The following is a 115,343-nucleotide window of genomic DNA, read 5'->3' as shown; positions in this document are numbered from 1 at the left end:
CGCACAGGCGTGCCGCATCGAAGGTTTTCTGACTGCCAATATTGAAGTTAAAGACCACGTCCATCAGCGACGGAGCCTGGTAACGCGCCAGGATCTCCCTCTCCTCGCTACCAATTTCGCCAATCAGGAAAACATCACGTTGCTGCCTGGCATGCTGGCACAGGCGTTGCAGCGTGCCGATAAGTCCCGGCTGATTCACGTCATGTTCATGCTGTTGCACGCCAGCTTTCGCCGGGTTATCAGGCCCGATGCCGCGAGTGCTGAGGAAGTTAATCACGTCGAAGCGGAAGCCATCGACGCCCAGCCCCTGCCAGAAATCAATCACCTGAAACATTTCCTGCTCTACCGCGGGGTTCGCCCAGTTTAGATCCACCTGCTCTGGCGCGAATTTATGGTAGTAGAACATGCCGGTGTCCGGCTCCTGGCTCCAGGCGCTGCCGGAAAAAAAGGACTCCCAGTTGTTAGGGTGGGCGCTGAAGATGAAATAGTCCCGATAGCGGCTTGCGGGATTATTCCAGGCATCCTGAAACCACGGATGCTGCGAAGAGACATGATTAAGCACCAGGTCGATAATGACGCGGATCCCCTTTTCATGGCAGCGATGAACGACATCGCGAAAATCGTCCAGCGTGCCGAACCGTGGATCGACGGCGCAGTAATCGCTGATGTCATACCCGTTATCCACCAGAGGAGAGGGATAAAACGGGGTGATCCAGATGGCACCGATCCCTAACGCGCCCAGGTAATCCACTTTTGAGAGCAGGCCGGGGAAATCACCCAGCCCGTCGCCATTGCCATCGCAAAACGAGGGCAGATAAATTTGGTAGCAGGTGCAGGCCTGCCACCAGGGTTGCTTCTTCACCGTACGTTCCTTATTTCAGTGATAACGACATGCCCTGAAGGAAATATTTCCGGAACAGGATAAACAACAGGATGACCGGTAGCATTTGCACCACGGCCCCCGCCATCACAGGCCCCAGATAAACGCCGTAGGATTTGCTGAAGGTAGCCAGCAGTACCGAAAACGGCATTTTGTCGGCATCGCGCATGACAATCAGCGGCCAGAGGAAGTTGTCCCACGAGCTTGAGAAGGTAAATAACGCCACGATCGCCAGAATGGACTTGTTCAGCGGCATCATGACGTGGCGCAGAATGGCCCACAGGCTGGCATGATCCAGACGCGCGGCGTACAGGTAATCGTTGGGCGTGCCCTTAAAGCTCTGGGATACCATAAAGATCCCCCAGGCGCTCATCGCATAAGGCAGGATCATGGCACTGTAGCGGTTGATCAGCCCTAGCTCACGCATCAGCACAAACTGCGGAATGATGAACATAAACACCGGGAAAACCATCTGCACAATCAACAGATTACGGAAAGCGTTTTTGCCTCTGAATTCCGTTTTTGCCAGCGCATAGCCCACCAGCATGGAGGTGACAGTCACGCTCGCGGTCACGGTGGCGGAGACGAAAAGCGAGTTAAACAGCGTGCGCAGAAAGGGTTTATCTGCACGGTTGCTGTTATCGAAAAGGAAGGTGTAATTTTCGAGCGTCAGCGTGCCCGAAAAGAGATCCGTGGTGTAAATCTGCGCCGTGGGCTTCAGGGATGACACCACCATCCAGACGAACGGATAGAGCCAGCTTAACGCCAGAATAAACATCAGCGCATGAATTAGCAGGCTCAGGGGCGTGAGTTTTTTCATTCATACAATCTCAATGTGCTTTTCGAATAACCGACGAAATAGCCAAATCATCAGAAAACTACAGGCAGCGACAATAATCGACATGGCAGCCGCCCAGGTGGGTTTCATATTTTGAAACGCGGCTTCGTACATCACCACCATGGGGCTGGTGGTACTGTTCAGTGGCCCGCCGCCGGTAATTAAATACGGCTCTGTAAAAATACTGAACGCCACCGTAATAGCCAGCACCATAACCATCACAATTTGCGGATTCATCATCGGCAGCGTTATTGCCCACCCTTTCTGAAAACGTCCGGTTTTATCGAGAATGGCCGCACTGTAAATATCTGCCGGGATAGCCTGCATACCGGAATAGAGAATTAACCCGTAATAGCCGACAAATTTCCAGGTCACAATAAGCGCAATAGAGAGCATCGCGCAGTCAGGGTTGGTAAACCACGGCACGGAAATCCCAAACCATGCAGACAATAAGCGGTTGATCGGGCCATACTCATTAAACAGGCGCGAAAAGACAATCGAGTACGCCACCCCAGACGAGATATTGGCCAGCAAAAAACTTAAGGCGATAAACCCTCTGCCAAAGTTAATTCTGCGTAACCCGGCGGCAAAAAGCAGGGCGGTAATAAATACGATCGGGATATACCACATTAAAAAGCGGCAGATGTTCCACATGGATGTCCAGAATAGCGCATCGTGCAGTACGCCAATAATATTCTGCAACCCTGTAAATTGCGGCATGCCAATAAACTGCCAGCGGGTCACGCTCAGTACCACCAGCCAGGCAAGCGGGTAAAACCAGAACAGCAGCGAATAGCCAATCCAGGTGGAGGCCAGAAGGCCTCCGGTTCGGGATTCATATCCAGCCATTATGCCCCCTACTGGCCCGCGAGCGCGTTGATTTCCTGCTGAGATTGTTTCAGCGCATCGGCAGGTGTACTGGTTTTGAATATCACGCGCTCAAGCATCTGCGTCATGCTGCGCTGGACTTCTGTCGTCTGGTTTGTTGCCGCAGGCGGAAGGGCGACGTCCACCCAGGAGGCAATCTGTTTCTCAAGCGGATTTTGTTTGAAGTAACTGACAAAGATCGGATTACTCATGAGATCCGCGCGCGCGGGCGGCATCCCCGTCAACTCAAGCCACAGACGGTCATGCTCCGGGTTGCTAAAGACCCACTTCATAAATTGCCAGGCCTGCGCCTTCCGCTTGCTGGAACTGAAGATCACCAGACCTTTACTGTCGCCGAACGTATACGGGTGTTCAATGCCCTTCTCGGTCAGCATCGGGCCGATCTGAATCGTTTTTAAAATATCCGGATACTGCTTGCGATAGCGGGCTAAATCCCACGGCCCGCGCGCAGAGGCGATAACCTGCCCCGTGGCGAGCGGATCCTCGGCGGAGGTGAAGTCGTAGCTGCTCCACTTATTGTTAAACACGTTAGCCATGAAGGTCAGTACAGCCTCGCCAGCAGGCGTAGTCAGCGCAGGTTTTTTGTCGATAAGATACGGCTTGCCCTGGCTCTGGGCGTAAAACAGCGGAATGAAGTCGAACCAGCGCTCCCACCAGTTTTTACCGGCCGTAAGCTGTATCACGTAGCCGTGATTATCTGCCGCACGACGCTTCGCCAGCGCATAAAGCTCATCGTAGCGAACCGGTACCCGATCAAAGCCGTAACGCTTCAATAAATCACCGCGCCACCACCAGACAATCGGGTTGATATATACCGGCAGTACCGTTTGTTTACCGTTTAATTCCCATGCGGGCAGCAGAGAAGTCATTTGCCGTTTCTGAATCGTTTCCTGAAAACCCGGCATTTTGGATAAATCTTCTATCTGCCCAACATCCACCAGCTGGCTGGCAAAGCCAATAAATATATTGGTAGAAATATCCGGCTCAGTACCTGACGCCAGCGCGTTCATTATTGCTTCTTCTGAACTGTTTGCGGCAGGAATAGCGGTAAATTCGACGGGCATATGGGCGGGATCTTTATTCCATTCGGCAACAATTTTACTCCAGAATGCTTCTTCGTTGACGGTGGGCGTAACCCACATTTTGATTGTTTCGCGCGCCCCGGATTGCGCCTCTTTTTTATCATCAGGCCCGCAGCCGGTAAGAAAAAAGAGGAGTATTACCGATGCTATTAATTTCGCTGCTTCTGCAACTCTCACGTTATATCTCCCTGATGTCGATAAGTGTTAATCGCTAACTGCTGCCCTCTGTGAATGGTGCGTAAGCTAACACCCCTTTTTTATGTTTAACGTTAAACAAATCACAAAACTATTTATATTTAACGATAAACTCAGCCGCTATTATTTCTTTAATTACATCCCATAAATAAGTTGCGTGAATATTAAATGCCCAAATCATTTAGCAAAATAAAGAATAAAAAGGTGACGATTAAATCGCTGGCAGCGGAGATGGGTATTTCACATACCACGGTGTCAAACGCGTGGAATAATCCCGAAAAGCTCTCTGTCGAATTACGTGAAAGGATACTCGGGCACGCCCGTCGGGTGGGATTTCAGGGGCCGGATAAACTCGCCCGGGCATTACGCACCGGAAAATCCGGTGCGATCGGCGTTATCTTTAACGATGCCATGAGTTATGTCTTTATCGATCCGCATGACGTCAGCCTGATGCGCGGCGTCGCGACCCGCTGCGAAGATCGTAATATTAATCTGGTTCTCATCCCGCTTCAAAAGGGGCCGTCATCGCTCACCACCCTGGTGGACGGGTATATTCTCAACGCCACGCATAACAGCGCCGCCATTATTCAGCAGACATTGGCCCGCAATCTGCCGGTAGTGACGCTCGATTTTCAGCTTCCGCAGTTCAGCAGCGTGTCGGTGGATAACATGCGCGCCATGCATGATATCGCCACCCTCCTGATCCAAAAAGGTCATCGCCATTTCGGCATTATTGCCTTCCCTTCTCACCCGAACGCGCGCGCGATACGCCCACTGACGCACCCCATAACGGGCGATAACCACCTCATGCTGACCCGCGTGAATGCCTGCCGCGATGCGTTTCAACAGCACGGTATCGCGCTCAGCAACTGCTGGCTGTGCGAAACCCATCACGATGAGCCACACGGTGAACAGGCAGCAGAAGCATTGCTGACGGCACACCCGGACATCACGGCGCTGATCTGCTTATCCGATCGTTTTGCCATCGGTGCGGTGAATTATTGCCAGCGGCAGCGTCTTGCTATACCTGGCCGGGTCGCCATTACCGGGTTCGACAATACCGCCCGGCAGCTCAACGGGCCGGGGCTTACCACCGTGGCGCAGAACGCCGAACGTAAAGGTGAAATTGCGGTTGATCTGCTTCTGAACAATGGCCCTGTCACCCACGTTGTGCTGGAACACCAGCTTATCGAGCGTGATACGGCATGAGATAACCCTGCTTAAGATAAGAGTGAACTATGGATGAACTAACGTGTTTTAAGACTTATGACATTCGTGGCGACGTTGGCGTCAATCTCACGCCCGACATTGCGCGTCGCATCGGGCGGGCGTATGCCGTCTGGCTGCATCCCCGGCGCGTGGTGGTAGGGGCTGATGTTCGTCTCAGTTCGGAGGCGCTAAAAATGGCCCTGATCGACGGGCTTACCGCAGGCGGCGTTGATGTCATCGACCTGGGCATGACCGGTACGGAAGAGGTCTATTTCGCCACCCGGGAATTGAGGGCAGACGGAGGGATCCAGGTGACGGCCAGCCACAATCCCGCGCATTACAACGGCTTTAAGCTGGTCGGTCTGGAGGCGCGCCCAATCAGTAATGACAACGGTCTGCTGGAGATCAAAGCACTGGCGGAGCAAAACCGCTTTCCGCCATGCGTGCGCCGTGGGGGGATTTTTCCCTATGACAATCGCCCGGCCTGGGTGAACTGTCTGCTGCGATTTCTCACTACGCCCCCGAAACGCACGTTACGCCTGGTGGTCAACGCCGGGCACGGCACCGCTGGTCCGGCGCTGGATGCCCTTGATGAGGGCCTGAAGCGTGCGGGCGTGCCGGTCGAGTTTATCCGTATACATCACCAGCCAGATGGCCGCTTTCCCGCTGGCGTACCTAACCCCATGCTGCCGGAAAACCGACAAAGTACCCGGCTGGCCGTCATCGAACATCACGCGGATGCTGGCATCGCCTGGGACGGTGATTTCGATCGCTGCTTTTTCTTCGACGAGCGCGGAAATTACGTTGAGAACTATTACCTGGTGGGGCTGTTTGCTGAACATTTTCTGCGGCGCTATCCCGGCAGTCGCGTCATTCTGGACCCCCGCTTAATCTGGAACACGCTCGACGTGGTCGCACACTGCGGCGGTACCGCAATCGTCAGTAAAACCGGACATGCCTTCATCAAAGCCCGGATGCGCAAGGAAGACGCCATTTACGGTGGCGAGATGAGTGGCCATCACTATTTTCGCGATTTTAACTACTGCGATAGCGGCATGATCCCGCTGATCCTGATGCTCCAGATCCTGGGCGCGGCCGCGCAGCCGCTCTCTCATTGGGTGCGCCACGCGCAGGCCCGCTACCCGGTGTCTGGCGAGATCAACCTGACGGTCAGCGACCCGGCTGCCCTCCTCCATGACGTCGCCGCGCACTATGCCCCCGCCGCAGCCGGACGCGACGACTGTGACGGCCTGAGCCTGGCCTTCGCAGACTGGCGTTTTAACCTGCGCGCCTCCAATACCGAGCCGCTGGTTCGCCTGAATGTTGAAACGCGGGGAGATGCCGCCCTGCTTGTCCATAAAACCCATGAAGTTTTGATGCTGATTTCTGCCCTGCAAGCGGCTAAGGAGACGTTATGACCTCTCTGTCATTACGGCATATTCATAAAAAGTACGATAAAAACGTCATCGTGGCGGATCTGTCACTGGAGATAGCCTCGGGAGAATTTATCGTTCTCGTTGGCCCCTCCGGGTGTGGGAAATCGACGCTGCTGCGCATGATTGCGGGTTTAGAGACGCCCGACAGCGGCATGCTGATGATGGGCGATGAGGATGTCACCCATCTGGCGGCGGGCAAGCGAAGCCTGTCGATGGTTTTCCAGTCCTACGCCCTCTATCCGCATATGACCGTGCGGGAAAACCTCGCTTTTGGCTTGCGTAATATCCGTACCCCGGAGGCCTGCATTGCGCAGCGCATCTCTCATGCCGCCGCCATGCTTAGGCTGGACGAACTGCTCGACCGGCTTCCGCAACAGCTATCCGGCGGCCAGCGCCAGCGCGTGGCGATAGGTCGTTCTATCGTCCAGCAGCCCGCGCTATTCCTCTTTGACGAACCGCTTTCCAATCTGGACGCCGCTCTGCGGGTTGAAATGCGCCAGGAGATCCAGCAGCTCCACAATACCCTGAAAAACACCATGATTTACGTCACGCACGATCAGGTCGAAGCGATGACGCTGGCCGACCGTATCGTGGTGATGTGTAAAGGCAATATTGAGCAGACGGGTACGCCGCTTGAGTTGTACAACGCCCCGGCGAACCGCTTTGTGGCTGAATTTATCGGGACGCCAAAAATCAATATGTTACCCGCCGTCTGGCAGCAGGGCGCATTGCATATCGACTCTGATACCGTTTTTCCGCTTTCGCGGCAGCCCGCAGGCATTCAGGAGGGGGCGCCGGTGTTTGTCGCGATCCGCCCTGAACACCTGCGTTATCAGCAGCCGGGGGATTTTAGCCTGACCGGAAAAACGCGGTTATGCGAACTGCAAGGGGATTCCACACTGGTGTGGCTGGACGTAGCAGGGCACGCCGTGTGTCTGAAATCCTTCCAGCAGTTGAGTCTGCCCCCGCAACAGCGCATTACGCTGACCGTGCAGGAGGCTCATCTGCATCTCTTTGACGCGGCAGGTCAGCGGATTGCATTGTCCGAAAATGCCGCCTGAGCGCGATGTCAGGCGGCAAGGAACGCGCAAACTTACGCCTGACGCAAGTTCTGCGCCGCCTGCACCATATTCGCCAGCGCCGCACGCGTCTCCGGCCAGCCGCGGGTTTTGAGTCCGCAGTCCGGGTTCACCCACAGGCGTTCCGCCGGAATGCGCTGGGCGGCTTTTTTCAGCAGCGCTTCAATCCATTCCACGCTCGGCACGTTCGGGGAGTGAATGTCGTATACGCCCGGCCCGATTTCGTTCGGGTAGTCGAACTCTTCGAACGACTCCAGTAGCTCCATGTCTGAACGCGAGGTCTCGATGGTGATCACATCGGCGTCCAGCGCGGCAATGGAATCCATGATGTCGTTAAATTCGCAGTAACACATGTGGGTGTGGATCTGGGTGTCGTCCTTCGCCACGGCCGCGTTGAGGCGGAACGCCTCCACGCCCCACTGTAAATACGCATCCCAGTCGCTACGACGCAGCGGCAAGCCTTCACGCAGCGCCGGTTCGTCGATCTGAATAATGCCAATCCCTGCCGCTTCCAGATCCGCCACTTCATCACGCAGCGCCAGCGCAATCTGTCTGGCGATGGTTTCGCGGGATACGTCTTCACGCGGGAACGACCAGCAGAGAATGGTCACCGGACCCGTCAGCATGCCTTTTACCGGCTTGTCGGTCAGAGACTGGGCATACTTCGCCCACTCCACCGTAATCGGTTCCGGGCGGCAGACGTCGCCGATCACTACCGGCGGCTTCACGCAGCGGGAGCCGTAGCTTTGCACCCAGCCGTTCTGGGTAAAGACGAAGCCGTCCAGGTGTTCACCGAAATATTCCACCATGTCGTTACGCTCGGCCTCACCGTGCACCAGCACGTCCAGACCCAGACGTTCCTGCTCGACGATCGCCTGCCTGATATGTTCCGCAATGCCGGTGCGGTAGTGATTCGCATCCAGGTTGCCCTTTTTGAAGTCCAGCCGCAGGCCGCGGATCTCGGTCGTCTGCGGGAAGGAGCCGATGGTTGTGGTGGGCCATGCGGGCAGGTTGAAACGGGCGCGCTGCGCTTCGGCGCGCACCTCATACGGGCTGTGGCGCTGGCTGTCCCGGGCGGTGATGGCCGCCAGACGTTTTTCTACTGCCGGGTTATGTACGCGCGTTGAGTGACGACGTGCCTGGATCGGGGCGCTCCAGTCGCTAATCGCTGCCGTGTCGCCGCTGTTCAGCGCGTCGCGCAGCAGGGCCAGCTCCTCACACTTTTGCAGGGCGAAGGCAAACCAGCTTTTCACCTCAGGGTCGAGGCGGGTTTCCACGCTCAGATCGATCGGACTGTGCAGCAGCGAGCAGGATGATGCCACCCACAATTCACGTTTGCCGACAATGTCCTTAATTTGTGCGTATTTCTCGGTCAGATCGGCACGCCAGACGTTACGACCGTTCACCAGACCGGCAGAAAGCAGCCACTCCGCAGGCAGCCGCTTATGCAGTTCTGTCACGTCGTCTTTGCCGTGAACGAGATCAACGTGCAGGCCCTGAACCGGCAGCGCGGTAATAGTGTCGAGGTTCGGCGTTACGCCCTCGAAATAGGTGGTCAGCAGCAGCTTCACCTGGCCCGTGAGCGCGTCATACGCCGGTTTAAAGGCATTCAGCCACGCCTGCGGCAGCTCCAGCACCAGCGCCGGTTCATCGATTTGCACCCACTGAATGCCACGCTTGCCCAGCTCAATCAGCACCTGTCTGTAGACCGGAAGAATATCGTTCAGCAGGCTGAGGCGGTCAAACTGTTCGCCCTTCACTTTACCCAGCCACAGGTAGGTGACCGGCCCCAGCAAAACGGGCTTCACCTGGTGGCCCAGCGCCAGCGCTTCGTCTACTTCGTCCAGAAGCTGGGTCCAGGTCAGCTTAAACTGCTGACCCTTAACGAACTCCGGCACCATATAGTGATAGTTGGTGTTAAACCACTTGGTCATTTCCGCCGCTGCCGCTGGCTCACCCGTTGGCGCGCGGCCACGGCCAATGCGGAACAGGGTATCGATATCCACCGATCCATCGCTGTTCTGATGACGAGCCGGCACGTTGCCCAGCAGCAGGCTGGTGGTCAGAACATGGTCGTACCAGGCGAAATCGCCCACCGGCAGCAGGTCTACGCCCGCCTGTTTTTGCTGATCCCAGTGGCGGGCGCGCAGCTCGCGCCCTACCGCCAGCAGTTCTTCGCGGGTAGCGTTGCCCGCCCAATAGCTTTCTTGCGCTTTTTTCAGCTCACGACGCAGACCAACGCGAGGGAAACCGAGAGTGTGAGTGCGGATTGTCATTTTTTCTTCCTCTAATGTGTTGTAAATCCTTTGGATTTTGAATTTAGGGAAGGCGGCAAGTTTGCTCATCCCCGGGAGCTTACATGAGTAAGTGACCGGGGTGAGTAAACGCAGCCAACGCACCATAAATTTAAAAGACGAAGGATTTTAGCCGTCCAGATGTTTACACTTCTATAATTGGCGGGTACTGTATATTCCTCAAGCGCAAAATGTTCATGGCGGAGTGAAGGACTTTCATGATCGAGATAAAACACCTGAAAACGCTACAAGCGTTGCGGAACTGCGGTTCTCTTGCGGCGGCGGCGGCCACGCTGCACCAGACCCAGTCTGCCCTTTCTCACCAGTTCAGCGATCTGGAACAACGCCTCGGCTTTCGTCTGTTTGTGCGTAAGAGCCAGCCTTTACGCTTTACGCCGCAGGGCGAAATTTTGCTTCAGCTGGCGAATCAGGTGCTGCCGCAGATTGCCAGCGCGTTGCAGTCCTGCAACGAGCCGCAGCAGACCACCCTGCGCATCGCCATTGAGTGTCACAGCTGTATTCAGTGGCTGACCCCCGCGCTTGAGAACTTCCGCCAGAAGTGGCCGCAGGTGGAGATGGACTTCAAATCCGGCGTCACGTTTGATCCGCAGCCGTCGCTTCAGCAGGGTGAACTGGATCTGGTGATGACCTCAGATATTCTGCCGCGCAGCGGTCTGCACTATTCGCCGATGTTTGATTTTGAGGTGCGTCTGGTGCTGGCCCCGGATCATCCGCTGGCTACCAAAACGCGCATCACGCCGGAAGATCTGGCAACGGAGACGCTGCTGATTTACCCGGTGCAGCGCAGTCGTCTGGATATCTGGCGTCACTTTCTGCAACCCGCGGGCATCAGCCCACAGCTGAAAAGCGTGGATAACACGCTGCTGTTAATTCAGATGGTGGCGGCCAGAATGGGGATCGCGGCGCTGCCGCACTGGGTGGTCGAGACGGTTGAACGCCAGGGTCTGGTGGTCACCAAAACCCTGGGTGAAGGACTGTGGAGCCGTCTGTACGCCGCCGTGCGCGACGGCGAGCAGCGTCAGCCGATTACGGAAGCGTTTATTCGCTCAGCGCGGAACCACGCGTGCGACCATCTTCCGTTTGTGCGGAGCGCGGAGCGACCCAGCGGCGATGTACCCACAGTGAAGCCAGGATCACCGATCCCCCAATAAGGAAACTCGGCCAGTGCGGCTGCTCCTGCCAGATGGCGAGGTTTACCAGTAGCCCCGCTGGCACATGGACGTTGTTCATGATCCCCAGCGTCCCGGCGTCTACCTGCGTAGCGCCGTAGTTCCACATAAAGTAACCCAGCCCCGACGCCACAACGCCCAGCCAGACCAGAACGCTCCATTGCACGGTAGTGGTCGGCAGCTTTTGCGGATTGCCGAGCATAAACCACGCCGCTACCGCGACAATCGCCGCGCCCATATAGAACCACGCAAACGCGTTATGCTGCGGCATCGGGCGGGTCTCCATCAGGCGTTTGTAGCCCACCATCCCGATGGCGAAGCTGATATTGGCGAGCTGGACGAACATCAGCCCGGTCCAGAAGTGATCGCTGACTTTGTCATAGCGAATAATCGCCGCGCCAATCACCGCCAGCGCGGCGCTCAGCAGGTATCCCCAGCGCAGACGGCGCTTGCTGAGCAGGTCGTAAATCAGCGTGATGTAGAGCGGCGTCAGCACGGTAAAGAGCAGGAATTCGGAGACGGACAGATAGACGTAGGCCCGGAAGCTGAACAGATACATGATGCCGAGCTGCATCGCGCCCACCAGCATATAGAGCAGGATCGTTTTCAGCGATTGTCCCCGCGTGCGCAGAAACGGCAGGAACACCAGCGCCGCCAGCCCTACGCGCATCAGCACGGAAAAGTAGCTGTCGACCGATCCGGCAAGGTATTCGCCAATCAGACTAAAGGAGAAGGCCCACAGGATAGTGGTGATAATGAGTAGCGCCACAATGCTTGTCTCTGAGAAAGAAGGAGAGGCATTGTAGCGAACTCTTTAGTTGACATCTGAACAATAAACAACCGAATGAAGATTATTCAAGGAACAGTTTGCGCAGATACTTAGGCACGGCGTTATCGCCGTTGGTGCCGATCACTTCCAGCTCCGGGTGCAGATCTTTCAGACGCTGGTGTGCGTTCTGCATGATGCAGCCTTTACCCGCCATCGAGAGCATCTCGGCGTCGTTCATGCCGTCACCAAAGGCGATGCAGTCTTTCAGATCAAAGCCCAGCCGTTTTGCTACCGCTTCCAGCGCATGGCCCTTGGAGACGCCGCCCGCCATCACTTCCAGACAGGTCAGGGTGGAGAAGCTTACGTTCACGCGATCGCCCCAGCGGGCGTTGATCGCCTGCTCCAGCGGCAGCAGCGCTTCATGGCTTTCACAGGTAAAGAACACCTTGCTGATCCCTTCAGGATCCAGCAAACCCGGCTCGTACAGTGAGTACTGGAATACGGCTTCCTTGAAGAAACGCATTTCATCCGGGCGATGACGGTTCATAAACCACTCGTCGTCGCGGTAAACGTTAGTGACGATATCCGGGTTGTTATGCACAATGCCGAACAAATCGGTGGCGATGTCGCGATCGAGATTGTGGGTAAAGATCAGGTTGCCATCCGTGTCATGTACGCGCGCGCCGTTGGAGGTGATCATGTACGACTTGATCTCCAGATTATCGCGGATCTGCCCCACGTCCACGTGGTGGCGGCCGGTAGCGAAGACAAAGTTCACGCCACGGGCAGTCAGGAGTTTTAAGGTCTCTTTCGCGTAAGGCGACAGGGTGTGGTCGGGGGAAAGCAGCGTGCCATCTAAATCAGATGCAACAACCTGGTACATAGGGATTTCAACCTCTGGTGGAAAACAATAATCAGTTATGCCTGTTGAAAAATTCAACAATGGCGTTGAGCGCGACTGAGCGCATAGCGTCCTTTTCAAAAAGGATCTCATGGTACGCGCCGTTGATGACCAGCGGTTTACCCCCTTCACAGGGATGGCCCGCCGCGGCGCGAAGTTCACAATAGCGGTCATGCATGCGGTTATCCACCACACGCTCTTCTTCCGCCTGAATCAGAAGCGTCGGCGTGTCATCACCGCCTACGCCCGCCAGCACCTGCTCACCGGCATGAATACCTTCCCGCACCCAGTGCCAGGTGGGGCCGCCAACGCGCAGACGCGGTTCATCGGCATAAAAGCGCAGGTTGCGGCGATAACGCTGCCGACTGTGGGTTAACACGTTGATGGCAAACGGCAACGCCCGCCAGCGTCCTGTGCCGATGGCATAGCCTTCACGAATGCGCTGATGGCCCTCAGCCCAGTCGAGAAGATGGCGCACCATCCAGTCAGGAAAACGTATCACAATGCCGTACATCGGCGCGGTCAGCGCAATGGCATCGCACTGGTGCTGATGGCGCTGCAAAAACAGCGTCGAAATGGCGCCACCCATGGAGTGGGCAAGAATATAACGCTTGCGCCACGGGCCGGGCTGCACTTCCTGCTGCCAGAACGCGGCCAGATCGTCGACGTAATCGCTGAAGTTATCCACGTGACCGCGATGGGTATCCGGCAACATCCGGCCGGAAAGCCCCTGCCCGCGATGGTCGATAATTAACACATCAAAGCCCAGATGGAACAGGTCATACGCCAGTTCAGCATATTTGATGTAGCTTTCGATACGCCCGGGGCAGACTACAATCACCCGGTCATTTTTTTCATCACGGAAACGAACGAAGCGCACCGGGATATCCCCGACGCCCATAAACTCATCTTCCTCACGCTGGCGCCAGAAGTCGGTCAGCGGCCCCATGGAGAAAGCAGCAAATGCGTTTTCTCGTGTTTCCCAGTCCTTTTTCTGCTGAAACATTGGGTTTCCACCCCCGTAATTCAGGGAATATCGTTTTTTTCGTCACCGGTCACAAAATGACTCAACAATAGCGTATTGTGGCATAAAAACAGACGATCCGGGAGTTTCAAATGACCTTCGAGTGGTGGTTCGCTTATCTGCTGACATCCATTATCCTCAGCCTTTCGCCTGGCTCGGGTGCCATTAACACCATGACCACCTCCATCAACCACGGCTATCGCGGTGCGGCGGCGTCGATTGCCGGATTGCAGACCGGGCTTGGCATTCACATTGTGCTGGTGGGGATTGGTCTGGGGACATTGTTCTCCCGTTCGGTGCTGGCCTTTGAGGTGCTGAAATGGGCCGGTGCGGCGTATCTCATTTGGCTGGGTATTCAGCAGTGGCGCGCGGCAGGCTCGATTGACCTGAATACGCTCTCCCGGACGCAAACGCGTGGCCACCTGTTTAAGCGCGCGGTGTTCGTGAATCTGACCAACCCGAAAAGCATTGTGTTCCTCGCCGCCCTGTTCCCGCAGTTTATCGTGCCGCATCAGCCACAGGTGATGCAGTACGTGGTGCTCGGCGCGACCACCATTATTGTCGATATCATTGTGATGATTGGTTACGCGACGCTGGCGCAGCGAATTGCGGCGTGGATCAAAGGGCCTAAGCAGATGAAGGCCCTGAATAAAGTCTTTGGTTCGCTGTTTATGCTGGTTGGCGCGCTGCTTGCGTCAGCGCGTCATGCTTAGCGAGAGATGATGAGATGAATGCCGAAGCCGGCGAACAGCGCGCCGGCAAAGCCGTCGATCCACTTCGCGATGCGCTGATAGCCGCGACGCATCGCCGGTAAGGCAAACAGGCTTGCCACAACGGTAAACCAGGCGAACGTCTCAACGACGATCAGAAGGAAGATCCCCCAGCGCGCGCCTGCGCCGACATTATCACCCACAAACAGCGAGAACACGGAGCCGAAGTAGATAATCGCTTTCGGGTTCGCCAGGTTGGTCAGCAGCCCTTTCACAAAGCTGCGACCGCCCGTTGCCAGTTCAACCTTTGGCTCTTCCGGCTTTTTCTCTTCTTTCTTCAGCGCCCCGCGCAGCATCTGGTAGCCCATCCAGCACAGGTACAGCCCGCCACCGACCATAATGATGTTATGCAGCCACGCCATTTTCGCCAGGATCAGGTTCAGACCGAGCAGCGCGACCGCCGCCCAGATCATGACGCCCATGGTAATACCGAGCACGCCCATCATTGCCTCTTTGCGGGAGCGGCTGACGGCCGTTTGCGACACGAAGAAAAAGTCAGGGCCAGGGCTCATCAGCGCAACGATGTGCACTAATGCCACGGTGAGAAATAGCATTAACATAATTAGCTCGCGGGGAAATAATGTAGTGAGTCATCATCCTGGCACTTTTTTGCCCGGCTGACTACTCCTCGTCATCACCATCGGCGTGGGCGCGGATGAGCGCCATAAACTCTTTACCAAAGCGCTCCAGCTTACGCGTGCCGACGCCGTTGACGCTGAGCATCTCGCTGGCGCTGAGCGGCATCTGTTCGGCCATCTCAATCAGCGTCGCGTCGTTGAATACCACGTACGGCGGGATGTTTTCTTCGTCCGCAATCGCTTTACGCAGCTTGCGCAGTTTGGCGAACAGCTTGCGATCGTAGTTGCCGCCGTAGGATTTTTGCATCACGCGCGGCTTGAGGGCGATGACGCGCGGCACGGCGAGCTTGAGTTCAACGTCACCGCGCAGGACCGGACGCGCGGCCTCCGTAAGCTGAAGTGCCGAGTGTTGGGCAATATTTTGCGTGGCAAAGCCGAGGTGGATCAGCTGACGGATGATACTCACCCAGTGCTCGTGGCTTTGGTCTTTCCCGATGCCGTAAACCGGCAGCTTGTCGTGACCCATATCGCGGATACGCTGGTTGTTAGCCCCGCGCAGCACTTCGACGACATAGCCCATCCCAAAGCGCTGATTGACGCGATAGATTGTCGAGAGCGCTTTACGCGCGTCCATCAGGCCGTCGTACTGCTTCGGCGGGTCAAGGCAGATATCGCAGTTGCCGCACGGCGCCTGACGCCCTTCACCAAAGTAGTTGAGCAGCACCAGACGGCGGCAGGTTTGCGCTTCAGCGAAGGCGCCCATCGCGTTGAGCTTATGGCGTTCGATATCCTGCAACTGCCCCTGCGGTTTCTCTTCCAGGCAGCGGCGCAGCCACGCCATATCCGCCGGATCGTAAAACAGCATCGCTTCCGCAGGCAGGCCGTCACGCCCGGCGCGGCCGGTTTCCTGATAGTAGGATTCGATATTGCGCGGAATGTCGAAATGCACCACAAAGCGCACGTTGGGCTTGTTGATCCCCATCCCGAACGCCACCGTTGCGACGACGATTTGCAGGTCGTCGCGCTGGAATTTCTCCTGCACGTCGGCGCGGATGTGGTTCTCCAGCCCGGCATGATAAGCCGCGGCGCTAAAGCCACGGTTTTGCAGACGCGCGGCGGTGTCTTCCACCTTCGCGCGGCTGTTGCAGTAGATGATGCCGGACTTGCCGCGCTGCTCCTGCACGTAGCGTAAGAGCTGATCCAGCGGCTTGAACTTTTCCATCAGCATATAGCGGATGTTCGGGCGGTCGAAGCTGCTGACCTGAATATACGGGTCGTTCAGCCCCAGCAGGCGAACGATGTCCAGACGCGTGGTGTCGTCCGCCGTGGCGGTAAGCGCCATAAACGGCAGTTCGGGGAAGCGCTGACGAAGCTGGCCAAGAGCGGCATATTCCGGGCGGAAATCGTGCCCCCACTGGGAGATACAGTGCGCTTCATCCACCGCCAGCAGTACCGGGTTCCAGTGCGCCAGGTGATCGAGGAAGTTATCCAGCATCAGGCGTTCTGGCGCGATATACAGCAGGCGGATTTGTCCGGTGCGGCACCCGGCCATCACCTCCTGCTGCTGCTCGCGAGTTTGCGTCGAGTTCAGGCACGCCGCCGCCACGCCGTTGGCGAGCAGTTGGTCAACCTGGTCTTTCATCAGGGAAATAAGGGGCGATACCACGACCGTCAGGCCGTTAAGCACCAGCGCGGGAACCTGATAACAGAGGGATTTACCGCCGCCGGTCGGCATGACCACCAGGCAATCGCGGCCTTCCAGCACGGTTTCAATGATGGTTTCCTGGCCGGGGCGGAACTGCTGGTAGCCAAAGGTTTCATGCAAAACCTGTTTAGCCAGCGACTCCTGATTCAATACTTCCGCCTGCGCCACATTAACCCCATATGCCAGAAATGAAACAGGCGCTATTTTCAGCGCCTGAGAGAGAAACTTCAACGTTTAACGCAAAAACATTCGAGCAGCTTAGAAAATATCGTTCAGCATGACGCCCACACCGACGCGGGTCTGGTTGAAGTTGTAATCGATAAGCGATTCGCCATACCCGCTATACACCTGAGTATAGAGACGAACGTGTTTCGTCACCGGGTAGCTCAGGCCCAGCTCTGCGCCGCCGTAGCCGGTATTCCAGTTGTACTGGCCTTTGGCACTCAGCACCGCGTCACCCAGCTGATAGCCCACTTTAAGCTGATAGTAGCCCATGTATTTGGTGATATCCGGGTTGTCATCGGTGCTGCCCACCACGTACCACGGCTTCACTTCCACCATGAAATTGCCGTTCTGCGCCATCAGACGCGTATAGATGCGGTTCCAGCTGCGTGAGGTTGGGTCGGAACGACCATTGGAATCGTGGTTATAGCCCACCTCCACGTCTCGCAGCGTCCAGCCTGCAAACTCATAATCGGTGGCGAAACCGAGGAACAGCTGCGGTTCATAGTTGGTTTCGCGGAACGGTGAAGATTCTCCGCTGTTTGAGAGCTGCCACCATGACTTCTGCGTGTAAGACGCGCCAAGCACCGAGTTCGGCCCCAGGATACCGCGCCAGAACGGGAAGGCGAGGCTGAGCTGGAACTTCACCTCATCTTTACGCGCATTATCAGACCAGTTATAGGAGCTTATCGCCTCTTTGTTGAGATCGCTGGTCTGGGTGTAGATCACGTAGTTTGTGTCATACGGGTACAGCGTGAACGGATTGTCATGCTCCTGAAGCATATTGGCGATGATGCTGCCCTTAACGGCAGGTTTATCATGCACCTCTTTGATCGTCGCTTCCTGCGCATATGCTGTGAGGGGCAGCGCAACCGCCGCCAGTAACCAACCCAGATACGTCCGCATCGGTGGTGTTCTCCTGAAATGGTGACATTTAATGAATAGTTTTGTCCGGGCATTCTACAGACTTCTGCGATAACTTCCGCTTCCTCGTTTCTTAAAGTGGCATTCCTTTATCCTGAAGCATAAAATCAACATTTTGTTAACAACAAGGATGCCACGTCAGATGTCAGCCACACTCACCGCCGAAGAAACCTTAAAGCTCGTGGGCGAGATTTTTGTGTACCACATGCCGTTCAACCGTGCACTGGGTCTTGAGCTGGAGCGATACGAAAAAGATTTTGCTCAGTTGAGTTTCAACAATCAGCCAATGATGGTCGGTAACTGGGCGCAAAGCATTTTGCACGGCGGGGTGATTGCCTCTGCGCTGGACGTGGCGGCCGGTCTGGTGTGCGTGGGCAGCACGCTGACGCGCCATGACACCATCAACGAAGATGAGTTACGCCAGCGCCTGTCGCGCATGGGTACCATCGATTTACGCGTCGACTACCTGCGTCCGGGACGCGGAAACCGCTTTACCTGCACCAGCAGCCTGCTGCGCGCCGGGAATAAAGTTGCCGTCGCCCGCGTTGAGCTGCATAACGAGGAGCAGGTTTATATCGCCAGCGCAACCGCCACTTATATGGTGGGTTGAGGCGGCAATTTCGGGTAAAATTACTTCACTTCTTTGTAACGGATTTTCCCGATGGATGCTAAACAGACGCGGCAGGGCGTTTTACTCGCCCTTGCCGCTTATTTTATTTGGGGTATCGCGCCAGCGTACTTCAAGCTTATCGCCTATGTACCGGCGGACGAGATCCTCACTCACCGCGTTATCTGGTCGTTTTTCTTCATGATTGCGCTGATGAGCATCAGCCGTCAGTGGTCCGGCGTCAAAACGCTGCTGAAAACCCCGAAAAAGGTCTTCCTGCTCGCGCTCTCTGCGGTGCTGATTGGCGGAAACTGGCTACTGTTTATCTGGGCGGTGAATAACCATCACATGCTCGAAGCCAGCCTGGGCTACTTTATTAACCCGCTGGTGAATATTTTGCTGGGGATGATTTTCCTCGGCGAGCGCTTCCGCCGGATGCAGTGGGTGGCGGTGATTCTGGCCTTCTGCGGCGTGCTGGTACAGCTGTGGACCTTCGGCTCGCTGCCGGTTATCGCCCTCGGCCTGGCGTTCAGCTTTGCGTTTTACGGTCTGGTGCGTAAGAAAATCGCCGTGGAAGCGCAGACGGGAATGCTGTTTGAAACCCTGTGGCTGCTGCCGGTTGCCGCGATTTACCTGTTTGGCATTGCTGACAGCGCCACCAGCCACATGGGCAGTAACCCGTGGTCGCTGAACCTGATGCTGATGGCCGCAGGCGTGGTCACGACGATCCCTCTGCTGTGCTTCACCGGCGCGGCAACGCGTCTGCGCCTCTCCACGCTGGGCTTCTTCCAGTACATTGGCCCGACGCTGATGTTCCTGCTGGCGGTTGTGTTTTACGGCGAGGTGCCGGGTGCGGATAAGATGGTGACCTTCGCCTTTATCTGGGTGGCGCTGGCGATTTTCGTCGCCGATGCGATTTATACCCAGCGTAGAACCCGCAGAGGAATGTAGGTGTTTTGTAGGGCGGGTAAGCGCAGCGCCACCCGCCAGATTTTAAAGCCAGTTCTTCCGCTTAAAGTACAGATACGGCGCCAGCCCGGCGAGGATCATAAAGATAATCGCCCCCGGGTAGCCAAAGCTCCACTTCAGCTCCGGCATAAACTCAAAGTTCATCCCGTAGCTCGACGCCACCAGCGTAGGCGGCAGGAACACCACGGACACCACCGAGAAGATCTTGATGATGCGGTTCTGCTCGATGTTGATAAAGCCCATCGCCGCCTGCATCAGGAAGTTCACCTTCTGGAACAGGGATTCATTGTGCGGCAGCAGGGATTCGATATCGCGTAAGATCTCACGCGCCTGCTCCAGCTGACCGCCCGGCAGACGCGCCTTGCGCACCAGGAAGTTCAGCGCGCGCTGGGTATCCATCAGACACAAACGCACCTTCCAGCCGATATCTTCCAGCTCTGCCAGCGTGGACAATGCTTCGTCGTACTCATCGCCCTGATGGCCTTCCATGATCACGCGGCTCAGCTTTTCCAGGTCGCTGTAGATGTTTTCGATTTCATCCGCCAGCTGTTCGATTTTGGTTTCGAACAGATCCAGCAGCAGCTCATAGGCGTTGCCGTCCATCATCGCCTGGCTGCGGGCGCGCATGCGGTAGAGACGAAACGCAGGCAGTTCGCGCTCGCGCAGGGTGAAGAGGCGGCCATCGCGGATGGTGAACGCCACGGTGGAGTTCCCCGCGTGGTCTTCCGCATCTTCAAAGAAGAAGAAGGAGTGAATGTGCAGGCCGTCTTCGTCTTCAAAAAAACGGGCGGATGCTTCGATGTCTTCCAGCTCCGGGCGTGTCGCCAGGCTTTGCCCCAGTTCAGATTGTACGCGAAGGCGCTCATCGTCGTCCGGCTCGACCAGATCCACCCATACGGCATCAATGAGGGGCTGTGACTCTTCGGCTTCAAGCCGAGTCAGTCGGTTATTTTCGAGTTGAAATGCGCTCAACATGACCGGGACTCCCAATGCAAAAAATATCGGACAGTTCGGTGGGCACACAGAAACAAATTGGGTTTCAGACCATTAAACAGCCTGACTCAGCGCGACGGGAATGATGCAGTCGCTGACAACCACTAAGGCCATCAGCAAGAGGAGATAGCCTTAGGAGTTGTTCCTGGATGACAGGGAATTGAGCCAGTATCTACTGGGTGTGTCCAAGGCGAATGTCCTCTTAGCGTAATCGTGCGCGCATGTTACGCCAGCAATAACTGTGGCGTCAACACGCAACGGAACGCTGAAGGGCATTAATTGACCTTCAACGTATAAGGCTAGCAGATTATTAAAAAATAGTGATATTTTTCTGAAAGTTACACACTTTCCAGCTTAGCATAGGCTGCCACCAGCCATTTAATCCCCTGGCCCTGGAACGCCACCTGCAAACGGCTGTGCTCGCCGCTGCCTTCCAGGTTGACGATGGTGCCTTCGCCAAACTTCGAGTGGCGCACGCGCTGGCCCAGCTTGTACCCGGTGTCGGTTTCAGAGATCGGCGAGCCCATACGCTGATGGCTGACCGGACGGCTGATGCTGGCGCGCAGGCGCACCTCTTCCACGCACTCCTCCGGCAGTTCGCCGATAAAGCGCGACGGACGGTGATACACCTCTTTCCCGTACAGGCGGCGGGTTTCGGCGTAGGTCAGGGTCAGCTTCTGCATCGCACGGGTCACGCCCACGTAGGCCAGACGACGCTCCTCTTCCAGACGCCCACCTTCATCCAGCGACATCTGGCTCGGGAACATCCCCTCTTCCATCCCGACGATGAACACCTGTGGGAACTCCAGACCTTTCGCAGAGTGCAGGGTCATCAGCTGAACCGCATCCTGCCAGGTGTCCGCCTGCCCTTCACCCGCCTCAAGCGCGGCGTGAGAGAGGAATGCCTGCAACGGCATCAGGTCTTCGTCTTCTTCGTTGTAGCTGAACTGGCGCGTTGCCGTCACCAGTTCCTCTAAGTTCTCAATACGGGTCTGGCCCTTTTCACCTTTTTCCTGCTCGTACATGGTGCGCAGGCCGGAATCTTTGATCACCCGGTCGGTCTGGACGTGCAGCGGCATGTCGGCCGTTTCCTGCGCCAGCGCGTCGATTAACTCCAGGAAGCGCTGCAACGCGCTGGCGGCGCGTCCGGCGAGGGCTTTTTCCTGTAACAGCTCGCGGCAAGCCTGCCACAACGTGAGCTGACGATCGCGCGAGGCCTGACGCACCACGTCCAGCGTACGGTCACCGATGCCGCGCGTCGGCGTGTTCACCACGCGCTCAAACGCCGCGTCGTCGTTACGGTTGGCAATCAGACGCAGATACGAGAGCGCATCTTTGATCTCCTGACGCTCGAAGAAGCGCATACCGCCATAAATGCGGTACGGCATGCTCACCTGCAACAGCGCCTCTTCCAGCACACGTGACTGGGCGTTGCTGCGATAGAGAATGGCACACTGCTCCAGCGCGCCGCCGTTCTCCTGCCAGGTTTTAATGCGGTTCACCACGAAGCGCGCTTCGTCAAGCTCATTGAAGGCGCAGTAAATCGAAATCGGTTCGCCGTCGACGCCATCGGTCCACAGCTTTTTACCCAGGCGCCCGTTATTGTTCTCAATCAGGGCATTGGCCGCGCTCAGAATGTTGCTGGTTGAGCGGTAGTTCTGCTCCAGACGGATGGTTTGCGCGCCGGGGAAATCGTTGAGGAAGCGCTGGATGTTCTCTACCTGCGCGCCGCGCCAGCCGTAGATAGACTGGTCGTCATCGCCTACGATCATCACCTTGCCGGTATCCCCGGCCAGCAGGCGGATCCACGCGTACTGGATGTTGTTGGTATCCTGGAATTCGTCCACCAGGATGTTGGTGAAGCGTTCACGGTAGTGTTGCAGGATATGCGGTTTGTTGAGCCACAGCTCGTGGGCACGCAGCAGCAGCTCGGCGAAATCCACCAGACCGGCGCGATCGCACGCTTCCTGATAGGCCTTGTAGACGTTCTGCCAGGTCTGTTCGACTGGATTACCGAAGCTCTGGATATGATGTGGGCGCAGCCCTTCGTCTTTCTGACCGTTGATGTACCACATCGCCTGACGCGGCGGCCACTGCTTCTCGTCGAGGTTCATCGCCTTGATCAGGCGCTTCAGCAGGCGGAGCTGATCTTCGCTGTCGAGGATCTGGAAATCCTGCGGCAGGTTAGCGTCCATATGGTGCGCACGCAGCAGACGGTGCGCCAGGCCATGGAAGGTGCCAACCCACATGCCGCCCTGGCTGGTGCCCATTAGCTGCGCGATACGGTGGCGCATCTCTGCCGCCGCCTTGTTGGTAAACGTCACCGCCATAATCGAGTACGGCGAACAGTTCTCCACGCTCTGTAGCCAGGCGATACGGTGAACGAGCACGCGCGTCTTACCACTGCCCGCTCCAGCCAGTACCAGCAGGTTTGTACGCGAGGCGGCAACCGCGTCACGCTGTTTATCATTAAGGCTGTCGAGCAGGTAAGAAACGTCCATTGGCACCGTCACGTCATGTCGGGCAGGCAAATGTTTCCATTCGCCAAAACCCTGTTAATTTATACAGAACAATTGATGATTATATCAGCGTCGTGAGGGATGCCAACCGTGAAATTTCCACGTGCGGCAGAAGACGGCTGTCCGGGGTGATCATCAGATCGGCGTTTTCCGGCTTGATCCAGCAGGCCTGCATGCCGCAGCGGATCGCCCCGGCGACGTCCGTAGTCAGGTCGTCGCCCACGTGCAGGATCTCACCGAGCGGCAAATCGAGTTTTTCCGCCGCCAGATGATACATATCGTTGAACGGCTTCGAGCGACCGTGCGGACCCGCGCGCAATACGAACTGAAAATAGTTCCCCAGACCAAACAGTTCAGGCTGGGCGTTGCCGTTGGTGATGGCCACCAGCGGCCACTTTTCGGCGAGCTTTGCCAGCGTGTCGTGGGTCTTCTGCGGCACGTCGATCCGGCTGCGCCATTTGGCAAAGTTTTCCATAGCCGCTTCGGCTCCGGTGGCCGCATCCTGCGCGCTCAGGCCAGCATTGCGCATCGCCTGCTCAACCGCACGGCGGCGCCATTCGGTCACGTCATGATAAATGTCCGGTTCGGTTTCCCGCAGGGACTGACGCAGCTTCTGGAAGTCTTTGTTCTGCATCGTTTTCAGCGCAGGATGGTAGTTCTGCACAAACGCCAGCGACTCCTGCTCGGTACGCAGGATCACGGGACGGTTGTCGTAAAGGGTGTCATCAAGGTCAAAGGTCAGGGCTGAGATCTGACCAAGTGGGCGGTAAAAACGCATTATTTCCCCCGTTTGGCGCGTGGATGCGCCGCGTCGTACACCGAGGCAAGGTGTTGGAAGTCTAAGTGGGTATAAATTTGAGTGGTCGACAGATTGGCGTGGCCAAGCAGCTCCTGCACGCCGCGCAGGTCGCCGCTTGATTCCAGCATGTGCGTCGCAAAGGAGTGGCGCAGCTTGTGCGGGTGAACGTGGCTGTTCAGCCCCTGTTTAATGCCCCATTCGGCAAAGCGTTTCTGCACGTTACGCGCCGAGATCCGCTTGCCGAGCTTCGACAAAAACAGCGCCTCCTCGTCGGTGCCAAACAGCCCGCGCAGGTCCAGCCAGTGCTCAATCCAGGAGACCGCGTTGCGGCCAATCGGCAGGCGGCGCTCTTTGCTGCCTTTGCCCATCACCCACACTTCACCTGTTTCCAGGTCGAGATGTTTTACGTCGAGATTGACCAGCTCAGACAGACGCAGCCCGGCACCGTACATCACTTCCAGCATCGCGCGGTCGCGCACGGCCAGCGGATCGTTAAGATCGATATCCAGCAGGCGGTTTACGTCGTCGACGTCGATATTTTTCGGCAGATGGCGCGGGGCCTTTGGCGTGGCGATACCTTTTGCCGGGTTGGCTTTCAGGTTGCCCTGGCTGACCAGCCAGTCGAAGAAACTGCGCAGCGCAGAAAGCCGGAGCGCCAGGCTCGCCGGGCTGAGATTTTTTTTACGGCTACGCACAACAAACCCGCGTACCGTAGCAGCGTCACATTGTTGCCAGCTTTTCAGGCCGATTTCATCGGCAATTTGCATGATGGCATCAAGCTGACGCTGATAGTTGAGTAGCGTAATGGGGCTGAGCTGGCGCTCAACGCCCAGATAGCGCAGAAAACGGGTGACGTCAGTGGCGAGCAGTCCGTCCGTCATACGCGTTCAATCCAGCGCTCCAGCAGCTCAGGCAGCATCAGGGCGATCTCCTGCAACAGTTGCGTGCCCTGCCCCTGTTCGTAATGATGCGCGTCGCGGCTGGTAAATAACATCACGCCCAGGTCACCATCGCGCCCCATCAGCGACATTGCCACTGAGCCAATCGCTTTGGCTTCCGGCAGCACCACCAGCAGTTCTGGCCCGTTAAGCGGCCCCAGATAGTGGTGCTCATGGCCCAGACGCTGAATGCGCAGCGGCTCAAACGCCTGACGGCTCAGCGCCAGATGGGTAAAACCGGACGGCGCGCCAATGCGCCAGCGGTCAGGGAACAGACGGATCGTTGCCCCCGCCAGCCCCAGCTCGCGCGCCCAGCGGTGGAAGCGGTTGAGGAACTCGTCGAGACTGTGTGCGGAAGCCAGACGCGCCTGGAGGTGCAGAAGGCGGTAGAACAGGCTTTCGTTATTGCTGGCCTGCTCCATCAGCAGCGTCATGTTCTCTTCGAGCTGATGGATGTGGTTGCGCGAGCGCGCCATGTGCCATTCCACCAGCGACACGGTCTCGCGAACCGGATGCGGCACACGCATCCGTTCGACGACGCGTGCATTGCGGATAAAAAACTCAGGATTGTGCAGCAGGTAATCCACAACAGCGCTGTCGTCCAGCTCCGTTACGACTTCCCGCAGTTCTTCCCCTGGTTGCTTCATAGATGGATAAACCCGTCATAAACATGTGTCGCCGGGCCAGTCATATACAGTGGATGACCCGCTCCTTTCCAGGCGATATCAAGACGCCCGCCCGGTAATTCCACGCGAACCTCTTCTGCCAGTAACCCCTGCGAGATACCGACGGCCACCGCCGCACAGGCGCCGCTTCCGCAGGCCTGGGTTTCGCCCGCGCCGCGCTCGTACACCCGCAGGCGAATGTGTTCACGCTTCACCACCTGCATAAAGCCGATGTTCGCCCGCTCCGGGAATCGCTCGTGGCTTTCCAGCACCGGGCCGAGCGTTTCGACCGCCGCGGTTTGCACATCATCCACCTGAATCACACAGTGCGGATTTCCCATTGAGACGACGCCGCACAATACTGTCTGCTCGGCGGCACGCATAATATAGGTCTTTTCCGCTTTGTTTGCGCGAAACGGCACGGCAGAAGGCTCGAAGTTCGGTTCGCCCATGTTCACGCGTACCAGTTCGTCGTCAGTGACGCTGAGCACCATCCGGCCATTGGCGGTGCTGACGCGGATATCGCGCTTGTTGGTCAGCCCTTTCAGCCGAACAAAGCGGGCAAAACAGCGTGCGCCGTTGCCGCACTGGGAAACTTCGCTGCCGTCGGCGTTAAAAATGCGATAGTGAAAGTCCAGGTCAGGATCGTAAGGCGGCTCCACCACCAGCAGCTGGTCAAACCCCACGCCCACATGTCGATCCGCCAGACGACGGATCAGTTCCGGGGAGAAAAAGACATTCTGCGTTACCGCGTCGACGACCATAAAGTCGTTGCCAAGGCCATGCATTTTAGAGAACTGCATCATTTGCTCCATTGCGCGGGTACAGAACGTAATTGTCAGAGATTGACCTGAGTCGGGCCGCCGTTATTGCCGCGATCGTTGGTATCCGGCGTAGATGACTCGATACCACTTTGCACCGGTTTTGTCGGCGGTGGTGCGTTTTTATCCTCTGGCGGGAAGTAAAGTGGTCCCTTCAGTCCACAGCCGGTCAGGCTAAACAGAGTGACAAGAACGGCAAGCGTTCGAAAGACGTTTTTCATGTAGAGGTTGCCCGTAAGTTCAAATCTGTTTCTATCATCGCAGGAGAAGACACAAAAGCAAGAGTTTGCCGCTTTCCTGCAACGGGAATTATTTAGCGTTATACTGCCGCCATCACGAAAAACAGGAATAAAACCATGAACGACAGTGAATTTCATCGCCTTGCCGATACCCTGTGGATGACCATCGAAGAGCGTATCGACGACTGGGACGGCGACAGCGATATCGATTGTGAAATCAACGGCGGGATCCTGACCTTAAGCTTCGAAAACGGCAGCAAGATTATTATTAACCGTCAGGAGCCGCTTCACCAGGTGTGGCTGGCGGCGAAACGGGGCGGTTATCACTTTGATCTGAAAGGTGATGAGTGGGTCTGCGATCGCAGCGGCGAAACGTTCTGGGATCTGCTGGAGCAGGCGGCGACGGCGCAGGCGGGCGAGGCAGTGAGTTTCAGGTAGTTTCGTTGCCCGGTGGCGGCTACGCCTTACCGGGCCTACAACGGCTCTAACCGTAGGCCCGGTAAGCGTTAGCGCCACCCGGCGAAAAGCCTCAGGAGAAATACTGCTGCAACAGCGGCGCGGTATCCTGGTTAGCAGGCGCCACAGGGGTAATCGCCTGCGTACGGAACGGGATCACCTGCGCTCGCCCATCTACGTTCACAATCTGGTAGAACTGCGGCAGGTTGAAGTTGATAAAGCTTGAGCCGTAGGTAAAGCGATCGTGCGAGGACGAATAGAAGCGGCTGACGTCGCGCACCAGCTCCTCTTTGCTGCCTTCACAGTGGTGATACACTTCGGCGCGGTTAGTTTCATCCAGAATGTAGATGTTAAACCCGGCGTTATCGCCCGACTCTTCGAAGAAGAACTGAATAATCCCTTCACTCGCAAAGCCATCCACCACCTGCGGCAGTTTGACGTGGTTGGTTTCCACCTGAACGGACAGGCCATGCAGCTTGTTGTGTGAAATCGCGCCGTAGAATTCAATGGCGTTTTCCAGTTTTTGTACTGACACATTCAGGCGCTCAAAGAACAGGCCCCAGGTCTGCCCGGAGACGCGCAGCGCTTTAAAGCGCCCGGTTTCCTGACGGGTGCTGGAGAGACGCAGTTCGATGCACTCAGACACCAGCTGCTGCACGCGGGTACGAATCAGGCCGCGCAGGTGCTGGCTATAGCAGAACACCTCCACGCTGTCCGGCGGCGCGGCGTCCTGGTGCATCTTGCCGAGGATCGTTTTCAGCGCCTCGATCATCGCCTGCTCGCCGTTAAAGTGCAGGGTACGCACTTCGTTCCACGAGTTGCGGTACAGCAGATCCACGCTGCCCACCAGGCAGTTTTGCTGCTCGCCGAAGCTAAAGACGTCCAGCTTGCGGAAGTCAAAATGGACCACCTGATTGCGGAAAGCCGCCGTCGGGTCGTATTCCAGGTTGACGATGATCGCCAGATGGCGAATCTCACACGGGCTGTAGAGCGCTTTTGGCGTCGGCGCAGGCAGACGCAGCGGGAAGTGGTGCGAGACATCCGCCACCATCTCCTGCAACTTGGCTAAATCGACCACCTCGTTGCCTTTGATAAACAACCGGGTGCGTGAGGTAAGAAGGCCGTTAAACCAGGCCCAGGCCACCAGCTTGTTCAGATAGCGGTTATATTCCAGCGGCTGATGGCTGATGATCGAATCCATGCTTGGCGCACGGTTGTACAGATACCACCCGGTGCGATTTGCGCGGCCCGGCGGCACGTAGATAAAGGTCAGATTCGGTTCAGACAGGTCAGGTGAAATCTGCGGGTTCACCAGGGTCACTTTGCCCGGCAGCGCTTCAAAGGCAGCGTACAGTTTACGGGTCAGCACCCCGATATCCTGTGGGCTGGCCGAAACGCTGAGATTGTTACGACGCGCAAAGCGGATCAGGTTACGGTAGCTCTGCATCATCGCATCGAGCAGCTCGTTGTGCGCCTCACGCACCTGATCGATCTTCCAGTTGGCGCGGTTGTCGAGCATGGCGAGACGCTCTTCGTCCCATCCCCACTCTTTGACTAACTGGCTGACCACTTCACGACGCCAGCCCACGCAGGCGCGTTCGCGGCTCAGTTTTTCACAGACTTTGAGATAGAAACATCGACGCACCAGGTCAAGACGCGTGGCGTCCTCAATGGCTGTCAGGTATTCGGTAACGCGTTCCAGCATCATGCAGTAGGCATCAAGCCCGTAGGAGACGATCTCCCCGTCGTGCAGGCGCTGTTTAATATCTTTTGCCAGCAGGCGCGGCGTGGGGTATTCCCAGGAGTAGGCTTCCAGCAGCAGGGTTTTCAGCACCGCTTTGTACGGGGAATCAATGCTCTTGTACAGCTGCCAGAGGCTTGCGCCAAAGTACTCTTCGGCGGACAGGGAGCTTAAGCCGCCCAGGTCCAGCCACTCGTTTGGCGTCAGAACGCCCTGCGAGTAAAGCGACATGACGTAATCGTCATAATTCTCTTCTTCATCGCACGGCACCATATTCCACAGAATACGCTTCCCGGCCAGGCGAACGGCAGTACGGTAAAATTCATCCAGCAACAGAATGTGCTGAGTCGAGCCGCAGTCTTCACCACCCAGACTGCCGCTTTCGTTATGGCGGAAACGGTTTTCATCAATCAGGAAGAAACTCACTTCCACACCAAGCGATGCCGCCCAGCTCTCCAGCAGGCTGCATTTACGCTGCAACAGCTGGCGCTCTTCATTGTCGAGCCAGGACTGATGGCAGACCCAGATATCCAGGTCAGAAGAACAGCTCTGCCCTACCGATGAGGTGCTCCCCATCGAGTAAACCCCGGTAATCGGCAGCTCACCTTTCGGCGAGACCTGCGGCGGCATACCCCGGTAGAGTTCAAGTTCAGTCAGATAATGCTGTTGGGTTTCATCAGGCGTGAAGAGGCAAATGCCCTGGGGAACGTTACCATCGAGGTAACCCGGCATTAGCGGATGGTGATAGTGCAACAATGTCGGCAGTAGACTGTATACCTGCTGGAAAGCAGGGCCCATGGCAGCAAGCGCGCGATCGACACGCAATTGATTGATGGCATCCAGTCTCTGTTTCAGAGTCTCAATATAGAGGTACAAGACGTATCGCCTGATGTTTCCGGGTGTCGCATGCCAGTCAGAACACAAAAAGCAGCGGACCCGCAGTATTTCAAAAAGATAACCGTTACCCTTTTTCGCCTTTTGCTTTTCTGGTGGTACAGACGAAAAAATGGTCTAAAACGTGATCAATTTAACACCTTGCCGGTTGACCGTAAAGAAAGATGCGCTACATACAAGTGTAGCACCGTTCTGTACATGTAAATTCCTGAATACGGCGATGGCTGACGAGTACGCCGCCCTGTCCCTCTCACGCTTCATCAACCGTAAAACTGCCATCCGAGTGTCAACAATGTTAGGATGGTTAGCGATTGATAATGACGGTAACAAGCATGTTAGACAATGTTTTGAGAATTGCCACACGCCAAAGTCCTCTTGCGCTCTGGCAGGCACATTATGTTAAGCAGCGCCTGGAAGCCTGCCACACCGGATTACGCGTTGAGCTGGTGCCAATGGTCACGCGTGGCGATGTCATTCTTGATACGCCGCTGGCAAAAGTGGGCGGAAAGGGTCTGTTTGTCAAAGAGCTGGAACTGGCATTGCTTGAGAACCGCGCCGATATCGCCGTGCATTCGATGAAGGATGTGCCCGTTGAGTTCCCGGAAGGGCTGGGGCTGGTGACCATCTGCGAGCGCGAGGATCCGCGCGATGCGTTTGTCTCTAATCGCTATGACTCGCTCGATGCGTTGCCAGCAGGCAGCGTGGTTGGCACGTCCAGTTTACGCCGCCAGTGTCAGCTGGCTGAACGTCGCCCGGATCTGGTGATTCGTTCGCTGCGCGGGAACGTCGGTACACGCCTTGGCAAGCTGGATAACGGCGATTACGATGCCATTATTCTTGCGGTTGCGGGCCTGAAACGCCTGGGGCTGGAAGAGCGCATCCGCGTGGCGTTGCCGCCGGAGCTGTCGCTACCCGCCGTCGGTCAGGGTGCCGTTGGCATTGAGTGTCGTCTGGATGATGCGCGCACTCAGGCACTGCTCGCGCCGCTGAATCATGACGATACCGCCGTTCGCGTAAAAGCCGAGCGTGCGATGAATACTCGCCTCGAAGGAGGCTGTCAGGTGCCAATTGGCAGCTATGCTGAATTAACTGGCGATGAGCTGTGGCTGCGTGCGCTGGTTGGCGCGCCGGACGGCTCGCAGATGGTGCGCGGTGAACGTCGCGGCAAGCCGCAAGATGCCGAGGCGCTTGGCGTCTCGCTGGCGGAAGAGCTGCTGAATAACGGCGCACGTGAAATTCTGGCCGAGGTCTATAACGGAGAGCCCCCTGCATGAGCATACTTGTCACCCGCCCTTCTCCCGCAGGAGAGCAGTTAGTGAGCCGTCTGCGCGCACTGGGGCAGGTGGCCTGGAGTTTTCCACTGATTGAATTCTCCCCCGGTCGCGAGCTGCCTACGCTCGCTGACCAGATGCGTCTCTTGCAGGAAGGCGATCTGCTCTTTGCGCTGTCGCAGCATGCCGTGGAGTTTGCCCATGCGCAGCTGCAACAACACGGCGTTAGCTGGCCTCACGCCCCCCGCTATTTCGCCATCGGGCGCACCACGGCGCTGGCTTTACATACCGCGAGCGGAATCGATGTTCGTTACCCGTTAGATCGGGAAATCAGCGAAGTCTTGCTACAATTACCTGAATTACAAACCATTGCCGGAAAGCGTGCGCTCATTTTGCGCGGCAACGGTGGCCGTGAACTGCTGGGCGAAACGCTGCGGGAACGCGGCGCTGACGTGACGTTTGTGGAGTGTTATCAGCGCTGTGCGAAACACTACGATGGCGCGGAAGAGGCCATGCGCTGGCACGCGCGCGGCATTAATACGCTGGTGGTCACCAGCGGTGAAATGTTACAACAACTTTGGTCGCTGATACCGCTCTGGTATCGCGAAAACTGGTTACTCCGCTGTCGGCTTCTGGTCGTCAGCGAGCGTCTGGCGAACCACGCCCGGGAACTGGGCTGGCAGGATATTCGGATCGCTGATAACGCCGACAACGATGCGCTGCTGCGCGCATTACAATAACTCTCAAATGGGAAGCCATAATGACGGAACACGAAAAATCCTCCGCCGTGGTTGAAGAGACCAGGGAGACTGTGGACACCACGTCACAGCCAGAGACGACAGACACAACCGTTGAGAAGAAAAACGGCAGCAACAAAACCAGCCTCACGCTGAGCGTGATTGCCATCGCGATTGCGCTGGCCGCAGGCGTGGGTCTCTACGGACTGGTGAAGAAACAAGGCACCAACCAGACGGCCACCAGCGACGCGCTGGTTAACCAAATCACTGCCCTACAGAAAGCGCAGGAGACGCAAAAAGCGGAGCTGGAAGGCGTGATTAAACAGCAGGCCGCCGCCCTCACCGACGCGAACAGCAAACGTGAAGAGTTGACCAAACAGCTGAGCGAAGTGCAGGAGAAAGTCGCCACGATTTCGGGGACCGATGCCAAAACCTGGCTGCTCTCACAGGCCGATTTTCTGGTGAAACTGGCCGGGCGCAAGCTCTGGAGCGACCAGGATGTCACCACCGCCGCCGCGCTGCTGAAAAGCGCCGACGCAAGCCTGGCGGACATGAACGATCCGAGCCTGATCAATGCTCGTCGCGCTATTACGGAAGATATCGCCAGCCTGTCTGCGGTTTCTCAGGTCGATTACGACGGTATCATCCTTAAGGTGAATCAGCTCTCCAACCAGATTGATAACCTTCAGCTGGCCGATAACAACGACGATGACTCCCCGATGGATTCCGACGGCACCGAGTTGTCCAGCTCCCTGAGCGAATGGCGTATCAACCTGCAAAAGAGCTGGCAGAACTTTATGGACAGCTTTATTACCATCCGCCGCCGCGATGAAACTGCCGTGCCGCTGCTGGCGCCGAACCAGGACGTCTATCTGCGCGAAAACATTCGCTCCCGCCTGCTGGTGGCTGCCCAGGCCGTACCGCGTCACCAGGAAGAGACCTACAAACAGGCGCTGGATAACGTTTCAACCTGGGTACGTGCTTACTACGATACCAATGACGCAACCACGACCGCGTTCCTTGAAGATATCGACAAGCTGAGCCAGCAAAACATCACCATGAACGTGCCGGACAAGCTGGAAAGCCAGCCGATTCTGGAGAAAATCATGCAGACGCGCGTGCGTAACCTGCTGGCCCAGCCGGGCGTTCCGGCAGAGCGTCCGGCTGAAGCACCTGCCGCCGCGCCAGCGCCTGAAAGCGCGCCGCAAGGAGAGTAATGATGCTAAAAGTCTTCTTACTCTTCATCCTGCTGATCGCCGGGATTGTGCTGGGGCCGATGCTTGCGGGTCACCAGGGTTACGTATTGATCCAGACCGATAACTACAACATCGAAACCAGCGTGACAGGGCTGGTGATTATCCTGATCCTGGGTGTGGTCGTCCTGCTGGCCGTGGAGTGGCTCCTGCGTCGTATTTTCCGCACCGGCGTACATACGCGGGGCTGGTTCGTTGGCCGTAAGCGCCGTCGCGCCCGCAAGCAGACCGAGCAGGCGCTGCTGAAGCTGGCGGAAGGCGATTATCAGCAGGTTGAAAAGCTGATGTCGAAAAATGCCGACCATGCAGAACAGCCGGTTGTTAACTACCTGCTGGCCGCTGAGGCGGCGCAACAGCGAGGCGATGAGGCCCGCGCCAATCAGCATCTTGAACGCGCGTCTGAGCTTTCAACGAAAGATCCGATTCCGGTTGAGATCACCCGCGTTCGTCTGCAACTGGCGCGGAATGAAAACCATGCGGCACGTCACGGCGTTGACCGTCTGCTGGAAATTACCCCTCGTCATCCTGAAGTGCTGCGCCTTGCTGAACAGGCATACATCCGCACCGGAGCGTGGGGATCGCTGCTGGACATTATCCCTTCCATGGCGAAAGCCGACGTGGGCGATGATGAACACCGTGATGAACTTCAGCGTCTGGCGTGGATTGGCCTGATGGATCAGGCGCGCGCCGATCTCGGCAGCGACGGCCTGAAAACCTGGTGGAAAAACCAGAGCCGCAAAACGCGCCAGCAGGTTCCCCTTCAGGTGGCGATGGCAGAACATCTCATTGAGTGTGACGACCATGACACCGCGCAGGAGATCCTCCTCGACGGTCTCAAGCGACAGTATGATGACCGCCTGGTGATGGTCATCCCGCGTCTGAAAACCAACAATCCGGAACAAATTGAAAAAGCACTGCGCCAGCAGATCAAAACCGTGGGCGATCGTCCGCTGCTGTGGAGTACGCTGGGCCAGTCGCTGATGAAACACGGCGAGTGGCAGGAGGCGAGCCTCGCCTTCCGCGCCGCGCTGAAGCAACGCCCGGACGCATTTGATTACGCCTGGCTTGCTGATTCGCTGGACAAGCAGCACAAGCCGGAAGAGGCCGCAGCCATGCGCCGGGATGGGCTGTTATTGACGTTGCAAAATAACGGAACGCAGCAGTAATTAACAGGAGGCCAGATGGCCTCCTTTTTTACGCCCATAAAAAAACGCCTGCTATAAAAGCAGGCGTTAAAACAGGTCTGTAAGACAACATATTTGGTGCTTCACTCAACGTTGTGTCCATGGTGTCTGATGAGGCCGAAGCGACATCTGTCAGTGGACGATAAGCACCGTAAACGGCTCTGCGTCATTCCTGAGTTTATGAGGCCTAAGGCGAACATAAGAGATGGAATGAGCATCTACACGCATATTATTGCACGTAATGTGCCAGGTTTACACGCAGAACTTTTACATCGCGCAACATTTTAAGATAAAAGGAAATTATGCTGTTAAGAGCCGTCTTACGCCATACAACATCGCGCTGAAGGCGGTGATCTGTCGTCACCAGGAGACAGGTTAAGCGATAAAATAATAAATCATTTAATATTAATGACTTATATGTCGCTGAATCGCGACAAGGATGTAGAGTGTTGTCGGGGAAGGGCTACAGAATGAAAAAGCGCAGAAAACAAAAAACCCCGCCGAAGCGGGGTTCAAAATTGGTCGGCGAGAGAGGATTCGAACCTCCGACCCACTGGTCCCAAACCAGTTGCGCTACCAAGCTGCGCTACTCGCCGATGTACTGCTTTTTTGAATTTTTAGTTCAATTCATTAAAAGTCGTGGTGCGAGGGGGGGGACTTGAACCCCCACGTCCGTAAGAACACTAACACCTGAAGCTAGCGCGTCTACCAATTCCGCCACCTTCGCAATTCACAACTCTTTCAATAATGGGGTGGCTAATGGGATTCGAACCCACGACAACTGGAATCACAATCCAGGGCTCTACCAACTGAGCTATAGCCACCACTGTATTCTTTCACGCGGTTCTGACTACTTCTCAGACCACCGCAGCTCTAGCGCCGGGACTAAAATGGCGCGCCCGACAGGATTCGAACCTGAGACCTCTGCCTCCGGAGGGCAGCGCTCTATCCAGCTGAGCTACGGGCGCTTAGCGCCGTTGCGGGGCTGGATATTACGTACCTCCGCCCCCGCTGTCTAGTGCTTTTTTGAAAAAAATGCGCGTTTGGTTATGGTTTGCACATTTTGCCGCTTATTCCTCCACTTTATGGGCGGAGCCACGGCGACCCAGGCCAAAAAGTTTATAGGCAGCTGTCACGGCAGCCAGGAAGATCATCCCGACAAACAGCGACATGCGGGTATCTTCATTAAAGTACATTCCAATTAATACGCAAATCAGGAACGCCATCGTCAAATAGTTCGCATACGGGAACAGAATGGAGCGGAACGGATGGCTGGCGATCGCTTTTTTGTGCGCCTGCCGGAAACGCAGCTGGCTAATCAAAATCACAAACCACGGTACCATCCCCGGCAGCACGCTGGCGCTATAGACATAAACAAACACGCGCTGCGGATTCGGGATGATGTAGTTCAGGCAAGAGCCGATCAGCAGAATGGCAATTGACACCGCCACGCCCGCCACCGGCACACCCACGCGGGAGACTTTTCCCATCACTGCCGGTAACTGTCTGTTTTGCGCGAGCGCGTAAAGCATACGTCCGCAGCTGTACATCCCGCTGTTACAGCCGGAGAGCGCCGCCGTCAGCACCACAAAATTGATAATGGCGGCCGCCGCCGTGATGCCAATCTTCGCGAAGGTTAAGACAAACGGGCTGCCGGTGGTGCCGATCTCGTTCCATGGGAAAATGGTCACGATAACGAAGATAGCACCCACATAGAAAATCAGGATACGCCACAGCACCTTGCCTACCGCGCTACGCAGCGTGACCTGCGGGTTTTTCGCCTCACCTGCGGTAATGCCGATCAGCTCAACGCCCTGATAGGAGGCGACAACAATACAGAGCGCCGTCAGGAAGCCTTTCCAGCCGCCAGCAAAGAAGCCGCCGTGCCCGGTCAGGTTGCCAAAACCAATCGCGTGCCCGCCGTTACCGAAACCAAAGAAGATGACACCCAGACCCACAACAATCATTACGATAATGGTGGTGACTTTGATCATCGCAAACCAGAACTCGATTTCACCGTAAAGTCGAACAGCGGCAAGGTTCGCCAGCGCCACCAGCCCTACGGCGATAAGCGCGGGTATCCACTGGGCCATCTCCGGGAACCAGAACTGCACGTAGACCCCGATGGCGGTAATCTCCGAAATTCCGACGGCCATCCACATAAACCAGTACGACCAGGCCGTGAGATAGCCAAAGAACGGGCTCATATAACGGTGGGCGTAGACGGCGAAAGAGCCTGTTACCGGCTCCAGAAACAGCATTTCGCCCATGGAGCGCATGATGAAGAAGACGAACAGTCCGGCGATAATATACGCCAGCAGGACGGAAGGCCCCGCCCATTTCAGCGTGCTTGCCGAGCCCATAAACAGGCCAACGCCGATAGTCCCGCCCAGCGCGATCAATTCAATATGTCGAGCTTCCAGCCCACGCTGAAGCTCCGGTTTTTTCTCTGCCATAATTCCTCGGTTGTGTTTGCTGTTTCCCGACTTATTGCCGGGTATTATTTTTGAGGGGTACTGAAATACGGAGCGAATGGTTTCTTAAATTCTGGCAAATGGCAAACAATGCATTAAAAAAATGAATGCATTGAACATAAAGTCAGCAGTTTTGCAGGGGGCGTTGCAGCGCGAACAGCAGATCGCGCTGCGTATTGATTACAATTTCCCGGTGTAGTGCCAGGCGAGGTAGCGCAGCAGACGAATCTGTCGTTTGATTCGTGTCGGTTGAGAGAGCAGGCGGTACAGCCACTCCAGCCCCAGGTTTTGCCAGACCCTGGGCGCACGCTTAACGTGGCCGGTAAAGACGTCGTAAGTGCCGCCAACGCCCATGTAGAGCGCATCCGGGCTGACCAGGCGGCAGTCCCGCATCAGAATCTCCTGGCGCGGCGACCCCATGGCGACAGTGACAATTTTCGCGCCGCTGTCGCGTACGCGTTCATATAACCCCTGGCGATCTTCCGGCCTGAAATAGCCATCCTGACTGCCCACGATGTTAACATTCCACTGGCTACGCAGCTTTTGTTCGGTCTGCGCCAGCACCTCTGGCTTACCGCCGATCAGAAATACCGGTGTGCCTTCAGCGCCTGCGCGTTCCATAAGCCGCTCCCAAAGGTCAGCCCCCGCTACGCGAGACACATTAGCGTCAGGAAACTTTTTACGAATTGAACGCACGACGCTAATACCGTCTGCGTATTTAAACTCCGCGGCCTCAATCAGGCTTTTCACTTCCGCATTATCTTCAACCGCCAGCATCTTTTCTGCGTTGATGGCCACCAGCGTGCCCGATTTCATCTGCCCGTCCGCGAACAGGAAATCCAGCGCGTGTTGCATGTCACGCCAGCCAATAAGCTGTAGCCCACGCAGCGCATAACGCGGGGCTGAAGTTGTATCCGTCATGATAATCCCTACTCAGACTTGCGACAGCGATGTGCTGCCCTGTGGCTCACGTCTGTGCACAAGCCCTGCACTGTCAAACAACCAGTACAGCAGTTTTGCCAGCAGCAGACAGAGACCGAAAACGACCATAAAGAACACCACGCGTGAGACAAACGAATCCAGCCCCTCGCGTGCCAGAACGATCATATTGAAAATGGCACCAAAACAGAAACTGTGCAAAACAGCGGCTTTGTAGCGGTTAGTCTCTTCGTTGCCCAGCGTGTACAGCCAGTCGAACCATTTTATGATCAGCCCGACCGCGATAGCGCCAGGCAGGATAAACCACGTTCCGCCCATCACCACCAGCGAGCCAATCAGCGTTGGGGAAATCGCCAGACCCGAATGGTTGTTCAGCACTTCCCAGGTGAAGTAGTTCGCCGTGTTCAGGACGATGCCGGGACGATCAGGCCACAACCACGTCGGTATAAAGACATAGAAATCGCGAACAATCGGCGCCAGCCCCTGGAACTCGATCTTGTCGTAGTTTTGCAGCAGTAATGCCAGATTTTCCCACGGCGAGAAGGTATCGCGCGTCAGATACAGGAAGGTGTAAAACGCTTCGTCACCGGCCACGTTCAGCCCGTAGCGCTTCAGCGCCAGCCAGAACATCCCCACGATGCCAAAGACCCCTGCCGCCGCCAACATCCACAGTGAGATCCAGCCACGAATGATGCCGATAAACAGGAAAATCGCGAAGGCGATAATGATATTGGCGCGAGTCCCGCCGACGATCATGTAGGTCAGAATGCCAAATGCGACGGTGCTGACCAGGAAGAACAACCAGGCTTTGCTGTCCTGACGCAGGAAAAAGACCACCAGCATCGCCGGAATGAAGAAATAGAAGAAACGTTTGAGCGCGACGCCGGAAACTTCGGCGGAGAAAATCTGGCTATAGGACTGCAACTTAAAGAGTAAAAAGCCGTTATGCATGAAGAAAATCGCCACGCTGACGAGGGCGATGGTCATCAGCATCACCCACGTCAGATGGGTTTCTACCCGGTTCATGGTAAACAGCGGACGACGGGGTGCAGTGTCTTTCGCCGCGCGCAGGCGCGTTTTATAGGTGACGTAGTACACCGCGTAGAAGCAGGTCGCAGAGAGTATCGCCTGCAACAAGATGTCCGGCGGAGCGACGCCAACATCAAAGCGGAACACGAGGATGCTGGTCAGCGGGAAGCCAAAGAAAAAGGTCAGCAAAAACAGCAGCGAGAAGAACACGTTGAAGTTAAAACGTACGCGCCGGAACTCAAACCAGGTGAGCGTGGCGATAAACAGCGTGCTCAGCAGCCAGACCACCAGCAAGCCGCTAAATTGCAACTGGCTCATGCGTTGTCTCCTGAAGCGATACGCAGCGCGCGGTGCCACGGCGTGAGGTAGTTCGGGCTGAAAAAGTCGATGCTATTTTTATCCACCAGCGTGAGCTGACGCTGCGCTTCCCGTACCACCTCGACATTAAGCGTGTCAGAGGTAAACAGCACCGGAATATGCTGTTCGGCCATGTCCTGCCAGAACGGGTTTTCGCGGTTGAGCACGCACGGTACGCCCGCCTGGATCAGCAGACACAGCGTACCAATCCCCTGTTGACGGGCGAAGATGAAATAGCCCAAATCGCATTTTCGCAGTAGCGCGAGATAGTCATCAAATTCCAGCTTATCGCTAAGAATGTGCAGGTTTTCCGCGCTGAACAGCGCAAGCCCCTGCTGGCGAACCTCGTCGATGTAGGCGTCGTTATTGGCGGGATAGCCCATCGGCACCACCACGTTCACCGTGTCGCCAAACTGCTGATGCACCGCCCGCAGCGCCGCGACATGCTCGTTACTGCGATCGCCGGAATTTCCCACCAGGATGGTCAGTTTGCCCTCACGAACCGCGTCATTCGCCAGGGTGTTCAGCGCCGGATCCATACGGGTTGGGAAATAGAGCAGCTCTCCGCGAACCTTCGGGTGCTGTTTAGCAAAATAGTTGAGATCGCCACGGGTAGCAAAAACGCAGCCCACGCGCGCCTGCGCCAGACGACGCAGCGGATAGAAAAGGCGAAATTTCCAGCCACGGGAGACTTCATAGAGATCGGCTCCCCAGATATGCCAGCTGAACTGGGAAGGTTTTATCCCGCCGCTTAACAGCGCCAGCCACAGGCCGGTATTGAACTGTCCGTGGAAGAAGAAACGCTGGCTTCGGTCCGCTTTGGCTTTCGCGACAACGGCTTTGGTCAGGGCCGCTTTGTCTGGCCAGAAAGTGATGTGCAATGCCGGACACGCCGCGCTCAGGCCGTTATCGCGTCCAACGACCATGAACTCGCGCGCATCGGGCGTACCGGATGCCAGCTCATCGTTGAAAAACCGCAGTACGGTCTGGTTATGATGCGGGATATCCGATCCCAGTATGTGTATCAGTGCAGTCATGCGCGTTTACGCCAAAGTATAAATACGCCGCAACAGGCAGCGAAATAAACGATATAAGTTGCCATATAGGCCTGAGCCGCCCCCAGCGCACCGTGGGTGGGGATCAGCCAGTGAGAAAATGCCGTCAGCAGCGCAAACTGGCTAATCTCTGCCAGGATATACAACCGCAGCGACGCTTTCGCAATCACCAGATAGCCGAAAACGTATGCCCCCACTTTCAGCACATCGCCGACCAGTTGCCAGGCAAACAGATCGCGCATGGCGGTAAACTTCGCCGAAAACAGCAGCCAGATAGCGACATCGCGCAGTAACCAGACGGTAAAGCTGGCAACCGCAACCGCCGGTAACACAAAACGCAGGGAGCGAAAAATCTCGCGGGTAATATCCTGCCTGGAAGTCAGGCGCGATAAGGTTGGCAGCAAATAGACGCTAAAGGAAGCCGTAATAAATTGGAGGTAGGCATCTGAAATGCTGCTCACGCCCTGCCAAATCCCCACTTCATCCCAGCTGTAATGCGCTGCCAGCAGGTTTCGCATCATCACGTAAGCAACCGGAATGGTGATGGACGTAATGAGCGCCATCAGCGTAAATTTCGCGAGCTGGCCCGCCAGCATCTTGTCCCACTGCGGTTTAAGATAACTCAGCGGAACATCGCCCCTGCGGATCATCATAAACGCCGCCGGAATGACAACGAGTGCAGGTACCAGCGCCAGCCCCAGCAGCGCGCCTTCATAGCCGCCGAGACGATAGCAAACGTAATAGGCGATAACGCCGATAATGCTGCCGAGGATCAGCGCCAGCGCATTCCCCGCGGCATCACGGAAGCCTTTCATTAACGCCAGCAGCAGGTTCGCCCAGGCGATACCCATCTGAACGAGCGCCACCAGGCGCACCAGCCCCTGATAGTGCGTGTGTCCGAACAGCCCCTGGCTAACAGGTGCCGCCGCCAGCAAAAAGACGACGGCCAGCAACGTAGAGAAGCCCAGCACCATAGCAGAAGACGTACCCACCACCGTGCGGAGCTTTTCGGCATCGTCATGATGCTGCGCGACGTATTTGGTGACGCCATTGAATATCCCGGCCCCCGCCAGCACGCCAAGCACCGTGACCAGCTGGCGGAAATTCCCTGCCAGCCCAACGCCTGACGGACCAAATGAGACGGCCAGCAGCTTGACGACCAGTAACCCGGCGCCAATTTTTACAAGCGTGGACGCTGCCGTCCACACCGACGCTTTTGCCAGAGACATATCAGGCGAAATAACTCAGAAGCGAATTGATCACCGTACGCTGGTTCACCGGCGCGAGGTTGTAGAACAGGGGCAGGCGAAGCAGACGTTCGCTCTCTTTGGTGGTGTAGCGGTCTTCACCGGCAAACATCCCGAAGGCTTCGCCAGCCGGGCTGGAGTGCAGTGGAATGTAGTGGAATACCGCCATAATTTCCGCCTCTTTCAGCCAGGCAATCAGCTTGCTGCGATCGTCGTTATCGCGCAGTTTGATGTAGAACATATGGGCATTGTGGACACAATCTGCCGGAAGGGTCGGCAGTTCAATACGTCCAGCTTTTGCCAGCGGCTCCAGCGCGTCGTAGTAGGTTTGCCACAGGGAGAGGCGTTGCAGATTGATGCGCTCTGCCGCTTCCAGCTGCGCCCAGAGATACGCGGCCTGCAAATCCGCCATCAGGTAGCTTGAACCGATATCGCGCCAGGTGTACTTATCTACCTGACCGCGGAAGAACTGGCTGCGGTTGGTCCCTTTTTCACGGATCACTTCCGCACGCTCCACCAGGGCACGATCGTTAATCAGCGTCGCGCCGCCTTCGCCGCCAGCGGTGTAGTTTTTGGTTTCGTGGAAGCTAAAGCAGCCGATGTGGCCGATGGTGCCCAGCGCGCGTCCTTTGTAGGTGGACATCACGCCCTGCGCGGCGTCTTCCACCACAAACAGGTTGTGCTTTTTAGCGATGGCCATGATGGTGTCCATTTCACAGGCCACGCCCGCGTAATGCACCGGCACAATCGCCCGCGTTTTGTCGGTGATCGCCGCTTCAATCAACGTTTCGTCGATGTTCATGGTATCCGGACGGATATCCACAAACACGATTTTCGCCCCGCGCAGGACAAACGCATTCGCCGTAGAGACGAAGGTGTAGCTCGGCATGATCACTTCATCGCCGGGCTGGATATCCAGCAGCAGCGCCGCCATCTCCAGCGATGCGGTACAGGACGGCGTCAGCAGCACCTTGGCACTGTTAAAACGTTGCTCCATCCACTGCTGGCAGCGGCGGGTAAAACCACCGTCGCCACAGAGTTTGCCGCTGCCCATAGCAGACTGCATGTAATCAAGTTCGGTGCCCACGACGGGAGGCGCGTTAAATGGAATCATCTTGTCACCTGTATAACCAGTAGGCGGTGGCGTCGATGCTGGCACCACTCGCAATATAACGTTTAAGCGCAGCGGTGTTACCCATCTGGGTCGCTACCCGCAGCGTCGATACCTTTTGTTGCTCCGCCCAGTGCAGCGCCGCCTGCATGAGTTTCTCGCCCATGCCGCGCCCGGCTAATAAGCCAATGCGCGCCTCGTGCTCGTTGAGCCTGCGAAGCGAAACAAAACCCTGAATCTGTCCCCCGGCAGCACGGAACACCAGGCAGACGTGGTCAAACGTGCCTTTAACCGCATTCTCAATCCACTGAGCATAAAAACGGCCGCTGTCATCGGGTGCATACCAGGGCGTCCGGAAACGGCTCTGCGCGAAGGCCAGCGCCGCCATCTTGCGCAGCGCGGGGATATCCTGCTCTGATGCACTTTCCGCGCCCGGGGAGGCGTGCCGGGTTACGGTGATGGAAAGATCAACTTCCCCTTCAACCAGCCGGAAGCCGTGCTGTTGTAGCGCGTCCAGCAGATCCGAGCGGTCCGTCGGGATCTTAGCCTGTATGCGCGGCCAGGCGCTGAAGTCTGCTTCCTGCAACGCAGGCGCATTGTCGCGCAGACGCACTATCGCTGAGGGGCGCGCAAAGAATGCGCTTTCCCACTCAAGGGACTCCAGTACGCCGTTGAGGTTACTCAACGCCACACGCCTTTAGTATCAACAACATACTGCTGACGCACGGCATCACCGGAGACCGCTTTAAACGCATTGTGATCCACCAGCAGCACCAGCACATCCGCCGTCGCCAGCGCGTCATCCAGTGCGGTAAGGGTGCAGTGACCGGCAAGTTTTGTCGGCAACGCATGAATATTCGGCTCAACCACCAGCGTTTCACCGCTGTGCCAGGTAGCGATCATTTCGGCAATTTCCATCGCCGGGCTTTCGCGCAGATCGTCAATATTCGGTTTGAAGGCCAGACCAAAGCAGGCGATTTTCAGCTCACTGGCGCGTTTGCCGCTGGCGGCCAGGCAATCCGCAACCGTCGCTTTGACCTGATTGATAACCCAATGCGGTTTGTGGTCGTTCACTTCACGCGCGGTGCGGATCAGGCGTGCCTGTTCCGGATTTTGCGCCACGATAAACCACGGATCGACCGCGATACAGTGCCCACCCACGCCTGGCCCCGGCTGAAGGATGTTCACGCGCGGGTGACGGTTAGCAAGGCGAATCAGTTCCCAGACGTTAATCCCCTGATCGGCGCAAATCAGTGACAGTTCATTCGCAAACGCGATGTTAACGTCACGGAAGCTGTTTTCCGTCAGTTTACACATCTCGGCGGTGCGGGAGTTGGTCACCACGCATTCGCCTTCCAGGAAGATCTTATACAACTCGCTGGCGCGCGCGGAGCAGACTGGGGTCATGCCGCCAATCACGCGGTCATTTTTAATCAGTTCTACCATCACCTGGCCTGGCAGCACGCGCTCAGGGCAGTAGGCGATATTGATATCAGCCTGCTCGCCTGCCTGCTGCGGGAAGCTGAGATCGGGACGGGCCTCGGCCAGCCACTGCGCCATCTGCTCGGTTGCCCCAACAGGTGAAGTGGACTCGAGGATAACCAGCGCCCCTTTCTTCAGCACAGGCGCTATGGATTTTGCCGCCGCCTCGACGTAAACCATGTCAGGCTCATGATCGCCTTTAAAAGGCGTTGGCACCGCAATCAGGTACGCATCGGCCTCTACCGGCGTGGTGCTGGCGCGCAGGAAACCCCCGTCCACCGCCTTTTTCACCACGCGATCGAGATCGGGCTCCACGATATGAATTTCGCCACGGTTGATGGTTTCCACCGCGTGCGCGTTGATATCTACGCCAACAACCTGCTTTTGACGAGAGGCAAAGGCCGCCGCAGTAGGCAGCCCGATATAGCCAAGACCCACGACAGAGATGGTAGTAAAACTCATAGCGTTACCCGATTGTGTTTAAGTACGTGCAAAATACGACCACAAGCCTGCCCGTCACCGTACGGGTTATGGGCACGGCTCATCGCCTGATACTCTTCATCGTCATGCAGTAAGCGCGTGACCTCTTCGACAATACGACGCGGATCCGTTCCCACCAGACGTACGGTACCGGCAGTGACCGCTTCCGGACGTTCGGTGGTTTCGCGCATCACCAGTACCGGCTTACCGAGGGAAGGCGCCTCTTCCTGAATGCCGCCAGAATCGGTCAGGATCAGCCAGGCGTGGTTCATCAGCCAGACAAATGGCAGATAGTCCTGCGGCTCAATCAGGAGCACATTTTCCACGTGGCCGAGGATACGATTGACCGGTTCGCTGACGTTCGGGTTGAGGTGCACCGGATAGACAATCTGCACATCCTCGTTCTGCGCGGCAATTTCAGCCAGCGCGTGGCAGATTTGCTCGAAGCCACGGCCAAAACTTTCGCGGCGGTGGCCCGTTACCAGAATCGTTTTCTTGCCGTTGTTCAGGAACGGATAGCGCGCAGCGAGTTCTGCCTGAAGTTCGCTGTTAGCCAGCACGCGGTCACGCACCCAAATCAGCGCATCGATGACTGTATTGCCGGTGACGAAAATCTTGCTGTCGCTGATATTTTCTCGCAGCAGGTTCTGACGTGAGTTCTCGGTTGGCGCAAAATGGTACATCGCCAGGTGACCGGTGAGCGTACGGTTGGCCTCTTCCGGCCAGGGAGAATAGAGATTGCCGGTACGCAAACCCGCTTCAATATGACCAACCGGGATACGCTGATAGAACGCGGCCAGGCTGGTCGCCACTGTGGTGGTGGTGTCGCCGTGTACCAGCACCACATCCGGCTTGAACGACTCCAGAATAGGCTTTAATTCTTGCAGAATACGGCAGGTGATTTCCGTCAGTCCCTGCCCCGGTTTCATTATATTGAGATCGTAATCCGGGACGATAGAAAAGAGGGTTAAGACCTGATCGAGCATCTCGCGGTGCTGGGCAGTTACGCACACTTTCGCTTCAATATCAGGATCTCTGGCCAGCGCATGAACCAGAGGTGCCATCTTGATGGCCTCCGGCCTGGTGCCAAATACGGTTAGTACTTTCACATCGATTCTCTTCGATTAGACGATGAAGGCCGCAGCCTTCATCGTAGACGGCGTTCTTAGTTTGTGCGGCGACGCATTAAGGCCACGCCAGCGCCAGTCAGTGCGCCCACAATCCCCCACATGATCATCAGGAATGCGCGACGCGGACTATCGCGTTTTACAGGCTCTTCAGGCGTTCTTAAATAACGATAGGTCTGAAAACGCGGGTCCAGCGTTGGACCGACGTTGAGCGTGTTGAGCATGGCGCGGTTTTGGTCGTAATCGAGGTCAAAATCAGGGCCAACGGCCTGAATATTTTCAAGACGTGCCTGAAGCATCGGACGACCAAGGAGGAACATTTCTGAATCCGGGAGTTCGTCAGCCGGAACATCCGTTTCGCTACGGGAAATATTGTGCTGCTCCGCAATCTTCAGCGCCTGCTCAATATTATGCACGCGACGAGCGAAGATGGCCTTAGCGACCTCTTCCTGACGTTTGACCTGCGCTTTCATCTGGATAGTACGCGCAGCCCAGGCGCCTTTAAGCTCATCGTTCAGGTGACTGGCCGCGCGCTGGCTGGCGAACGCAACATACTGACGCAACAGGTTATTGGCGTCCGGCGCCGTTTCCGCAATCAGCTTCACGCTGTCGCTCACATTACGGAGCACATCGCCAGGCATAAACTGAATGTTATTGATTAAATCATCCAGCAGCGCGGCATCCGCTTTGCTGTTACCGACCATGCGCTGCTTGTAGTAGTCCGTCTGAGACCAGAAATCGCGGCGTGTATCCCACGACGCCAGCTGCATCACGAACTCTTTGTAGGATTCATCCATCACCGAGGCCTGATCCGGGGTCGCCAGATTGGCCTTGATATCAAGATTACGCAGGAATTGCTGCTGGGAGTAGTAGCCCCCAAGCATATTCACCGTTGGTCGGTCTGTGATCGCCGTGGCGCTCCATTCTTGTTTTGCAAAGAAGGTGTAGGCAAGCGCTAACAGCGCAAACCCAAGGGCAATCCCCACAATCCACAGTTTGCCTTGCCATAACACTCGAAACAAACCACGAATATCCAGCTCGTTCTCAGTGCCCACTGATTTCGCTCCCGCCAACGGTTGAGTCATCATAGTCCCGGTTTTACTTAGTTAATGTTGTGTTTTTGCCACTGTTCCGACGCATCCTGCGTTTTAAACGTTTAATAAAACGCGCGACTTTCCATGCACGCTTGATGCAGTAACCGTACATGAAAAATGCTAGCAAGAATAATACCAACATTACCCATTCAGGAATGAAATGTGCGTATTCTGCGGCAACGCCAATCGCAGCCAGGATAGCAGCCGCAAGCGTAATCAACACAAATGCCTGACGAGACGTGAAACCGGCGCGCATGATCAGGTGATGAATATGCTGCCGATCGGGAGAGAACGGGCTCATCCCTTTACGCAGACGGCGGTACATAATAGCAACCATGTCCATCAGCGGGATGGCGATAATCCAGAGAGCCGTTACCGGGCTAATAGGGTGAGTTTTACCCTGCGTGGTCTCCAGCAGAACCCAGATAACCGTAAAGCCAATCAGGGTACTGCCCGCATCGCCCATAAAGACTTTATAGCGACGCCCCAACACACCCAGGTTAAGGCAGATATAAGGCAGGATGGCGGCAATCATGGCAAAGCACCACATTGACAGGCTGTACTGGCCGTCAAACCATAAAATGATGCCGATTGCGCCAAACGAAACAGAGGACAGCCCACCGAGCAGACCGTCGATACCGTCAACCATGTTAAAGGCGTTGATAGCCGCCCACACGGCAAACAGCGTCAGGAAGAAGCCGAATGGCCCAAGTACCAGCTCCCAGGGACCAAACACGTAGCCCAGGCTTCTGAGATAGAGGCCGCCTACCACCATCATAATGATGCCAATGGCCGCCTGTACCGTGGCGCGGAACTTCACGCTGATATCAAAACGATCATCAAGGGCGCCGACCAGTACCAGCACACCGGCACACGCCAGATAGAGTGCGGCATGGGGGATATAGTAATCCGCGATCCCGAATGTGAAACAGATGCCTGCGTATACCGAAATGCCGCCCACCAGCGGAATAAGCCCCTGATGACGTTTACGGAAATTCGGTTTGTCCACTAACCCAATTCTTTTTGCTACCTTGCGCGCAATGAACAAAAAACAGGTTGTGAATAAAAAAATACTGATCAGCTCAGTTACTGCAGTGAGTAGATTCACAATGGATTGCTCTCAACAAATGTTAGTCCCGGAAGTATAACCATGAAGCCCCCTGCCTCAGAAGGATTAAAGACGGCCTCTCACAACTCCCTTTGTATGTTTTTCAATCAATTATTGCTTTGACTGTGCAAACCTTCTTATTGTCGCACCGACAGGTCAAAATTGGGAGTGTGTGGTAATAGCGTATAGTCCATAAATAAAAAACGCCACGTAAAAACGTGGCGTTGACTGGGATTATTTGCGTTACGAGCGTTTCATCATGTCGAAGAAATCGTCGTTCGTTTTGGTCATCGCCAGTTTGTTAATGAGGAATTCCATTGCGTCGATTTCGCCCATTGGATGGATGATTTTGCGCAGGATCCACATTTTCTGAAGCTCTTCCTGAGTGGTAAGCAGCTCTTCTTTACGGGTACCGGAACGGTTATAGTCGATCGCCGGGAAGACGCGTTTTTCTGCGATCTTACGAGAAAGGTGCAGTTCCATGTTGCCTGTCCCTTTAAACTCTTCGTAGATAACTTCGTCCATTTTGGAGCCGGTATCGATCAGCGCCGTCGCGATGATGGTCAGGCTACCGCCCTCTTCCACGTTACGCGCCGCACCGAAGAAACGCTTCGGACGATGCAGGGCGTTGGCATCCACACCACCGGTCAGTACTTTACCGGAAGCTGGCACCACGGTGTTGTAGGCACGCGCCAGACGGGTAATGGAGTCGAGCAGGATGATCACGTCTTTCTTGTGCTCAACCAGGCGTTTCGCCTTCTCGATAACCATTTCCGCAACCTGAACGTGGCGAGATGCCGGTTCGTCAAAGGTAGACGCAACCACTTCACCTTTCACCAGACGCTGCATCTCGGTCACTTCTTCCGGACGTTCGTCAATCAGCAGCACCATCAGCACACAGTCTGGATGGTTGTAAGCAATGCTCTGCGCAATGTTTTGCAGCAGCATGGTTTTACCCGCTTTTGGCGGCGCCACAATCAGACCACGCTGACCACGACCAATTGGCGATGCCAGGTCCAGCACACGAGCGGTTAAGTCTTCAGTAGACCCATTACCACGCTCCATGCGCAGGCGAGAGTTCGCGTGCAGCGGCGTTAAGTTCTCGAACAGGATCTTATTGCGGGAGTTTTCCGGTTTGTCGTAGTTAACTTCGTTAACCTTCAACAGCGCAAAGTAGCGTTCACCCTCTTTTGGAGGACGAATCTTACCTGAAATGGTGTCACCAGTGCGGAGGTTGAAACGGCGGATTTGGCTAGGGGATACGTAGATGTCGTCAGGGCCGGCGAGGTAGGAGCTGTCTGCGGAGCGGAGGAAACCAAATCCGTCTTGCAGTATCTCCAGCACACCGTCGCCAAAGATATCTTCGCCACTCTTAGCGTGCTGCTTCAGGATGGCGAAAATGATGTCCTGCTTGCGCATACGAGCCTGGTTTTCCAGTCCCATATTTTCGCCGAGAGTGATCAGCTCAGAAACCGGCGTATTCTTTAATTCGGTAAGATTCATAATGGTGTGGGTTCTTAAACTCGGGGTGATTCTCGAACTTAATGTTGTGAATGGTATGGCAGGGTCATCCATGCCTGTTTAGCGGCCATCACCTCATGTCTGTTCGCTGTCTGGTCACAGGGAAAGAACGCAGAACTGAAACGACAAGACGGATTGAGTGACAAGCCCGGAATCTAGCAACTTCACGCACTGTTTAAGTTAACAACGGGAAGTATCGGGTAAAACAAGATTCAAACAACAAGATATGTTTAAAACGTAGTCATAGCTAACTTAGCACGACTAAAGCCGGGCGTCCAGAGTTCACCATTAATTAGGCGCTCTGGACGCTCAGCTGAGAAACCTTACGCCAGGTTAGCGTCCAGGAACTCTTTCAGTTGACCTTTGGACAGTGCGCCCACTTTGGTCGCCGCCACGTCACCGTTCTTGAACAGCAACAGGGTCGGGATGCCACGGATACCGTATTTTGGCGCGGTGCCCGGGTTCTGGTCGATGTTCAGCTTGGCAACGGTCAGTTTGCCCTGATATTCGTCAGCGATTTCATCCAGAATCGGAGCGATCATTTTGCAAGGACCACACCATTCAGCCCAGAAATCAACGAGGATCAGCCCGTCAGCTTTAAGTACGTCCGTGTCAAAACTGTCGTCAGTCAGGTGAATAATTTTATCGCTCATATATAACTCCACAGGAATAAGCCTGGTACGTTGGTTTTGTCTCCACCAACGACGTGTTGATGTCGCATTAACCAACTAAAGGTTGACTTTATTTCACCGGATACGCTTTCGTAAAGCAATAGTAAGCTGATATTCTACCACACTATGAGCAAAACACATTTAACAGAACAGAAGTTTTCCGACTTCGCCCTGCACCCAAAGGTGATCGAAGCCCTTGAAACTAAAGGGTTTCATAACTGCACGCCCATTCAGGCTCTCGCCCTGCCGCTGACGCTGGCCGGTCGCGATGTTGCAGGGCAGGCGCAAACCGGTACTGGCAAAACGATGGCGTTTTTAACGTCAACGTTTCATTATTTACTTTCTCACCCAGCGATTGCAGACCGCAAAGTTAACCAGCCGCGCGCGCTAATTATGGCCCCGACGCGAGAACTGGCGGTACAGATCCACGCAGACGCTGAGCCCCTGGCGCAGGCCACCGGCCTGAAACTTGGCCTGGCCTATGGCGGCGACGGCTACGATAAACAGCTGAAAGTGCTGGAAAGCGGCGTGGATATCCTGATTGGGACCACCGGCCGTCTTATCGACTACGCCAAACAGAACCATATCAACCTCGGCGCAATCCAGGTCGTGGTGCTGGATGAAGCAGACCGCATGTACGATCTGGGCTTCATTAAAGACATCCGCTGGCTGTTCCGCCGTATGCCTGCGGCAAACCAGCGTCTGAATATGCTGTTCTCCGCAACCCTTTCTTATCGCGTTCGCGAACTGGCGTTCGAACAGATGAACAACGCCGAATATGTGGAAGTGGAACCGGAGCAGAAAACCGGGCACCGCATTAAAGAAGAGCTTTTCTATCCTTCAAATGAAGAGAAAATGCGCCTGCTGCAAACCCTGATCGAAGAGGAGTGGCCGGATCGCGCCATCATCTTCGCGAACACCAAACACCGCTGTGAAGATATCTGGGGTCACCTGGCGGCAGATGGTCACCGTGTGGGCCTGCTGACCGGCGACGTGGCGCAGAAAAAACGCCTGCGTATTCTCGACGAATTTACTCGTGGCGACCTCGATATTCTGGTCGCGACCGACGTGGCGGCCCGTGGCCTGCATATTCCAGCCGTGACGCACGTCTTTAACTATGACCTGCCAGATGACTGTGAAGACTATGTACACCGTATTGGTCGTACCGGTCGTGCTGGCGCAAGCGGTCACTCCATCAGCCTTGCATGTGAAGAGTATGCGCTGAACCTTCCGGCTATTGAGACCTACATCGGTCACTCTATTCCGCAGAGCAAATACAATCCGGACGCGCTGTTAAGCGAGCTGCCGCCACCTAAGCGCCTCACCCGTCCACGCTCCGGCAATGGCCCGCGTCGTTCAGGCGGTGCACCGCGTAATCGTCGTCGTTCAGGTTAAGAAAATATGCTCAGCTCCACCTCGCTTTATGCGGCAATTGATCTCGGTTCGAACAGTTTTCATATGCTGGTTGTGCGCGAGGTGGCGGGAAGCATACAAACGCTGACGCGCATTAAGCGCAAGGTCCGCCTCGCGGCGGGCCTGAGCAGCGACAATCACCTCTCTCCTGAAGCCATGGAACGTGGCTGGCAGTGTCTGCGCCTGTTTGCAGAACGTTTGCAGGATATCCCGCTCAGTCAAATTCGCGTTGTTGCCACGGCGACCCTTCGTCTGGCGGTTAACGCTGGCGATTTCATTGCCAAAGCGCAGGAAATTCTGGGCTGTCCGGTGCAGGTCATCAGCGGTGAAGAAGAAGCGCGTCTGATTTATCAGGGCGTGGCGCACACAACCGGCGGCGACGATCGCCGTCTGGTGGTGGACATTGGTGGCGCCAGTACCGAGCTGGTCACAGGCACAGGCGCGCAGGCGACATCGCTCTTCAGCCTGTCGATGGGTTGTGTGACCTGGCTGGAACGTTACTTTACCGATCGAAACCTCGCCAAAGAGAATTTTGACGAGGCGGAAAACGCGGCACGTGAGGTTCTGCGCCCGGTCATGGATGAACTGCGCTATCACGGCTGGAAAGTGTGCGTCGGGGCGTCCGGCACCGTTCAGGCGTTGCAGGAGATCATGATGGCGCAGGGGATGGACGAGCGGATCACGCTTGCCAAACTCCAGCAGCTCAAACAGCGCGCCATTCAGTGTGGTCGTCTGGAAGAACTGGAAATAGAAGGCCTGACGCTCGAACGCGCGCTGGTTTTCCCTAGTGGGCTGGCCATTCTGATCGCCATTTTCACCGAGCTGAATATCCAGTGTATGACCCTGGCAGGCGGTGCGCTGCGTGAAGGTCTGGTTTATGGAATGCTGCACCAGTCGGTCGATCAGGACATTCGTAGCCGTACGCTGCGTAACGTTCAGCGCCGCTTTATTGTTGATACCGACCAGGCACACAGAGTGAGTCAACTCGCCTCACTGTTTGCCGATCAGGTGAAAAAAAGCTGGGATATTGAACCGTTAAGCCGCGATCTGCTGCTAAGCGCCTGTGCGCTACATGAAATTGGCCTCAGCGTGGAGTACAAGCAGGCACCGCTGCACGCGGCCTGGCTGGTACGAAATCTCGATTTACCCGGCTATACGCCCGCACAGAAGAAGCTGCTTGCCACCCTGCTGCTGAATCAGACCAACGCCGTCGATCTCTCTTCACTCCACCAGCAGAACGCTGTGCCGCCGCGCGTGGCGGAGCATCTGTGTCGTCTGCTTCGCCTGGCGATCCTGTTTGCCAGCCGCCGCCGTGATGATTTGCTGCCAGCCATTACGCTGGTGGCAGACGATGAGAAACTGACGCTGACGTTGCCGGAAAACTGGCTTGAAAATCATCCGCTTGGCGCAGAACTGGTTGAGCAGGAGTTCCAGTGGCAGAGCTATGTGCACTGGGCACTTGAGGTGAAGTGACCCTTTGAAGCGTGCCGGGTGGCGGCTTCGCCTTACCCGGCCTACAAATCGTTATCCCTTCTCTTTGGCCTTTGCCAGCATCGCGCGAATGTTTGCCACGTTTGCCTGCCCTTTGTGCATGCGCTCTTCAGCGGTAATGACTTTACGCTCCTGCTCCCAGATAAGATCGTCCTGAGGCAACTCCAGCAGGAAACGGCTCGGCTCCGGGCGCACCAGCTCGCCGTACTGACGGCGCTCTTTGCACAGCGTGAACGTCAGCTCTTTCTGCGCACGGGTGATCCCCACGTAGGCAAGACGGCGCTCTTCATCGACGTTATCTTCATCGATGCTGCTCTGGTGCGGCAATAAGCCCTCTTCCATCCCCACCAGATAGACATAGGGGAACTCCAGCCCTTTCGAGGCATGCAGCGTCATCAGCTGGACCTGATCGGCTTCTTCTTCGCTTTCGCCGCGCTCCATCATATCGCGCAGCGTGAAGCGGGTGACGACCTGCGTCAGGGTCATTGGCTCGTCAATCTCAGAACCTTCAAGCATTTCGGTCATCCAGCTGAAAAGCTGGTTAACGTTTTTCATGCGCATCTCTGCCGCTTTCGGGCTGGCAGAGGTTTCATAGAGCCAGGATTCGTAGTCAATGCCGTGGATCAGATCGCGCACTGCCGCCACGGGCTCGCGCTCAGCCAGACGCTGCACTTCACCCAGCCAGTGGGTGAAGCGGGTTAAGGCCTCATAACCGCGCCCGGTCAGGGTCTGGCTCAGCCCCATATCGAAGCTGGCAGTGAACAGGCTTTTGTTGCGGGTCATCGCCCACTCGCCCAGCTTTTGCAGCGTTGCAGAGCCAATCTCACGTTTCGGCGTGTTCACAATGCGCAGAAACGCGCTGTCGTCATCCGGGTTGGTCAGCACGCGCAGATAGGCCAGCAGATCCTTAATTTCCGGACGCGAAAAGAACGACGTACCGCCGGAGATTTTGTAGGGAATGCGGTTCTGCATCAGCATCTTTTCAAAGACGCGCGACTGGTGGTTACCGCGGTAGAGGATCGCGTAATCCTTGTATTCGGTTTTGTTGACGAAGTGATGGGCAATCAGCTCACCCGTTACGCGCTCCGCTTCGTGCTCTTCGTTGTTGGCGCTAAGCACTTTCAGTTCGGTACCGTAACCCAGTTCAGAGAACAGACGCTTCTCAAAGACGTGTGGGTTATTGGCAATCAGGATGTTCGCCGCCTTCAGGATACGCCCGGAAGAACGGTAGTTCTGCTCCAGTTTAATGACCTGCAACGCCGGGAAATCTTTGCTCAGCAGCACCAGGTTTTGCGGACGTGCGCCACGCCAGGAGTAAATCGACTGATCGTCATCGCCTACGACGGTAAAGCGCGCACGCTGCCCTACCAGCAGCTTCACCAGCTCGTACTGGCTAGTGTTGGTATCCTGGTATTCATCCACCAGCAGGTAGCGAATTTTGTTCTGCCAGCGCTCGCGTACCTCTTCATTCCGCTGAAGCAGCAGCGTCGGCAGCAGGATCAGATCGTCGAAATCCAGGACGTTGCAGGCTTTCATATGCGCGTCGTACAGACCGTAGCAATGAGCAAAGATGCGATCGCGCTCGCCTTTGGCACTTGCCGCTGCCTGGGCTGGCGTCATCAGATCGTTTTTCCAGTTCGAGATCGTCGAGATCAGCTGTTGCAGCAGCACCTTGTCATCTTCAATCAGCCCTTCCGTCAGCTCTTTAAGCAGCGCCACCTGATCGGTGTCATCGAAGAGAGAAAAGTTGGACTTCATGCCCAGCGCCGCGTATTCGCGCTTGATGATATCCAGGCCCAGCGTGTGGAAGGTGGAGATCATCAGCCCGCGCGCCTCTTTACGGCCCAGCGTCTGGCCGACGCGCTCTTTCATCTCACGCGCCGCTTTGTTGGTAAAGGTGACCGCCGCGATATGGCGTGCCTGGTATCCACAACCCCGAATTAAGTGAGCGATTTTATTGGTGATCACGCGTGTTTTACCGGATCCCGCTCCCGCCAGCACCAGGCAGGGTCCGGTGACGAATTCGACAGCTTGTTGTTGTCCGGGGTTTAAACGCATAAATGATCACTCAATGAAAGTCGGGAGAGGAGGAAAAACGCGTGGTAGTATACCGATCGTAAACTAGTCGACTCAAGGCACGATCATGGCAAAAACAGCAGCAGCACTGCATATCCTTGTTAAAGAAGAGAAACTGGCACAGGATCTGCTCGAACAGATTAAAAACGGCGCCGACTTCGGCAAACTGGCGAAGAAACACTCGATTTGCCCGTCAGGCAAACGCGGCGGTGACTTAGGCGAGTTCCGCCAGGGCCAGATGGTCCCGGCGTTTGATAAAGTGGTCTTCTCCTGCCCGGTGCTGGAGCCAACCGGCCCACTGCATACGCAGTTCGGTTATCACATTATCAAAGTGTTATACCGCAACTAATCAAAAGCCCGGTGCATTGACTCACCGGGCTTTTTTATTTCAGTGGACCAGCAATCAGATGCCGTCGCCGTATTCGAAGGTGTGATGAATACCGTTGAAGTGCTGATCCATATCCATCGACGGTTTATCGCTGTCTGGCTTACCGACGATGCGCGCCGGGACGCCAGCGGCGGTGGTGTGCGGCGGTACTGGCTGGAGGACAACCGACCCCGCGCCAATCTTCGCGCCGCGGCCAACTTCAATATTGCCAAGGATTTTAGCGCCTGCGCCAATCATCACCCCTTCACGAATTTTCGGATGGCGATCGCCGCTGGTTTTACCGGTACCGCCCAGCGTAACGGATTGCAGGATCGACACATCATCTTCAATCACCGCCGTTTCACCGACGACAATGCCGGTGGCGTGATCGAGCATGATCCCGCGGCCAATTTTCGCCGCCGGGTGAATATCGACCTGAAAGGACACGGAAACCTGATTTTGCAGGAAGATGGCCAGCGCGCGGCGTCCCTCATTCCATAACCAGTGGCCGATGCGGTACGCCTGTAAAGCGTGGAAACCTTTGAGATACAGCAGCGGCGTGGAGTATTTATCCACCGCCGGGTCACGGGTGCGTACGGCCTGAATGTCGCAGGCGGCAGACGCAATCATTTCCGGATCGGCGGCGTAGGCCTCTTCTACCACTTCGCGAATGGCGATAGCAGGCATGATAGGGGAAGCCAGTTTATTGGCGAGCATGTAGCTCAGGGCGCTGCCGAGATTTTCGTGCTTGAGTAGCGTCGCGTGATAGAAACTGGCCAGCATAGGCTCACAGTCGGCCAACGCTCGGGCTTCGGCTTTAATATTATTCCAGACGATATCCAGTTCTTCACACGGCATTGCTTGCTCCAGACGATAGTTAATGACCAGCCAGTTCTGCGCTGGCTGGGTCATTCAGGTGACGATACTTCCCGGCTAATTGCTGCTGCGCTCGTCCTTGCGCGCACGACCTAATAAGGTCAATGCTGCCTCGCGCGCATTTTTTCCGCAATACAATACCTGATAAATTTCCTCGGTTATTGGCATTTCGACACCGAAACGGTGCGCCAATTCGCGAACTTCTTTGGTATTGCGATAGCCTTCAACCACCTGACCAATCTTCTCCTGCGCGCTTTTTACATCGCTGCCCTGTCCGAGCATCATGCCAAAGCGGCGGTTACGCGACTGGTTGTCGGTGCAGGTCAGCACCAGGTCGCCCAGCCCAGCCATTCCCATAAAGGTGGCCGGATCGGCACCCAGCGCTTCGCCCAGGCGGGACATTTCGGTCAGTCCACGGGTGATCAGCGCAGTACGCGCATTCGCACCAAAACCGATGCCGTCAGACATCCCGGCCCCGATGGCAATGACGTTCTTCACCGCACCGCCCAGCTGCACGCCGATAAAATCAGGATTGCTGTACACGCGGAAGCTTTTGCCACAGTGCAGCAGTTGCTGAAGGTCGTCGGAAAATGCCTGGTCGGTGGACGCCAGCGAGATTGCCGTCGGCAAGCCCGCCGCCAGCTCTTTGGCAAAGGTCGGCCCGGAGATCACCGCCAGCGGGATCGCCGTTCCCAGCGCTTCGCGGGCAACGTCCTGCAACAGGCGTCCGGTTTCCGCTTCCAGCCCCTTCGTCGCCCACACAATACGCGCATCCGCACGCATCAGCGGCTTGATCTGACGCAGAACTTCGCCAAACACATGGCTCGGCACCACAATCAGAATATTGCGGCTGGCCGCCAGCGCGGTCGCGAGGTCGCTTTCCAGATACAGCGAGTCAGGGAACGGAACGTCCGGGAGAAACGCCACGTTGCAGCGGTCGTGTTGCAACGTCGCGATATGTTTGGGATCGTGGCCCCACAGGACCACGTCGTGACCATTTCTTGCCAGCGTGATGGCAAGAGCGGTGCCGTATGAGCCGGCACCGATCACAGTCATTGACGCATTAACAGTGCTCATCAGGCATCCTGATGTTGTTCGGCACCTTCGCCAGCCTGCTGCTGTAAATAGTTCATGAACAGCGCATCAAAGTTTACTGGCGCAAGGTTCAGTTGCGGGAATGTACCGCGAGAAACCAGGCTGGTGATGCATTCACGCGCATACGGGAACAGGATGTTCGGGCAGTATGCACCCAGGCAATGCGCCATCTGGTTGCCTTCGATGCCGCCGATGGAGAAGATGCCGCCCTGCTGGACTTCGCACAGGAATGCAGTTTCTTCGCCCAGAGAAGCGGTCACGGTGACACGCAGTACGACTTCATACACGTCATCCGCCAGCTGGGTGGATGCGGTATCCAGATCAAGTTTAACCTCTGGCTGCCAGTCTTTCTGGAAAACGTGCGGCGCATTTGGCGCTTCGAAAGAGACATCTTTGGTGTAGATGCGCTGGATCTGGAAAGTCATCTCGGTGTTGTTTTGTTCTGACATGGAAAAACCCTTTTTAATTGTCCTAAGTCTCTAGCTCAGCAGCGGATCGAGTCCACCACGGGCGTCGAGCGCATACAAGTCATCACAGCCGCCAATGTGCTGCGCATCAATAAAAATCTGTGGAACCGTTGTGCGACCACTGCGTTGGATCATCTCTTCGCGTTTAATCGCGTCACCATCGATCGGCAGTTCCTTGAACGTTACGCCTTTGCTGGACAGCAGCGCTTTCGCTCGGTGGCAGAACGGGCACGTTGCTTTGGTGTAGATCTCAATATTGGCCATCACTTAACTCCTTATTTACCGCGCACTAAAGGAAGATTCTCCCCGCTCCAGCCGGAGATGCCTTCTTTCAGCACCGTTACGTTTTCAAAGCCTGCTTTATGCAGTGCGTTGGCAGATTCCTGCGCCTGCATGCCAGTGCCGTCAACAACAATAATCGGCTGGGCTTTATGCTTCTCCAGCTCACCAATGTTGTTCGCTTTGATTTCCGCGGGCAGCAGGTTGATAGCACCTGCAATATGGCCCTTGCGGAAATCGTCGCGCTGACGCAGATCGACAACCACGGCGTCCTCTTTGTTGATCAGACGTGTCGCTTCACCGCGGGTGATCACCTTAATTTTAGACGTCAGTCCCTTAAATGTGGTGAACAGCACAGCGACCAGCAGGCCAATCCACGCGATGCTCAGAACCGGGTGGCGGCTAACGAATTGCATAATTTCTTGCATGGGGGGTAACAACTCCCGACTAAGTGATTAAAAAAACCAGGACAGGAGTATACCTGTGCGCTGTGGCAAATACAGCCAGCGACATAAAGCTAATCTATTTTCTGCGGCATGCCACGTAAAAAAAGCCTCAAAATAGCCTGAGAACTGCCTTGCCCCCGCGCTTTCTTTGATCTTCTGCGGCTATTTTATCGATTCAGCTGTAGTAAAATTACGCAAATTTTTTGTCTCTTGAGCATGAGGTTGTCGCAATGTCGGTTTCTAAAAAACCTATGGTACTGGTGATTCTGGATGGCTATGGCTACCGTGAAGATCAACAGGATAACGCCATTTTCAACGCCAAAACCCCGGTGATGGATGCGCTATGGGCAAAACGTCCCCACACCCTGATTGATGCCTCTGGCCTGGAAGTGGGTCTGCCGGATCGTCAGATGGGCAACTCTGAAGTGGGTCACGTTAACCTGGGCGCGGGCCGTATCGTTTATCAGGACCTGACGCGCCTGGACGTTGAAATCAAAGAACGTACATTCTTTGCCAACCCAACGCTCACCGGAGCGGTTGATAAAGCCGTTGCCGCAGGCAAGGCCGTTCACATTATGGGCCTGCTCTCTGCGGGCGGCGTTCACAGCCACGAAGATCACATCATGGCGATGGTCGAACTGGCCGCTGAGCGCGGTGCGGAAAAAATCTATCTGCACGCCTTCCTGGATGGTCGCGATACGCCACCACGCAGCGCAAAAGGTTCTCTGGAAGCGTTTGAAAACAAATTTGCCGCACTGGGCAAAGGCCGCGTGGCCTCCATTATTGGCCGTTACTATGCCATGGACCGCGACAACCGCTGGGACCGCGTTGAGCAAGCCTATGATCTGCTGACCCTGGCAAAAGGTGAGTTCCAGTTCGCGACCGCCGTTGAAGCCCTGGAAGCGGCATACGCGCGCGATGAAAACGATGAATTCGTGAAAGCAAGCGTGGTCCGCGCTGAAGGCCAGGCCGATGCCGCCATGGAAGATGGCGATGCGCTGATCTTCATGAACTTCCGTGCTGACCGCGCGCGCGAAATCACCCGCGCCTTCGTTAACAGCGATTTCGACGGTTTCGCCCGTAAAAAAGTAGTGAAGATCGATTTCATCCAGTTGACCGAATATGCAGCGGATATCAACGCGCCATGCGCTTATCCACCCGCTTCCCTGGAAAATACCTTCGGCGAGTGGATGGCGAAAAACGATAAAACCCAGCTGCGCATCTCCGAAACTGAAAAGTATGCGCACGTGACCTTCTTCTTTAACGGTGGCGTAGAAGATCCGTTCAAAGGCGAAGACCGCATCCTGATTAACTCACCGAAAGTCGCCACTTACGATCTCCAGCCAGAAATGAGCTCTGCGGAGCTGACCGAAAAACTGGTGGCCGCGATCGAAAGCGGTAAATATGACACCATCATCTGTAACTACCCGAATGGCGACATGGTGGGTCACACCGGCGTGATGGAAGCAGCCGTTAAAGCGGTTGAAGCGCTGGACCACTGCGTAGAGCAGGTCGCGAAAGCGGTTGAATCCGTGGGCGGCCAGCTGCTGATCACCGCCGACCACGGTAACGCAGAACAGATGCGTGACCCGGCAACCGGTCAAGCGCATACCGCTCATACCAACCTGCCCGTTCCACTGATTTATGTGGGTGATAAATCAGTGAAAGCAGTGGAAGGTGGCAAGCTTTCCGACATCGCGCCAACCATGTTGTCGCTGATGGGCATGCCGATCCCTGAAGAGATGACTGGTAAGCCGCTGTTCATCGTGGAATAATCGCTCCCCATGAGGGGAAAGGCGATTTTTTCAATCACATGGGTCGTGAAGCCGCTTCGGCTATCAGTCAGACCTCTGTTTTACGCCAGCGCACTCAGCGCTGGCGTATTGCTGTGCGCCGCATCCGCCCACGCGGATGACCGCGATCAGCTTAAATCCATTCAGGCCGATATCGCCGCCAAAGAGCGTGCGGTACGTCAGCAGCAACAGCAGCGCGCCACCCTGCTCGCCCAGCTTAAAAAGCAGGAAGAGGCCATCTCCGCCGCTGCGCGGAAGCTGCGTGAAACCCAAAACACCCTTGCCCAGCTCAATAAGCAAATCGATGAAATGAACGCATCGATTGCGAAACTGGAGCGTCAGCGCGACGCCCAGGAGCGCAACCTCGCGGCACAGCTTGATGCCGCTTTCCGCCAGGGCGAGCACACCGGGCTTCAGCTGATCCTCAGCGGGGAAGAGAGCCAGCGTGGTCAGCGTTTGCAGGCCTATTTTGGCTATCTTAACCAGGCCCGCCAGGAGACCATTGCGCAGCTGAAACAGACGCGCGAAGAAGTCACCACGCAAAAAGCCGCGCTGGAAGAGAAACAGAGCCAGCAGCAAACGCTGCTCTACGATCAGCAGGCGCAGCAGGAGAAGCTTGAGCAGGCGCGCAATGAGCGTAAGAAGACGCTCGCCGGGCTGGAGTCCTCTATCCAGGCAGGACAAAGCCAGCTGAGCGAAATGCGCGCCAACGAATCCAGACTGCGAAACAGCATTGCCCGGGCAGAAGCCACGGCCAAAGCGCGCGCCGAAAAAGAAGCGCGCGAAGCGCAGGCGGTGCGTAATAAGCAGCAGGAAGCTTCCCGGAAAGGCACCACCTACAAACCGACTGAAAATGAACGTTCCCTGATGTCACGTACCGGCGGCCTCGGCTCCCCACGTGGTCAGGCTTACTGGCCCGTTCGCGGTACGATCCTGCATCGCTATGGCGAACAGTTGCAGGGTGAGCTACGTTGGAAGGGGATCGTGATCGGTGCGTCTGAAGGTAGCGAAGTGAAAGCCATCGCCGATGGCCGCGTGATCCTGGCCGACTGGCTACAGGGGTACGGGCTTGTAGTGGTGGTTGAACACGGTAAAGGCGACATGAGTCTCTACGGCTACAACCAGAGCGCGCTGGTCAGCGTCGGCACTCAGGTGCGCGCGGGTCAACCCATTGCCCTTGTGGGCAGCAGTGGCGGTCAGGGCCGCCCGTCACTCTATTTCGAAATTCGTCGTCAGGGTCAGGCGGTCAATCCACAGCCGTGGTTGGGAAGATAAGTTTTGCTTCAATTTCGTCGAATTGTTTTTTCCGTGGTCAGCGCAATGGCGCTGGCTGCACCGGTTTATGCAGGCAAACTCGCGATTGTGATTGATGACTTCGGTTATCGACCACACTATGAAAATCAGGTGCTGGCGATGCCGTCAGCCATCTCTGTCGCCGTCCTGCCTAATGCGCCTCATGCGCATGAAATGGCGACCAAAGCTCACAATAGCGGCCATCAGGTCCTCATCCATCTGCCGATGGCCCCCCTCAGCAAGCAGCCGCTGGAAAAAGATACCCTGCGCCCGGACATGAGCAGCGACGAGATCGATCGCATTATCCGCGATGCGTACAATAAAGTGCCGTATGCCGTGGGGCTGAATAACCATATGGGCAGCGCGATGACCTCCAGCCTGTACGGTATGCTGAAAGTGATGCAGGCGCTGGAGCGTTACAATCTCTATTTCCTCGACAGCATGACCATCGGCAACAGCCAGGCGATGCGTGCCGCTCAGGGGACGGGTGTGAAAGTCATCAAGCGCAAAGTCTTCCTGGACGACTCCCAGAACGAAGCGGATATCCGCGTGCAGTTCAACCGCGCGGTACAGCTGGCGCGCCGTAATGGTTCGGCGATTGCCATCGGGCACCCGCATCCGTCTACCGTTCGCGTTTTGCAGCAAATGTTGCCGGGCTTACCCGCCGATATCACGCTGGTACGTCCGAGCGATCTGCTCAATGAGCCTCAGGTAGATACGTCTCGTCCGGGTAACGCGCAACCACCGGCAACGCAGCCGCGTAATCCATTCCGCGGCGTGAAGAACTGTACGCTGAAACAGCCACCTGAACCGGTACATGCAACCCGCTTCTTTACGGTTATCAGCGAAAGCGTAAGCCAGAGTACACTGGTGCAATACTTCCAGCATCAGTGGCAGGGCTGGGGAAAGAAATCAGCAGCGAGCCAATCCCAGTGACAGGCGATTAAGGTAGAAAGATGCCGCAACGACACAAAATTCTGCTCCTCGATACCGGTAAAGAGTGGGGAGGAGGTACCAACAGCATGCTCGAACTTCTGAAGCGCATTAACCGCGAGAAGTTCGATATTACCTGTTGTTTTTACAGGGACTATAGCCGGGCGGAAGGACAAACCATCGGCCAGGTGTTGAACGGCATTGGCATCCCCTTAATTGTCATTCCTCAGCATAAGCAGCCCGCATGGGCGAAAATTGCCAAAGAGCTGGGTCGCAGCCTGCTGTTTTTCTCGCGCAGCGCCCGGAAAGCGTTTACGCGCCATATTGATTCGCTGTGGCGCATTCGCCCCAACGTCAGCAAGATCGAGACCATTTTCAGAGAAGGTGGTTTCGATACGCTGTACATGAACAACCAGCCAGGCTCTAACGAAGAGGGTTATCTGGCGGGCGCAAACCTGCATGCGCGGATCATCCAGCACTGCCGCATTGAACCGGTGCTGACCCCGCCGCTGGTGAAGCTGGTGAATGCCCATGCCACAAAAATCATCGCTGTCTCGCACGGCGTTGAGCGCGTGCTCCTTCAGCATGGCGTCCGGCCAGAGCTGTGTACCACGGTCAACAATGCCATCGACATCCACCAGCCTTTGCCCGACCGCCGCGCGATGCGCCAGCGACTGCACATTGATGACGACACGTTTGTGTTCGGCAGCATTGGTTCGTTAATTCCTCGCAAGGCCAACCACCACACGCTGGAGGCGCTGGCCCAGTTCAGCCAGAGGCACCCGCAGGCAAAATGGAAGATGGTGCTGGTCGGTGAAGGGGCTGAACGCGGCGCACTGGCGGCACAGGCTGACGCGCTGGGTATTGCTGAACACGTAATTTTTACCGGTTTCCAGAATACGCCTTTTGACTATCTCGCCACCTTTGACGCGTTTATTCTGGCCTCGCAGAGCGAAGGCCTGCCCCGCGTCGTACTGGAAGCGATGCTGCTGAACATCCCCGTCATTGGTTCAAAAGTGACCGGCACGGCAGAATTGATCGACCACGAGTCGACCGGGCTGTTATTCCCCTGGAGCGATGTGTCGCAACTTGCTCAACATCTGGATAATATCTGGCAGGATCCTGCTCTGCGTGCCCGGCTCGCCGCGGCTGCGCATCAGAATGTCTGCAACGTGTATGCCATTGAAAGCTATGTTAACGGTGTCGAGGCCGTTCTTGGCGCGCAATAACCAAACGAGAAGAACATGTTTAAATTTCTGAATGCTCGCTACCGCCACATCACCGGGCGACATAACATTCCGTACGCTTCCCTTCCGGCCACGCGCGATCTCGTTGCGGTTGATTCCATTGTGATCCCGTGTACAGGGGCGGATTTCGTCGAAGAGGCGTTATTGTCTGCGACCTTTGCAGAGCGTTATGCCACCGACGTCAGCGAGATTGTTATCGTCAGCGATCAGCCTGAATCCGCTTTCGGCGAGCTACCGCCAAAAACCCGCGTGGTCACGCTCACCCTTCCTGTACGCGAAGAGAATTATCGCTATAAGCAGATCTACCTTAGTCGTCTGGTGAAGCTTAACGCTCCGTTGCAGGCGCGCGGTGAAGGTGTGCTGATGATCGACTCCGATCTCAACCTGCTTAAAATGCCAGAGATCAACATGGCGGATATGCACATCTACTCCAGCTTCCGTCAGGGCAAAATGATTGCCAAGCTGGACGGCGCGCCAGCGGAGAAAGTACCGGCGTATTACAAAGAAACGGTGCGCCCGTATCTGGTCGATCACGTTAACGGCGCGTTTCTTGCGGCGACCAAAAAGACCTGGCGCCGTATCTGCCCGCTGTGGCTGACGCTGTTCCAGGATACCTGGGAGCTGATGGACGATACGCAGCCGCCGACCGATCAGCTGCCGCTCGCTGCGCTGCTGGACATGCTGGATCTAAAAACGGTTAACCTGGGCGACTGGATGAACTGGCCGGTCTCCAAGAAGATCGGCGGTCAGGAAGCCGTTGTGCCGAAAGAGGTGATTGGCGCGCACGGCGGTTTCCCTCTGTCAGAATGGCAGAAGTATCTTGAATCAGCGGATAATAAGCTGCTGTTCAAAGGTCAGGATTACACCCGCAAAGTGCGTTACCTGACGGACGAAGAGAAAAAGAATCAGTAAATCATGGTTCTAATGCTGGTCACGTAAGGTGACCAGCTATTTTCGTAATGATAAAGCAGGCGAGCATACCTGCTAAAAAATGTTTATCGCTCCAGTATTAATGAATATTACGCCAGTCATGGATCTTGCCGGTCGTGTCCAGCACAGTAACGTTCTTATTATAATGAGCAAGCCATGATTGTACCGACTGGACAGGCTCTCCCTGACGATGGATCCCAAGCCAGAGCTCAGCCAGCGTATTAATATCCTCAGCAGACCAGACAGTATTGTAATCCGCAATGTACTTCTTATCGGAATCAACCTGGTGGGCATACCAGATAAACACCGGGATATGCAGCGTCTCTCGTGGAGGATTAACGTTACCGTGGGAATACGCAACAGCACGCTTCGTATCGCGAATCAGACCATGATCGGAAAAATATAAAACGGAAGAGCGTGAATTTTCCAACAGGCTAAACACCTTGCCTATTAGCGTATCTGTATATCGTATCGAGTTGTCATAACAGTCATCGGCTTCATTATCGCCGCGTAATACCGCGTGTGTGGCCGGGAAACGTTGGCAGGAAGGTTCATGACTGCCGTACAAATGCAGAACGATCATTTTTTTGCCCGACGTTTTTAGCGCATTCTGTAACAGCGGCAGGAGATCTTCGTCATAGCCACCCTCAATCCATTTTTGCTGTTTCGTATTCAGCGCAATCCCGGTAATGACGTTGTTATGAGCCCCTCCTTTGCCCTGACGACTAAACCAGTAAGTTTCATAGCCCGCTTTATTCGCAATATTGATGATGTTATCCCCATATTTATGCGGATCACGCGTGTTTACAGTGTTCGCGGTCATGGCTAGCGGTACGGACATAATCGTTACCGGAGCAGGCGCCACAGCATTACGAAAAAGTAAAAGCTGCGACTTTTGCTTCTGTAGTTCCGGAGTGGTATCCCGATGATAACCATAGATCCCCATACTTGCTGTACGCCCGGCCTCCCCGATGATCAGCACATAATTGTCGATGCCGGTATCGGATAATGTGATTTCATACTCAGGAATGTTGTTTCCAATGCTGGCAACTATCGCGTTATCTTCAATGGCTTGCATGAAGACTTTTGACGTACTGATGGGCGTTGCGTAAACCACACGCTGTGCCAGACTTTCAACATTGCTTTTCCTGAGTTGATGCTGTAAAGCCTGACCATAAAAAGCCAGCAGCGTGACAGCAAGCGCAATAGCGGGCCAGCGCCGAAAACGCGGCGCAACAGACCACATCCCGGTATTAACGGTATAAATGAATAATATGGAGAGGGCGATAAAAATCAGGCAATCGCGCCAATACAAGCCAAGCATGGAAGTGGCTTCACCCGGCGTCGTATTGAGTACACTTTGCGCAAATCCATAACTAAAAGCAGAGTTGTAATTATTCCATGCGTATAACTGTAAAGTAATATCTATCGCGATCGGGATTAATATAATAACTGCCAGCACATTCCTTATTAATTTATTGCCGATACTCTTTAATGTCAGCAGTATTAGCGAAAAAACCAGCGCCCGGTTAATTACCGCATTATATTTTGCATGTATAATATTCACGCCAACAATAATAGACAGAGAGATAAATACAGTAATAAAAGCGGTGAATCTGGAATGTTTCTCAACCAACTTCCGTGAATCCAGTATGGACATAATAACCTGATTAGCCGGGCTAACGTCTTCCTGACGTAATATTGATTACAAGAATGAACGCGTGCGGAAAAGGCAATATAGGGAAAATTTCGCCGGAATTTAACAAGTAACTTTTTGCATGTCAAACAGATAAAAAACGCTGACACCCGTAAAAAGATGCCAGCGCGAAGGTTTAATTCCAGCTCAGGATCACTTTCCCTGACTGGCCGGAACGCATTGCGTCGAAGCCCTGCTGGAACTCATCGATGGAGAAACGGTGGGTAATAATCGGGGACAGATCCAGGCCGGACTGGATCAGCGCTGCCATCTTGTACCAGGTTTCGAACATCTCGCGGCCATAGATGCCCTTGATGAACAGCCCCTTGAAGATAACTTTGTTCCAGTCGATGGACATATCTGACGGCGGAATACCCAGCATCGCGATACGGCCACCGTGGTTCATGGTGTCGAGCATGGTGCGGAACGCCGGTGGCGCGCCGGACATCTCCAGACCCACGTCAAAGCCCTCGGTCATGCCCAGCTCTTCCATCACGTCGGTCAGGCTCTCTTTCGAGACATCCACCGCGCGGGTGACGCCCATCTTACGCGCCAGCGACAGACGGTATTCGTTCACGTCGGTGATCACGACGTTGCGCGCCCCCACGTGCTTCGCTACGGCTGCCGCCATAATGCCGATTGGGCCTGCGCCGGAGACCAGCACGTCTTCACCCACCAGGTCGAAGGAGAGCGCGGTGTGTACCGCATTGCCGAACGGGTCGAAGATGGAGGCCAGATCGTCAGAGATATTGTCCGGGATTTTGAAGGCGTTAAACGCCGGGATCACCAGGTACTCTGCGAAGCAGCCCGGACGGTTTACGCCCACGCCAACGGTGTTACGGCACAGGTGCGTACGCCCACCGCGGCAGTTACGGCAGTGACCGCAGGTAATATGGCCTTCGCCGGAGACGCGATCGCCAATGCTAAAGCCTTTCACTTCCTGGCCGATACCGACCACTTCGCCAACGTATTCGTGGCCGACAACCATCGGCACCGGAATGGTTTTCTGCGACCACTGGTCCCAGTTGTAGATGTGAACGTCAGTACCGCAGATGGCGGTTTTACGAATTTTGATCAGCAGATCGTTATGACCGACTTCCGGCTCCGGCACGTCGGTCATCCAAATCCCTTCTTCCGCTTTCAGTTTGGATAACGCTTTCATCACACGTCCTCAGGCAATTACGCCCAGCTGTTTGCCGATGCGGGTAAAGGCTTCCACCGCACGCTCAATTTGTTCAGGCGAATGCGCCGCAGACATCTGGGTGCGGATACGCGCCTGACCTTTTGGTACTACCGGGAAGAAGAACCCGGTCACGTAAATCCCTTCTCTCTGAAGCTCACGAGCAAATTTCTGCGCGACAACCGCGTCGCCCAGCATCACCGGAATGATCGCGTGGTCAGCACCGGCCAGGGTGAACCCTGCGGCACTCATTTTTTCACGGAACAGGCGGGCGTTAGCCCACAGGCGGTCGCGCAGCTCAGCACCGGACTCCACCATCTCCAGCACTTTAATGGAGGCGGCCACAATCGCCGGCGCCAGGGAGTTGGAGAACAGATACGGACGGGAGCGCTGACGCAGCCACTCGACCACCTCTTTGCGCGCAGCGGTATAGCCGCCGGACGCGCCGCCGAGCGCTTTGCCCAGCGTACCGGTGATGATATCCACGCGGCCCATTACGTCGCAGTATTCGTGGGAGCCACGACCATTTTCGCCGACAAAACCGACCGCGTGAGAGTCATCCACCATCACCAGCGCGTCGTATTTATCCGCCAGATCGCATACGCCCTTCAGGTTGGCGATCACGCCGTCCATGGAGAACACGCCGTCGGTGGCGATCAATACGTGGCGGGCACCGGCTTCACGGGCCTCTTTCAGACGGGCTTCCAGCTCAACCATGTCGTTGTTGGCGTAGCGGAAACGCTTCGCTTTGCACAGGCGTACGCCGTCGATGATGGAGGCGTGGTTCAGGGCGTCGGAGATAATCGCATCTTCTGCGCCGAGCAGGGTCTCAAACAGACCGCCGTTGGCGTCGAAGCAGGAGGAGTACAGAATCGCGTCTTCCATTCCCAGGAAGCTCGCCAGCTTTTGCTCAAGCTGCTTGTGGCTGTCCTGCGTACCGCAGATAAAACGTACGGAGGCCATGCCGAAACCGTGGGTGTCCATGCCGTTTTTCGCAGCGGCAATCAGCTCAGGGTGATTCGCAAGACCTAAGTAGTTGTTCGCGCAAAAGTTGATCACATGGCTGCCGTCGGCAACGGTGATGTCCGCCTGCTGGGCAGACGTGATAATACGCTCTTCTTTGAACAACCCTTCCGCACGTGCGGTGTCGAGGTCGCTGTTTAACTGTTTGTAAAAATCACCACGCATTGCAATTCTCCAGACTCGGCAAATTTCGGCACATATTACCCAAACCTATAGTTCATGACGAGATGACGCAGTATCTCTTCTCGTTTTTGCAGCATAAATCACGTGTAACCCTGCTGCATATCGGTGAATGGCTGAAGGGTCGCCATACTAATGATATGATATGAATATTAGCGTCCGGGATTGTCCCCGGGCTCCACACTTCAAAGGTTACAGTTATGATCATCGTTACCGGCGGCGCGGGCTTTATCGGCAGCAACATTATCAAGGCCCTCAATGACAAAGGCATCACCGACATCCTGGTGGTGGACAACCTGAAAGACGGCACCAAGTTCGTTAACCTGGTGGATCTGAACATCGCTGACTACATGGATAAAGAAGACTTCCTTATCCAGATTATGGCGGGTGAAGAGTTCGGCGAGATCGAAGCCATCTTCCACGAAGGTGCGTGCTCTTCCACCACCGAGTGGGACGGCAAGTACATGATGGACAACAACTATCAGTACTCTAAAGAGATCCTGCACTACTGCCTGGAGCGTGAAATCCCGTTCCTGTACGCCTCCTCTGCGGCAACCTATGGCGGCCGTACCTCTGACTTCATCGAATCTCGCGAATATGAGCAGCCGCTGAACGTTTACGGCTACTCCAAATTCCTGTTTGATGAATACGTGCGTCAGATCCTGCCAGAAGCGAATTCACAGATTGTCGGCTTCCGCTACTTCAACGTCTACGGGCCGCGCGAAGGCCACAAAGGCAGCATGGCGAGCGTGGCGTTCCACCTGAACACCCAGCTCAATAACGGCGAAAGTCCGAAACTGTTTGAAGGCAGCGACGGCTTCAAGCGCGACTTCGTCTACGTAGGCGACGTGGCAGCCGTCAACCTGTGGTTCCTGGAAAACGGCGTGTCCGGCATCTTCAACCTGGGCACCGGCCGCGCAGAATCTTTCCAGGCGGTAGCAGACGCGACGCTGGCGTACCATAAGAAAGGCAGCATTGAGTACATTCCGTTCCCGGATAAGCTGAAAGGCCGCTACCAGGCGTTCACGCAGGCGGACCTGACTAACCTGCGCGCCGCAGGCTACGACAAGCCGTTCAAGACCGTTGCCGAAGGCGTAACGGAATACATGGCCTGGCTGAACCGCGACGCATAAGTATGAAGATTCTGGTGATCGGCCCGTCATGGGTGGGCGACATGATGATGTCGCAAAGTCTCTATCGCACGCTCAAGGCGCGTTATCCCCAGGCGATAATCGACGTGATGGCACCCGCATGGTGCCGTCCGCTGTTATCGCGTATGCCGGAAGTGAACGAGGCGATCCCGATGCCGCTCGGCCACGGGGCGCTGGAAATCGGTGAGCGCCGTAAACTCGGCCATAGCCTGCGCGAGAAGCGCTATGACCGCGCGTACGTGCTCCCTAACTCCTTCAAATCCGCCCTCGTGCCTTTCTTTGCGGGCATCCCACACCGTACCGGCTGGCGCGGTGAAATGCGCTACGGCCTGCTGAACGACGCGCGGGTGCTGGATAAAGCGGCCTGGCCACTAATGGTGGAGCGCTACGTGGCGCTGGCCTACGACAAAGGCGTGATGCGCAGCGCGAAAGATCTGCCGCAGCCGCTGCTGTGGCCACAGCTTCAGGTCAGCGACGGGGAGAAATCCCACACCTGCAACGCATTTGGCATTTCGTCTGAACGGCCAATGATTGGTTTCTGTCCTGGCGCGGAGTTTGGCCCGGCAAAACGCTGGCCGCACTATCACTACGCAGAGCTGGCGAAGCAGTTGATCGACGAAGGCTATCAGATTGTGCTGTTTGGCTCGGCGAAGGATCATGAGGCGGGCAACGAAATTCTCGCCACGCTGAGCAACGAGCAACAGGCATGGTGCCGCAATCTGGCCGGGGAAACGCAGCTCGAACAGGCGGTTATCCTGATTACTGCCTGTAAAGCCGTGGTAACGAACGACTCCGGTTTAATGCACGTCGCTGCCGCGCTGGACCGTCCGCTGGTCGCGCTGTATGGCCCGAGCAGCCCGGACTTCACGCCGCCGCTGTCGCACAAAGCGCGCGTTATCCGTTTGATCACCGGCTATCACAAGGTACGTAAAGGCGACGCCGCAGAAGGCTATCATCAGAGCCTGATCGACATTACCCCGCAGCGTGTTCTCGACGAACTCAACGCACTGCTGTTGAGCGAAGAAGGATAACGGATGCGGGTATTGATCGTTAAAACCTCCTCAATGGGTGATGTTCTGCATACGCTCCCGTCGCTGACGGACGCCATGCGGGCCATCCCCGGCATCCGTTTTGACTGGGTGGTGGAAGAAGGCTTCGCGCAGATCCCCACCTGGCATGAAGCCGTTGATCGCGTGATCCCGGTGGCCATCCGCCGCTGGCGCAAAGCGTGGTTCTCCGCACCGATTAAAGCCGAGCGCAAGGCCTTCCGCGAGGCGGTGCAGGCCCAGCGTTACGACGCAATCATAGACGCCCAGGGGCTGGTCAAAAGCGCCGCGCTGGTCACGCGTCTGGCGCATGGCGTAAAGCACGGCATGGACTGGCACACCGCCCGCGAACCGCTGGCGAGCCTGTTCTATAACCGTCGCCACCATATCGCAAAACAGCAGCACGCCGTGGAACGAACCCGCGAGCTGTTCGCAAAGAGTCTCGGCTATGCGAAACCCGACAGTCAGGGTGACTACGCCATCGCACAGCATTTTCTGCGCGAGGCGGAGAAGGATATCGATCCGTATCTGGTCTTCCTGCATGCCACAACGCGCGACGATAAGCACTGGCCGGAAACGCACTGGAGAAGACTGCTTGAACTAATGCAACCTTGCGGTATCCATATTAAACTCCCGTGGGGTGCAGAACATGAGCGGCAGCGTGCGGAGCGTCTGGCAGCAGGCTTTTCCCACGTCGAGGTGTTACCCAAGCTCACGCTGGCACAAGTTGCCGCACAGCTGGCGGGCGCTAACGCCGTCGTTTCTGTGGATACAGGGTTAAGTCATTTAACCGCCGCACTGGATCGGCCTAATATCACAATTTTCGGCCCGACCGATCCGGGGTTGATCGGGGGTTACGGTAAAAACCAGCATCAGATGGTCAGCCCTACGCAACAAACGAAGGATATTAGCGCAGATGCTATTTTTTCATTTTTACAGGGCAGCCATCGGCTTTCCAACAGGGATATTTAACCCATGAGTTATGTATTTCTGCTGATTTTACTCTTTCCGGTGAAACTCCTCCGGAAGCTGTTTCGAAAAGACACGGGCAAGAACCTTGTCATTCAGACAGCTAAAATCGGTGACTTTATTAATGCGACGCCTCTTCTGGCCTATCTGCAAAAAAGCGATGTGTTGATCAGTCGCAGCGTTGGCGCGCTGGCGAAGCATGATGAGACTATCGAACAGATCTATTTTATCGAGCAGCATAAGCGCAACCTGTGGCGTAAGCTCTGCTTCGCGTGCAGGATCATGAACCGCTACGACAACGTCTACCTGCTTCAGCCCAACAGCGTGAACCTCTTTTTTGCCGCCGTCTGCAATGCCAAAAACAAACAATTTCTAAGCATCTACACGCGCAGGTGGTATCACGGGATTTTCTATCTCGCGGCCGACGGTACCGTTGAGCATGGCAAAAAAACGCTTTCGGTGACGAACTACCTGAAACTGGCCGACCGCTCGCTCACGTGGCAAGACTCTCCCAAGCACGCCACAAAGCCACTCTTCAAACCAACGACCTGGCCGGCCATTCTTGATAAACCAGACGTTATCCGCATCGGCATCAGTATTGCGGCGGGCAATAAAGCGAAAACCGTCCCGCCGGTTATCTGGAAGCAAATTGTGGATCGCCTCGCCGATTTACCCTGCGAGTTTTATGTCTTCGGCGCGCCAAACGAACAGTCATGGATGGACGATATCACCCGCCTTTATGGTGAAATTCCCAACTTCATCAATCTGATTGGCAAACTTTCGCTCGAAGAGCTTCCCTGGGCCGTTTCTAAGATGGACTGCTATATCGCGTCTGACTCGGGTAATGTCTACATCGCAGACGCCGTCGGCGTGCCGGTGGTCCTGCTGTTTGGGCCGTGCTGCCACTATGAACAACGTCCGCTTGGCAATGTGATGCTGATCGGGAATGACGACAATATTTGTTCTTATGTGTTTGAAACGCGCTATTACTTCCCGCAAGAACGGGAAGCACTTTTCTCTGTCACTGACTCCGCGTTACACGATCTTCAGCAGTTTATCCGTACATTACCAAAAGCCCGCTCACTGGCTAGCGCTCCCGATGCTCAAGGAAACTAATTTTTATGGCTTTTTTAAGCGTCATTATTGCTGCGCATAACGCTGAAGCTACGCTGCACGCCACGCTTTCGAGCCTGCTGGCAGCAACCGATCAAGACACTGAAATTATTATTTTTAATGACAGTTCTGAGGATGCCACGCAGGCAATAATTGATGAGTGGTTGCCTGAATTTCCGCAGGCCATAACCCGTACTGTGAACTTTCGTAACGTCGGCCGGGTACGAAACAGTGCTGTCGCACTGGCCTCGGGTGAGTATATTACGATGCTCGACAGTGACGATTGCTTAAAGCCGGGCAGCCTCAGGGACGCAATTACCTTCCTGAAAGCGCAACGTCCGGATATGTTACTGACACGTTTGCTTGAGATTCGCGATCCCAGAAAAATAACTTCAGACTGGCAGGGATTTAACCCTGTGCCCTTGTCACAGAGTGAAGCAGTCGCGCGTTTCTTACGCCATAAAGACTTTCAGGCACATCTCATTGGCCAGTTTATTCATCGTAGCCTGTATGAGAATAACCCCATTCCTCCGATGTTATGTTATGAGGATTTCGCTGTCTTCCCTGGAATGCTGATGCAATCGAGCAAAATAGTCTATCAACGCCAGGGGCATTATTATTACATCAAGCGTCGCGACAGTTTGTCGAGCAGTCTGGACGCCAGCAAAATTTCGACGCTTGTCGAATGCACATTACAGATGGAAAGCACATTTCCGTCCAGCTTCAAACATCTCGTCAATTGCCACTGGTTTGATATTTACAGCAACCATCGGTCCTGTCTTACAGACCAACAATTGCAACTCGTGAAACAACGCGTAAAGGCCATGTATACATTGTCTTTTTTCCTGTCCACCGATGTTCGTTTTAGCTATAAAAAAAGGGTTATTGAGGCGTTATGGAAAAAATAAAACCACGGCTAACGACTCAGTCCGCCTGGCGGGCATAATTATTTTTTGTACTGGTAAAACTCCGCCAGCGTCATCCCCACGGTCTTATCTGATAACCAGGTAAAGAGCTGCTCCAGATCCTGATACAGCCCTTCAATCGCTGCCTCGTCTTTAAAGGTAGGGCTCCCGCCAGGCATGAATTCAGACGAGTGAAGCATGAACTCCACGTAATCATTCCCCTGGGACAGGCACTGCTGCGCCACCTTAATCATCTCCGGCGCATTGCCTCCGGACGGGCGTAACCAGTTAACTGACGGAGAACGGTATTTACCGCGCAGACGATCATATCCCTGCTTCAGGGAATTCAGCCATGCCGGGTGTTTATACTGGATGCTCATCGGTACTTCGAGTAACGGGCTGTTTCCCGGCCGGGAAATGTCGTCGACGTCCAAAAAGTAGGCGCGATCGGGAAAATGCTGGTAATTCGTTCCGCCATTACCCTGCGGAGCGCCTTTCGCGTTGCGCCAGTTCACGCGCGGCGTAACGGAACAATCTACCTGATAACCCAGTTCAATCAGCAACTGGGCGTAACGATTGTCGAAGGCCCAGCGCCCGGCGCGATGGCTGAGCATTTTTGTCTGGAAAGTCTCTTCCAGTAAGCGGGTCATGAACAGCACTTTCTCACGCATGATCTCGTCTGAGAACTCAATCAGATAAGGCTGCCAGCGCCAGTCATCACCGGTCAGATCGTGCTCCGGAGGACTGTTCCAGGCATGGAGATGCATTCCCACCTCACCCTGACCGCGGGCGATGACCTCTTTCGCGAACTCAATGAACACCGGTTCGACGGCCATCTCGTAGTTGGTCAACCAGACGGGCTTAAAGCCGAAACGTTCACAAAGTGCCTGAAACCGCGCCAGGTAGCGCGCGTTTTCCGTTTTGATCACCCGGTGGTTCTGCCAGAGATTATCCCCTTCGGTATCGATCGTGATGATAAACGCTGGTTTTTTCATAATGAGTCCGCAAGACAAAATAGTTAGCGCTATGTTACGCACGCCCGAAAGCAGGAGTAAACCCTTCCCGGGAAATTCCTGACATTATGGAGAAAGAGTGCAAGTCGTTACCAGGTCTATTAGAATTGCCAATAGTACAACGCCGATAAGATGATGATGAATAACTTACCTGACACGCCTGATTTGCGCATTTTACTGATTAAACTTCGCCATCATGGTGACATGTTACTCACCACCCCCGTCATCAATTCATTACGTCAGAAATGGCCTGAAGCCCAAATCGACGTGCTTCTTTATGAAGAGACGCGAGACATGCTCGCCGCGCATCCGGCAATCGGGACGATCTATGGTATCGATCGAAAATGGAAGCAGCTGGGGACGCTGAAGCACCTGCAAAAAGAGTGGCAGCTGCTTCGTGCTTTACGCGCTCAGCATTATCATCTGGTGATCAATCTGGCCGATCAGTGGCGCAGTGCGATTGTCACCCGCTTCACCGGCGCACCGGTTCGGCTCGGGTTCGCCTTTAACAAGCGCAACAATGCCTTCTGGCGTTTTTGTCACAATGAACGGGTCTCTGTCGCCGGTCATCAGTCACTCCACACCGTTGAACAAAATCTCTCCATACTGTCAGCGCTGCCGGTTACGGCCAACCCTACCGTGACCATGGCTTACAGCGCGGATGACTGGCACCACGCTCACCAAAAGCTGACGCAAAAGGGCGTGGGAGAACGCTACATCGTTATTCAACCCACTTCACGCTGGTTCTTTAAGTGCTGGGATGAAGGCAAAATGGCGCAAACTATCGCCGCGTTGCAGCAGGACGGCCATACCATCGTCCTGACGGCGGGACCGGACAAGAAAGAGCTGGCGATGATTGACCGCATTCTTGCCGCCGCCCCGCAAACGGGAGTGGTATCGCTGGCAGGGCAGTTAACCCTGCGCCAGCTGGCTTCGCTTATCGATCACGCCTGCCTGTTCATCGGCGTTGACTCCGTACCCATGCACATGGCCGCCGCCCTTCAGACGCCCTGCGTGGCGCTGTTTGGCCCGTCAAAATTGACGTTCTGGTCGCCATGGCAGGTTAACGGCGAGGTTATCTGGGCCGGTGACTACGGCCCGCTTCCCAACCCTGACGCCATTGATACAAAAACGACGGAACGTTATCTCGACGCCATTCCCGTTGATGCCGTCGTCTCCGCCGCAAGGAGATACCTGCAATGAAGCTTCATCGTCTGGCCATTGTGCGCCAAAAATATCGTCCGGATGGGGGGGCAGAACGTTTTGTCTCCAGGGCACTTACCGCTTTGAGCAACCAGAATCTGGAGCTTAACGTCATCACTCGCGAATGGCAGGGCGAAAAGCAGGACGACTGGCATATTCATATTTGCGATCCACGAAAGTGGGGCCGCATCAGCCGTGAGCGCGGCTTTGCACACGCCGCGCGCGCGCTGTGGCAGCAACAGCAATTTGATATCGTCCAGAGCCACGAACGTATTCCGGGCTGCGATATTTACCGCGCCGGGGATGGTGTACATCGACGCTGGCTGCTACAGCGTACGCGTATTCTCCCCGCCTGGCGCGCGAAGCTGCTTATGCACGATCGCTATCACCGCTACGTGATGCACGCAGAACGTGAAATGTACCAGGCACCCGAGTTGAAAGCCGTTATCTGTAATGCGGAGATGATCAAACGCGAAATCGTCGAAGACTTTGATATTGACGCAAAAAAAATACATGTGATTTATAATTCAATAGATTCCAGCCGCTTCGTTCCGGCAGAAGAGAGGCAGCGCGCTGTCCTGCGTCAGCAATTTGGCTTACCCGCTGATGCCGTCATTTTCTGCTTCGTGGGTTCAGGGTTTGAGCGTAAGGGGCTGGCAAGCGCTATTCGGGCTATAGCAGGAACATCGGCGTGGCTGGTTGTGGTCGGTCAGGATAAAGCGGAGAACCGTTATCGCGACCTCGCCCGTACATTAGGCTGTGAGGGGCAAATCCGTTTCCTGGGGATGCAAAAAGAGACACTGCCATTTTATCAGCTTTCTGATGGTTTACTGCTGCCGACGCTGTATGATCCTTTCCCTAACGTCATACTTGAAGCAATGGCCTGTGGATTGCCCGTCATTACGTCAGAGAGTTGCGGTGGTTCGGAATTTATTGAGCAAGGCCAGAACGGGTTTTACTGTGATGCACTTGATATCCGCACATTGAAGGAGGCCGTCATGTCGATCCCTTCACTGGAAAAAAATAACAATATGGGGCTTGCGGCGCGTAATCGCGTCAGAGAAGCAACCCCTGAAAAACTATCAAGTCAGCTTATTTCGCTTTATCAAAAATTACTGGATTAATAATGCGCATCCTAATGATTATTGATGGTTTACCCGGTGGAGGAGCCGAAAAAACGGTTCTCACCCTCTCCAGCGGACTGACAGAACTGGGGCATCAGGTCACCCTTTTCTCCTTGCGGAAGGTGTGCGACTACGCCATTCCGGAAGGCATCGATTTTCAGGTGGTGCAGGATAGCTGTAAAAAACCCTGGCGGAAGCTGACCGAGATCCCGCGTCGCGCACGTTTGCTGGATCGCGCCATCGAGCAGGCAGAACGCAGCGGTAAATTTGACGTCGTCTTCTCGCATCTGCATAAAACCGACCGTATCGTGGCGCACAGCCGCGTGCTGGATCGGGATAAGGTCTGGTTCTGCGTACATGGGATGTTCTCCTTCTCCTATTTACGCCATCGCAGCGGGCTTTCTCGCTGGTTTAAGCATTATAAAATTCGTCATACCTATGAAAACCGCAACGTGGTGGCGGTTTCCGGCGCCGTGCTGCACGATCTCTCTGAAGTGCTCGCTATCCCCCTGCGGCGCAAAGCGGTTATCCATAACCCGTTTGATATCCCTGACATTCAGCGTCTGGCGGAAGCGCCCTTTGAGATGCAGGGGCAGGATTACATCATCCACGTTGGCCGTTTTCATGAACACAAACGTCACGACCGGCTGCTGCGAGCATTCGCGCTGAGCAAAATCGACGCATCGCTGGTGTTGATGGGTAAAGGTTCCGACGCGAAAATAGGCCAGCTCAAACAGCTTGCCGCTAAGCTGGGAATTGAAAACAAGATCGTCTTCCGCCCGTTCGAAACCAATCCCTACCCGTGGATCAAAGGGGCACGCCTTTTAGTGTTAAGTTCCGACTGCGAAGGTTTTGGTAATGTACTGGTAGAGTCCATTATCTGTCAGACCCCACCGGTGAGTACAAACTGCCCTGGCGGCCCTGCTGAGATCCTTACTGGCCCCCTGGCGCGTGGTCTGACAGCGTTAACCGACGAATCACTGGCGAAAACACTGGCAGAACTGTATGCCTCTCCGCCGGTTGTTGATCGCGACACGATCACATCGTTCGGTATCAACGCCATTTGCCAGCAATACATTGCTTTGGTCGACAACCAAAAATAATCAGGTTTCATATGCAAAATTCAGCGCCTTTATTAAGCGTGGTGGTTGCCGTTTATAACGGTGAAGCCTTTCTCGATCAGTTCTTTACCTGCCTTGTAAATCAACATATCGACAGTATGGAAGTCATCATCGTGAATGACGGCTCCACTGACCGTTCGATGCAGATTGTCGAAAAATGGCGCGAAAAGCTGCCGCAGATGCAGGTAATTGAACAACCTAATCAGGGCGTGTCCATCGCGCGTAATACCGGCCTGGCCGTTGCGACCGGCCAATATCTCTCTTTCCCGGATATTGATGATGTCTTCAAACCCGGCATGTACCAGCGTTTGCTGGATATGGCCGTCACGCAGAATCTGGATGTCGCCACCTGTAACGGCAACTACGTCTGGGAAAATAACAAAAAACCGTCCCGCCCTATCTTCCCTGAAGATAAGCTCGCCTCTACGGGCGTCATGAATGGCGCGGCATGGTTAAAAAAGGCGCTGGACTCACGTAAGTTCCTGCATGTTACCTGGCTGAATATCTATCGTCACGATTTTATTCGTCAGCACGGCTTCCGTTTCGAGCCAGGCCTGCGTCATCAGGATATCCCGTGGACTACCGAGGTGCTGCTTGCCGCGGAACGCGTTCAGTACACCAGCGAACGCTTTTACGACTACTACATTCACTCCGCCTCGGTATCGCACACCCCGGATAATGACGACACGTTGATTCGCTCAGCGCGTCATTACATGAAGATCCTGAAGATGCTTGATGCCATAAACCAGCGTTACCCGGATAAAGTGAAAAATATCCCCGCCTGCCACTGGCAAATCGCCAAAGAGGGTCTGGGCATTATTCATACCTTCGACAACATGAAGGATGAGACGAAGAAATCAATGATTATCAAAGAGTTCTTCGACACCGGGATCTGGAAGCTCATCTGGAAAAGCGCCAAAAGCCCGCGTTTGCGCTGGCGTCTGGGCCGACGTTACTTCCGTTTAAAACGGTATCTGGCATAAGAGATAGCTTTAGCACGCTTAAATGCTTAGAATTTCCCGGCCGAAACTAAAAAACGGATAATCGCTTGGAATTGTTGTATACCGCCCTGCTCTACATCATTCAGCCACTGGTGTGGCTGCGACTGTTGCTTCGTAGCCGTAAAGCGCCTGCGTACCGTAAACGCTGGGCCGAACGTTATGGCTACTGCCGCAATAAAGTGGCGCCGGACGGTATTCTGCTGCATTCCGTGTCAGTCGGGGAAACGCTGGCCGCCATTCCGCTGGTACGTGCCCTGCGCCACCGTTATCCGTCACTGCCCATCACCGTCACCACGATGACGCCAACCGGCTCAGAGCGCGTGATGTCTGCCTTCGGTAAAGACGTGCATCACGTCTACCTGCCGTACGATCTTCCCTGCGCCATGAACCGTTTCCTGAATACCGTTCGCCCTAAACTGGTGATCGTCATGGAAACCGAACTGTGGCCGAATATGATTTCCGCCCTGCATGCCCGTAAAATTCCTTTGGTTATCGCCAACGCGCGTCTGTCGGAACGCTCGGCGAAAGGATATGGCAAGCTGGGTAAATTTATGCGTCGCCTGCTCAGCAAAATCACGCTGATCGCCGCGCAGAACGAAGAAGATGCCGCGCGCTTTATCGCCCTCGGCCTGAAGCGCAACCAGCTTGCGGTCACGGGTAGCCTGAAGTTCGATATTTCCGTCACCCCTGAACTCGCCGCCCGTGCGGTAACGCTGCGTCGTCAGTGGGCACCGCGTCGCCAGGTCTGGATTGCTACCAGCACCCATGACGGCGAAGAAGCCATTATTCTTCAGGCTCACCGCCAGCTGCTGGAAAAATTCCCTGATTTACTGCTGATTCTGGTTCCCCGCCACCCGGAGCGTTTCAAAGATGCCCGCGAGATGGTGCAAAAAGGCGGTTTCAGCTTCACCCTGCGCAGCAGCGGCGAAATCCCCTCTGGCAGTACGCAGGTGGTGATTGGCGATACGATGGGCGAACTGATGTTGCTCTACGGCATTGCAGACCTCGCCTTTGTCGGTGGCAGCCTGGTGGAGCGCGGTGGTCATAATCCGCTGGAGCCGGCAGCCCATGCCATTCCTGTGCTGATGGGGCCACACACGTTTAACTTCAAAGACATCTGCGCAAAATTGCAGCAGGCCGATGGTTTAATTACCGTGACCGACGCGGATTCGGTGGTCAAAGAGGTCTCTACCCTTCTGACTGATGAAGATTACCGTCTGTGGTACGGTCGTCATGCCGTTGAAGTTCTGCATCAGAACCAGGGCGCACTGACCCGTCTGCTGCAACTTCTGCAACCTTATCTGCCGCAGCGGAGCCACTAATGTCAACGCGTCTGTCGGTCGTGATGATCGCCAAAAACGCCGCCGACCTGCTTCCGGATTGCCTGGCCTCTGTTGCCTGGGCTGATGAAATCGTCATTCTTGACTCCGGAAGTACGGACAACACGGTGGAGGTTGCCCGTGCAGCGGGTGCAAACGTCTTTACCAACACCGACTGGCAGGGCTACGGTATTCAGCGTCAGCGCGCGCAGGGTTACGCCACGGGCGATTACGTGCTGATGATCGACACCGACGAGCGCGTCACCCCGGAACTCCGACAGGCCATTCAAACGGTGCTTGCCGCGCCGCAGCCCGGCGCGGTCTACAGTATCGCGCGTCGTAACTATTTCCTGGGGCGCTTTATGCGCCACAGCGGCTGGTACCCCGACCGCGTGATGCGCCTCTATCCGCGCGAGCGTTATCAGTACAACGACAACCTGGTCCATGAGTCTCTGGCCTGCGATAACGCTCAGGTCATCCCCCTGACGGGCGATCTGCTTCATCTGACCTGCCGCGATTTCGCCAGCTTCCAGCAAAAGCAGCTGAACTATGCCACCGCCTGGGCACAGGAGCGGCATGCGCGCGGCAAGAAGGCCACGCTGACCGGCATTTTCACCCATACGCTGGGCGCATTTTTGAAAACGCTGCTGCTGCGTGGCGGCGTGCTGGACGGTAAGCAGGGCTGGTTACTGGCGGTGGTGAATGCCCAGTATACTTTCAACAAATACACCGAGCTGTGGGCGCTCTGCCGCGGCTACTCAGAGAAAACGTGAGCCATGAGCACAAAAGCGATTTATCCGGGTACCTTCGATCCGATCACTAACGGTCATCTTGATATCATCACCCGTGCGGCGAGCATGTTCGACAAGGTGATTCTGGCCATTGCCGCCAGCCCGAGCAAAAAGCCGATGTTCGACCTGAACGAACGCGTGCAGCTCGCCACCGATGCGATTGCGCACCTGCCGAATGTTGAAGTCGTCGGGTTCAGCGATTTGATGGCAAACTTTGCCCGTGCCCAGCAGGCCAATATCCTGATCCGCGGTCTTCGCGCGGTGGCAGACTTCGAGTATGAGATGCAGCTGGCGCACATGAACCGCCATCTGATGCCGGAGCTGGAGAGCGTATTCCTGATGCCCTCCAAAGAGTGGTCCTTCATCTCTTCTTCGCTGGTGAAAGAGGTGGCGCGGCATCACGGGGACGTTACCCACTTCCTGCCGGTTAACGTCCACCAGGCGTTGATGGAAAAGCTAAAGTAACCTTACTTCTGGCACTGACGGCAGTAAAACGTAGCCCGCTGGGCGTGCTTCGTGGCAATAATCGGCGTTCCGCAGGCTCTGCACGGCTCACCCTTACGACCATAAACCTGCAACTCCTGCGCAAAATAGCCCGGCTTCCCGTCGCTTTGCAGGAAGTCCTTCAGCGTTGTCCCGCCCTGCTCAATTGAGCGCAGCAGTACCGCTTTTATCACCCTGACCAGCAGCTCGCACTCCTGCGCCGACAGCGAGGAGGCCAGCCGATCGGGATGGATCCCGGCGGCAAACAGCGATTCGCTGGCATAGATATTCCCCACGCCTACCACCAGCTTGTTATCCATCAGCCAGGGCTTAATCGGGGTTTTCTTTTTCGCGCACTTCTCTTTCAGGTATTCCGCGTTAAACGCCTCTGAGAGCGGCTCAGGTCCGAGATGCGCCAGCACGTTGTGCCCTTCCAGCTCTTTTGTCCACAGCCATGCGCCAAAGCGGCGCGGGTCGGTGTAACGCAGCACTTTGCCGTTACTCATGACCAGATCAACGTGGTCGTGCTTTTCCGCGGGCAGTTCTTCGGTGAGGATACGCAGGCTCCCGGACATCCCCAGATGGATAATGATCCAGCCGTCAGGCAGTTCCAGCAGCAGGTATTTCGCGCGGCGCTGCACGCTCAGGACGGGTTTGTCGCTTAACGCGTGGATCTCATCGGACACCGGCCAGCGCAGACGCCCGTTGCGAACGACAGCATGAAGAATAGTCGCGCCGACCAGATGAGGCTCAATGCCGCGGCGGCTGGTCTCTACCTCAGGTAATTCAGGCATGGTTCCTCCTTTGAGATGCAGAATGCAAAAAACCCCGCAGTTGCGGGGTTTTTCAATACAAGGAGACTAAAATTATTTGATTTTAGCTTCTTTGTACAGTACGTGCTGGCGTACAACTGGATCGAATTTTTTCAGTTCCAGTTTTTCCGGCTTAGTACGTTTGTTCTTCGTGGTGGTGTAGAAGTGACCTGTACCAGCAGAAGAAACCAGCTTGATTTTCTCGCGAATACCTTTAGCCATGATTTATTTCCTCTTTAAGTACTTAGTACTTTTCGCCACGGGCACGCAGTTCGGACAGAACTGTATCGATGCCTTTCTTATCGATTACACGCATACCTTTAGCAGATACGCGCAGGGTGACAAAACGCTTCTCGCTCTCAACCCAGAAACGGTGAGAGTGCAGGTTCGGCAGGAAACGGCGTTTAGTCGCGTTCAGTGCGTGGGAACGGTTGTTACCGGTCACCGGACGCTTGCCAGTAACTTGGCAGACTCGGGACATGTCTATTCTCCAAAAATCAAATTAGCTCGAGCTTCGTATGGGGTATCGGCGCCTCGTCAGGCTTTACAGCCCGGTCATCGCATAGTTCTATTGAACTCTCGATTGCCAGGCCCAAATGCCAAACCCGAGATTCTCAAAGGTGGCGTAGTATACGCTGACTCGGCGGTGTGCTCAAGTCCCGAACAGACAAAGATCCCGATGGATCGCGAGAAAAGGCCTAAATCCAGCCACGTTCGGCAAAAGAAATGTACTCTCCGCGGCCAATTATCAGATGGTCCAGCACACGAATGTCCATGAATTGACAGCATTTGATAATACGTTCGGTAATTGCTTTGTCAGCTCTGCTTGGTTCTGCACAGCCAGAGGGGTGATTATGCGCGAGGATCACGCCGGCTGCATTCACTTTTATCGCTTCCCGCACAATTTCACGCGGATGCACCTCAACATGGCTCAATGTTCCCGAAAAAAGGCGGGTATGTTTCAGCACCCGGTTTTTGTTGTCGAGAAAGATCACCATAAAGATCTCCCGCTCCAGGTCGGAGAGCTGGCTTTGCAGAAATTCGCGGGTCATGTCGGGGGTCAGGATCGGGTCTTCTTCCTCCATACGCACGTTGTAAAATCGTCGGGCCAGCTCCGCAATGCCCCGCAACTGGGCATATTTCGCCACGCCAATCCCCTCAACGTGCGTAAACGCCTCCAGTTCGGCGGTCAGCAATCCATACAGTGAACCAAAATGGTCTATCAGCTCTTTCGCCAGCGTAAATACCGTTTTCCCCGGCGTTCCTGTGCGTAAAAAGAGCGCCAGCAGCTCGTCATCTTTTAACAATGTGACGCCATGACGCAGCATTTTTTCACGCGGTAACAGCAGTTCAGTCTCTTCCATGCCCGGCCTCCTTCTGTTTGCCATTATGCTGCCACAGGCAAATTCGAGGCTCGACGCTAACGTTTCGTTCTTGCGTAACGCCTCGCAAAGTGAATAAAGGACATCATCACCCCGTTTTAGGGATTGTGATAAAATGCCCGCTCTCTGGTGAAACCCAACAGGAAAGAATCATGATGAGCCTGGCCGGTAAAAAAATCGTTCTTGGCGTCAGCGGCGGTATTGCTGCCTATAAAACGCCAGACCTGGTGCGCCGTTTGCGCGAGCGCGGGGCCGACGTACGGGTCGCGATCACCGAAGGCGGCAAAGCCTTTATCACCCCGCTGAGCCTGCAAGCCGTCTCGGGATACCCGGTATCCGACAGCCTTCTCGACCCGGCAGCCGAAGCCGCAATGGGCCACATTGAGCTGGGGAAATGGGCCGATCTGGTTATCCTTGCCCCCGCCACGGCAGATTTAATTGCCCGCGTGGCGGCCGGTATGGCGAACGATCTGGTTACGACCATTTGCCTCGCCACGCCAGCCCCCGTCGCGGTTGTGCCCGCCATGAACCAGCAGATGTACCGCAACGCCGCCACCCAGCATAATCTGGACACCCTGGCCTCGCGCGGCCTGCTGATTTGGGGCCCGGACAGCGGCAGCCAGGCCTGCGGCGACGTGGGGCCGGGTCGTATGCTCGATCCACTGACGATTGTTGATATGGCCGCCACCCATTTCTCGCCTGTCAACGATCTGCAACATCTCAACATCATGATTACCGCGGGCCCCACGCGCGAGCCGCTGGATCCGGTGCGTTACATCACCAACCACAGCTCCGGCAAAATGGGCTTTGCGATTGCTGCCGCGGCAGCCAAACGCGGCGCAAACGTCACGCTGGTGAGCGGCCCGGTGTCACTTACCACACCTGCGTTTGTGCAGCGTATTAATGTGACTACCGCGCTGGAGATGGAAGCCGCCGTACAGGCGCATGCTCAACAGCAGCATATTTTTATCGGCTGTGCGGCCGTCGCTGATTACCGTGCTGAAACCATTGCTGACGCCAAAATTAAAAAGCAAGGTGATGAATTAACAATAAAAATGGTGAAGAACCCGGATATCGTTGCCGGTGTCGCCGCGTTGAAAACTCATCGTCCTTACGTTGTTGGGTTTGCCGCAGAAACGAATAATGTGGAAGAATATGCCCGGCAAAAACGTACCCGCAAAAACCTCGATTTGATTTGCGCGAACGACGTATCGCTGTCCACGCAAGGATTTAACAGCGACAGCAACGCATTGCACCTTTTCTGGCAGGATGGAGATAAAGTCTTACCGCTTGAGCGCAAAGAACTCCTGGGCCAACAATTACTGGACGAGATCGTTACCCGTTATGATGAAAAAAATCGACGTTAAGATTCTGGACCCGCGCGTTGGCGAGCAATTTCCGCTGCCAACGTATGCCACCTCCGGCTCTGCCGGTCTTGACCTGCGCGCCTGTCTCGATGACGCCGTAGAACTGGCGCCGGGTGCAACGACCCTGATCCCGACAGGGCTGGCGATTCACATTGCTGACCCGTCACTGGCCGCGGTGATCCTGCCGCGCTCTGGCCTGGGCCATAAGCATGGCGTCGTGCTGGGTAACCTGGTCGGCCTGATTGACTCTGACTATCAGGGTCAGCTGATGGTATCCGTCTGGAACCGTGGTCAGGACAGCTTCACCATTGAACCGGGTGAGCGTATCGCGCAGATGGTGTTTGTACCGGTGGTGCAGGCAGAATTTAACCTGGTGGCAGACTTCGACGCTACCGACCGTGGCGAAGGCGGCTTCGGCCATTCCGGGCGCAAATAACCGCCCGACAAACACGCACCTCACAGCGCCATAATGCAATAACAAACCGCAAACGTCAGTTTGCGGGTCGTTGTGTGGTTGCCAGCCTGGCAAGTGCTTATTTTTCAGGGGTATTTTGTAACATGGCAGAAAAACAAACCGCGAAAAGGAATCGTCGCGAAGAAATACTTCAATCTCTGGCTCTGATGCTTGAATCCAGCGACGGCAGTCAACGCATCACCACCGCAAAACTGGCGGCCTCTGTGGGCGTGTCAGAGGCGGCGTTGTATCGTCATTTTCCGAGCAAAACCCGGATGTTTGACAGCCTGATCGAGTTTATTGAAGACAGCCTGATCACGCGCATCAACCTGATCCTGAAGGATGAAAAAGACACCAGCGCGCGTCTGCGTTTGATTGTGCTGCTGATTCTGGGTTTTGGCGAACGTAACCCGGGTCTGACCCGTATTCTGACCGGCCACGCGCTGATGTTTGAACAGGATCGTCTGCAAGGCCGTATAAACCAGCTTTTTGAGCGTATCGAAGCCCAGCTGCGTCAGGTTCTGCGTGAGAAGAAAATGCGGGAAGGCGAGGGATATGACACTGATGAGACGCTGCTGGCAGGCCAGATCCTGGCATTTTGCGAAGGGATGCTCTCCCGGTTTGTGCGCAGCGAATTTAAATATCGACCAACGGACGATTTCGACGCTCGCTGGCCGTTAGTGGCTGCTCAGTTACAGTAACGCCATCGCCGGATGGCGGCTTCGCCTTATCCGGCCTACGACTGGTAGGCCCGGTAAGCGTAGCGCCACCAGGCAATGTCATTAAACCCCGAACGCTTCGCGATACGCTTTTACCGCCGCCAGATGATCCGCCATCTCAGGCTTCTCTTCCAGATACACAATCAGGTCTTTCAGCGTGATAATCGATGTGACTTTGCAGCCATAATCACGTTCCACTTCCTGAATAGCAGAGATGTCGCCGCGCCCACGCTCCTGACGATCAAGCGAAATCAGCACACCCGCAAGCGTCGCTCCGTTAGCCTGGATAATCTCCATCGATTCACGGATCGCGGTGCCTGCGGTGATCACGTCATCCACCAGCATCACGCGGCCCTGCAAGGCGCTCCCTACCAGATTGCCGCCTTCACCGTGGGTTTTGGCCTCTTTACGGTTAAAGCAGTACGGCACGTCGCGATCATGGTGCTCCGCCAGCGCCACCGCCGTGGTGGTTGCAATCGGAATGCCTTTGTACGCGGGGCCGAACAGCAGGTCGAAATCAATCCCGGAATCCACCAGCGCTTCGGCATAGAAGCGGCCTAACAGTGCCAGGTCACGCCCGGTATTAAACAGCCCGGCGTTGAAGAAATACGGGCTTTTACGCCCGGATTTCAGCGTGAACTCGCCAAACTTAAGTACCTGCTTGTTAAGCGCAAACTCAATAAACTGGCGCTGATACGATTTCATGGATTTGCTCCTTTGTTTTTTCTGTCTTACAGGCAAAAAAAAGGCGACTCATTGGTCGCCTTTAAAATCAATTTTCTAACGCCGCTTTCTGCGTCGTGACAATAGATTCGATACCCCCTCGGGCCAACGCCAACAGGGAGAGAAGTTCTTCATGGGTGAACGGCTCGCCTTCTGCCGTCCCCTGCACTTCAATGATGCGACCATCTTCAGTCATCACCACGTTCATGTCGGTTTCTGCGGCAGAATCTTCAACGTATTCCAGATCGCAAAGCGCTTCGCCGTTAACGATACCAACGGAAACAGCGGCAACCATCCCTTTCATTGGGTTGGTTTTCAGCTTACCGGCGGCAACCAGCTTGTTCAGCGCATCGGCCAGCGCTACGCAGGCACCGGTAATGGACGCGGTACGCGTGCCACCATCGGCCTGAATGACGTCGCAATCGAGAGTGATGGTGAACTCACCCAGCGTTTTCAGGTCAACCGCAGCGCGCAGCGCACGTGCGATCAGGCGCTGGATCTCCATGGTACGGCCGCCCTGCTTACCTTTTGCCGCTTCACGGGCATTACGGGTATGGGTTGCACGCGGCAACATACCGTATTCGGCGGTGATCCACCCCTGGCCCTGACCTTTCAGGAAGCGAGGCACGCCCTCTTCGATGGAGGCAGTGCAAAGCACTTTGGTGTCACCAAACTCAACCAGCACGGAGCCTTCAGCGTGTTTTGTATAGTTACGGGTCAGGGTGACGGGACGCACCTGATTGGCGCTACGACCTGATGGACGCATGATGGATTCTCCGGCTTGAAACGAATGTGGCTGCGCATTATACGGATAAAGGACGCTTATTCCTATCCTGAGAAGCCCCTGAAAGCTATAATCCCCCCATCTCTCCTTTAAAAACGGGAATGTCTATGATCCGCAGTATGACCGCCTACGCCCGGCGTGAAATCAAGGGTAGCTGGGGTAGCGCTACCTGGGAAATGCGCTCGGTAAACCAGCGCTATCTGGAAACGTATTTCCGTATGCCGGAACAGTTCCGCAGCCTGGAGCCTGTGGTGCGTGAGCGTATCCGTACGCGTCTGACCCGTGGCAAAGTGGAATGCAACCTGCGTTTTGAACCCGATGCCAGTGCACAGGGCGAGCTGATCCTTAACGAAAAGCTGGCAAAACAGCTAGTTAATGCGGCGAACTGGGTCAAAATGCAGAGTGATGAAGGCGAAATCAACCCGGTTGATATTCTGCGCTGGCCTGGCGTGATGGCCGCCGGAGAGCAGGATCTGGACGCGATTACCGCCGAAATCCTGGCTGCACTCGATGGCACGCTGGATGACTTTATCGTTGCCCGTGAAACCGAAGGTCAGGCGCTGAAAGCGATGATTGAGCAGCGCCTTGAAGGCGTGAGCGCCGAAGTCGCTAAAGTGCGCGCTCATATGCCAGAAGTGCTGCAATGGCAGCGTGAGCGTCTTGTCGCCAAACTGGAAGAGGCGGAAGTCCAGCTGGAAAACAACCGTCTGGAACAAGAGCTGGTGCTGATGGCGCAGCGCGTGGACGTGGCTGAAGAGCTGGATCGTCTGGAAGCGCACGTTAAAGAGACCTACAACATTCTGAAGAAGAAAGAAGCGGTAGGCCGCCGTCTCGATTTTATGATGCAGGAGTTCAACCGCGAGTCGAACACGCTGGCGTCTAAGTCTATCAATGCAGAGGTAACCAATTCAGCGATTGAACTGAAGGTCCTGATTGAGCAGATGCGCGAGCAGATCCAGAATATAGAGTAATTCCTTTCAGGGTGGTGTTGCCTCGAACACCACCCATTACTTTTTCTAATCCTTATTTAGCCTGACTTTCTTTCTCTCCCGCCTGATAACAAGCCTGCCGGGCATGCGTTGATAAATGTCTGTAGGGCAAACCGCCTCGCCTTAGAAAATCTCAATCGTGATCTTCCGCACAAATCGCTAATCTCCTCCTCTTCATTCCGGAGGTTTTATGCTGCTTCACATTCTCTATCTTATTGGCATTACCGCAGAAGCCATGACCGGCGCGCTCGCCGCCGGGCGTCGCAGGATGGACACCTTCGGCGTGATCATTATTGCCACAGCCACTGCACTCGGCGGCGGGTCCGTGCGCGATATCCTGCTTGGCCATTATCCGCTCGGCTGGGTCAAAAACCCTGAGTACGTCATTATCGTGGCAACGGCAGCCGTGCTAACGACGATTGTGGCCCCGGTGATGCCCCATCTGCGTCGCTTATTCCTGGTACTGGATGCGCTTGGCCTGATAGTTTTTTCCATCATTGGCGCACAAATCGCACTCGATATGGGTGAAGGCCCGGTTATCGCCACCATTGCAGCGGTGATCACGGGCGTGTTTGGCGGGGTGTTGCGAGATATGTTTTGCAAACGTATCCCGCTGGTTTTCCAGAAGGAACTGTATGCCGGCATCTCTTTTGCCGCGGCAGTGCTTTACGTCGCCTTGCAGCATTATGTCACCAGCCACGATGTGGTGGTTATCTCCACGCTGCTGTTTGGTTTCACCGCGCGTATGCTGGCATTGCGCCTGAAGCTGGGCCTGCCCGTTTTCCATTACAAACACAATGCGCATTAATGTCAGAACGGGCAGAAGCCGGATAATCAGTTACTCGAATAGTTGTAACCGTAATGATGGTAGCCGTAGCCGTAAGCGTTGCTTGCCCGCTTAACGACGCCGTTGAGAATCACCCCTTTAGTGTTGACGCCACTCTGCTCCAGACGCTGTACACAGACCAGCATCTCCTTCACGCTGTTCATTCCGAAGCGGGCGACCAGCAGCGTGGTGCCTGCGCGACGGCCAACAACCGCCGCGTCGGTGACCGCCAGGATCGGCGGCGTATCGATAATCACCAGATCATAGCGTTCGTTCGCCCAGTCCAGCAGCTTCCGGAAGCGCGTATGCATCAGAAGCTCCGCCGGATTAGGGGGGATCTGACCGCGCACGATGGTATCGAATCCGCCTTTATCGAAGGTCTGAACGCCCTGCGCATACTCCGCCTTACCGGACAATATCTCCGACAAGCCGCAGGTATTGTCGAGCTTAAACAGATCATGGGCATACCCGCGACGCATATCCGCATCAATATAGAGCACTGTCTGGCCCGCCTGCGCCACGACTGCCGCCAGGGTACTGCTGACAAACGTTTTTCCGCTGTCCGGCGTGGCGCCAGAGATCATCAGTATATTGTTCGCTGACTCCATCATCGCGAAATGCAGGCTGGTGCGCAGGCCGCGAATCGCCTCCACGGAGAGATCGACAGGGTTATCCGCCGCCAGGAAGGGGATATGTTTTGTCTTATGGCTCAGGCCCCGGGACAAAAAGTCTTTTTTGCGCAATCGCATCTTTTTAGCCAGCCATTCCGACAGCGGCACGGTGGCATAGACGTTAATCCCGTGCTCCTCCAGCTGCTCCGGCGTTTCAATGCCCATACGTAGCATACTGCGCGCCAGGATCCAGCCTGCGGAGACGAACAGACCCAGGAGAACCCCCAGAACAACGACCAGCGCTTTTTTCGGCTTAACTGGCTGCGGCCGGGTCACGGCCGGATCGATAATGCGGACGTTGCCAATCGCGCTCGACCGGGCGATGCTCAGCTCCTGTTCGCGGTTAAGCAGCTGCTGATAGATAACGCGTCCCGACTCCACATCGCGGCTCAGGCGCAACACCTCCTGCTGGGTTGACGGCATGGACGATACCCGTTTATTCAGGCGGTTTTTTTCCTGCTCCAGCGTCTGGCGTTTCTCAATCAGCGCCCGGTAAGTAGGGTGATCTTTTTTGTAGAGCTGCGAAATTTCCGCTTCCCGGAAGGTCAGTTCATTGAGCTGATTGTCTGCATTCACAATCTGCTCCAGCACCGCTTTTGCCTCCAGGTTCAGGTCAACGGAGTCGTTTTGCTGACGATAACGGTTGAGCTTCTCCTCGGCCTGGTCCAGTTCGCTGCGCACCTGCGGAAGCTGCTGCTTCAAAAATTGCAGGCTTTTCGCATCCTGCGCCGCCTGGCGAGCCACGTTCTGTTGTAAATAGTTGTCGGCGATGCAGTTAAGCACGCGGGCCATCTCGTCGGGATCCTCCCCCGTGATGGTCAGGCCAAGCATCCCGCTATCCTTGCTGCGCTCGCTCACGGAAAAACGCAGCTGTAGCGCGTCAATGGCCTCCAGCTCGCTCAGCTGTGAAATCGTAAATTGCGTACCCGGCTTCGCCTGGATATCGGCAATGTTAATGGCGATATTCGCCGCGCTCAGGGGATGTCCCACAACGCCCTGTAACGTCACGTTATCCCCCTCCAGCTGGTAGTGGCCCTTCTCGCCGACGGTCAGCGTCAGCTTTTGCGCCTGGCCTGCGACAGGAGGGAGATTGAGCATGCTGATATCGACGATGCCCGGCTGCTGGCCGGTGAGCCGCGCCCAGCCGCGTCCGACAAGGGGAAAATAGTTTTCACTGACCTGTGTGCGCATGTTCAGGTCATCAATCGTTTTACCGAGGATCATGCGCGACTGGAAAAGCTGAAGCTCCGGCGCCGACTCCGGCGAGGAGTCAGGGATGAACTCGCTAAGGTTACTGAGTAGCGCGTTGCCCTGCTTCTGCTCCACCTGTATCAGCGCATCGGCCTGATAAACCGGCGTGGCAAAGAACGCATAAAGCAGGGCCGCCAGCGTGAACAGCGCGGTAAGGATGAGAATAAATTTTCGGTGGTCGAGCAGCTCACCCAACAGGCGCACCAGATCGATCTCGTTATTCGCGGCAGACGCATCATGGGCGTGAAGGTTATTTGTTGACATAAAACGTAACTATCCCGTGTGATTAACTGAGCCGTTTTGCCCATTCCAGACTGGCCTGCTCCAGCAGCCCATAAACATATTCAAATGCGTCCCGGTTTTTACGGTAGGGGTCCGGGATCTCTTTTCTGCCCGTCCAGTGACCAAAGAGCATCATTTTGCCGCGCGCCTCCGGTGCGATAGCCGTGACCTGCTCGATATGTTCTAGCTCCATCGCCAGAATCAGATCGTAGTCGCGTACCATGGCGGAGGTGAGCCTGCGCGCTACGTGGCCCTCAAGCAGGGTGCCGTGTTCGGCGGCGATCTCTGCCGCCTGTGAATCGGCTGTGCGCCCTTCCAGGCCACAAATACCCGCTGAATCGACCCGGGCGGCGGGAAGCAGCTGGCGCAGCAGCCGTTCCCCAATGGGGGAGCGGCAGATATTGCCGGTACAGATCACCAGGATGGCGTTAACCGTTAATTTGGCCATGTTCTGATATATCTCCCTGTTTCAGTCAGGTCATGTACACCCGTAATGGTCGGTACAAGCTGAGAGATCACGCGGTTCCAGCGCACCAGCGGCGCGGTGGTGACATAGACGATGTCGTAAGGCTCCAGCTGGAATTCGGTGCTCAGAACCATTGCGGTGGCATCCCGGGCGTTAAGCTGGTAGACGTTGGCGATTTTGCCGTTCTGCTTGCCCTGCAACGGACGAATCACAAAGATCCCCGTGGCGTCGGCCATATCCTGATTCACACCCTGGGCATTACCCAGCGCTTCCGCCAGCGTCATCCCGCTACGATCCATCTTCAGGGTGCTCTGTTTACCCACCTCGCCCATGACAAACACTTTCAGGTCGTCATTACGCGGAATGAAGAGAATATCGCCCGGATAGAGGAGTTTGTTCTGGGTGAGATCGCCGCGCTGCATCAGCGCGTAGAGAGAAATGTGCGTGTCCTTGCCGTTGTGGGTCAGCACCACGTGGCGCCAGTCCGCCTCCGCCGTCAGGCCGCCTGCCGCATTGATCGCATCCATTATCGTCAGCGGAATATTGGTGATGGGCTGCTGGCCCGACTTAGCCACTTCGCCCGTCACGTAGGCTTTTTGTGAGCGGAACGCCGCCACGCTGACATCCACCTGCGGGCTTTCAATCACCGAGTCCAGCCGGGCGGCGATCTCATCGCGCACCTGGGCCAGCGTTTTGCCGACGACGTGGATTTTGCCGATATAGGGATAGAAGATCGTGCCATCGGCGTTCACCCAGTTGCCCGTATCGCTGGCGCTACGGTACTGGCCTGCGGGGGTAGTCAGCTCCGGGTGGTCCCAGACGGTAACCATCAGTACGTCGCCGACGCCGATGCGGTATTGATAATTCTGGAGCTGGCGATCCAGTTCAGGATTGGCGCGGGAGTCAACTTTGCCAGGCAGCAATTGCTCGACCAGCCCCGGCGTGAGCGGATAGACGTTGACCATCTTCTCCAGATCGTAATTGCTGTCAGGCAAATCAATAATATCTTTGCCCTGGGTGCTGAGTCCCTGGCCCGGTACGATAGTACAACCGCTTAACGCCATCATAGCCAACGCAAGCACGGAAAATTTAACGTTTTTCATTCAGGAAAATCATCTGGTTAAGTAATGCTTAATTCATCCGGTACTACTGCCCTACCGGGGTTTCGCGTTCTGACGTCATGTCATAGAGCTGGTATTTACGGCCTAACATCTGGCCGCCATCACGCGTAAGAGGCGTCCACGAGACCACCGCCCGGTTGCGGTTTGGGCCGATCGTCATCAGATCAAGCGGGATCGAGATGTAGAAGCCTTTGCTAAAGCCGCCTTCGCCATAATCCTCTTTCGAGACGTTCGTCAGCGCCGCCCAGACGCCTACCGTCACGCCGCTGTCGAATCGCTTCGCGACGTCGAGGGTGGCGCCTTTATCCTTCGCCAGGTACTGCCCGACGCTCAGCTTCATCAGCACACTGTTGAGCTTCGCCGGGTTCCAGTAAGCGGTGATAAATCCGGTTGGCACGCTGTAATCGGTAAAGCGCATCATGTCGTCCCAGTCGCGCTGTTTGACGTAGTTCGCATCCACGCCCAGCGCCCAGTCGTTATCCAGCGGACGCCAGAGCGCCTCTGCACCCACACCGCCGTACATGGTTTCGAGGTAGCCGCCATAAATCTGGGCATAGAAGCCGTGCCCCAGCGCATCGACATAGTTGGCCTGTAAGTTGTTGATGTAGATGTCATTGCTGACATAATCGCGAATATGGGTTCTGACGCGCGGCAGGCTGGAATCGGCGGGGAGTAGCGAGGATTTGAACTTGTCGTAGTTGTTATAGAGGTTGGCGAACACGCCGCCGTCGAGCAGCAGACGGTCGGTCAGCCAGTAGTTGGCGCTGGCCATCACGCCCACCTGGAACATATAGAAATCTTCCGGACCGCCCAGCGACTGCGCCAGCGTCGGTTTGACGCTGTAGCTGAAGCGATCGGCGCGAATACGGTAGCCGCGCCCGAACGCTGTGGTATCCACAGGCTCGACGCGCTGCTGCTTCAGCGTCTCCTCCTGACCGAGCGGTTGCCCGATCAGCTGTTTACGCAGGCTGGCGACATCGGTTTGCGTCGTGACCAGCGGCAGATGGTCACGCTGCTGGGTGATAGCGATCGTGTCGACCCCATCAGGCAGGTTATTGATCAGAATACGGTTGGCGCGATCCACCGCTTCGCGCGGATCGCGATAGCGATACTGTTCGCCGGTCATGTATAAGGTATTGCCGTGCTGAAGGATCTCCGGCGCATCGAAGCCTGCGTTGTACTTAAGCGCGGTGAGCTGGTTTGCCGCCGAGGTATAGTCCAGCGTCTCGCCTGTCGGTGCCGGTTGCCAGGCCGGTTTCGGGTTATCACGCAGCGCGGGGCGCAGGTCGTTGAAGTTGGTCCGCAGGGTAAAGCCAAACATCAGCGTATTGCCGCGCTCATAGCTGAGATTGAGATCGGCCCAGTCGGCAACTCGATAGACCGCCCCCACGTTGATATGGCTCGACTGCTTAAGGGAGCCGGCAAAATCATCGGCATAGTTGTTGCCGTCATACTCGAGCTTCAGGCGCAGGGGCTGCCAGGGCGTCTGATACTGTAGGCCGCCAAACAGCGACGCCGGACCACGAAACATATCGCTAAAGCTGATATCCCCGGCATCATGCGACTCGGCGCGGGTGCAATACTTATTGTTGTCGTGGCAAAGCGGGTTGCCCACGTTGTCGCTATTACCGGGATATCCCCAGCCTATTCCAAAGGTAAAATCGACCGGTCCGGCCATTTTGCTGGCAACCAGATATTCACCGTCGAACAGGCCAGTGCCTGCAATATCACGCTTGCCGAGCGCCACCTGCGGCAGGCTGTAGTCCTCTTCCCACAGACGAACCTTAAAGTCGAACGACTTATCCTTGTAGCTTTGATCGCCGCTGAAATCCTCGTCGCTGCTGTATTTGCGTGTGCGGACGTCGGTATAACGGATCGTCCCTTCCAGCCACGGGAAGAGTACGACCGAAGAGGAGTAAAAACGGTACTGGTCGTTATCGCGGTAATTGACGCTGAATTCCCCCTCCCGGCCAAAGCGCGCGTCGGGCATTTGCATCAGGCCGGTGCCGCCAAAGTCGGACTGCGAAGGTCCAGTCGGATCGGGCCAGGTACGCAGCTCCGCGTGGCAGGCAGAAGAGATCGCCAGAGCAAGGCCGCTCAGTAAAAAAAGTTTGTTCATTAGTCTGGTATCCGCCGCGTCAGGAGCGCAACGATTTGCTCATTCAGCCCGGTAAAATCGTCCGGCACCGCCCGGGGATCAAACCCCATCCACAAAACAGCGCCCGGCTCTGCTTCTATATGGCGTGCGTTCCAGTACGCCACCGGCGCAACAACCGTACTGCCGTCAGGATCGATCACGGTCACGTTATTCCTGTCAGCACCGGCCAGCCGCGGCTTCCCCTGTAAGTAATCCCGAATGCTTGCGCCCGGTCGCCAGGCCCGTTTTCCCGGCGTTGCGACCGCCCCCATCAGCGTGACGGTGCGGGGTGCAGGCGAGAGCCACAGATCGTAACGGCCTTCCAGGGGACGATCGCCGCGGGCATCGGTACGCACGGCGTCTGGATCGAGGCTGACAAACTGCCGTCCGACGATCCGCAGGGATTGGATTTGTGCAGCGACAGCGCGCACGGTCGCGGCCCGCTCGTCATCGGCGCGATTCTGCCAGGCTGTAAGCAGCGCCAGTACCTGCTGTTGCGTCTGTTGTGCGCGCCGCGTGGCGGAAGGGGTTGCGATCGCTGCCCCCTGCCACCAGACGTTGTTAAACTGCGGCTGGGTGACCAGCCGGGAGAGCGTATCGGCCTGTTCAGCAGACCACGTTTTTCCCGGCTGATGCACGGTAACCACGCTTACACCTAAGGCGGACAGGCTGAAGAGAGATAGCCCTACGCCTGGTAACCATTTTTTGAGTCTGTTCATGGGGCGGGCTTCAACATCGTCATGGCGACAGGAAATACGCCAGCGCCGAGCATCTGTTCACTCTGCCGTACCTGGCCGGTGGCGGAATCAATCCAGAAGGTGTTATGCCAGCGACGATCGAGGCCGTCGGCCTGCACCGTCTCCTGCCAGACCTGACAACGTAGCGTGTTTCCGGCAATGGTCAGGTTTTCTGTCCCACTCAAAGAGAAGTTCGAGGTCAGGTGTGCGGAGCGATGCCGCCCCTCCTCTTGCCAGCGCACATCGCGCGACCACTGGCTGCCGTTGTGGAGCTGCGGCGTGTGGCGCAGCGGATCGTGCTCAAGGTTTGTTACCTCAAGCAGGTTATAAGGGAGCTTGAGCGTGCGGATAAGGCGACCGTTATGCGTGACGATCATCGCATTATCCTGCGATAACCATTTACTGTTTCCCTGTTCGATATATCCGAGAACCACCAGGATCCTCGGGCCATCATCCAGACGCAGGTACATGGTTGAGTAAGGGAGCGCCTGAATCTGCCCGTCCGTTACCGTCACATCCTGGCGCCCGTCCAGGCTGGCGTTAAAGGTCTCAATTATGCTCTGCTGGCTCGGCGTACATCCCTGGATCAGCAGAATCATGATGAGCAGAATAAACAGTCTCACCAGGAATCCTTTATTAAATAACATTGAAATCAATTAAATACCCGGCTTTGATATCGCCACCGGGTCAAGTCGTTGCGCTGTTCAGCACAAGGCTGCATCGCCTTGCGCACCAGCCTTAGCGGGTTACTGTCGTCGTGGAAGTACCATTGCCTGAGTCATCGCCACTGTCGCTTGCTGCGACAACGGCTAACGTCGCTACACCGGCAATCGCAGCGGTGGTGACTACAGCGGTTGTTCCTATCGCGCCTGCTGCCAACCCCCCCGTGGTGCCAGCAGTGGTTCCCACCGTTGCTCCGGTTGTTGTTCCGGTCGTTGCTGCACTGGTGCTACCTGCTTCGGTGGTAGCGCCCATAGCAGGCAGAGCAGTCGCCAGCGTGAGTGCCGTCAGCACTGTACAAAGCGTCCTTTTCATTTTTTGGTCCTCATTCAAATGAAGGAAAAGATGAGCACCTGGAAACCAGGTCCCGGTTAATGGGCATAAAGCCCGGGGCTGAATCCCGACCCGACAGGGACGGAAAATCATCCATGTAAAAGCCCTGGGCTCTGAACACCAGCGCATATAAACCGCCAGGATATATTTCGATACCCTTAATGGCTTCAATTGGAGTTCAGATAGTTAACTCCCTCACGGGGCGCAAAAAGAAAGGAAAACGCAGAAGTGATGCATATGGCACCCCAGCGGTAACTACCTTAAAAATTTTGGATAAGATAATTCTTATAATAATTTGACGCAATGATTTCAGCCAGAATAAATATGACCAAGTGTTAACCAGGGAAAAACGCAATACGCTATTAACAGCTTAGTTAACACAATGAAATAACAGAAAATATCATGAGTCACTTTCAGGCTGCATCGCCAATAACACCTTCATTGCTGGCTACTGTTCTCGATTAATAGTGATTGAGATCAATTAAGCCAGTCGTCTAAAAAAAATAAAAACCAAAACAGAACAAATTCTGAAATCAGGTTCAGGGATAATATTCTCTCAAAATATATTTACCATGAATGTTTTATTTATATTCATAATTACTGCGTATATAAACTGCGTGTCATAAAGACGCTTTTTCACGGCTGCGGAATTGTGCGCCCCTCGCCAGACTGTCCAGAAGCGCACGCAAATTAAAATCCACCAATGTGCTCTGCGGCCAGCCACTTCGCCAGCGCATCAATCTGGGGCTGATGCAGCCAGTTGACGATCTGGCGGGCCTTCTCCTGTCCGACACCCGGCAGCCTCCGCCACTCCGCTTCGCTTCGCTGAATCAGCGCCTGCCAGGTGCGATCCCCTGCCGCCTTGAGCGTCGACCGGGCCAGCGGTATTCCCATCGCGGCGATCCAGCGAATAAAAGGACGCTCCCGCGCCAGGTTAAACTGATGCCATAGCGCAGCGCCATGCGTTACTGATATCCCCGGCGTCGCGGTGAGTTGCTCCTGCGTGAGCTGTAACCAGGAGAAGAGGTGCTCAAACCGATGCGCCTGATAGAGGGTCCGCCATCCTGATTCACCTATTCCTTCGATATCTAACGCCTGTCTGGAGCTTAACCACGTCAGCCGGGCAAAGAATTGCTCCATGCATTCCGGGGAGGCGTAGAAGCAGGTTAAGCCGTTATAGCGCGTTGAGGGCGGCTGCGGTTTACGGCGATCGACATTCCGCCACACCACGTTATCCAGCCGGGGAATACCTTGTCCCGCCAGGCTTACCAGCACCTGATCACCGGGGGCAATATCCAGCCTCTGCCAGCGGTTAACCGACCCCAGGCTGACGCGCTGTACGCGTTTGTCGTCGAGCATCAGCGGCTCAAGCTGCGCAATCGCGGTGATCCGCCCGGTACGTCCCACGGTAAAGTGGATTGCTTTGACTTCCGTCACCTGGGCCACAGGAAGGTATTTCCATGCGACGACCCAGCCCCCTTCACCCGGCAGCCACTGCTCGCCCGGCGGCTCTGCGGAAGCGCGGACCACGATGCCATCCGTGGCAAACGGTAGCGAAGCCTTAAACCAGGCCGCCCGCTGCGCCTCCACGTCAGCCGCGTTTTTCACCGGTAGGGTATAGCGCGCCGTCAGGGTAAAACCTGCCTCCGCCAGCGCGGAAAGGCGTGTCTTCATCGTTTTTGGGCCGTTCGGCCAGGCCCAGATAAAAATGCCTGTCTGCTTCAGCGCTGCGCGATCGGTGGCGCGCATCATCGCTCCTGCCACCTTCGCACGCGCGTTCATACCGCCCATCCGCTGCTGGATATGCCCCTCGCGCAGCAGAAAAAGTTCACCCTGCAACACGCTGTTGGCAAGCGGCCCGGTCAGCGTTTGCGGGATAGCGGGGATCATTCGCGCCTGTGCCGTCCACTCTTCCCCCTGTAAACCGTCGCCCCGGCTAATCGCCTGCACCAGCTTGCCGTTTTTGTAAACCAGAGTGACTGCTACGCCATCCACCTTTGGCTGGACCCAGAGATCCTGCTGCGTCGCCATCCAGCGGCTAAGCGCCTGCTGGCTTTCTACTTTATGCACGCCAGTATGGGCGAAGGGGTGCCTCACCGTCCCGCTGGCGGCAGGGAGATCGTCGTGCAGCGGCTCATCGTGAAAACAGCGCTGCCACTGTTTTAAGCGGGCGTTAAGCCTGTCGTAAACGTCGTCGCTTACCTCGCTGCTGCCCTGCTTCCAGTAATCATCATTCCAGCGGGTCAGCTGGGCCTTCAGGGCCGCGATCTCCTGCCCGGCTTTAGCCGGTGACCAGACCGGGCAGATTGCCATCGCCCCGCTGCTTAAGAAGATCATCAGTATGCTTATCCATCTCACCATCATTATCCCTCCCTGTTTTGCGAAGGGTATACCCTGCCCGCCCGCCGCAGACCAGCTGCAAAAATGCATTTTACGAGCGCGCTTCAGCGCATTGTTTTTGTTGCAGCAAAAGGAAGGGAAAAGCTGAAAACGGCACGCAAAATTTAATCATCCACGGGAAAAAGTGTGACAAAGGCTACGTCACACAGCGGCGACGTGTATAATAAGCCCGTATGTAGGACTTCTTCGTTAACACATACAAAAGACTCTCATGGCTCAAGGCACGCTTTATATTGTTTCTGCCCCTAGTGGCGCGGGTAAATCCAGCCTTATTCAGGCACTGTTAAAAACCCAACCGTTGTACGATACGCAGGTTTCTGTTTCTCACACCACGCGAGCGCCGCGTCCGGGTGAAGTGCACGGTGAACACTATTTCTTTGTGAATCACGACGAATTCAGAGCGATGATTGGCAGAGATGCGTTTCTTGAACACGCAGAAGTATTCGGTAACTACTACGGTACCTCGCGTGAAACCATTGAGCAGGTTCTGGCGACCGGCGTGAACGTGTTCCTGGATATCGACTGGCAGGGCGCGCAGCAAATTCGTAAGAAAATGCCTGATTCGCGCAGTATCTTTATTTTACCGCCATCGAAAGATGAACTGGATCGCCGCCTGCGTGGTCGCGGCCAGGATAGCGAAGAAGTTATCGCGAAGCGTATGGCGCAGGCTGTTGCAGAAATGAGCCATTACGCGGAATATGATTACCTTATTGTGAATGATGATTTTGATGCCGCGCTGAGCGATCTCAAAACTATCCTTCGCGCAGAACGTCTGCGTATGAGCCGCCAGAAGCAGCGACATGACGCATTAATCACCAAACTGTTGGCAGACTGAACCCACTTTCAGTATCATGCCCAGTCATTTCTTCACCTGTGGAGCATTTTAAGTATGGCACGCGTAACTGTTCAGGACGCTGTAGAGAAAATTGGTAACCGTTTTGACCTGGTGCTGGTCGCCGCGCGTCGCGCTCGTCAGATGCAGGTAGGCGGTAAAGATCCGCTGGTACCGGAAGAAAACGATAAAACCACCGTTATTGCACTTCGCGAAATCGAAGAAGGTCTGATCAACAATCAGATCCTCGACGTGCGTGAGCGCCAGGAGCAGCAAGAGCAGGAAGCCGCTGAATTACAAGCTGTTACCGCTATTGCTGAAGGTCGTCGTTAATTAAACCTGCGGGTCGCCCTTGTATCTGTTTGAAAGCCTGAATCAACTGATTCAAACCTACCTGCCTGAAGACCAGATTAAGCGTCTTCAGCAGGCGTATCTCGTTGCACGTGACGCTCACGAGGGCCAGACACGTTCAAGCGGTGAACCCTACATCACGCACCCGGTAGCGGTGGCCTGTATTCTGGCCGAGATGAAACTCGACTACGAAACGCTGATGGCCGCCCTGCTGCATGACGTGATCGAAGATACCCCTGCCACCTACCAGGACATGGAACAGCTGTTTGGCAAAAGCGTTGCCGAGCTGGTGGAAGGGGTCTCTAAGCTTGATAAGCTGAAATTCCGCGACAAGAAAGAGGCGCAAGCCGAAAACTTTCGCAAGATGATCATGGCGATGGTGCAGGATATCCGCGTCATTCTCATCAAACTTGCTGACCGCACCCATAACATGCGCACGCTGGGCTCACTTCGCCCGGATAAGCGTCGCCGCATCGCCCGTGAAACCCTCGAAATCTACAGTCCGCTGGCACACCGTTTAGGTATTCATCACATTAAAACCGAGCTGGAAGAGCTGGGTTTTGAAGCGTTGTACCCAAACCGCTACCGCGTGATTAAAGAGGTGGTTAAAGCCGCTCGCGGTAACCGTAAAGAGATGATTCAAAAAATCCTCTCTGAAATCGAAGGGCGTTTGCAGGAAGCCGGTATTCCATGCCGCGTGAGCGGTCGTGAAAAGCATTTGTACTCTATCTACTGCAAAATGGTGCTCAAAGAGCAGCGTTTTCACTCGATCATGGATATTTACGCGTTCCGCGTCATCGTCCATGACTCTGATACCTGCTACCGCGTGCTGGGGCAGATGCACAGCCTGTACAAGCCACGTCCGGGGCGCGTCAAAGATTACATCGCTATTCCAAAAGCGAACGGATATCAATCTTTGCACACCTCCATGATTGGCCCGCACGGCGTCCCTGTTGAGGTGCAGATTCGTACCGAAGATATGGATCAGATGGCGGAGATGGGTGTCGCGGCGCACTGGGCTTATAAAGAGCACGGTGGCGAAAGCAGCACCACTGCGCAAATCCGTGCCCAGCGCTGGATGCAGAGCCTGCTGGAGCTGCAACAGAGTGCAGGTAGCTCGTTTGAATTTATCGAGAGCGTTAAATCCGATCTCTTCCCGGATGAGATTTACGTTTTCACGCCGGAAGGGCGCATTGTCGAACTGCCTGCGGGCGCGACGCCGGTCGACTTTGCTTACGCCGTGCATACCGATATCGGCCATGCCTGCGTAGGTGCCCGCGTCGACAGGCAGCCTTATCCGCTGTCTCAGCCGCTCTTTAGCGGGCAGACGGTGGAGATCATTACCGCGCCGGGCGCACGTCCTAACGCCGCCTGGCTGAACTTTGTTGTAAGTTCAAAAGCGCGCGCAAAAATTCGCCAGTTGTTGAAAAACCTCAAGCGCGATGATTCCGTCAGCCTGGGGCGTCGTCTGCTCAATCACGCGCTGGGTGGCAGCCGCAAACTGGCCGAGATCCCGCCTGAGAACATTCAGCATGAGCTGGAGCGTATGAAGCTCGCCTCGCTGGATGACCTGCTGGCAGAGATTGGCCTCGGCAACGCCATGAGCGTGGTTGTGGCGAAGAACCTGCAACAAGGCGAAACGACAGCCGTTCCAGCCAACACGCAAAATCATGGTCACCTGCCGATCAAAGGCGCTGACGGGGTGCTCATCACCTTCGCCAAATGCTGCCGTCCTATCCCGGGCGACCCGATTATTGCGCACGTCAGCCCGGGTAAAGGGCTGGTGATCCACCACGAATCCTGCCGTAACATCCGTGGCTACCAGAAAGAGCCTGAGAAGTTCATGGCGGTCGAGTGGGATAAAGAGACGGCGCAGGAATTTATCACTGAAATCAAGGTGGATATGTTCAACCACCAGGGTGCACTGGCGAACCTGACGGCAGCGATCAACACGGCCTCCTCCAACATTCAGAGCCTGAATACGGAAGAAAAAGATGGTCGAGTTTACAGCGCCTTTATTCGCCTGACCGCCCGTGACCGCGTGCATCTGGCCAATATTATGCGCAAGATCCGCGTGATGCCGGATGTCATTAAAGTCACCCGTAATAGAAACTAGCATCATGAATTCAAAACGTTACGAGCGAATCTGCGAAATGCTCGCCAGGCGTCAGCCTGATCTGACGGTCTGCATGGAGCAGGTCCATAAACCTCATAACGTCTCTGCTATCGTCCGCACCGCAGATGCCGTCGGCGTGCATGAAGTCCACGCCGTCTGGCCCGGTGCACGTATGCGCACCATGGCCTCCACCGCCGCAGGCAGCAACAGCTGGGTATCCGTGAAAACTCACCAGACCATTGGTGAAGCGGTCTCACACCTGAAAGGGCGTGGTATGCAGGTTCTGGCAACCCACCTCTCAGAGAAAGCCGTGGATTTCCGTGAGATCGACTATACCCGTCCGACCTGCATTTTGATGGGACAGGAGAAAACGGGGATCACCCAGGAAGCACTGGATTTAGCCGATCGGGATATCATCATCCCGATGATCGGCATGGTCCAGTCACTGAACGTGTCGGTCGCCTCTGCGCTGATCCTGTATGAAGCGCAGCGCCAGCGTCAGAACGCCGGAATGTACGAGCGCAGCAACAGCATGCTGCCGGAAGATGAGCAGCAGCGCCTGCTGTTTGAAGGTGGCTATCCGGTGCTGGCTCGCGTTGCGAAGCAGAAGAAATTGCCTTACCCCCACGTCAACGCGCAGGGCGAAATTGAAGCCGATGCCGAGTGGTGGTCCACCATGCAGTACGCAGGGTAAACCATGAAAGGCCGCCTGCTGGACGCCATACCGCTCAACAGCCTGACGGGTGTGGGCGCGGCACAAAGCAGTAAACTGGCGAAGATTGGCCTGCATACCGTGCAGGATCTCCTGCTCCACCTCCCCCTGCGTTACGAAGACCGCACCCAGCTTTATAAGATTGGCGATCTGCTGCCTGCCATTTATGCCACCGTTGAAGGGGAAGTGCTGAACTGCAACATCACCTTTGGCGGACGCAGGATGATGACCTGCCAGATCAGCGACGGCACCGGCATTCTCACCATGCGCTTTTTCAACTTCAATGCGGCGATGAAAAACAGCCTTGCCACCGGGCGACGTGTGCTCGCGTACGGCGAAGCCAAACGTGGCAAATACGGCGCGGAGATGATCCACCCGGAATACCGCGTGCAGGGCGATCTCAGCTCACCGGAGCTACAGGAGACGCTCACGCCGGTCTATCCAACCACCGAAGGCATTAAGCAGGCCACGTTGCGTAAGCTCACCGACCAGGCGCTGGAGCTGCTCGATACCTGCGCCATTAACGAGCTGCTGCCACCGGAACTGGCGCAGGGCATGATGAGCCTGCCGGAGGCGTTGCGCACCCTGCACCGTCCACCGCCAACGCTTCAGCTTGTTGATTTAGAAAGCGGTAAACACCCCGCCCAACGGCGTCTTATCCTTGAGGAATTACTGGCTCACAACCTGAGCATGCTGGCCCTGCGCGCAGGTGCGCAGCGTTTCCACGCGCAGCCATTAAGCCAGCGTGATGAGCTCAAAGATAAGCTGCTTGCCTCACTGCCGTTTAAACCCACCGGCGCCCAGGCACGGGTGACTGCCGAAATCGAACGCGATATGGCGCTGGATGTGCCAATGATGCGCCTGGTGCAGGGCGACGTGGGTTCCGGGAAAACGCTGGTCGCCGCGCTGGCTGCTTTACGCGCCATCGCCCATGGCAAGCAGGTGGCGCTGATGGCGCCGACGGAACTGCTGGCCGAGCAGCACGCCAACAATTTCCGTAACTGGTTCGCCCCGCTGGGAATCGAAGTGGGCTGGCTGGCCGGGAAGCAGAAGGGCAAAGCACGCCTTGCGCAGCAGGAAGCCATTGCCAGCGGGCAGGTGCAGATGATTGTCGGCACGCACGCCATTTTCCAGGAACAGGTGCAGTTTAACGGCCTGGCGCTGGTCATTATCGACGAACAGCACCGCTTTGGTGTTCATCAGCGTCTGGCGCTGTGGGAGAAAGGTCTGCAACAGGGCTTCCACCCGCATCAGCTGATCATGACCGCCACGCCTATTCCGCGCACCCTGGCGATGACGGCCTATGCCGATCTGGATACCTCCACCATCGACGAGCTGCCGCCTGGCCGTACGCCGGTGACGACGGTCGCCATTCCGGACACGCGCCGCAGCGACATCATTGACCGCGTGCGCAACGCCTGTACGCAGGAAGGGCGTCAGGCGTACTGGGTCTGCACCCTGATTGAAGAGTCGGAGTTGCTGGAAGCGCAGGCCGCCGAAGCCACGTGGGAAGAGTTAAAGCTCGCCCTGCCGGAGCTGAACGTCGGTCTGGTTCACGGGCGTATGAAGCCTGCCGAGAAGCAGGCGGTGATGCAGTCGTTCAAACAGGGCGAGCTGCATTTACTCGTTGCGACCACGGTCATCGAAGTGGGCGTGGACGTGCCAAACTCCAGCCTGATGATTATTGAGAACCCGGAGCGTCTGGGCCTGGCACAGCTCCACCAGCTGCGAGGCCGCGTGGGTCGTGGCGCAATCGCCTCTCACTGCGTACTGCTGTATAAAGCCCCGCTGTCGAAAACCGCGCAGATGCGTTTGCAGGTATTACGCGACAGCAATGACGGCTTCGTTATTGCGCAAAAAGACCTGGAGATCCGCGGCCCGGGCGAACTGCTTGGCACGCGTCAGACGGGTAACGCCGAATTTAAAGTGGCGGATTTGCTGCGCGATCAGGCCATGATCCCCGAAGTACAACGCCTTGCGCGTCATATTCATGAACGCTACCCCGAACAGGCGGCAGCGTTAATTGAACGCTGGATGCCGGAAACCGAGCGGTATTCCAACGCCTGACGGTCAGCCAAACATCGGCAGCATCAGGTAAAGCTTAATGACCAGCGCGTTGACGATATCAATGAAGAATGCGCCCACCATCGGCACCACCAGAAACGCCATGTGCGACGGGCCGAACCGTTCGGTGATCGCCTGCATATTCGCGATGGCCGTTGGTGTCGCTCCCAGACCAAATCCACAGTGACCCGCAGCCAGTACCGCCGCATCATAGTTTTTGCCCATCATGCGCCAGGTAACAAAGATGGCATACAGCGCCATGAACACGGCCTGCACCGCCAGGATCGCCACCATCGGCAGCGCCAGCGAGGCCAGTTCCCACAGCTTGAGGCTCATCAGCGCCATCGCCAGGAACAGCGACAGGCTGACGTTCCCGAGCACGGACACCGCGCGCTCAAAGACGCGGTAGAAGCCCATCTGCGCCAGACCGTTGCTCAGGATCACCCCGATAAACAGCACGCAGACAAAGGTTGGCAGTTCGAAAGCCGTTCCCGCCAGCCATTGCGCAACAATTTTGCCCACGGTGAGGCAGATGGCAATCATGGCGATGGTTTCAATCATTACCAGCGAGGTGATGCTGCGGCCAACGTCCGGTTTTTCGAAGGCGGTCGGCACCATTTCATCGTCTGGTCGGCCTTCCGGCGTGGTGGAGTGTTTAACCAGATAGCGCGCCACCGGGCCGCCAATCAGCCCGCCGAGCACCAGGCCAAAGGTCGCGCAGGCCATCGCCACTTCCGTTGCGTTTTCAAAGCCATAGCGTTCGATGAACAGCTTGCTCCACGCCGCGCCCGTTCCGTGGCCGCCTGACAGGGTAATCGACCCCGCCAGCAGACCCATCAGCGGATCCAGTCCCAGCAATGACGCCATACCGATACCGATGGCGTTTTGCATCAGCAGCAGGCCCACCACGACAATCAGAAACACGCCCAGCACCTTGCCGCCCGAACGAAGGCTTGCGAGGTTGGCGTTCAGGCCGATTGTGGCAAAGAAGGCCAGCATCAACGGATCTTTCAGGGACATATCAAAATCGATTTCCCAGCCCATGCTTTTTTTCAGTACCAGCAGGGCCAGCGCCACCAGCAATCCACCGGCGACAGGTTCAGGAATGGTGTACTTTTTCAGAAAGGAAACACTGTGTACCAGCTTGCGACCAAGCAGAAGAACCAGCGTTGCAGCAACAAGGGTCGATAACGTATCGAGATGAATCATAGAGGCTCCTGTTATGCGCGTGTTCCATACACACGCGGCGTTATCCTGGGCCGGGTTACACTCGTCATGAGCCACCGGCGCGAAAAGTGTAATTTTTTTTTCCTCTTCGTTGTAGAAAACCTGCTCACATCGGCAGATTTTCTCTCTTTTTTTTGCTGGCAATCGTTTGCTTTTACCAGGTGGTCAGATAAAATGCCCGCTTTTCCACCGTGGGATTGCCGCCGATGTCTGTTAACACTCTGGAGTCTTCTGATGCGCAACCGATTGCGCAGAAGCAAAACAGCGAACTGATTTACCGCCTTGAAGATCGTCCCCCGTTGCCTCAGACCCTCTTTGCCGCCTGCCAGCACCTGCTGGCGATGTTCGTTGCGGTCATTACGCCGGCGCTGTTGATTTGCCAGGCGCTGGGGTTACCGGCACAGGATACCCAACATATCATCAGTATGTCGCTGTTCGCTTCCGGCGTGGCCTCCATTATTCAAATTAAAGCGTGGGGTCCGGTGGGTTCGGGGTTACTGTCGATTCAGGGCACCAGCTTTAACTTCGTGGCGCCGCTGATCATGGGCGGTACGGCACTGAAAACCGGCGGCGCAGATGTCCCGACCATGATGGCGGCGCTTTTCGGCACCCTGATGCTGGCAAGCTGCACAGAGATGATCATCTCCCGCGTTCTGCACCTGGCGCGCCGCGTGATCACCCCGCTGGTCTCCGGCGTGGTGGTGATGATTATCGGCCTGTCGCTGATTCAGGTGGGTCTGACCTCCATCGGTGGCGGCTACGCGGCAATGAACGACCACACCTTCGGCGCGCCAAAAAACCTGCTGCTGGCAGGCGTAGTGCTGGCGATCATTATTCTGCTTAACCGCCAGCGTAACCCGTACCTGCGAGTGGCATCGCTGGTGATCGCCATGGCGGCCGGTTACCTGCTGGCGTGGGCGATGGGTATGCTGCCGGAAAACACCGCGCCGACCAACAGCGCGTTGATTACCGTGCCAACGCCGCTTTACTACGGTCTGGGCATTGACTGGAGCCTGCTGCTGCCGCTGATGCTGGTCTTTATGATCACCTCGCTGGAAACCATTGGCGATATCACTGCCACCTCCGACGTATCCGAGCAGCCGGTCTCTGGCCCGCTGTATATGAAGCGTCTGAAGGGCGGCGTGCTGGCGAACGGTCTGAACTCGTTTGTCTCGGCGGTGTTCAACACCTTCCCGAACTCCTGCTTCGGCCAGAACAACGGCGTGATCCAGCTGACCGGCGTGGCCAGCCGCTACGTGGGCTTCGTGGTGGCGCTGATGCTGGTGGTCCTCGGCCTGTTCCCGGCGGTGAGCGGCTTTGTCCAGCACATTCCCGAGCCGGTACTGGGTGGCGCGACGCTGGTCATGTTTGGCACCATTGCCGCCTCCGGCGTGCGTATTGTTTCACGCGAGCCGCTGAACCGCCGCGCTATCATGATTATCGCGCTGTCTCTCGCCGTAGGGCTTGGCGTCTCCCAGCAGCCGTTGATTTTGCAATTTGCTCCGGACTGGGTGAAAAACCTGCTCTCTTCCGGCATTGCCGCGGGCGGTATTACCGCTATCGTGCTGAATCTCATTTTCCCGCCTGAAAAGAACTGATCCCCCACACGGCAGGCTGTCAATGCCTGCCGTGACATCTCTTTACACCATTCCCGCCTTGAGCATTGCGCATAAATCGTGCATAACACCCTTATGTGCGTTTCGCGGGAAGGAAGACCATGAAATTTATTGGAAAGCTGCTTATCTCTCTTCTGGTAGCTCTGCTCATTGTAGTGCTCGCCTTCTATTTTCTGCTCCAGACCCGCTGGGGCGCATCGCAGGTCAGCAGCTGGATCACGGTAAATACCGATTACGAGCTTAACTTTGACCTGATGGATCACCGCTTTTCATCCCCTTCTCACATCCTTCTGGAAAATGTCACCTTCGGGCGAGATGGCAAACCGGCCACGCTGGTCGCTAAAAAAGTGGATATTGGCTTAAGCAGCCGCCAGATCACCGACCTGCTGCATATGGACGCCATCACCCTGTTCGATGGCACGCTGAATTTATCACCGCAGACGGCGCCGCTGCCGTTCCAGGCCGACCGTCTGCAACTCAATAACATGGCCTTTAACAGCCCGAACACGGCGTGGGATCTCAGTGCGCAAAAGGTGACCGGCGGCGTCAGCCCGTGGCAGCCCGAGGCGGGGAACGTGCTGGGGAAAAATGCGCAAATCCAGATGAGCGCCGGGTCGCTCACGCTCAACGGCATACCGGCCAACAACGTGCTGATTCAGGGACAACTCAACGGCAAAGAGGTGGTGCTGAACACCATCGGTGCCGATATGGCGCGCGGCTCGCTTACGGGTTCGGCCCTGCGTAATGCCGACGGTGGCTGGGTTATCGACACCCTGCGGCTGAATGAAATCCGCCTGCAAACCGACAAATCGCTGCTGGATTTCTTCGCCCCTCTCTCCACCCTGCCTTCGTTACAGATTGGGCGGCTGGAAGTGACCGATGCCCGTCTACAGGGGCCAGACTGGGCGGTAACCGACCTCGATTTCAGCCTGCGTAACCTCACCCTGAGTAAAGGTGACTGGCAAAGCCAGGAGGGACGGTTATCCATGAACGCCAGCGAGTTTATCTACGGCTCGCTGCATCTGTTTGACCCTATCCTGAATGCGGAATTCTCCCCGCAGGGCATTGCGCTGCGTCAGTTCACCTCCCGCTGGGAAGGGGGCATGGTGCGCACCTCCGGCAACTGGCTGCGCGAGGGTCAGGCACTGGTGCTGGACGACGTTGCCATTGCCGGGCTGGAATATACGCTTCCGGAAAACTGGAAAACGCTGTGGATGGATCCGCTCCCGGCATGGCTGAACAGTGTGACGCTGAAAAAATTCGGCCTGAGCCGCAACCTGGTGATCGACATCGATCCTGCTTTCCCGTGGCAGATCACCTCCCTCGACGGTTATGGCGCTAATCTGCGGCTGGCGCAAGACCACAAGTGGGGCGTGTGGGGCGGTAACGCAACCCTGAACGGGGCGGCAGCAACCTTTAACCGCGTCGACGTGCGACGCCCGTCGCTGGCGCTGAATGCCAACGCCGCGACGGTAAATATTACCGATCTGAGCGCCTTTACCGAGAAAGGGATCCTGGAAGCGACCGCCACCGTTTCGCAACTGCCACAGCGACAAACCACCGTGAGCCTGAACGGGCGCGGCGTACCGCTCAACGTCTTGCAGCAGTGGGGCTGGCCAGCGCTGCCGATTGCGGGCGACGGCAATATTCAGCTCACCGCCAGCGGCAGCGTACAGGCGAATACGCCGCTGAAGCCGACGGTGAACGGGAAGCTGAACGCAGTGAATATGGATAAACAGCAGGTACAGCAGACCATGACGGGCGGAGTGGTGTCGACGATGGCTCCGGCACAGTAAACAGCCGGGTGGCGGCTATGCCTTACCCGGCCTACGATCCCCTGTAGGCCCGGTAAGCGAAGCGCCACCGGGCATTTTTCCAGCTCAGAGGTGAACCACCACCTCACCCCCCTGCGCTTTCACCACCACGCCCCACTCACTGCCCGTATGTGAACCGCCTTTCACGCCGCTCACCTTCTGCACGTTGCGCAAGCAGACGGACCAGTTACGTGCTTCCCCGTCGCCGGTAAGGGTCACGATGTCGCCCTGACGTGACGCTTTCAGCGTAAACACAACGGAACCGTCCGCCGCAGGCACTTCGCTCACCGCCGTTGCGCCGTCGTCCAGGTTGAACAGCTGGAAGGCTGTCCCCTCGTGCCACGCGTAGTCCGGCTTCTGGTTGTTGTTGCCCAACGCCAGCAGGGTGTTGTCGCGCACGTAGACCGGCAGGCTCATGAAATCGTGCTGCTGCTTATGCCAGCGGCTGCCCTCAATTTCGTCGTTGTGCCACAGATGCGTCCAGCGCCCTTCCGGCAGGTAGAACTGCACGTCACCCGCCTCGGAGAACACCGGGGCCACCATCATTGAATCCCCGAGCATGTACTGGCGGTCGAGATAATCGCACGCCGGATCGTCCGGGAACTCCAGCATCATCGCGCGCAGCATCGGCGTACCGAACTCGCGGGCCAGCGCCGCCTGACGATACAGGTACGGCATCAGCTGACATTTCAACTGAGTAAAGTGGCGCACCACGTCGCAGGACTCATCATCGTACGCCCACGGCACGCGGTAGGATTTGCTGCCGTGCAGGCGGCTGTGGCTGGAGAACAGCCCGAACGCGCACCAGCGCTTGTAGACGTGCGCCGGGGCGGTGTTTTCGAACCCGCCGATATCGTGGCTCCAGAATCCGAAGCCGGACAGCCCAATCGACAGCCCACCGCGCAGGCTTTCGGCCATCGACTCATAGTTGGCGTAGCAGTCGCCGCCCCAGTGCACCGGGAACTGTTGCGCCCCGACGGAGGCAGAACGGGCAAACAGCACCGCCTCTTCTTCCCCCACCGTCTCTTTGAGCACGTTCCACACCAGCTCGTTATAGATGTATGCATAGTGGTTATGCATCTTCTGCGGATCGGACCCGTCGAACCACTGAACGTCGGTCGGGATACGCTCGCCAAAGTCAGTCTTGAAGCAGTCCACCCCGATCTCCACCAGGCCTTTCAGCTTGTCGGCATACCACCGACACGCGTCCGGATTGGTGAAGTCGTAGATCGCCAGCCCCGGCTGCCATTTGTCCCACTGCCACAGGGCGCCGTCCGGGCGTTTGAGCAGGTAGCCCTTCTCTTTCAGCTCCCGGAATACCGGGGATTTCTGGCCGATGTACGGGTTGATCCACACGCAGACCTTCAGCCCTTTCTCTTTCAGGCGGCGGATCATCCCCTCAGGGTCCGGGAAGGTCACCGGGTCCCACTCAAAATCGCACCACTGGAAGGCCTTCATCCAGAAGCAGTCGAAGTGGAAGACGTGCAGCGGCAGGTCGCGCTCGGCCATGCCGTCGATAAAGCTGTTGACCGTGGCTTCGTCGTAGTTGGTAGTGAACGAGGTGGTCAGCCACAGACCGAACGACCACGCAGGTGGCAGCGCCGGACGCCCGGTAAACTGCGTATAGCGGTTCAGCACGTCTTTCGGCGTCGGGCCGTCGATCACAAAGTACTCGAGATATTCCCCTTCCACGCTGAACTGCACTTTGGAGACTTTCTCGGAACCCACTTCAAACGAGACGTTCTCGGGGTGATTCACCAGCACGCCGTAGCCGCGGTTGGTCAGGTAGAACGGGATGTTTTTGTAGGACTGCTCGGTGCTGGTGCCCCCGTCGCGGTTCCAGGTTTCGACCGTCTGGCCGTTACGCACCAGCGCGGTAAAGCGCTCGCCCAGACCGTAGACCGTTTCCCCCACGCCCAGATCCAGACGTTCAAACACATAGTTGCGATCGGTGTTGCTGTCCTGCACATAGCCGTTGTTTTTCAGCTGGCTGCCGGTAATGCGCTGGCCGTTGCGCAGGAAATCCAGCGCCCAGAACTCGCCTTTGGTGACACGCACGCTGACGCTGCCGCTTTTCAGCTCGGCAAATTCGGCGTTGTTTTCAATCTCTACCTTCACGTCTTTCAGAACGTTCAGCGGATAGTGCGGGCCGTTATTCAGCGCGCCCTGGAAGTGCTCAATGCGCACCCCGATAATCCCCTCCTGCGGAGCAAACAGGCGCACCGTGAACATCAACGTGTCGAGTTGCCAGGTGCGTTCGCGCACGTCACGCGGCGCGACGTACACCACCAGGTCATTGCCCTGCTGCTCCACGTCGAACACCTGCACCGGATACGTCACGTTAAGGCCCGGTTGGATAAGCCAGTTTCCATCACTGATTTTCATGCTTACGTCCTCTTAGTTCTGCAATTCTTTGCTGACCGGCAGGTTTTCAAATTCCTGCTGATTGCGGCGTGCGCCCTGCGCCAGCTCGCCCAGGATTTTGGTCAGGAAGGGGGTTTTCAGCGTGTAGTAGCGTTTGGCGATGATGGCGCTCAGTACGTAGCAGATCGCCGGTGCCAGGGTAAACAGGCCGATAATGATGCTGATGGTCGCGCTGTTCTGGGTTTTGGCTGCCGCGTCGTAGCCGCCGCCTGCCAGCATCCAGCCGATCATCGCTCCGCCCAGCGCGAGGCCGAGTTTCAGCACGAACAGCGTGCCCGCGAAGCTGATGCCGGTCAGACGTTTGCCGTTGGTCCATTCACCGTAGTCGACGGTATCGGACATCATCACCCACTGAATCGGCGTCACCAGCTGGTGCAGCACGCCGATAACGAAGATGAAGCCGAACATCAGCACGGTGGCATGCATCGGCACGAAGAACATCGCCACGCTGACCACCGCCAGCGCGGCGTTGGTCCACCAGAAGATGCTGACCTTGCACTTCCAGTCGGTGAGCGGTTTCGCCAGCGCGGAGCCAATCAGGTTGCCGACGCAGTAGGTCGTCAGGAACGCGACGAACACCTCCGGCGAGCCCATGATCCAGGTGCAGTAGTACATCATCGCGCCGCCGCGCACGCAGACGGCGAGGATGTTGAGGATGGTCAGCACGCCGACGATGCGCCACTGGTCGTTTTGCCAGATGTCGCGCAGATCTTCACGCATGGAGGTGGTGCTCGGTGGCACCTGGATGCGCTCTTTGGTGGTGAAGAAGCAGAACGCCAGCATCAGGAACGCGACCACCGACAGCACGGCGATCCCGCCCTGGAAGCCGAACGCCTTATCGTCGCCGCCAATCAGGTTCACCAGCGGCATCATCAGCACCGTGGAGAGCATGCCGCCCGCCGTCGCAAGCACAAAGCGCCAGGACTGAAGAGAGATACGCTGCGTCGGGTCGTTGGTGATCACGCCGCCCAGCGCGCAGTACGGGATGTTGACCACGGTATAGAGCAGCGTCAGCAGGGTGTAGGTGATGGCGGCGTAAACCATTTTTCCGTTAAGGCTGAGGTCCGGCGTGGTATAGGCCAGCACGCAGACGATGCCGAACGGGATCGCGCCGAATAAAATCCACGGGCGGAACTTGCCCCAGCGGCTGCGGGTGCGGTCGGCAATCAGCCCCATGCACGGGTCGGAGATCGCATCCAGCGCGCGGGCCAGCAGGAACATGGTGCCGACAAACCCGGCGGGAATACCAAAAATATCGGTGTAGAAAAACATCATATAAAGCATGACGTTATCAAAAATGATGTGGCTGGCGGCGTCTCCCATGCCGTAGCCAATCTTCTCTTTTACTGACAGGACTTCGCTCATATTTTTATCCTTCACGCTGTAGGGGGCGCTGAGACCGGTTACCGTTTTTTAAACCATTGTTTCAGGAGCGGGTATTGCGTTTTCTGGTTAAGAGATTACGTTTCTTGTTTTTTGTGATCGGGATAAAAGTTGGTGAGCACGAAATGCTAACCTGAGGATTTTCTTAAGAATTAACTGAAACAGGGGGATTCAGGTCAAAAGAGAGGTGAAAAAAGTGGTGTGGGGTATGTGGTAAATGCCTGAAAGTAGCTATAATGCGCCCCGCCTCCATGTAGCAATGCAGGCGCGGAAGATCGTCATCTCCGGTGAGGTGGCTGGACTTCAAATCCAGTTGGGGGCGCCAGCGTTCCCGGGCAGGTTCGACTCCTGTGATCTTCCGCCAAAAATTTCTACTCAGATTATTTTATCCTTTATTCACAAACTTTATATCATAAACTTCGCCTTGTTATTCAGGTAGATACCACGAAATCTTATCTTGTATGTCAATAGGGATATTTTCTAATTTGTTAAAAATAATATCATCCTCACTGATATATTTAATATGTTCTTGAACTAAATCAATATCTTCAGGAGAAAATCCATATCTAAGCAATAAAGTATGAATAGGATTTAATGTTCCATATTTAAGCAACCCCATCATTTTCATGGCGTTATTATCTTTAGTCCTTTCATAATAAACACGGAATGCTCCCATAAACGCATCCGTGAGTGAAAAAGAGATTACAGTATCTAAATAGTCATACGTGTCGAATACAATTCTATCATAACTTACATTCTTAGCTTTAATATTGTAGAACATTGAATGACTTTGTTGAATAAATCGAACTTTTGCTGAGTTGAAGGATCAGATCACGCATCT

105 protein-coding genes and 5 tRNA genes (1 of these 110 running past the window's edge) are annotated in these 115,343 nt (G+C 55.9%); 45 read left to right on the top strand and 65 right to left on the bottom strand.

Features of this window, described 5'->3' with window-relative positions:
• The 4 genes in view from ACOTX7_RS09815 to ACOTX7_RS09800 are tightly spaced (at most 10 nt apart) and all read right to left on the bottom strand, a layout consistent with a single transcriptional unit that may run on beyond the window.
• A protein-coding gene (locus ACOTX7_RS09815; RefSeq protein ID WP_221813404.1) for an alpha-glucosidase crosses the window boundary here: on the bottom strand, window positions 1–862 show its 5' portion. It extends 722 nt beyond the left edge of the window; only the first 862 of its 1,584 coding nucleotides appear in the window; it begins with the start codon at window positions 860–862; its stop codon lies off the left edge, out of view.
• 10 nt (window positions 863–872) lie between these two features.
• Window positions 873–1,700 (bottom strand): carbohydrate ABC transporter permease, encoded by an 828-nt coding sequence (locus ACOTX7_RS09810; protein WP_221813403.1) that lies wholly within the window; start codon window positions 1,698–1,700, stop codon window positions 873–875.
• Complete coding sequence (locus ACOTX7_RS09805) at window positions 1,701–2,567, bottom strand: carbohydrate ABC transporter permease (RefSeq protein ID WP_047355010.1); 867 nt, start codon at window positions 2,565–2,567, stop codon at window positions 1,701–1,703. It abuts the gene before it with no gap.
• An 8-nt stretch (window positions 2,568–2,575) separates the two neighbouring features.
• On the bottom strand, window positions 2,576–3,865 hold the full coding sequence (locus tag ACOTX7_RS09800; protein ID WP_006812354.1) for an ABC transporter substrate-binding protein: 1,290 nt from the start codon (window positions 3,863–3,865) through the stop codon (window positions 2,576–2,578).
• Between the two features lie 186 nt (window positions 3,866–4,051).
• Between ACOTX7_RS09800 and ACOTX7_RS09795 the strand changes: the two genes are divergently transcribed.
• Genes ACOTX7_RS09795 through ACOTX7_RS09785 form a run of 3 tightly spaced genes read left to right on the top strand, consistent with a single transcriptional unit; the run spans window position 4,052 to window position 7,589 of the window.
• Window positions 4,052–5,092: a LacI family DNA-binding transcriptional regulator gene (locus ACOTX7_RS09795; RefSeq protein WP_221813401.1), complete on the top strand. Its 1,041-nt coding sequence runs from the start codon at window positions 4,052–4,054 to the stop codon at window positions 5,090–5,092.
• Window positions 5,093–5,121: 29 nt separating this feature from the next.
• Complete coding sequence (locus tag ACOTX7_RS09790; protein ID WP_221813399.1) at window positions 5,122–6,510, top strand: phosphomannomutase CpsG; 1,389 nt, start codon at window positions 5,122–5,124, stop codon at window positions 6,508–6,510.
• Window positions 6,507–7,589, top strand: coding sequence for an ABC transporter ATP-binding protein (locus ACOTX7_RS09785; protein ID WP_221813397.1), 1,083 nt, complete (start codon window positions 6,507–6,509; stop codon window positions 7,587–7,589). The genes ACOTX7_RS09790 and ACOTX7_RS09785 overlap by 4 nt, the downstream gene beginning before the upstream one ends.
• 32 nt (window positions 7,590–7,621) lie before the next feature.
• Here ACOTX7_RS09785 and metE read toward each other — a convergent pair whose 3' ends face one another.
• Window positions 7,622–9,883, bottom strand: a complete 2,262-nt coding sequence (gene metE / locus ACOTX7_RS09780; protein WP_221256756.1) for a 5-methyltetrahydropteroyltriglutamate--homocysteine S-methyltransferase — start codon at window positions 9,881–9,883, stop codon at window positions 7,622–7,624.
• Between the two features lie 236 nt (window positions 9,884–10,119).
• On the opposite strand from metE, the gene metR reads away from it, so the two are divergent.
• A complete protein-coding gene (gene metR, locus ACOTX7_RS09775; RefSeq protein ID WP_213827079.1) occupies window positions 10,120–11,073 on the top strand; it encodes an HTH-type transcriptional regulator MetR in 954 nt (317 codons plus the stop codon).
• Here the strand turns inward: metR and ACOTX7_RS09770 are convergent.
• The 3 genes from ACOTX7_RS09770 to pldB form a co-directional block, all read right to left on the bottom strand.
• Entirely contained in the window at window positions 10,961–11,860 is a 900-nt protein-coding gene (locus tag ACOTX7_RS09770) for a carboxylate/amino acid/amine transporter (RefSeq protein WP_006812360.1), read from the bottom strand. The genes metR and ACOTX7_RS09770 overlap by 113 nt on opposite strands.
• Window positions 11,861–11,942: 82 nt before the next feature.
• Complete coding sequence (gene yigL, locus ACOTX7_RS09765) at window positions 11,943–12,743, bottom strand: sugar/pyridoxal phosphate phosphatase YigL (RefSeq protein ID WP_047355003.1); 801 nt, start codon at window positions 12,741–12,743, stop codon at window positions 11,943–11,945.
• Window positions 12,744–12,774: 31 nt separating this feature from the next.
• Window positions 12,775–13,767 (bottom strand): lysophospholipase L2, encoded by a 993-nt coding sequence (pldB, locus tag ACOTX7_RS09760; protein ID WP_221256755.1) that lies wholly within the window; start codon window positions 13,765–13,767, stop codon window positions 12,775–12,777.
• Between the two features lie 110 nt (window positions 13,768–13,877).
• On the opposite strand from pldB, the gene rhtB reads away from it, so the two are divergent.
• Window positions 13,878–14,498 (top strand): homoserine/homoserine lactone efflux protein, encoded by a 621-nt coding sequence (gene rhtB, locus ACOTX7_RS09755; protein ID WP_028014786.1) that lies wholly within the window; start codon window positions 13,878–13,880, stop codon window positions 14,496–14,498.
• Here the strand turns inward: rhtB and rhtC are convergent.
• The 3 genes from rhtC to pldA form a co-directional block, all read right to left on the bottom strand.
• On the bottom strand, window positions 14,495–15,115 hold the full coding sequence (rhtC, locus tag ACOTX7_RS09750; RefSeq protein WP_221256754.1) for a threonine export protein RhtC: 621 nt from the start codon (window positions 15,113–15,115) through the stop codon (window positions 14,495–14,497). The genes rhtB and rhtC overlap by 4 nt on opposite strands.
• A gap of 61 nt (window positions 15,116–15,176) precedes the next feature.
• The gene (gene recQ, locus ACOTX7_RS09745) at window positions 15,177–17,006 is read right to left on the bottom strand and encodes an ATP-dependent DNA helicase RecQ (protein ID WP_047355000.1); all 1,830 of its coding nucleotides are present in this window, start codon (window positions 17,004–17,006) and stop codon (window positions 15,177–15,179) included.
• 90 nt (window positions 17,007–17,096) lie between these two features.
• Window positions 17,097–17,966, bottom strand: a complete 870-nt coding sequence (pldA, locus tag ACOTX7_RS09740) for a phospholipase A (RefSeq protein WP_003860803.1) — start codon at window positions 17,964–17,966, stop codon at window positions 17,097–17,099.
• Window positions 17,967–18,126: 160 nt separating this feature from the next.
• On the opposite strand from pldA, the gene yigI reads away from it, so the two are divergent.
• Entirely contained in the window at window positions 18,127–18,594 is a 468-nt protein-coding gene (gene yigI, locus ACOTX7_RS09735) for an acyl-CoA thioesterase YigI (protein WP_006812366.1), read from the top strand.
• A 51-nt stretch (window positions 18,595–18,645) separates the two neighbouring features.
• Window positions 18,646–19,542, top strand: a complete 897-nt coding sequence (gene rarD, locus ACOTX7_RS09730) for an EamA family transporter RarD (RefSeq protein WP_006812367.1) — start codon at window positions 18,646–18,648, stop codon at window positions 19,540–19,542.
• Between the two features lie 42 nt (window positions 19,543–19,584).
• Here rarD and corA read toward each other — a convergent pair whose 3' ends face one another.
• The 8 genes from corA to lptM all read right to left on the bottom strand — a co-directional run bounded on the left by corA (window position 19,585) and on the right by lptM (window position 26,516).
• Window positions 19,585–20,535 (bottom strand): magnesium/cobalt transporter CorA, encoded by a 951-nt coding sequence (gene corA, locus ACOTX7_RS09725; RefSeq protein WP_003860807.1) that lies wholly within the window; start codon window positions 20,533–20,535, stop codon window positions 19,585–19,587.
• Window positions 20,536–20,685: 150 nt separating this feature from the next.
• A complete protein-coding gene (gene ysgD / locus ACOTX7_RS09720) occupies window positions 20,686–20,742 on the bottom strand; it encodes a YsgD/CorL family protein (protein WP_212743980.1) in 57 nt (18 codons plus the stop codon).
• A gap of 149 nt (window positions 20,743–20,891) precedes the next feature.
• The gene (gene uvrD, locus ACOTX7_RS09715; protein WP_017383586.1) at window positions 20,892–23,054 is read right to left on the bottom strand and encodes a DNA helicase II; all 2,163 of its coding nucleotides are present in this window, start codon (window positions 23,052–23,054) and stop codon (window positions 20,892–20,894) included.
• 79 nt (window positions 23,055–23,133) lie between these two features.
• On the bottom strand, window positions 23,134–23,850 hold the full coding sequence (yigB, locus tag ACOTX7_RS09710; protein WP_221256753.1) for a 5-amino-6-(5-phospho-D-ribitylamino)uracil phosphatase YigB: 717 nt from the start codon (window positions 23,848–23,850) through the stop codon (window positions 23,134–23,136).
• Window positions 23,850–24,752: a tyrosine recombinase XerC gene (gene xerC, locus ACOTX7_RS09705; protein ID WP_006812370.1), complete on the bottom strand. Its 903-nt coding sequence runs from the start codon at window positions 24,750–24,752 to the stop codon at window positions 23,850–23,852. The genes yigB and xerC overlap by 1 nt, the downstream gene beginning before the upstream one ends.
• A complete protein-coding gene (locus ACOTX7_RS09700) occupies window positions 24,749–25,456 on the bottom strand; it encodes a DUF484 domain-containing protein (protein ID WP_006812371.1) in 708 nt (235 codons plus the stop codon). The genes xerC and ACOTX7_RS09700 overlap by 4 nt, the downstream gene beginning before the upstream one ends.
• Window positions 25,453–26,277, bottom strand: coding sequence for a diaminopimelate epimerase (dapF, locus tag ACOTX7_RS09695; RefSeq protein WP_022646661.1), 825 nt, complete (start codon window positions 26,275–26,277; stop codon window positions 25,453–25,455). The genes ACOTX7_RS09700 and dapF overlap by 4 nt, the downstream gene beginning before the upstream one ends.
• A gap of 35 nt (window positions 26,278–26,312) precedes the next feature.
• Window positions 26,313–26,516, bottom strand: a complete 204-nt coding sequence (gene lptM, locus ACOTX7_RS09690; protein ID WP_006812373.1) for an LPS translocon maturation chaperone LptM — start codon at window positions 26,514–26,516, stop codon at window positions 26,313–26,315.
• A 135-nt stretch (window positions 26,517–26,651) separates the two neighbouring features.
• Between lptM and cyaY the strand changes: the two genes are divergently transcribed.
• A complete protein-coding gene (cyaY, locus tag ACOTX7_RS09685) occupies window positions 26,652–26,972 on the top strand; it encodes an iron donor protein CyaY (protein ID WP_221256752.1) in 321 nt (106 codons plus the stop codon).
• 91 nt (window positions 26,973–27,063) lie between these two features.
• Here the strand turns inward: cyaY and cyaA are convergent, their stop codons facing one another.
• Window positions 27,064–29,607: a class I adenylate cyclase gene (cyaA, locus tag ACOTX7_RS09680; RefSeq protein ID WP_006812375.1), complete on the bottom strand. Its 2,544-nt coding sequence runs from the start codon at window positions 29,605–29,607 to the stop codon at window positions 27,064–27,066.
• Between the two features lie 350 nt (window positions 29,608–29,957).
• Here cyaA and hemC point away from each other — a divergent pair, with 350 nt between their 5' ends.
• From hemC to hemY, 4 genes are read left to right on the top strand one after another with little or no spacing between them, the layout of a single operon-like run.
• Window positions 29,958–30,899 carry a hydroxymethylbilane synthase gene (gene hemC / locus ACOTX7_RS09675; RefSeq protein ID WP_032674164.1) on the top strand — a complete coding sequence of 314 codons (942 nt, stop codon included), beginning with the start codon at window positions 29,958–29,960 and terminating at the stop codon, window positions 30,897–30,899.
• On the top strand, window positions 30,896–31,636 hold the full coding sequence (gene hemD, locus ACOTX7_RS09670) for a uroporphyrinogen-III synthase (protein ID WP_205922201.1): 741 nt from the start codon (window positions 30,896–30,898) through the stop codon (window positions 31,634–31,636). Before hemC ends, hemD begins: the two co-directional genes overlap by 4 nt.
• A 20-nt stretch (window positions 31,637–31,656) precedes the next feature.
• The gene (hemX, locus tag ACOTX7_RS09665; protein ID WP_221256751.1) at window positions 31,657–32,850 is read left to right on the top strand and encodes a uroporphyrinogen-III C-methyltransferase; all 1,194 of its coding nucleotides are present in this window, start codon (window positions 31,657–31,659) and stop codon (window positions 32,848–32,850) included.
• Window positions 32,851–32,852: 2 nt separating this feature from the next.
• Window positions 32,853–34,052: a protoheme IX biogenesis protein HemY gene (gene hemY / locus ACOTX7_RS09660; protein ID WP_026080629.1), complete on the top strand. Its 1,200-nt coding sequence runs from the start codon at window positions 32,853–32,855 to the stop codon at window positions 34,050–34,052.
• A 537-nt stretch (window positions 34,053–34,589) separates the two neighbouring features.
• Here the strand turns inward: hemY and ACOTX7_RS09655 are convergent.
• From ACOTX7_RS09655 to trxA, 17 genes are all read right to left on the bottom strand, one after another.
• A tRNA-Pro gene (locus ACOTX7_RS09655) sits at window positions 34,590–34,666 on the bottom strand.
• 44 nt (window positions 34,667–34,710) lie between these two features.
• Window positions 34,711–34,797, bottom strand: a tRNA-Leu gene (locus tag ACOTX7_RS09650).
• Between the two features lie 21 nt (window positions 34,798–34,818).
• Window positions 34,819–34,894 (bottom strand) — tRNA-His (locus ACOTX7_RS09645).
• A 67-nt stretch (window positions 34,895–34,961) separates the two neighbouring features.
• A tRNA-Arg gene (locus tag ACOTX7_RS09640) sits at window positions 34,962–35,038 on the bottom strand.
• Window positions 35,039–35,140: 102 nt separating this feature from the next.
• Window positions 35,141–36,526 (bottom strand): bifunctional threonine/serine APC transporter ThrP, encoded by a 1,386-nt coding sequence (thrP, locus tag ACOTX7_RS09635; protein WP_006812382.1) that lies wholly within the window; start codon window positions 36,524–36,526, stop codon window positions 35,141–35,143.
• A 198-nt stretch (window positions 36,527–36,724) separates the two neighbouring features.
• Window positions 36,725–37,465: a lipopolysaccharide N-acetylmannosaminouronosyltransferase gene (wecG, locus tag ACOTX7_RS09630; RefSeq protein WP_221256750.1), complete on the bottom strand. Its 741-nt coding sequence runs from the start codon at window positions 37,463–37,465 to the stop codon at window positions 36,725–36,727.
• Between the two features lie 12 nt (window positions 37,466–37,477).
• Window positions 37,478–38,830, bottom strand: coding sequence for an ECA oligosaccharide polymerase (gene wzyE, locus ACOTX7_RS09625; RefSeq protein WP_221256749.1), 1,353 nt, complete (start codon window positions 38,828–38,830; stop codon window positions 37,478–37,480).
• Window positions 38,827–39,906 carry a TDP-N-acetylfucosamine:lipid II N-acetylfucosaminyltransferase gene (locus tag ACOTX7_RS09620; protein ID WP_040117065.1) on the bottom strand — a complete coding sequence of 360 codons (1,080 nt, stop codon included), beginning with the start codon at window positions 39,904–39,906 and terminating at the stop codon, window positions 38,827–38,829. The genes wzyE and ACOTX7_RS09620 overlap by 4 nt, the downstream gene beginning before the upstream one ends.
• A complete protein-coding gene (wzxE, locus tag ACOTX7_RS09615; RefSeq protein WP_221256748.1) occupies window positions 39,903–41,153 on the bottom strand; it encodes a lipid III flippase WzxE in 1,251 nt (416 codons plus the stop codon). Before wzxE ends, ACOTX7_RS09620 begins: the two co-directional genes overlap by 4 nt.
• A 1-nt stretch (window position 41,154) precedes the next feature.
• Window positions 41,155–42,285, bottom strand: a complete 1,131-nt coding sequence (gene rffA, locus ACOTX7_RS09610) for a dTDP-4-amino-4,6-dideoxygalactose transaminase (RefSeq protein ID WP_221256747.1) — start codon at window positions 42,283–42,285, stop codon at window positions 41,155–41,157.
• Window positions 42,286–42,289: 4 nt separating this feature from the next.
• Window positions 42,290–42,967 carry a dTDP-4-amino-4,6-dideoxy-D-galactose acyltransferase gene (gene rffC / locus ACOTX7_RS09605; RefSeq protein WP_421626073.1) on the bottom strand — a complete coding sequence of 226 codons (678 nt, stop codon included), beginning with the start codon at window positions 42,965–42,967 and terminating at the stop codon, window positions 42,290–42,292.
• Entirely contained in the window at window positions 42,964–44,226 is a 1,263-nt protein-coding gene (gene wecC / locus ACOTX7_RS09600) for a UDP-N-acetyl-D-mannosamine dehydrogenase (RefSeq protein ID WP_006812389.1), read from the bottom strand. Before wecC ends, rffC begins: the two co-directional genes overlap by 4 nt.
• Window positions 44,223–45,353, bottom strand: coding sequence for a non-hydrolyzing UDP-N-acetylglucosamine 2-epimerase (gene wecB, locus ACOTX7_RS09595; RefSeq protein ID WP_421626072.1), 1,131 nt, complete (start codon window positions 45,351–45,353; stop codon window positions 44,223–44,225). The genes wecC and wecB overlap by 4 nt, the downstream gene beginning before the upstream one ends.
• A gap of 56 nt (window positions 45,354–45,409) precedes the next feature.
• Complete coding sequence (gene wzzE / locus ACOTX7_RS09590; protein ID WP_032674166.1) at window positions 45,410–46,456, bottom strand: ECA polysaccharide chain length modulation protein; 1,047 nt, start codon at window positions 46,454–46,456, stop codon at window positions 45,410–45,412.
• A 13-nt stretch (window positions 46,457–46,469) separates the two neighbouring features.
• On the bottom strand, window positions 46,470–47,573 hold the full coding sequence (wecA, locus tag ACOTX7_RS09585; RefSeq protein ID WP_001050933.1) for a UDP-N-acetylglucosamine--undecaprenyl-phosphate N-acetylglucosaminephosphotransferase: 1,104 nt from the start codon (window positions 47,571–47,573) through the stop codon (window positions 46,470–46,472).
• Between the two features lie 243 nt (window positions 47,574–47,816).
• Window positions 47,817–49,076 (bottom strand): transcription termination factor Rho, encoded by a 1,260-nt coding sequence (rho, locus tag ACOTX7_RS09580; RefSeq protein WP_001054528.1) that lies wholly within the window; start codon window positions 49,074–49,076, stop codon window positions 47,817–47,819.
• A gap of 341 nt (window positions 49,077–49,417) precedes the next feature.
• On the bottom strand, window positions 49,418–49,747 hold the full coding sequence (gene trxA, locus ACOTX7_RS09575; protein WP_006812392.1) for a thioredoxin TrxA: 330 nt from the start codon (window positions 49,745–49,747) through the stop codon (window positions 49,418–49,420).
• 144 nt (window positions 49,748–49,891) lie between these two features.
• Here trxA and rhlB point away from each other — a divergent pair, with 144 nt between their 5' ends.
• Entirely contained in the window at window positions 49,892–51,160 is a 1,269-nt protein-coding gene (gene rhlB / locus ACOTX7_RS09570; protein WP_006812393.1) for an ATP-dependent RNA helicase RhlB, read from the top strand.
• Between the two features lie 6 nt (window positions 51,161–51,166).
• On the top strand, window positions 51,167–52,651 hold the full coding sequence (gene gppA / locus ACOTX7_RS09565) for a guanosine-5'-triphosphate,3'-diphosphate diphosphatase (RefSeq protein WP_006812394.1): 1,485 nt from the start codon (window positions 51,167–51,169) through the stop codon (window positions 52,649–52,651).
• A gap of 51 nt (window positions 52,652–52,702) precedes the next feature.
• Here the strand turns inward: gppA and rep are convergent, their stop codons facing one another.
• The gene (gene rep, locus ACOTX7_RS09560) at window positions 52,703–54,727 is read right to left on the bottom strand and encodes a DNA helicase Rep (RefSeq protein WP_003860830.1); all 2,025 of its coding nucleotides are present in this window, start codon (window positions 54,725–54,727) and stop codon (window positions 52,703–52,705) included.
• A gap of 85 nt (window positions 54,728–54,812) precedes the next feature.
• On the opposite strand from rep, the gene ppiC reads away from it, so the two are divergent.
• Window positions 54,813–55,094, top strand: a complete 282-nt coding sequence (gene ppiC / locus ACOTX7_RS09555) for a peptidylprolyl isomerase PpiC (RefSeq protein WP_006812396.1) — start codon at window positions 54,813–54,815, stop codon at window positions 55,092–55,094.
• A 54-nt stretch (window positions 55,095–55,148) separates the two neighbouring features.
• On the opposite strand, the gene cysE is transcribed toward ppiC, so the two are convergent.
• The 5 genes from cysE to ACOTX7_RS09530 all read right to left on the bottom strand — a co-directional run bounded on the left by cysE (window position 55,149) and on the right by ACOTX7_RS09530 (window position 58,257).
• A complete protein-coding gene (gene cysE, locus ACOTX7_RS09550; protein WP_047355038.1) occupies window positions 55,149–55,970 on the bottom strand; it encodes a serine O-acetyltransferase in 822 nt (273 codons plus the stop codon).
• 75 nt (window positions 55,971–56,045) lie between these two features.
• Window positions 56,046–57,065, bottom strand: a complete 1,020-nt coding sequence (gene gpsA / locus ACOTX7_RS09545) for an NAD(P)H-dependent glycerol-3-phosphate dehydrogenase (RefSeq protein WP_006812398.1) — start codon at window positions 57,063–57,065, stop codon at window positions 56,046–56,048.
• The gene (gene secB, locus ACOTX7_RS09540; RefSeq protein ID WP_003860835.1) at window positions 57,065–57,532 is read right to left on the bottom strand and encodes a protein-export chaperone SecB; all 468 of its coding nucleotides are present in this window, start codon (window positions 57,530–57,532) and stop codon (window positions 57,065–57,067) included. The genes gpsA and secB overlap by 1 nt, the downstream gene beginning before the upstream one ends.
• A gap of 30 nt (window positions 57,533–57,562) precedes the next feature.
• Window positions 57,563–57,814, bottom strand: coding sequence for a glutaredoxin 3 (gene grxC, locus ACOTX7_RS09535; RefSeq protein WP_003860837.1), 252 nt, complete (start codon window positions 57,812–57,814; stop codon window positions 57,563–57,565).
• A gap of 11 nt (window positions 57,815–57,825) precedes the next feature.
• Window positions 57,826–58,257, bottom strand: a complete 432-nt coding sequence (locus ACOTX7_RS09530) for a rhodanese-like domain-containing protein (protein WP_003860840.1) — start codon at window positions 58,255–58,257, stop codon at window positions 57,826–57,828.
• Window positions 58,258–58,505: 248 nt separating this feature from the next.
• Between ACOTX7_RS09530 and gpmM the strand changes: the two genes are divergently transcribed.
• From gpmM to ACOTX7_RS09505, 5 genes are read left to right on the top strand one after another with little or no spacing between them, the layout of a single operon-like run.
• Complete coding sequence (gene gpmM / locus ACOTX7_RS09525) at window positions 58,506–60,050, top strand: 2,3-bisphosphoglycerate-independent phosphoglycerate mutase (protein ID WP_221256746.1); 1,545 nt, start codon at window positions 58,506–58,508, stop codon at window positions 60,048–60,050.
• 33 nt (window positions 60,051–60,083) lie between these two features.
• Window positions 60,084–61,343 (top strand): murein hydrolase activator EnvC, encoded by a 1,260-nt coding sequence (envC, locus tag ACOTX7_RS09520; protein WP_313771847.1) that lies wholly within the window; start codon window positions 60,084–60,086, stop codon window positions 61,341–61,343.
• Window positions 61,344–61,346: 3 nt separating this feature from the next.
• Window positions 61,347–62,297: a divergent polysaccharide deacetylase family protein gene (locus ACOTX7_RS09515; RefSeq protein ID WP_221813392.1), complete on the top strand. Its 951-nt coding sequence runs from the start codon at window positions 61,347–61,349 to the stop codon at window positions 62,295–62,297.
• Window positions 62,298–62,317: 20 nt separating this feature from the next.
• Window positions 62,318–63,523 carry a glycosyltransferase gene (locus ACOTX7_RS09510; protein ID WP_006812402.1) on the top strand — a complete coding sequence of 402 codons (1,206 nt, stop codon included), beginning with the start codon at window positions 62,318–62,320 and terminating at the stop codon, window positions 63,521–63,523.
• A gap of 15 nt (window positions 63,524–63,538) precedes the next feature.
• Window positions 63,539–64,453 carry a hypothetical protein gene (locus ACOTX7_RS09505; RefSeq protein ID WP_047354987.1) on the top strand — a complete coding sequence of 305 codons (915 nt, stop codon included), beginning with the start codon at window positions 63,539–63,541 and terminating at the stop codon, window positions 64,451–64,453.
• A gap of 97 nt (window positions 64,454–64,550) precedes the next feature.
• Here ACOTX7_RS09505 and ACOTX7_RS09500 read toward each other — a convergent pair whose 3' ends face one another.
• From ACOTX7_RS09500 to kbl, 3 genes are all read right to left on the bottom strand, one after another.
• Window positions 64,551–66,131, bottom strand: a complete 1,581-nt coding sequence (locus ACOTX7_RS09500; protein ID WP_221813390.1) for a phosphoethanolamine transferase — start codon at window positions 66,129–66,131, stop codon at window positions 64,551–64,553.
• Between the two features lie 172 nt (window positions 66,132–66,303).
• Window positions 66,304–67,329 carry an L-threonine 3-dehydrogenase gene (tdh, locus tag ACOTX7_RS09495; protein ID WP_213827047.1) on the bottom strand — a complete coding sequence of 342 codons (1,026 nt, stop codon included), beginning with the start codon at window positions 67,327–67,329 and terminating at the stop codon, window positions 66,304–66,306.
• A gap of 9 nt (window positions 67,330–67,338) precedes the next feature.
• A complete protein-coding gene (gene kbl / locus ACOTX7_RS09490) occupies window positions 67,339–68,535 on the bottom strand; it encodes a glycine C-acetyltransferase (protein ID WP_221256743.1) in 1,197 nt (398 codons plus the stop codon).
• 215 nt (window positions 68,536–68,750) lie between these two features.
• Here kbl and rfaD point away from each other — a divergent pair, with 215 nt between their 5' ends.
• Genes rfaD through ACOTX7_RS09465 form a run of 5 tightly spaced genes read left to right on the top strand, consistent with a single transcriptional unit; the run spans window position 68,751 to window position 73,737 of the window.
• Window positions 68,751–69,683: an ADP-glyceromanno-heptose 6-epimerase gene (gene rfaD, locus ACOTX7_RS09485; protein WP_041911658.1), complete on the top strand. Its 933-nt coding sequence runs from the start codon at window positions 68,751–68,753 to the stop codon at window positions 69,681–69,683.
• A 2-nt stretch (window positions 69,684–69,685) separates the two neighbouring features.
• Complete coding sequence (gene rfaF / locus ACOTX7_RS09480) at window positions 69,686–70,732, top strand: ADP-heptose--LPS heptosyltransferase RfaF (RefSeq protein ID WP_221256742.1); 1,047 nt, start codon at window positions 69,686–69,688, stop codon at window positions 70,730–70,732.
• A 3-nt stretch (window positions 70,733–70,735) separates the two neighbouring features.
• Window positions 70,736–71,719, top strand: a complete 984-nt coding sequence (gene rfaC, locus ACOTX7_RS09475) for a lipopolysaccharide heptosyltransferase RfaC (protein ID WP_221256741.1) — start codon at window positions 70,736–70,738, stop codon at window positions 71,717–71,719.
• 3 nt (window positions 71,720–71,722) lie between these two features.
• Window positions 71,723–72,832 carry a glycosyltransferase family 9 protein gene (locus ACOTX7_RS09470; protein ID WP_213827045.1) on the top strand — a complete coding sequence of 370 codons (1,110 nt, stop codon included), beginning with the start codon at window positions 71,723–71,725 and terminating at the stop codon, window positions 72,830–72,832.
• A gap of 5 nt (window positions 72,833–72,837) precedes the next feature.
• Entirely contained in the window at window positions 72,838–73,737 is a 900-nt protein-coding gene (locus ACOTX7_RS09465) for a glycosyltransferase family 2 protein (RefSeq protein WP_221256740.1), read from the top strand.
• 38 nt (window positions 73,738–73,775) lie between these two features.
• On the opposite strand, the gene ACOTX7_RS09460 is transcribed toward ACOTX7_RS09465, so the two are convergent.
• Window positions 73,776–74,729, bottom strand: coding sequence for a polysaccharide deacetylase family protein (locus tag ACOTX7_RS09460; protein ID WP_205922187.1), 954 nt, complete (start codon window positions 74,727–74,729; stop codon window positions 73,776–73,778).
• A gap of 150 nt (window positions 74,730–74,879) precedes the next feature.
• Here ACOTX7_RS09460 and rfaQ point away from each other — a divergent pair, with 150 nt between their 5' ends.
• The 7 genes from rfaQ (at window position 74,880) to coaD (ending at window position 81,771) form a co-directional block, all read left to right on the top strand.
• Window positions 74,880–75,950 (top strand): putative lipopolysaccharide heptosyltransferase III, encoded by a 1,071-nt coding sequence (gene rfaQ, locus ACOTX7_RS09455; protein WP_205924916.1) that lies wholly within the window; start codon window positions 74,880–74,882, stop codon window positions 75,948–75,950.
• Window positions 75,947–77,074, top strand: a complete 1,128-nt coding sequence (locus tag ACOTX7_RS09450; protein ID WP_221256739.1) for a glycosyltransferase family 4 protein — start codon at window positions 75,947–75,949, stop codon at window positions 77,072–77,074. The genes rfaQ and ACOTX7_RS09450 overlap by 4 nt, the downstream gene beginning before the upstream one ends.
• A 2-nt stretch (window positions 77,075–77,076) precedes the next feature.
• Entirely contained in the window at window positions 77,077–78,177 is a 1,101-nt protein-coding gene (locus ACOTX7_RS09445) for a glycosyltransferase (RefSeq protein WP_221256738.1), read from the top strand.
• An 11-nt stretch (window positions 78,178–78,188) separates the two neighbouring features.
• Window positions 78,189–79,178, top strand: a complete 990-nt coding sequence (locus tag ACOTX7_RS09440; RefSeq protein WP_221256737.1) for a glycosyltransferase — start codon at window positions 78,189–78,191, stop codon at window positions 79,176–79,178.
• 65 nt (window positions 79,179–79,243) lie between these two features.
• Complete coding sequence (gene waaA / locus ACOTX7_RS09435) at window positions 79,244–80,518, top strand: lipid IV(A) 3-deoxy-D-manno-octulosonic acid transferase (protein WP_003860874.1); 1,275 nt, start codon at window positions 79,244–79,246, stop codon at window positions 80,516–80,518.
• On the top strand, window positions 80,518–81,288 hold the full coding sequence (locus ACOTX7_RS09430; protein ID WP_221256736.1) for a glycosyltransferase family 2 protein: 771 nt from the start codon (window positions 80,518–80,520) through the stop codon (window positions 81,286–81,288). The genes waaA and ACOTX7_RS09430 overlap by 1 nt, the downstream gene beginning before the upstream one ends.
• 3 nt (window positions 81,289–81,291) lie before the next feature.
• Window positions 81,292–81,771: a pantetheine-phosphate adenylyltransferase gene (coaD, locus tag ACOTX7_RS09425; RefSeq protein ID WP_047354977.1), complete on the top strand. Its 480-nt coding sequence runs from the start codon at window positions 81,292–81,294 to the stop codon at window positions 81,769–81,771.
• Between the two features lie 2 nt (window positions 81,772–81,773).
• On the opposite strand, the gene mutM is transcribed toward coaD, so the two are convergent.
• The 4 genes from mutM to radC form a co-directional block, all read right to left on the bottom strand.
• Complete coding sequence (gene mutM, locus ACOTX7_RS09420) at window positions 81,774–82,583, bottom strand: bifunctional DNA-formamidopyrimidine glycosylase/DNA-(apurinic or apyrimidinic site) lyase (protein WP_205922181.1); 810 nt, start codon at window positions 82,581–82,583, stop codon at window positions 81,774–81,776.
• A gap of 72 nt (window positions 82,584–82,655) precedes the next feature.
• Window positions 82,656–82,823, bottom strand: coding sequence for a 50S ribosomal protein L33 (rpmG, locus tag ACOTX7_RS09415; RefSeq protein ID WP_003024094.1), 168 nt, complete (start codon window positions 82,821–82,823; stop codon window positions 82,656–82,658).
• 22 nt (window positions 82,824–82,845) lie between these two features.
• Window positions 82,846–83,082: a 50S ribosomal protein L28 gene (gene rpmB / locus ACOTX7_RS09410; protein WP_002436699.1), complete on the bottom strand. Its 237-nt coding sequence runs from the start codon at window positions 83,080–83,082 to the stop codon at window positions 82,846–82,848.
• A gap of 217 nt (window positions 83,083–83,299) precedes the next feature.
• Window positions 83,300–83,965 carry a RadC family protein gene (radC, locus tag ACOTX7_RS09405; protein WP_006812419.1) on the bottom strand — a complete coding sequence of 222 codons (666 nt, stop codon included), beginning with the start codon at window positions 83,963–83,965 and terminating at the stop codon, window positions 83,300–83,302.
• 173 nt (window positions 83,966–84,138) lie between these two features.
• On the opposite strand from radC, the gene coaBC reads away from it, so the two are divergent.
• The 3 genes from coaBC (at window position 84,139) to slmA (ending at window position 86,505) form a co-directional block, all read left to right on the top strand.
• Window positions 84,139–85,350, top strand: a complete 1,212-nt coding sequence (gene coaBC, locus ACOTX7_RS09400; RefSeq protein WP_221257193.1) for a bifunctional phosphopantothenoylcysteine decarboxylase/phosphopantothenate--cysteine ligase CoaBC — start codon at window positions 84,139–84,141, stop codon at window positions 85,348–85,350.
• Window positions 85,328–85,786 (top strand): dUTP diphosphatase, encoded by a 459-nt coding sequence (dut, locus tag ACOTX7_RS09395; protein ID WP_015570042.1) that lies wholly within the window; start codon window positions 85,328–85,330, stop codon window positions 85,784–85,786. The genes coaBC and dut overlap by 23 nt, the downstream gene beginning before the upstream one ends.
• A gap of 122 nt (window positions 85,787–85,908) precedes the next feature.
• Window positions 85,909–86,505 (top strand): nucleoid occlusion factor SlmA, encoded by a 597-nt coding sequence (gene slmA, locus ACOTX7_RS09390; protein ID WP_221256734.1) that lies wholly within the window; start codon window positions 85,909–85,911, stop codon window positions 86,503–86,505.
• 81 nt (window positions 86,506–86,586) lie between these two features.
• Here slmA and pyrE read toward each other — a convergent pair whose 3' ends face one another.
• Both pyrE and rph read right to left on the bottom strand, forming a co-directional pair.
• On the bottom strand, window positions 86,587–87,228 hold the full coding sequence (pyrE, locus tag ACOTX7_RS09385; RefSeq protein ID WP_006812423.1) for an orotate phosphoribosyltransferase: 642 nt from the start codon (window positions 87,226–87,228) through the stop codon (window positions 86,587–86,589).
• A 67-nt stretch (window positions 87,229–87,295) separates the two neighbouring features.
• Complete coding sequence (gene rph / locus ACOTX7_RS09380; RefSeq protein WP_006812424.1) at window positions 87,296–88,012, bottom strand: ribonuclease PH; 717 nt, start codon at window positions 88,010–88,012, stop codon at window positions 87,296–87,298.
• 125 nt (window positions 88,013–88,137) lie between these two features.
• On the opposite strand from rph, the gene ACOTX7_RS09375 reads away from it, so the two are divergent.
• Window positions 88,138–89,001, top strand: coding sequence for a YicC/YloC family endoribonuclease (locus tag ACOTX7_RS09375; RefSeq protein ID WP_003860907.1), 864 nt, complete (start codon window positions 88,138–88,140; stop codon window positions 88,999–89,001).
• 208 nt (window positions 89,002–89,209) lie between these two features.
• Window positions 89,210–89,827: a trimeric intracellular cation channel family protein gene (locus tag ACOTX7_RS09370; RefSeq protein ID WP_006812426.1), complete on the top strand. Its 618-nt coding sequence runs from the start codon at window positions 89,210–89,212 to the stop codon at window positions 89,825–89,827.
• A 26-nt stretch (window positions 89,828–89,853) separates the two neighbouring features.
• Here the strand turns inward: ACOTX7_RS09370 and etk are convergent, their stop codons facing one another.
• The 8 genes from etk to ligB all read right to left on the bottom strand — a co-directional run bounded on the left by etk (window position 89,854) and on the right by ligB (window position 99,924).
• Window positions 89,854–92,031 carry a tyrosine-protein kinase gene (gene etk, locus ACOTX7_RS09365; RefSeq protein ID WP_221256732.1) on the bottom strand — a complete coding sequence of 726 codons (2,178 nt, stop codon included), beginning with the start codon at window positions 92,029–92,031 and terminating at the stop codon, window positions 89,854–89,856.
• Between the two features lie 22 nt (window positions 92,032–92,053).
• Window positions 92,054–92,497, bottom strand: a complete 444-nt coding sequence (locus ACOTX7_RS09360) for a protein tyrosine phosphatase (RefSeq protein ID WP_221256731.1) — start codon at window positions 92,495–92,497, stop codon at window positions 92,054–92,056.
• On the bottom strand, window positions 92,485–93,618 hold the full coding sequence (locus tag ACOTX7_RS09355; protein ID WP_006812429.1) for a polysaccharide export protein: 1,134 nt from the start codon (window positions 93,616–93,618) through the stop codon (window positions 92,485–92,487). Before ACOTX7_RS09355 ends, ACOTX7_RS09360 begins: the two co-directional genes overlap by 13 nt.
• 43 nt (window positions 93,619–93,661) lie before the next feature.
• Complete coding sequence (locus ACOTX7_RS09350) at window positions 93,662–95,755, bottom strand: YjbH domain-containing protein (RefSeq protein WP_221813386.1); 2,094 nt, start codon at window positions 95,753–95,755, stop codon at window positions 93,662–93,664.
• Window positions 95,755–96,492, bottom strand: coding sequence for a capsule biosynthesis GfcC family protein (locus ACOTX7_RS09345; protein ID WP_260630836.1), 738 nt, complete (start codon window positions 96,490–96,492; stop codon window positions 95,755–95,757). Before ACOTX7_RS09345 ends, ACOTX7_RS09350 begins: the two co-directional genes overlap by 1 nt.
• Window positions 96,489–97,133, bottom strand: coding sequence for a YjbF family lipoprotein (locus ACOTX7_RS09340; protein WP_221256729.1), 645 nt, complete (start codon window positions 97,131–97,133; stop codon window positions 96,489–96,491). Before ACOTX7_RS09340 ends, ACOTX7_RS09345 begins: the two co-directional genes overlap by 4 nt.
• A 115-nt stretch (window positions 97,134–97,248) precedes the next feature.
• Window positions 97,249–97,545, bottom strand: coding sequence for a hypothetical protein (locus ACOTX7_RS09335; protein ID WP_032674168.1), 297 nt, complete (start codon window positions 97,543–97,545; stop codon window positions 97,249–97,251).
• A gap of 708 nt (window positions 97,546–98,253) precedes the next feature.
• On the bottom strand, window positions 98,254–99,924 hold the full coding sequence (ligB, locus tag ACOTX7_RS09330; protein ID WP_221257191.1) for an NAD-dependent DNA ligase LigB: 1,671 nt from the start codon (window positions 99,922–99,924) through the stop codon (window positions 98,254–98,256).
• Window positions 99,925–100,174: 250 nt separating this feature from the next.
• Between ligB and gmk the strand changes: the two genes are divergently transcribed.
• The 5 genes from gmk to recG are packed head-to-tail and all read left to right on the top strand — an operon-like array spanning window position 100,175 to window position 106,041.
• Window positions 100,175–100,798, top strand: a complete 624-nt coding sequence (gene gmk / locus ACOTX7_RS09325; protein WP_006177710.1) for a guanylate kinase — start codon at window positions 100,175–100,177, stop codon at window positions 100,796–100,798.
• A 54-nt stretch (window positions 100,799–100,852) separates the two neighbouring features.
• Window positions 100,853–101,128 carry a DNA-directed RNA polymerase subunit omega gene (gene rpoZ / locus ACOTX7_RS09320; protein WP_000135058.1) on the top strand — a complete coding sequence of 92 codons (276 nt, stop codon included), beginning with the start codon at window positions 100,853–100,855 and terminating at the stop codon, window positions 101,126–101,128.
• A gap of 19 nt (window positions 101,129–101,147) precedes the next feature.
• Window positions 101,148–103,262, top strand: a complete 2,115-nt coding sequence (gene spoT, locus ACOTX7_RS09315) for a bifunctional GTP diphosphokinase/guanosine-3',5'-bis pyrophosphate 3'-pyrophosphohydrolase (RefSeq protein WP_006812435.1) — start codon at window positions 101,148–101,150, stop codon at window positions 103,260–103,262.
• Between the two features lie 4 nt (window positions 103,263–103,266).
• Entirely contained in the window at window positions 103,267–103,956 is a 690-nt protein-coding gene (gene trmH / locus ACOTX7_RS09310; RefSeq protein ID WP_047354969.1) for a tRNA (guanosine(18)-2'-O)-methyltransferase TrmH, read from the top strand.
• A 3-nt stretch (window positions 103,957–103,959) separates the two neighbouring features.
• On the top strand, window positions 103,960–106,041 hold the full coding sequence (recG, locus tag ACOTX7_RS09305; protein WP_017383630.1) for an ATP-dependent DNA helicase RecG: 2,082 nt from the start codon (window positions 103,960–103,962) through the stop codon (window positions 106,039–106,041).
• 3 nt (window positions 106,042–106,044) lie between these two features.
• Here the strand turns inward: recG and gltS are convergent, their stop codons facing one another.
• Window positions 106,045–107,247 carry a sodium/glutamate symporter gene (gene gltS, locus ACOTX7_RS09300; protein WP_006812438.1) on the bottom strand — a complete coding sequence of 401 codons (1,203 nt, stop codon included), beginning with the start codon at window positions 107,245–107,247 and terminating at the stop codon, window positions 106,045–106,047.
• Window positions 107,248–107,471: 224 nt separating this feature from the next.
• Between gltS and xanP the strand changes: the two genes are divergently transcribed.
• Together xanP and ACOTX7_RS09290 are read left to right on the top strand one after the other, a co-directional pair.
• Window positions 107,472–108,863 (top strand): xanthine/proton symporter XanP, encoded by a 1,392-nt coding sequence (xanP, locus tag ACOTX7_RS09295; protein ID WP_006812439.1) that lies wholly within the window; start codon window positions 107,472–107,474, stop codon window positions 108,861–108,863.
• A gap of 119 nt (window positions 108,864–108,982) precedes the next feature.
• A complete protein-coding gene (locus tag ACOTX7_RS09290) occupies window positions 108,983–110,677 on the top strand; it encodes an AsmA family protein (protein ID WP_221256728.1) in 1,695 nt (564 codons plus the stop codon).
• A gap of 84 nt (window positions 110,678–110,761) precedes the next feature.
• Here ACOTX7_RS09290 and yicI read toward each other — a convergent pair whose 3' ends face one another.
• Together yicI and ACOTX7_RS09280 are read right to left on the bottom strand one after the other, a co-directional pair.
• The gene (gene yicI, locus ACOTX7_RS09285; RefSeq protein ID WP_221256727.1) at window positions 110,762–113,080 is read right to left on the bottom strand and encodes an alpha-xylosidase; all 2,319 of its coding nucleotides are present in this window, start codon (window positions 113,078–113,080) and stop codon (window positions 110,762–110,764) included.
• Between the two features lie 12 nt (window positions 113,081–113,092).
• Window positions 113,093–114,484 carry a glycoside-pentoside-hexuronide family transporter gene (locus tag ACOTX7_RS09280; protein ID WP_032646751.1) on the bottom strand — a complete coding sequence of 464 codons (1,392 nt, stop codon included), beginning with the start codon at window positions 114,482–114,484 and terminating at the stop codon, window positions 113,093–113,095.
• Between the two features lie 287 nt (window positions 114,485–114,771).
• Here ACOTX7_RS09280 and ACOTX7_RS09275 point away from each other — a divergent pair.
• Window positions 114,772–114,866: transfer RNA gene (locus ACOTX7_RS09275), tRNA-Sec, on the top strand.
• Window positions 114,867–114,929: 63 nt separating this feature from the next.
• Here the strand turns inward: ACOTX7_RS09275 and ACOTX7_RS09270 are convergent.
• Window positions 114,930–115,178 (bottom strand): hypothetical protein, encoded by a 249-nt coding sequence (locus tag ACOTX7_RS09270; protein WP_221813384.1) that lies wholly within the window; start codon window positions 115,176–115,178, stop codon window positions 114,930–114,932.
• Between the last annotated feature and the right edge of the window lie 165 nt (window positions 115,179–115,343).

Origin of the sequence: Enterobacter cloacae complex sp. IR5418 (genome assembly GCF_049238105.1) — a bacterium.
Lineage (GTDB): Bacteria > Pseudomonadota > Gammaproteobacteria > Enterobacterales > Enterobacteriaceae > Enterobacter > Enterobacter hormaechei.
This window is presented reverse-complemented; position numbering and strand designations above follow the sequence as displayed.

Bases quoted from the DNA above. Each gene is read 5' to 3' on its own strand.
- ACOTX7_RS09810 (WP_221813403.1), bottom strand. From the start codon at position 1,700: ATGAAAAAACTCACGCCCCTGAGCCTGCTAATTCATGCGCTGATGTTT.
- ACOTX7_RS09805 (WP_047355010.1), bottom strand. From the start codon at position 2,567: ATGGCTGGATATGAATCCCGAACCGGAGGCCTTCTGGCCTCCACCTGG.
- ACOTX7_RS09795 (WP_221813401.1), top strand. From the start codon at position 4,052: ATGCCCAAATCATTTAGCAAAATAAAGAATAAAAAGGTGACGATTAAA.
- ACOTX7_RS09790 (WP_221813399.1), top strand. From the start codon at position 5,122: ATGGATGAACTAACGTGTTTTAAGACTTATGACATTCGTGGCGACGTT.
- ACOTX7_RS09785 (WP_221813397.1), top strand. From the start codon at position 6,507: ATGACCTCTCTGTCATTACGGCATATTCATAAAAAGTACGATAAAAAC.
- metE (WP_221256756.1), bottom strand. From the start codon at position 9,883: ATGACAATCCGCACTCACACTCTCGGTTTCCCTCGCGTTGGTCTGCGT.
- metR (WP_213827079.1), top strand. From the start codon at position 10,120: ATGATCGAGATAAAACACCTGAAAACGCTACAAGCGTTGCGGAACTGC.
- yigL (WP_047355003.1), bottom strand. From the start codon at position 12,743: ATGTACCAGGTTGTTGCATCTGATTTAGATGGCACGCTGCTTTCCCCC.
- pldB (WP_221256755.1), bottom strand. From the start codon at position 13,767: ATGTTTCAGCAGAAAAAGGACTGGGAAACACGAGAAAACGCATTTGCT.
- rhtB (WP_028014786.1), top strand. From the start codon at position 13,878: ATGACCTTCGAGTGGTGGTTCGCTTATCTGCTGACATCCATTATCCTC.
- rhtC (WP_221256754.1), bottom strand. From the start codon at position 15,115: ATGTTAATGCTATTTCTCACCGTGGCATTAGTGCACATCGTTGCGCTG.
- pldA (WP_003860803.1), bottom strand. From the start codon at position 17,966: ATGCGGACGTATCTGGGTTGGTTACTGGCGGCGGTTGCGCTGCCCCTC.
- yigI (WP_006812366.1), top strand. From the start codon at position 18,127: ATGTCAGCCACACTCACCGCCGAAGAAACCTTAAAGCTCGTGGGCGAG.
- rarD (WP_006812367.1), top strand. From the start codon at position 18,646: ATGGATGCTAAACAGACGCGGCAGGGCGTTTTACTCGCCCTTGCCGCT.
- corA (WP_003860807.1), bottom strand. From the start codon at position 20,535: ATGTTGAGCGCATTTCAACTCGAAAATAACCGACTGACTCGGCTTGAA.
- uvrD (WP_017383586.1), bottom strand. From the start codon at position 23,054: ATGGACGTTTCTTACCTGCTCGACAGCCTTAATGATAAACAGCGTGAC.
- yigB (WP_221256753.1), bottom strand. From the start codon at position 23,850: ATGCGTTTTTACCGCCCACTTGGTCAGATCTCAGCCCTGACCTTTGAC.
- xerC (WP_006812370.1), bottom strand. From the start codon at position 24,752: ATGACGGACGGACTGCTCGCCACTGACGTCACCCGTTTTCTGCGCTAT.
- ACOTX7_RS09700 (WP_006812371.1), bottom strand. From the start codon at position 25,456: ATGAAGCAACCAGGGGAAGAACTGCGGGAAGTCGTAACGGAGCTGGAC.
- dapF (WP_022646661.1), bottom strand. From the start codon at position 26,277: ATGCAGTTCTCTAAAATGCATGGCCTTGGCAACGACTTTATGGTCGTC.
- lptM (WP_006812373.1), bottom strand. From the start codon at position 26,516: ATGAAAAACGTCTTTCGAACGCTTGCCGTTCTTGTCACTCTGTTTAGC.
- cyaY (WP_221256752.1), top strand. From the start codon at position 26,652: ATGAACGACAGTGAATTTCATCGCCTTGCCGATACCCTGTGGATGACC.
- hemC (WP_032674164.1), top strand. From the start codon at position 29,958: ATGTTAGACAATGTTTTGAGAATTGCCACACGCCAAAGTCCTCTTGCG.
- hemD (WP_205922201.1), top strand. From the start codon at position 30,896: ATGAGCATACTTGTCACCCGCCCTTCTCCCGCAGGAGAGCAGTTAGTG.
- hemX (WP_221256751.1), top strand. From the start codon at position 31,657: ATGACGGAACACGAAAAATCCTCCGCCGTGGTTGAAGAGACCAGGGAG.
- hemY (WP_026080629.1), top strand. From the start codon at position 32,853: ATGCTAAAAGTCTTCTTACTCTTCATCCTGCTGATCGCCGGGATTGTG.
- thrP (WP_006812382.1), bottom strand. From the start codon at position 36,526: ATGGCAGAGAAAAAACCGGAGCTTCAGCGTGGGCTGGAAGCTCGACAT.
- wecG (WP_221256750.1), bottom strand. From the start codon at position 37,465: ATGACGGATACAACTTCAGCCCCGCGTTATGCGCTGCGTGGGCTACAG.
- wzyE (WP_221256749.1), bottom strand. From the start codon at position 38,830: ATGAGCCAGTTGCAATTTAGCGGCTTGCTGGTGGTCTGGCTGCTGAGC.
- ACOTX7_RS09620 (WP_040117065.1), bottom strand. From the start codon at position 39,906: ATGACTGCACTGATACACATACTGGGATCGGATATCCCGCATCATAAC.
- wzxE (WP_221256748.1), bottom strand. From the start codon at position 41,153: ATGTCTCTGGCAAAAGCGTCGGTGTGGACGGCAGCGTCCACGCTTGTA.
- rffA (WP_221256747.1), bottom strand. From the start codon at position 42,285: ATGATTCCATTTAACGCGCCTCCCGTCGTGGGCACCGAACTTGATTAC.
- wecC (WP_006812389.1), bottom strand. From the start codon at position 44,226: ATGAGTTTTACTACCATCTCTGTCGTGGGTCTTGGCTATATCGGGCTG.
- wzzE (WP_032674166.1), bottom strand. From the start codon at position 46,456: ATGACTCAACCGTTGGCGGGAGCGAAATCAGTGGGCACTGAGAACGAG.
- rho (WP_001054528.1), bottom strand. From the start codon at position 49,076: ATGAATCTTACCGAATTAAAGAATACGCCGGTTTCTGAGCTGATCACT.
- trxA (WP_006812392.1), bottom strand. From the start codon at position 49,747: ATGAGCGATAAAATTATTCACCTGACTGACGACAGTTTTGACACGGAC.
- rhlB (WP_006812393.1), top strand. From the start codon at position 49,892: ATGAGCAAAACACATTTAACAGAACAGAAGTTTTCCGACTTCGCCCTG.
- gppA (WP_006812394.1), top strand. From the start codon at position 51,167: ATGCTCAGCTCCACCTCGCTTTATGCGGCAATTGATCTCGGTTCGAAC.
- rep (WP_003860830.1), bottom strand. From the start codon at position 54,727: ATGCGTTTAAACCCCGGACAACAACAAGCTGTCGAATTCGTCACCGGA.
- ppiC (WP_006812396.1), top strand. From the start codon at position 54,813: ATGGCAAAAACAGCAGCAGCACTGCATATCCTTGTTAAAGAAGAGAAA.
- cysE (WP_047355038.1), bottom strand. From the start codon at position 55,970: ATGCCGTGTGAAGAACTGGATATCGTCTGGAATAATATTAAAGCCGAA.
- gpsA (WP_006812398.1), bottom strand. From the start codon at position 57,065: ATGAGCACTGTTAATGCGTCAATGACTGTGATCGGTGCCGGCTCATAC.
- secB (WP_003860835.1), bottom strand. From the start codon at position 57,532: ATGTCAGAACAAAACAACACCGAGATGACTTTCCAGATCCAGCGCATC.
- grxC (WP_003860837.1), bottom strand. From the start codon at position 57,814: ATGGCCAATATTGAGATCTACACCAAAGCAACGTGCCCGTTCTGCCAC.
- ACOTX7_RS09530 (WP_003860840.1), bottom strand. From the start codon at position 58,257: ATGCAAGAAATTATGCAATTCGTTAGCCGCCACCCGGTTCTGAGCATC.
- gpmM (WP_221256746.1), top strand. From the start codon at position 58,506: ATGTCGGTTTCTAAAAAACCTATGGTACTGGTGATTCTGGATGGCTAT.
- ACOTX7_RS09510 (WP_006812402.1), top strand. From the start codon at position 62,318: ATGCCGCAACGACACAAAATTCTGCTCCTCGATACCGGTAAAGAGTGG.
- ACOTX7_RS09505 (WP_047354987.1), top strand. From the start codon at position 63,539: ATGTTTAAATTTCTGAATGCTCGCTACCGCCACATCACCGGGCGACAT.
- ACOTX7_RS09500 (WP_221813390.1), bottom strand. From the start codon at position 66,131: ATGTCCATACTGGATTCACGGAAGTTGGTTGAGAAACATTCCAGATTC.
- tdh (WP_213827047.1), bottom strand. From the start codon at position 67,329: ATGAAAGCGTTATCCAAACTGAAAGCGGAAGAAGGGATTTGGATGACC.
- kbl (WP_221256743.1), bottom strand. From the start codon at position 68,535: ATGCGTGGTGATTTTTACAAACAGTTAAACAGCGACCTCGACACCGCA.
- rfaD (WP_041911658.1), top strand. From the start codon at position 68,751: ATGATCATCGTTACCGGCGGCGCGGGCTTTATCGGCAGCAACATTATC.
- rfaF (WP_221256742.1), top strand. From the start codon at position 69,686: ATGAAGATTCTGGTGATCGGCCCGTCATGGGTGGGCGACATGATGATG.
- rfaC (WP_221256741.1), top strand. From the start codon at position 70,736: ATGCGGGTATTGATCGTTAAAACCTCCTCAATGGGTGATGTTCTGCAT.
- ACOTX7_RS09470 (WP_213827045.1), top strand. From the start codon at position 71,723: ATGAGTTATGTATTTCTGCTGATTTTACTCTTTCCGGTGAAACTCCTC.
- ACOTX7_RS09465 (WP_221256740.1), top strand. From the start codon at position 72,838: ATGGCTTTTTTAAGCGTCATTATTGCTGCGCATAACGCTGAAGCTACG.
- ACOTX7_RS09460 (WP_205922187.1), bottom strand. From the start codon at position 74,729: ATGAAAAAACCAGCGTTTATCATCACGATCGATACCGAAGGGGATAAT.
- rfaQ (WP_205924916.1), top strand. From the start codon at position 74,880: ATGATGATGAATAACTTACCTGACACGCCTGATTTGCGCATTTTACTG.
- ACOTX7_RS09450 (WP_221256739.1), top strand. From the start codon at position 75,947: ATGAAGCTTCATCGTCTGGCCATTGTGCGCCAAAAATATCGTCCGGAT.
- ACOTX7_RS09445 (WP_221256738.1), top strand. From the start codon at position 77,077: ATGCGCATCCTAATGATTATTGATGGTTTACCCGGTGGAGGAGCCGAA.
- ACOTX7_RS09440 (WP_221256737.1), top strand. From the start codon at position 78,189: ATGCAAAATTCAGCGCCTTTATTAAGCGTGGTGGTTGCCGTTTATAAC.
- ACOTX7_RS09430 (WP_221256736.1), top strand. From the start codon at position 80,518: ATGTCAACGCGTCTGTCGGTCGTGATGATCGCCAAAAACGCCGCCGAC.
- coaD (WP_047354977.1), top strand. From the start codon at position 81,292: ATGAGCACAAAAGCGATTTATCCGGGTACCTTCGATCCGATCACTAAC.
- mutM (WP_205922181.1), bottom strand. From the start codon at position 82,583: ATGCCTGAATTACCTGAGGTAGAGACCAGCCGCCGCGGCATTGAGCCT.
- rpmG (WP_003024094.1), bottom strand. From the start codon at position 82,823: ATGGCTAAAGGTATTCGCGAGAAAATCAAGCTGGTTTCTTCTGCTGGT.
- rpmB (WP_002436699.1), bottom strand. From the start codon at position 83,082: ATGTCCCGAGTCTGCCAAGTTACTGGCAAGCGTCCGGTGACCGGTAAC.
- radC (WP_006812419.1), bottom strand. From the start codon at position 83,965: ATGGAAGAGACTGAACTGCTGTTACCGCGTGAAAAAATGCTGCGTCAT.
- coaBC (WP_221257193.1), top strand. From the start codon at position 84,139: ATGAGCCTGGCCGGTAAAAAAATCGTTCTTGGCGTCAGCGGCGGTATT.
- dut (WP_015570042.1), top strand. From the start codon at position 85,328: ATGATGAAAAAAATCGACGTTAAGATTCTGGACCCGCGCGTTGGCGAG.
- slmA (WP_221256734.1), top strand. From the start codon at position 85,909: ATGGCAGAAAAACAAACCGCGAAAAGGAATCGTCGCGAAGAAATACTT.
- pyrE (WP_006812423.1), bottom strand. From the start codon at position 87,228: ATGAAATCGTATCAGCGCCAGTTTATTGAGTTTGCGCTTAACAAGCAG.
- rph (WP_006812424.1), bottom strand. From the start codon at position 88,012: ATGCGTCCATCAGGTCGTAGCGCCAATCAGGTGCGTCCCGTCACCCTG.
- ACOTX7_RS09375 (WP_003860907.1), top strand. From the start codon at position 88,138: ATGATCCGCAGTATGACCGCCTACGCCCGGCGTGAAATCAAGGGTAGC.
- ACOTX7_RS09370 (WP_006812426.1), top strand. From the start codon at position 89,210: ATGCTGCTTCACATTCTCTATCTTATTGGCATTACCGCAGAAGCCATG.
- etk (WP_221256732.1), bottom strand. From the start codon at position 92,031: ATGTCAACAAATAACCTTCACGCCCATGATGCGTCTGCCGCGAATAAC.
- ACOTX7_RS09360 (WP_221256731.1), bottom strand. From the start codon at position 92,497: ATGGCCAAATTAACGGTTAACGCCATCCTGGTGATCTGTACCGGCAAT.
- ACOTX7_RS09355 (WP_006812429.1), bottom strand. From the start codon at position 93,618: ATGAAAAACGTTAAATTTTCCGTGCTTGCGTTGGCTATGATGGCGTTA.
- ACOTX7_RS09350 (WP_221813386.1), bottom strand. From the start codon at position 95,755: ATGAACAAACTTTTTTTACTGAGCGGCCTTGCTCTGGCGATCTCTTCT.
- ACOTX7_RS09345 (WP_260630836.1), bottom strand. From the start codon at position 96,492: ATGAACAGACTCAAAAAATGGTTACCAGGCGTAGGGCTATCTCTCTTC.
- ACOTX7_RS09335 (WP_032674168.1), bottom strand. From the start codon at position 97,545: ATGAAAAGGACGCTTTGTACAGTGCTGACGGCACTCACGCTGGCGACT.
- ligB (WP_221257191.1), bottom strand. From the start codon at position 99,924: ATGGTGAGATGGATAAGCATACTGATGATCTTCTTAAGCAGCGGGGCG.
- gmk (WP_006177710.1), top strand. From the start codon at position 100,175: ATGGCTCAAGGCACGCTTTATATTGTTTCTGCCCCTAGTGGCGCGGGT.
- rpoZ (WP_000135058.1), top strand. From the start codon at position 100,853: ATGGCACGCGTAACTGTTCAGGACGCTGTAGAGAAAATTGGTAACCGT.
- trmH (WP_047354969.1), top strand. From the start codon at position 103,267: ATGAATTCAAAACGTTACGAGCGAATCTGCGAAATGCTCGCCAGGCGT.
- recG (WP_017383630.1), top strand. From the start codon at position 103,960: ATGAAAGGCCGCCTGCTGGACGCCATACCGCTCAACAGCCTGACGGGT.
- gltS (WP_006812438.1), bottom strand. From the start codon at position 107,247: ATGATTCATCTCGATACGTTATCGACCCTTGTTGCTGCAACGCTGGTT.
- xanP (WP_006812439.1), top strand. From the start codon at position 107,472: ATGTCTGTTAACACTCTGGAGTCTTCTGATGCGCAACCGATTGCGCAG.
- ACOTX7_RS09290 (WP_221256728.1), top strand. From the start codon at position 108,983: ATGAAATTTATTGGAAAGCTGCTTATCTCTCTTCTGGTAGCTCTGCTC.
- yicI (WP_221256727.1), bottom strand. From the start codon at position 113,080: ATGAAAATCAGTGATGGAAACTGGCTTATCCAACCGGGCCTTAACGTG.
- ACOTX7_RS09280 (WP_032646751.1), bottom strand. From the start codon at position 114,484: ATGAGCGAAGTCCTGTCAGTAAAAGAGAAGATTGGCTACGGCATGGGA.
- ACOTX7_RS09270 (WP_221813384.1), bottom strand. From the start codon at position 115,178: ATGGGAGCATTCCGTGTTTATTATGAAAGGACTAAAGATAATAACGCC.